A 115,343-nucleotide genomic window follows, 5' to 3' on the forward strand; every position below is an offset into this window, starting at 1 on the left:
GTACTCGGTGGGCCCGTACAGGTTGTAGCCGGCCGTCCCCTCGGTCTCCGCGAGCCGCTGCCACAGGGTCGGGGTGACGGCCTCACCGCCCAGCAGCACCAGCGCGGGCCGCCGCTCGGGATGGTCGAGCAGTCCCTCGGCCACCAGTTGCTGCGCGTAGGTCGGGGTCACGTTGATCACGTCGATGCCGTGCTCCAGGCAGTACTCGACCAGCCGGGGCGCGTCGCGGCGCAGTTCCTCGTCGCAGATGTGCACCTCGTGGCCGTCGGCGAGCCACAGCAGCTCCTCCCACGACATGTCGAAGGCGAACGACACGGTGTGGGCGATCCTGAAGACCCGGTGGCCGTGCTGCGCCAGTACCGGTTCGAAGATGCGGCGCTGATGGTTGATCAGCATGTTGGTGAGCCCTGCGTACTCGGTCACCACGCCCTTGGGCTTCCCGGTCGATCCGGAGGTGAAGATGGTGTACGCGGGATGGCGCAGCCGGTCCGGGTCGTCCGGCGCGAACGTCGTGTACGGCTCGGCCTCGGGCAGCGGGCGGTCGAGCTCGATCAGGTCGCCGGTCAGCCGGGGCGACACGGCGCTCACGGTGAGGGTCACGTCCGGGCGGGCGTCGTCGACGATCGCGGCGATCCGCTCGTCCGGGTGGTCGAGCTCCAGCGGCACGTACGCGGCGCCGACGCGCAGTACGGCGAACAGCGCCACGATCGATTCGAGTGAGCGCGGGATCGCGAGGGCCACGGTCCGCTCCGGTCCGATGCCACGGCGGGCGAGCACACCCGCCACCGCACGGCTGCGTTCCCGGAGTTGGGCGAAGGTCATGGCCGAGCCATGGGCGACCAGGGCGACGCGTTGCGGGTCGCGGTCGGCCGCCCGGTCGAACCGGTCGACGACGGTGTCCGTCCCGATGTCCGTACGTTCGGCGGGCTCGGGAGCCGGTCCCGGGCCCGGCAGGGCTCCGACCGGGCCGGCCGCCTTGGCCAGGTCCTCCAGCACACGCAGGTAGTCGTCGAGGAGGCGACGGGCGTTCGCGGGGTCGTCGTCGCGGTGCTCCAGCTTGACCGTGAGCCGGTCGCCGGGCGTGACGACCCAGGTGAACGGGTAGTGGGTCGAGTCGTCGGCCCGCACCGACGTGATGCCGTGCCTGGTGTTCATGGCGGCAAAGGCGTCCAGGTCCAGGAAGTTCTGGAGCACGAACAGGTTGTCGAACAGGCTGTCGTGGCCGCCGGCCCGCTGGATCTCGCCGAGACCCAGGTGCTCGTGCTCCATCGCCTCGACCCGGGCCGTCTGGACGGCTGTCAGGTACTCCCGGACCGTGTCGTCGGGCCGGGCGCGCGTCCACATGGGCACGGTGTTGAGCAGTACGCCGACGATGCCGGACAGCCCCTCGCCCTCCCGGCCGGACACGGTCACGCCGAACACCGCGTCGCTCCGGCCGGTGTGCGCACCCAGCAGGAGCCCGAACGCCCCGGTCAGCACCGAGTTCAGCGTCACGCCGTGTGCCTTGGCCGCGCCCCTCAGCAGGTCCGACAGTTCGGCGGACATCGTGTGCACGAGCGCACGCGGCAGCGCGTCCGAGACGGCCGGCTGGGGTCCGGCGAGCAGGGTCGGGCCGGTGAGGCCGGCCAGGTGTTCCGCCCAGAAGCGTTCCGACACCGCGGGGTCCTTGGCGGCGAGTGTCCGCGCGTAGTCCTCGAAGCCCGGTGTGAGCGGGGCCGCGTCCAGGGGTTCGCCCGCGACGACGGCCCGGTAGGCGTCGAACAGGTCCCGCAGCAGGATCTCGCGGGACCAGCCGTCCCACAGCAGCAGGTGGTAGCTCAGCAGCAGCCCGTCGCGGTCGTCGGGCAGACGCACCACGGTCAGCCGGACCAGCGGAGGCACACCCGGGTCGAAGCCGGTGTCGCGGTCCCTGGCCCGCAGGGCCTCGGCCTCCGCCTCCGTCTCCAGGGTGACCGTGCGGACATCGACACGCCGGCCCGCCTTGAGGACCTGGACCGGGTTCCCGCGGTCGTCGGTGGTGAAACCCGCACCCACGACCGGGTGCCGTGCGATCACGTACGCCATCGCCTCGGCCAGCGCGTCGGTGTCCAGGCGGCGGTCGAAGGTGAAGTAGCTCTGCGCGACGTAGTGCCCTGCCGTGCCCGCCATCTGGGCCTGGAAGTACAGGCCCCGTTGGAGGGGGGTGACCGGTGCGGTGCGCTCGGCCGTCGCGGAGGCGTCGGCGATGCGCTCCAGGGCGCTCCGCCAGTGCCCGGTGATCTCGTCGGGGATGCCGTCGGCGAGGGCGAAGGCCGCGTGCAGGCTTCCGGTGGTGTCGTCGGTCCACGCGTTGACCTCGACGGCGTACGGGCTGCCCTGATCCGCGCCCGTGATGTGCGGAGCCTGGGACTCGCCGCCTCGGCCGAGGTAGTTGAACAGCACCTGCGGCTGGGTGGTGAGCAACGGGGCCGTCTGCGGGTTGAGGTACCTGAGCCGGCCGTAGGCGACGTGCCCGTCCTCGTCCGGCTGACGTGCGGCTACTTCGCGCGCCGCCTCGACGGGGTCCGTGTGCGCGGTGAGCCGGACCGGGGCGATGGCGGTGAACCAGCCGACCGTACGGGTGTAGTCGTGGTGTTCCAGGACGGGGACGCGGCCGTGCCGCTCCAGATCGATCGCGAGATCGGTGGGCGAGGGCTGGACCCGGGTCAGCGCGGCGCGGAGCGCTCCGCACAGCAGCTCGGTGAGACCGACGCCGAGTGCGGCGGGCGCGGTACGTGTCACCCGGTCGCTCACGTCGGGCGTGAGCACGACGGTGGTCTCGCGCAGGCCCTCGACGGAGGGCAGCAGCGCGGGCGCCCCGAGCGTGGTGAGCCAGTCACCCAGGCCGGTCACCTGGGCGGACCTGGCGCCCATCGCTTCGGCGTACTCGGCGTAGGACGTGGTGGGCGGCGCCAGGGGCGCCCCGCGCAGGGCTGTGTCCAGGTCGTCCAGCAGGACCAGCCAGGACACCGCGTCGACGGCGAGGTGATGCACGGTGACCACGAGGGTCCGGCTCGCGGCGAGCCAGGAGAACGCGATGACGCTGCCGGACTCGGGGTCGAGACGCCCGGCGGCATCGTTCGCGGCCGTCGTCACGTCGGTCGTCTCCGCCTCGACGACGGTGACCGCACGGCCGGGTCCGGTGCGCAGGGCCCACACCCCGTGCTCGACGTCCAGCTTCAGCCGGAGGACCGGGTGCGCGGCGACGACGGCCCTCGCGGCGCGTTCGACGTCGGCGGGCCCGGCGCCCTCGGGAAGCACCAGCGACCTTGCCTGGGCGAACCGGGCGAGCGAGCCGCCCAGTTCCCGCCGGCGCAGGATGACCGGCGTCGGGACCACCGGGCCGTCCTCACGGCGGACGGGACCGATGGCCGCGGTCTGCGGCGTACGCGACTCCAGCTGCTCGGCGAGCGCACGTGGTGTCTTGAACAGGAAGACGTCCCGCGGTGCGATCGACAGCCCGAGGGCCCTGGCCCGGTTGATGACGGTGATGGCGAGGATGCTGTCGCCACCGGCCATGAAGAAGTCGGTGTCGGCGTCCACGCCCGAGCCCGGCAGTGTCTCGCCGAAGATGCCGGTCAGTGCGGCGAGCGCGGAGCCGGTCGCGCCCTCCGGGACGGCGTCTCGCGCGGCACGGCCGGTCAGGGCCTTGCGGTCCAGTTTGCCGTTGACCGTCAGGGGCAGCGCGTCGACCGTCAGCACCTGGCCCGGCACCATGTGCCCGGGCAGCTTCGCGGCCAGGAGGCCGGTGAGGTCATCCGGCGTCCGGCCCACGAGATGCGCGACCAGATGGTCGCCGCTGTCCGCCACGGTGACGGCCACGTCGACCACTCCGTCGAGCTCCCTGATCGCGGACTCCACCTCGCCGGGCTCGATCCGGAATCCCTTGAGCTGGACCTGGTCGTCGGCCCGGCCGGCGAACTCCAGCTCGCCGTCGAGCGTCCGGCGGGCGAGGTCGCCCGTGTGGTACATGCGGGAGCCGTTGCCCACGAACGGGTTCGCCACGAACCGGCCCGCGGTCAGCCCCGGCCTGCCGAGGTAGCCGAGCGACACCTGATCGCCCGCGACGTAGATGGCTCCCACCCGGCCGGGCGGCACCGGCCGGAGCAGGTCGTCGAGCAGATAGGTGTCCAGTCCGGGGATCGGACCGCCGATCGGGCTGACAGCGGTACCGAAGTCCTCGTCGGTGAGCACCCGGTGGGTGACGTGCACGGTGGTCTCGGTGATGCCGTACATGTTGACCAGCTCGGGCGAAGCGGTGCCGTACCGATCGGTCCAGTCGCGCAGCCGCACGGGATCGAGTGCCTCGCCGCCGAAGATGATCCGGCGCAGCGCGGTCACCGGTTCACCGGCATGCCGGTCGGCCTCGACGAACCGGTAGAACGCCGACGGGGTCTGGTTGAGCACGGTGACTCCGCGCTCGCGGACCAGCCGGTGGAAGTCCACCGGGGAGCGGGTCAGCGCGTAGTCCGGCACCAGGAGCTCGGCGCCATGCGCCAGCGCGCCCCACAGCTCCCAGACGGCGAAGTCGAAGGAGTACGAGTGGAACTGGACCCACACGTCGTCCGGGCCGAAGTCCATCTCGGGCCGGGTGTTCGCGAGGAGCGTCACCACCGCGGTGTGCGGGACGACGACACCCTTGGGCCGGCCGGTCGATCCCGACGTGTAGATCACGTACGCGGGATGGTGCGGGCCGGGCTGCCCTGCGGTCACCGGCCCCGGCCCGCCCGTCTCCCCGTCCGCCTGCGGCAGTTCGTCCCCGAGCACGAGGACACGGGCCTGTACGCCCGCCCGGGTCAGCAGGCCGGTGAACCGGTCGCGCTGCTCACGGTCGACGAGAACGGCCTGCGGTGCGGCGTCGGCGAGGATGTACTCCAGCCGTTCGTCCGGGTAGGCGAGGTCCAGCGGTACGTACGCGCCGCCCGCGGTGACGATCGCGACCAGGGCGACGACCTGTTCCAGGGAACGCGGGACGGCGACGGCGACGCGTCCGCCCGTTCCGACGCCGGCCGCTCGCAGCACCACAGCCAACTCGTCCTTTGCCGTGGCCAGTTCGCCGTACGTGAGCGACCGGGTGCCGCCGTCGAGGGCGCACTGGGTCACGGCTGCGGCGGTCGGGTCACGGTGTGCGGCGGCGTCGAACAGCGCGCCCAGTGTCGTCGGGACGACGGGCGCCGGACGCCGGACGTCCTCGGCTGCCAGGTCCTCGACCAGGGCGTCCGGCCGGGTGAGCAGCCCGGTGAGGGTGCGGGTGAACGTGCGCAGGATCGCCTCGGCGCTCGATTCCCGGAGCAGCTCCCCGTCGTAGATCAGGTTGAAGCGCGGGCGTCCGTCACGTGTGCGCTCCACCACCAGCGTCAACGGATAGTGCGGGGCTCCTTCGTTCACGATGCCGCTGATGACCAGCTCGTCGTCGGGACCGCGCAGGGAGGCCACGTCGGTGGCCACGTCGAACACCACGAGGGTGTCGAAGCGGGCGCCGGCACCTGCCTGCCGGACGATCCTCGCCAGCGAGACGTGCTGGTGCGGCAGCACGGCGCTCTGGTGGTCCCGCACGGAGGCGAGCAGGCCGGACGCCGTCGTGGTCGCATCCCACCGGGCGCGTACGGGGATCGTGTTGATGAACAGACCCACCATGTCCGCGATGCCGGGCACATCCGCGTCCCGCCCGGACACCGTGGAGCCGAACACCACGTCCTTGCCGTGCAGGAGGCCTCCGAGCGTCACCGCCCAGGCGCTGTGCACGGCGACGCTCAGCGGCACGCCGGCCGACCTGGCGGCCCCGTCGGTGTCGTCCGCCGGTTCCACGGCCGTGTCGGCGAAACGGTCGGACGGGGTGTGCCCCTCGGCAACCAGCGAAGGTCCGGGCAGACCGGCGAGCTGGTCACGCCAGACTCGGTCGCTCTCGTCGTCGTCGCGTCCGGCGAGCCAGTGCACGTAGTCGGGGAAGCCGCCGACTTGATAAGCGGTCCCCGGCCGGTGGTACTCGGCGAGCAGCGTGCGGAGCATCGGCGGTACCGACCAGCCGTCGGCGATGATGTGGTGCACGGTCTGCACCAGCACGTGACGTCCGGAGCCCCGGGATATGAGCGTGTAGCGCATCAGCGGGCCGGTGGCCAGGTCGAACCCTGCGCGACGGTCACGCTCGGCGTAGTCGTGGATCTCGGCGTCCGTGATGCCGGGACGGTCCAGCGTGGTGAAGGGCGCCTCGGCGTCGCTCTCCAGCACGGAGACGACGCGGCCGTCGGCGAGGGCCACGAACCGTGCGGCCAGGTTCGGGTACAGCGTGAGCAGCCGGGTGGCAGCCGCCGCGAGCCGTCCGGTGTCCACCTCGCCGTCCAGCGTCAGCAGCTGCTGCTCCACGTAGCTGCCCACCGAGTCGTCGTCGAAGACCGAGTGGAAGTACAGGCCCTCCTGCAACGGGGTCAGCGGCAGGATGTCGCGCAGTCCGGGACCGTCCAGCGCGTCGACGTCCGTCTGGGTGAGAGGCACCAGGCCGAAGTCGCTGGGAGAGTGGCCGCCCTCGTCGAGTGCGGCCAGTCCGGCCAGGGCTCCCCGCAGATACCCCCCGATCGTCGTGATGTCCTCGTCGGTGAACATGCCGTCGGGCCAGGAGATGGTGGTGACCAGTTCGTACGCGCCGGTCGCCGCCGGTTCTGCGATGAGGTTGAACTCCAGGGCGCGCGGCAGGCGCATCCTCGGGTCGCGCTTCTCGCCCAGCTGTCCCGCGGTTCCCGCGAGCTGCCAGTCCCCGGAGGTGTCCGAGTCGAATCGGCCCAGGTAGTTGAACAGCACCTGGGGTGCGGGCGTGTCGAACCGGGTGCCGGCCAGGTACCGCAGGGCGCCGTAGGAGACACCGTTGCTCGGCACTCGGGCGAGGTCCTCCTTGACCGCCTTGAGCGCGGCGGCCAGGTGGGCGGGTGAGGTGGGATCGGCTGCCGCGCCGGGATCGACGGTCACCGGGAACAGGGTGGTGAACCAGCCCACGGTCCGGGACAGTTCCGGCTCGAAGCCCGCGGCGTCCGCCACGAACCGTCCTTCGCGGCCGTGGCCCTCCAGCTCGATGTGAGCGAACGTCTGGTCCTGCCCGAGATCTCGGCGCCACCTCGCGAGGGCGACGGCGAGCGCGGTCAGCAGCACGTCGTTCACGCCTGCGTGGAACTTCGCGGGAATCTCGCTCAGCAGCGCGGCGGTGACCTCGAGTCCGACCGTGACGGTACGTTCCCGTTCCCGGGCGACGGTGTCGGCCTCGGACAGCGGGCGCCTGCCCAGCGGTCCGTCCGCTCCTGGCAGGGGGCGCCCGAAGTGGGCACGGTCCGCGTCGAACGCGGTACGCCCGAGCAGCTCCGTCCAGCGCCGGAACGAGGTTCCCACCGGGGGAAGTTGGACCGGTGCACCGGCAGTGAGCTGACGCCATGCAGCGGCCAGGTCCTCCATCAGGACCCGCCAGGACACGCCGTCGATCACCACGTGATGCACGACCACGACCAGTTGCCGTGCCTCCCGGCGCCAGACGGCGCGCAGCATCACGCCGTCGTCCGGGTCGAGCCCGTCGGTGGCGAGCGCGATGCATGCGTCGAGCGGCCGGTCGCTCTCCTGCCACCCGGCGACGGCCCCGTCAGCCTCGGGTATGTCGAAGCTCCAGCGGTCACCGCGTACCAGTCTGGCCCGCAGCATGTCGTGCCGCCGGACCAAGGCGGTGAGGATCTCGTCCAGGGCGCCGGCGGTCAGGTCCGCCGGGGTGTTGAGCACCACCGACTGCACGAAGCCGTCGACCGCGTCCGTGGTCCCGCCGAGCCACTGAACGATGGGCGATCCCACGACGGACCCGGTGGCCACGTCGTCGTCCTCCACCGGGGACACGTCCTCCCGGCACGCCACCGCGGCGAGCGCGCCCACGACGCCGTGGGTGAAGATCTGCCGTGCCGTGACGTAGAGACCGGCGTCACGCAAGGCGCTCAGCAGGGAGATCGCCAGAATGCTGTCCCCGCCGAGCCGGAAGAAGTCCTGGTCGACACCGACCTCGTCCAGCCGCAGCACCGCGGCGACGGCCGCGCAGACCACGCGCTCGTTCTCTGTGGCGGGCGCGGCAACCGGCCCGTCCGAGATCACGGGCTCCGGCAGCGCCGCCCGGTCGAGCTTGCCGTTGGCGGTGAGCGGGAACTCCTTCATCACGACGGTGTGGGCGGGCACCATGTACTCCACCATGTGCTCGACGGCCCACGCCCTGACCTCGTCGGCATGCAGGTCCTCGCTCCCGGCCGCCGGGATCACGTAGCCGACCAGGTAGGTGCCGCCCGCCGAGTTCTTCCTGGCGACGACGCAGCTGTGCCGTACCCCGGGGTGTTCCGCGAGACCTGCCTCGACGTCCTCGATCTCCAGGCGCATGCCGCGGATCTTGATCTGGTTGTCGGCCCGGCCGAGGAAGTCCAGCGAGCCGTCCGGGGCGAACCGGGCGAGGTCGCCGGTCCGGTACAGCCGGGAACCGTCCCCGGCGAACGGGTTGGCCACGAAACGGGAGGCGGTCAGGCCGGGCGCGTTGACGTAGCCGCGCCCCAGGAGGAACCCGCCCACGTACAGTTCGCCGCCGACCCCGACCGGGACGGGGCGCAGTTCGTCGTCCAGTACGTAGAGCTGGGTGTTGGGATTGGCCTTGCCGATGGATGTCGACAGCCGTTCCGCCGCTCCCCGGTAGATGACGTGCGAGACGCCGATCGTCGTCTCGGCGGGGCCGTAGCCGTGGTACATGGGGATGTCGAGCCGGGTGCGGAAGCGCTCGTAGAGCTCCGGGGTCAGCACCTCGCCGCCGCACCACACGTGCCTGAGGCTGTCCAGCCGTCCGGAGTCCCCCGCCATCTCCAGCAGGACGTCCAGCATGGACGACACCAGGTAGGTGAAGGTGACGCGCTGCTCGGAGATCACGCTCAGCAGGTGGTGCGGGTCGCGTTCGCCGCCCGGCCGCAGAACCACCAGCCGGCCACCGCACACCAGCGGCAGGAAGATCTCGTTGATGGAGATGTCGAAGGACAGCGGCGCCTTGAACAGTGAAGCGTCGTCGTGCCCGAAGCCCAGGATCTCGTCGACCTGCCACAACAGGCGCTCGCTGATGGCTTCGTGACGGATCATCGCACCCTTGGGCCGGCCGGTGGAACCGGACGTGAAGATCACGTACGCCAGGGCGGGGCCGGGGACGGCGATCTCGGGCCCCTCGACGGCGTGGGAGGCGAACCTCCAGTCCGCGAGGTCGACAGCGACGGCCTCCGGCTCGCCCGGGCCGTGCTCGCCCGAGCTGTTGAGCTGGAGCACGACCCTGGCGTCCTCGACGACGACGGCCCGGCGCGCGGCGGGCCACACCGGATCGAGCGGTACGAACGCGCATCCCGCCTGGAGCACACCGAGCAGCCCGATGACCATGTCGGCGGAACGGGCCAGCGAGATGCCGACGACCTGTTCGGCGGTGAGCCCGCGCTCGATCAGATGATGGGCCAACTGACTTGAGAGTTCGACTGCTTGACGGTAGGTCAGTGAACGGTTCTCATCCACGATCGCGACGGCGTCGGGCCGCGCCCGCGCCTGCTCGCGGAACATCTCCACGATGGTCGGACGGGCCCGTCCGGCCTCGGTGTCGTTCCACTCGGCCAGGGCCTCGATCCGCGCGGCGATCCCGGAGGGGCCGATGGTCCCGAGGGGCCGGTCGGGGAAGTCCGCGAGGTCGTCCAGGGCGAGCTGCGCGTCGGCCGCCGCGACGCCGTCGGGAACGGCGATGCCGCGACCGTCCGCACCGAGCTCCCAACCACCCCTCACCGGACCGCCGTTGTCGACCCACCCGAGGACGTCGGCGAAGAGGGTGCCGGGGACGAGGTCGATTCCGTCGGGGCTCCGGCCGGTCGCCCAGTAGGACAGAGCGACGGCACATGCCGTGGCGAGGGTCCGGTCGCTGTAATCGCCGGTTCGCCGACGCAGGCCCGCCAGGCCCGCGTCGGAGAGCAGTACGGGACGAGTACCCGGTTCCATCATCGAAGACTCCGCTTCCCATCCGAGATATGCGACTTAGCCTAGCCTTACCAAGGCTTACCTAACTACCTTCTCGCCAGGCCCGCCACAGTCGTGCATACCGGCCCCCCAGAGCCACCAGCTCCTCGTGCGTCCCCTGCTCCACGACCCGCCCCGCGTCCAGCACGGCGATTCGGTCCGCGGCCATCGCCTGGGTCAGCCGGTGCGCCACGAAAAGCGTGGTCCGGCCCGCACACGCGGCGAGCACGCCCCGCTCCAGCTCGGCGGCCCCCTCACTGCCGGCCTCCGCCGTCGACTCGTCCAGGACCACCACCGGCGACCGGGCCAACACCAGCCGGGCCAGGGCGATCTGCGCGACCTTGGTGACGTCCAGGCGCTCACCGCCCTCCCCGACCATGGTCCGCAGCCCGTCCGGCAGCGCGTCGGCCCACGCTCCCGCTCCGACCGTCCGCAGCGCGTCCATCAGCTGATCGTCGGTCGCCTCCGGCGCGGCCAGCCGCAGGTCGTCGGCGAGCGGCCCGGAGAACACGTGCGTCTCCTGCGTCAGAATGCTCACCAGAGCCCGCGCCCCGGCCTCGTCCAGGCCGGCGAGGTCGTTCGGCCCGATGCGCACCGATCCGCTCTGCGGTGTCCCGATGCCCGCGATCAGCGCGGCGAGAGTCGACTTGCCCGCGCCCGTCGCCCCCACCAGGGCGAGTGACCCACCAGCCGAAATCGTCAGGCTGACGTCCCTCAGGACCGGGTCCTCGGCGTCGGGATAACTGAACGTCAGCCCCTCCACGGTCACCTGGTACGGCACGGACTCCGCCCGCGCCACGGCGACATCACCCACCAGGCGGTCCTCCGCGTCCTCCCCCAGCACCCCGACGAGGCGGGTCAGGCTCGCGCCCGACTTCTGCGCCTCGTCGAACGTGAACATGATGGCGCCGAGCGGGGTGAACAGCCGGTGGAACATCAGCGGGGCGGCCGACACCTCGCCGAGGGTGGCCGCGTCGCCTTCCAGCAGGGCATATCCGACCAGGAGGATCAGGACCAGCCCGATGAACTCGGCGCGGTTCTCCCTGCCGACGAAGCGGCCGAAGAACCGGAACACCTCGATGCCGAGCTCACGCACCCGCCACGACTCGCTCGTGACCTTTTCACGGAACGCGCCCTCCAGGCGGTAGGCCCGGACCGTGTCGATCCCGTTCAGACCACTGATCAGCGCCTGCGCCCGGTCCGCCTGAGCCGCCCGTTGCTTCCGGTAGAGCGGCGCGGACCGGGGAAGGTACCAGCGCAGGGCCAGCGCGTACGCGGGCAGCGCACCGGCGCCGGCCAGGCCGAGCCGCCAGTCCAGCCCGAACATCCCTGCGGTGGCGATGGCGACCAGCACCCCCGCCGTGAACACGGTGGGGATGGCCGACCGGATGCCCCGGGACAGCACGGCCACGTCGTCGCCCACCCGGGACAGCACGTCCCCCCGGCCGACCTGCTCGATCCGCGCACTCGGCATCCCCAGCACCGCACGGACGGCACTCTCCCGCAGCCGGGCGAGCAGATCCGCGCCCAGCCGCCCGATCAGGTACGTCGATGCCGCGGTGGCTGCCGCGCCGAGCAGCGCGGCAGCCACCATCAGCACCCCGATCCTGACCAGGAGCGAACGTGATTCGCCCTCGACCACCCCGTCGACCACCTGGCCGAGCAGGAGCACCGGAAGGACCTGGAGCGCCGCCCCGGCCACCGTGCTGAGCACGGTGGCGGCCGTCAGCCAGGGCACCTCACGGCAGTGCGCCGTGATCCACCGGGTGGCCTCACGGCCGGTCGCCGTGCGCAGGGCAGCCGGGGCGGCGCGGGTGCCGGTCGTGCTCACACGCGCGCCGGTGCGGGCCGGCCGACAGCGTCGGACGACGTCACTGGTCGACCGACTTGACGAGCTCGTCGATGGCGTACGGCATCGACAGCAGGGTGCCCTGGGAGATGGCCGCTCCAACTGCCGGTCCCTCGCTGTCGAGCAGGTACGACACCCGGCCGTCCTTGAAGGCCTTCAGGTTGCTGAACAGCTCGGACTTCTTCAGGGCTTCCTGGTCGACCTTGTCGTTGATGACGAAGATGCGGTCGACGTCGACGAGGTCCATGCGCTCCGGGGAGAGCGTGGTGTAGAACTTGCCGCCCGCGATCTTGTCGATCTCCGTGGCGCCCTTGAAGCCGATGCCCGTCACCAGCCGTCCGCGTACGTCGGTGGTGGTGAACGGGGCCACGGACTTCTCGTACCAGGACAGCGCGACACCGGTCTGCTTGGCGAACTCCGGGTGGGCCTTCGCGGCCGCGTCGAGCTTGGCCTGGATGCCCTTCACCATCGTGGCGCCCTCGTCCTCCTTGCCGAGCGCCTTGGCGATGTGGAGCGCGTTGTCCTGCCACGGCGCGCTGAAGGGCTCCTTCTCCGCCTTGGTGCGGCCCACCGTCGGAGCGATCTTCGAGAGCTTGTCGTACGCGGCCTGGTCGACCTCGGAGTAGACCGCGATGATCAGGTCGGGCCGAAGGGCGGCGATCTTCTCGTAGTTGGGGCCCGCGTCACCGTTCTTCATGATGACCTCGGGGCGGGTGTCGCCCCACTTGTCCTTCACCCAGGGCCACTGGGTGTTGATGTCGGGGGCCTTGCCCGCGGGGTTCGGGTACTGGTCGACCATGCCGACCGGCTTGATGCCGAACGCCAGGATGGTCTGGTCGTCCGTGTAGCCGACGGAGACGACCCGCTCGGGAGCCTTGGTGATCTTCGTGGATCCGAACGCGTGCTCCACGGTGACCGGGAACGCACCGGAGGCGGCGGGAGCCTTGCCGCTCGCCTTGTCCGCGTCGTCCGCCGAGTCGGAACCGCAGCCCACCAGGAGGCCGATGCCGAGGGTCGCGGCAGACACCGTCGCCGCCAGCCGCCGCCAGGGCTTCGTGAGCATCGTTCTATGGGTGAGCATCCGGAATCCCTTGCTTTCGCACTATCCACTGAGCCCCTTGATAAGGGCAGCCAAACCTTACCCCGGTCTAATGAGGGCAGCCTAGCCTAACCAGCGTATTTCCTTTGTTCGAAACCTAGTTGAGATGGACGTGGGTGCGGCCGATCGGCACGATGAGAGGCCGGTCTCCGACCGGGTCGTCGATCACCATGGCGCGCAGCCCGAACGCCTCGCGCAGCAGCTCGGCGGTGATCACCTCGCGCGGGTGCCCCTGCGCCAGGATCGCCCCCTCCCGCATCACGATGAGATTGTCGCTGTACCGCGTGGCCAGGTTGAGGTCGTGCAGCACCATGACCACGGTGCATCCCGACTCGTGCAGGTCGTCCACCAGATCGAGCACATCGATCGCGTGCGCCAGGTCCAGATAGGTGGTCGGTTCGTCCAGCAGCAAGAGGTCGGTGCCCTGAGCCAGGGTCATCGATATCCAGACGCGCTGGCGCTGTCCGCCGGACAGCGAGTCGACGGGACGGTCGGCCAGGTCGGACACCCCGGTCATGGCCAGCGCTCTCTCCACGACGCCGGCATCGTCCGACGACCACTGCCGCAGCCAGCCCTGGTGCGGATGTCGCCCCCTGGCGACCAGGTCGGCGACCGTCAGCCCCTCCGGGGCGACGGGGGCCTGCGGAAGCAGGCCGAGCTTCTTCGCCACGTCCCTGGTCCTGAGCGCGGCGATGTCCTCGCCGTCCAGTACCACCGCGCCCCTGGCCGGCTTGAGCAGACGCGTCAGGGTGCGCAACAGGGTGGACTTGCCGCAGCCGTTGGGGCCGATGATCGTGGTGATCACGCCTGGCGGTATCGCGACGTCCAGATCGTCGATGACCGTCCGGCCTCCGTATCCGACCGTGACACCTCTGGCCGCCAGCCGTGAAGTGTCCCTGCCCACCGACTCGGCCTCGGTGGTGGCGTGGTGAACGGCCACGGGCCCCCCTTTCTCCGGGTAGTCCAACTCGTCTGTCATCTATCTGAGGTTCGCCCGCACCAGCAGGTACACCAGGAAGGGGCCGCCGATCGCGGCGGTGACCACCCCGACCGGGAGGCCGATCGGCAACGCCGAGCGCGCGACCAGGTCGGATCCGATCAGCAGCAGGGCGCCGACCAGGCCGGAGGCCACCATCGGCGGTGTCGGGCATCTCGCCAGACGCATCGCCACCTGCGGCGCCACCAGCGCGACGAACGGGACCGGGCCCGCCGCGCTCACCGCCACCGCGGCCAGCAGCACCGCGCACAGCAGCAGGACGGCCCGGACCATCGTGTACCGGACACCGAGGCCCGCGGCGACCTCGTCACCGAGGTGCATCGGCTTGAACTGGAAGGCGACGCAGGCCACGACGGCCATCAGCACGAGCGAGCACCAGAGCGCCACCCGGACCTCGTCCCACGTCCGGTTGTCCAGCGAGCCGACCAGCCACGCCTGTGCCCGCGCCACATCCCTGATGTCCGCCGAGACCAGCAGCCAGGTCGCGATCGCCTCCGCCATGGCGCTCACCGATATGCCGATGAGGATGAGCCGGAAGCCGTCGATCCCCCGCCGCCACGCCAGGAAGTACACCAGCAGCCCTGCCCCGAGACCGCCCGCGAGTGCCGCCGCCGACACGCCCACGGAACTGACGACCGCCGCGGCGGTCCCGCCCGACACCGTCACCAGGAAGACCGCGACGACGCTCGCACCCCCGGTGATCCCGAGAATGTCCGGGCTGGCAAGGGGGTTGCGCGCGACGGACTGAGTGATCGCCCCGGAAACGCCGAGCGCGATCCCGACCACGAGGCCGGCCATGGCGCGCGGCATACGCAGATCCATGATCACGAACTCGTCGATCCGCTCGCCCCGGCCGAGGATCGTGGCGATCACGCGGGAGAGGCCGATGGGGAAGTCCCCCACCCCGATGGAAAGGCAGAACACCAGGAAGAGCGCGGCGGCCAGCACCAGCGTGACCAGCACGATCCACGGCCGCCATACGAACGACACCTGGCCGAACCGCACGCCCGGCGCCAACGAAGGCTTCGTTTCAGTCACGTTCATGCGCTCCGGAACTTTCCGCGCCACACCAGGGCCGCGAAGAACGGCGCACCGAGGACCGAGACGACGACACCCGCATCCAACTCGCCCGGTCTCACCACCAGTCGGCCCACGATGTCGCAGACCAGGAGGACGACGGCACCGAGGAGTCCCGCGTACGGAACCAGCCAGCGGTAGTCCGGTCCGGTCAGATAGCGGGCCACATGAGCGACCATGAGCCCGAGAAACGCGATGGGGCCGCACGCCGCAGTCGCCGCGCCCGCCAGCAGGGTGATGGCGAGAATGCCGACCGTCCGGCTCAGTGCGATGTTCACACCCAGCCCCCGTGCCACGTCATCACCCAGGTTCAGCAGGTTGAGCGAGGGCAGCATGGCGAGCGCCGGCACCAGCCCGACGGCGACGAACGCGGTCACCGGCCAGATGACCTCGAAGCCGACGCCCGCGACGGAGCCGGCGTTCCAGAACCGCAGCGCGTTCAGCGATTTCTGGTCCGACAGCGCGACCGCGGTCGTCATGGCGGCGAGGAACACGGTGATCCCCTGACCGGCCAGTGCGAGCGTCAGCGGGTTGCCGGCGCCCCTGCCGATGCTCGCCAGGCCGAACACGACGACACCCGCGACCGCCGCTCCCAGGAAGGCGAACCAGACGTACTGGAACGGGTCGGTGAACCCGAACACGGCGATCACGGACACCACGGCGAACGAGGCGCCCGCGTTCACCCCCAGCAGCCCCGTGTCCGCGATCGGGTTGCGTGTGTAGCCCTGGATCAGCGAGCCGCCCACTCCCAGGGCGATGCCCGCCACGACGGCGAGCACCGTCCGGGGCACCCGCACGGTCTGCACGATGAGCCGGATCTCGTTGAGCCGCTGGTCGGATTCCGGCGCCGCGAACAGCCCGTGCCAGACCTCGGCGGGACTCAACGCACGCGCGCCCACGGCCAGGGACACCGCCCCCGCGGCCAGGAGGGTCACCACAAGCAACCCGAAACCCACAACCCGCCTGCGGCGGGCCGTCGTTGTCCCCCTGGGCACGGGACGCTCAACTGCAGTCGTGCTCATGTCGACGTACGCCATCCCTTTGATCCACTCGGACGGCACGGCGGTCCGGAAGCCGTGGCCGGTCCGGGCCGTGTCGTCGCATTGCCTAGCGGGGCGTGCTGCCCGTTCCGCCGGCGACCGGCCGCGCCCCGTCGGAAGCGGGCCTGACACCCCGGTCGAGCAGCGAGTCCAGGATCTCTCCGACCCGGATCGCGGTGTTGGACAGCAGCGCCGACGTGATGCCGTGCGTGTGCTCCGTACCCCCCTGGAGGTAGATGCCGCAGCGCAGGCCGGAGTCGGTCGCGATGCGGTAGTCCCGCTCGACGCGGACGCGGCCCTGTTCGTCCCGCAGGCAACGGTCCGCGACGTCACCCAGGAGTCCGACGGGGTCGGCGGGGCTGTAGCCGGTGGCGAGCACCACGACGTCGGCGTCCAGGACCGTCTCCTCAGCCGTGACGAGGGACCTCACCGTGGCGCGGACGTGGTCCGGTGTCTCCTTGACCTCTTCGAGCCGCGACACGTTGAGGAAGCGCAGCCGCTCCGTGCCGAGCACCTTCTCCTGGTACATCTGGCGGTACAGGTCGTCGATCAGGTCGATGTCCACCACGGAGTAGTTGGTGTTGCCGTGGTAGTCCATCAGTCTGCGCTTGACGCCCTCGGGGGCGGCGAAGTACTCGTCGACCGCCCCGGGGTCGAAGATCTTGTTGGCGAAGCTGCTGTCGTCGGCGGGGCTGTAGCCGTAGCGGGAGAACACCGCGCAGATCTCGGCCCCGGGGAAGCGACGGTGCAGATAGGCGACGTTCTCGGCGGCACTCTGCCCGGCGCCCACGACCACGAACCGCGAGGGCGAGGTGCCCTCCAACGCGTCGACCTTCGCCAGCAGTTCGGAGTTGTGCCAGACCCGGTCGCCGCGCTCCACACCCTCCGGCATGAGGGGGCGCAGCCCGGTCCCGATGACGAGGTTGCGGGCGCGGTGAACCGTGAGCCCCTCCCCCGACCGGACCGTCACGTCCATGTACTCCACGGCACCGTCGTGGAGCACGGGCGTGACGCCGACGACCTCGTGATCGTAGGAGACCATGCCGGCGACCTGCGCCGCGGCCCACTCGAAGTAGTCGTGGAACTCCACCCGCAGCGGGAAGAGGTTCTTGTGGTTGATGAAGTCGATCAGCCGCCCCTTGCTCTGCAGATAGCAGAGGAAGCTGAACTCACTGGACGGGTTCCGGAGCGTCACCAGGTCCTTGAGGAAGGACACCTGCATGGTCGCGTCGTCGATGAGCATGCCGCGGTGCCAGCCGAATTGCGGCTGCTGCTCGAAGAAGTGAGCGCTGACCGCCTCCTGGGTGCCGCTGCGTGCGTTGTGCTCGCTGATCGCGATCGCCATGGCCACATTGGACGGCCCGAAGCCGATGCCAATGAGGTCGTGGACCGGTGGTGCGTCGCCAGGACGAACCTGTGACATGTCACTCCCATCGTGCGGGGAAGCCGCCTGTCAGGTGTGGGGAATCTGCGAAAGACGGGCACGCCGACGGAGTGACCCGATTGAACTTAGGTGAGCCTAAGCTAATCCGGTGAAGCTGTCGATAGACCGGAACCGGACAACCGGGCACCGCAGCCGGCCAACTGGAGCACCATGCACACCCGTTGCCAGATTAGGTAAGCCTTGCTTTACTGGCTGTCGCTTCTTTCCTACGCTGAGGAGGAACCCCCATGCGGGTCGTCATGTTCGGTTACCAGACCTGGGGCCACCGCACCCTGCAGGCCCTCCTGGACTCCGAGCACGACGTGGCGCTGGTCGTGACGCACCCCAAGAGCGACCACGCGTACGAGAAGATCTGGAGCGACTCCGTCGCCGACCTCGCCGAGAAGCACGGCGTTCCGGTGCTGATCCGCAACCGCCCCGACGACGAGGAACTGTTCGAGCGCCTCAAGGAGGCCGACCCGGACATCATCGTGGCCAACAACTGGCGGACCTGGATCCCTCCGCGCATCTTCGCCCTCCCGCGCCGCGGCACGCTGAACATCCACGACTCGCTGTTGCCGCAGTACGCCGGCTTCTCGCCGCTGATCTGGGCCCTGATCAACGGCGAGCGCGAAGTGGGCGTCACCGCACACATGATGAACGACGAGCTCGACGCCGGCGACATCGTCCGCCAGGAGGCGGTTCCGGTCGGACCGGCCGACACCGCCACCGACCTCTTCCACAAGACCGTCGACCTCATCGCCCCGGTCACCACGGGCGCACTCGACCTCATCGCCGGCGGGCAGACTGAGTTCACCAAGCAGGACCGCTCCCGGGCGAGCTTCTTCCACAAGCGCTCCGCCGAGGACATCCGCATCGACTGGACCTGGCCCGCGCAGGACCTCGAACGCCTGGTGCGCGCCCAGTCCGCGCCGTATCCCAGCGCCTTCGCCTTCCACAAGGGCAAGCGCCTGGAGGTCCTCACCGCCGTGGTGTCCCAGGGCCGCTACGGCGGAACGCCCGGCCGGATCTTCTACCGTGAGGGAGAGGGCGTGGTGATCGTCGCCGGCGCGGACGCCCGCACCGGTCGCAACCACGGTCTGGCCCTGACGCGGGTACGCACCGAGGACGGCCGGGAGATGCCGGCGACGGAGTACTTCACCTCCATGGGCGGCTATCTGACCAGCCGCCCCTGACACACGGGGCCCCCGGGCGGGCGACCGGTCGAGCACGGCCCCACGGCCGCGCCATCGGCGAGTCCGCCCTCATCCCCGTCGGCGGTTGGGCGCGGCAACCCCCTCGGTCACTCAGCGGGCCGTAGCGACGAGGCGTCGCAGTGCGGACCGGGCGGGTGGGCCCCAGGTCGCCTTGCCACCAGGGCGGCCGTGGACGCCGGCGTCTCCGATGAGGATGCCGCCGAGGGCTTGCCGCACGGCCCAGCCGCGGGCGCGCCGCAGGGTCGCGGCGTCAACGGCCGGCTGATAGGTGTCATGGAAACGGTCGACCCCGCCATCCGGCAGAAGAACCCAGGGAGCGGCAAGGTCGCAGGCCGGATCCCCTGAGCAGAGGTCACCGAAGTCGATCACGCCGGAGATGGTGCCGCCCGCCGTGAGGACGTTGGCCGGATGCAGGTCGCCGTGGAGCCACACCGCCGGGCCCGCCCACTCGGGCGCGGCGACAGCGTCCTCCCAGACCGTGCGGACGGCATCCGGGTCGGGGATCAGCCCCTGCTCGGCGGCCGAGGCGAGCGTCTTGAGGAGGTCCGCGGAGAGACCGGACAGCGACCCGCCGCGGCCGAAACGGCCGACGGGCGCCGTGTCCGGGGCCGGGCTGTGAAGAGCCGTCAGAAAGCCGGCCAGGGCATCCGCCGCGTCCGTGGCCTCGGTGGCGGGAGCCCGGTCGGCGGGCTCACCCGGCACCCAGGTGGTGACGATCCAGGGCCGCGGAAACCGCTCGGAGGGCTCGCCGAGGCGTTGCGGGACGGGGATCTGCAGGGGAAGGCCCGGGGCAAGGACCGGCAGCCAGGTGTGCTCCTCCAGCAGCAGCGCGTCCGCCGACTGCGTCGCCCAGGGCAGCCGGACAGCGAGGTCGTCGCCGAGTCGCCACAGCTGGTTGTCCCAGCCACGCGCGCCGAGCCGCACCGGCCGATCGGCCAGGTCGGGGTGCTGGTCGCGCAGCAGTTCCCGTACCAGCTCCGCAGTCATCTCGATCTCGGTGTGAGTCATGCGGACCAACCCTAGACGGGTCCCTCGCCCGCCTTCCCCCGGCACCGGGTCCCGTTCAAACAGCACATCGGCCAACGGACTTACGGGGCTGCGCTCGGGTTCCGGGCCTACCGCCGGCGAGGACGCGGGCAGCCATCGGGTCGGAGGTGAGAACCCGGTAATCGAGTTCGTGGTTCTCGGCGGCCAGCCGGCTCGGCGGGCCGGAGAAGACGACGCGTCCGGTGGCGGATGGTGACCTCGGAGCACAGTGCCTCCAGATCATCCATGCGGTGACTCGAGAGGATGACCATCGAGGTCCGCAGGTGCTGTGGGGAATCGCCCGGCCGCACCGTGGAATCCACAGCTCTGTGTGATGGCATGCCAAATCCATTGGCGCGAGGCGGAGCCGGGGGCAAGAATCGCCGGATGCGTGAAGTGCGACTGTCCGACGGAATCGTCACTCTGTCCCCATTACGCCTGGACGACGTGGATGCCCACCTCGCAGGCGAGGACGAGCTGCTCGTTCGCTGGCTCAACGGCGGTCCAGGGACGCGCGAAGGCGTCGAAGCCTACTTCCGGCACTGCCGGGATCAGTGGGACACCGCAGGTCCACTCCGCGCCTTCGGCATCCGGGCGGACACCGGCCGGACACTCGCGGGAACCATCGACTTGCGGTTCGCGGGAGAGCAATTGGCTCCCGGCCAGGTGAATGTCGCGTACGGCCTCTATCCGTCCTGGAGGGGACGCGGCCTGGCCACCCGCGCGGTCCTCCTGGTGTCCCAGTACGCGGCGAGCGAGGGCGGCGAGGAAGCGGTGATCCAGGTGGATCCGGAGAATCCCGGGTCCGGCGCAGTCGCGCGGCGGGCAGGGTTCACCCACACCGGGAGGACACAGACGACGGACGGCACGCGGTTCCACCGGTACATCCGGGACCTGCGCACCGATGCTCCTGCCACCTGACGGCCTCGATCCGATCCGTACGCAGCAGGCCGCCCGGGTGCACGGTCCGCGCTAGGCCTGGGTGGTGAGGTGCTGTTCCGCCGCCAGCACCGCGTCGTGCACGCTGGTTCTGCCCAGAAGCACGCACAGGGTGTACGCAGCGTCGTCCAGTGCCTGCCGCGCCCGCATGTCGGACGGAGCGGCGGTCAGCCGGGACTGGCAGCCACGGAACTCCGCCAGTACCTCCGCGGTCCGGGCACGGCTCGGCATCAGCCCGACGCACGCCTCCCGGGGCGACACGGAACGGGCCGTCGCCACGGCCCGGAACAGTGCCCGCTCCACACGCGCCGGCATCGCGACGCCGCGTGAGTGGGCGGCCATGGCGGCAGCCACCTCGGCCGACGTGATGCCCGCCGCTTTCGCCGCCGCGCCCAGAACCCGCCTCGCGTCCCGCGCCGAACACGGAGTTACCGCCATGACCGTGCCGACCGCCCACGCGGCCCGGGGCTCGTCGATGGGGGGCTGTGCCACGGACGCCGCCTTTTCGAGTGAGGGGCGCCTGCCGCCGGACTCGGGGTTGCGGGTATCGCGAGCAGACATCATCAGGGCCATTTCTCGACGGGGCTACGGAGGAGTTCCGCGACGACCGACGGGGAACGCGCCGGTTGTCGTGCGCCCCCGTGTGCTCACACATCCGAAACATGGCATCCGGAACGGAAGTGCGCCCCTGGGCCGAGCTGCTCGGGTGACCGGCCCCGCCCGGCAGCGTGCGGCGCCGGACCCGCCCGTGCCCGGCATGAGGAATGTGCGGTGTACGGGGCGTGGTCCGGGTGCGGCGGAGTTCCGGCCGTGGACACAGTTGAGGTGGAGAGTCGGCGGTCAGGTCGCTGCGGCAACGGCAGCGAGGACGGTCTGCGGTGCGAAGTGCGCGCTTCCCGCTCATTGGACCGGGAAGGTGAGAACCGGGTCCGATACCGCGCACGGCGGCCGCTCGGACAGGCCTGAGGCTGGTTGGCTCGGTCCGCACGCTCCTGCGGTGCGTCGTGCCGAGGAAGGTCCCCATCCGAGTTCCGACGACCCCGCTGAGCGGACGACGGGCCGCGTTCGGTGCCCGTATGCCAGCTTCCCTCACCCCAAGGAGTCCTCGATGCCGGCCCTCGGAACGACGATGCCGGTGACCGGCGCGCCCTGCTGGGTGAGCCTGGTGACGCCCGATCCTCATGCGGCCCGGTCGTTCTACGCGCAGGTGATGGGATGGGAATTCCGCGACAGCACCCTGGGACGCGACTTCTCGGTCGCCGTCACGGACGGCGAACCTGTCGCAGGGATGGGGTACTGCCACGGTCGCGGCCTCGCAGCCCGCTGGACGCCGTACTTTGCCGTGACCGACGCCGATGAGACCGCGGACCGTGTCAGGGAGCGGGGAGCCACGCTCGCCGTCGGGCCCGCGCGGCTGGGGGGAGGACGTGCCGCCCTCGCGGCGGACCGCGACGGAGCCGCTTTCGGTTTCTGGGAGGGACCCGCGCTGGCCTGGACGGTGGGCCGGGGCAGCGCGCCCGCACGTCTGGACCTCATGACGCGTCACGCCTTCGAGGCGGCGATCTTCTACGCCGGGATCTTCGACTGGGCGAAGCCGGGCGGCAGCTGCACGGTGGATTACGCGCAGGACCACGTCGTGGTTCAGGTGGCCGGACACACCGTCGCCACCGTGCGGGGCGGGGGCGTCGAATCCGCCCCGGACCCGAGGATGCGGCCGAGGTGGGTGGTGGACTTCCGCGTGGCGGACAGCCGGGCAACTGCGGCGGCAGCCGATGCGGCGGGCGGCGAAGCCTTGCCGGCCCCTCCCCCGCTCGGCTGCTCGAAGGACGCCTACATCATCCGTGATCCCGGCGGCGCCCTGTTCACCGTCTCGGGCCCGAACAGCGCCTGACGCAGGAGACCCGCTGAGCCGGCGTGCCCGCAGCCGGCCTCAGGTGCGGGGCGCGCGAAGCCCCGGCCGCCGGCCGATGTCCGTCCGGTGGCCGCTGGGATCAGTGACTGGTGAGCTCCCCGGTGAGCTTCCCGTGGAGATCGGCGCTCTGATCGTTGAGGCCGATGATCTCGACGGTCTTGCCGCGCTGGGCGTATTTGGTCTCGATGGCGTCGAGGGCGGCCACGGAGGAGGCGTCCCAGATGTGGGCGGCGGACAGATCGATGACGACCCTCTGGGGGTCGCCCGCGTAGTCGAACCGGCCGACAAGATCATTGGAGGAGGCGAAGAACAGCTCTCCGTTCACGGAGTACACCACGCTGGTGCCGTCGGGGTCCGTGACGGCGGTGACGTCGGCGAGGCGGGCGACGCGCTTGGCGAAGATGACCATCGCGGTGACGGAGCCGACGACGACACCGATGGCGAGGTTGTGGGTGGCGACCACCACGGCCACGGTGATGACCATGACGGCGATCTCGCCCGCGGGCATCCGCCTGAGGGTCTTCGGGGCGATGGAGTGCCAGTCGAAGGTCGCGAACGACACCATGACCATGACGGCGACCAGGGCGGCCATGGGAATGTCGGAGACCACCGGGCCGAAGACGATGCACAGGAGCATCAGGAAGGAACCGGCGAGGAAGGTGGACAGCCGGGTGCGGGCGCCGGAGACCTTCACGTTGATCATCGTCTGGCCGATCATCGCGCAGCCGCCCATGCCGCCGAAGAACCCGGTCACGATGTTGGCGATCCCCTGGCCGATGGACTCGCGAGTCTTGGAGGAATGGGTGTCGGTGATCTCGTCGACCAGCTTCGCGGTCATCAGTGACTCCATCAGCCCGACCAGCGCCATCGCGAGCGCGTAGGGAGCGATCGTCGTCAGGGTGTCCATGGTGAACGGGACGTCCGGCAGGCCCGGCACCGGCAGCGAGGACGGCAGGGCACCCTTGTCCCCCACGGTCGGCACGGCGATCCCCGCTGCGATCGTGATGACGGTGAGGATGACGATGGAGACCAGCGGCGCCGGGATCACCCTGGTGACCTTCGGGAAGAACACCATCAGCGCAAGACCGCCGATGATCAGCGGGTACACGGCCCAGGGCACGTCATGCATCTCGGGTACCTGCGCCATGAAGATCAGGATCGCCAGAGCGTTGACGAAGCCGACCATCACCGAGCGGGGTACGAACCGCATGAGCTTCGCCACCCCCAGCGCGCCGAGCGCGACCTGAAAGATCCCGGCCAGGATGACGGCGGCGATCAGGTAGCCCAGGCCGTGTTCCCGGTTCAGCGGTGCGATCACGAGTGCGACGGCGCCCGTGGCGGCGGAGATCATGGCTCGGCGTCCGCCGACGACCGAGATGACCACAGCCATGGTGAACGAGGCGAACAGGCCGATCGCCGGGTCGACTCCCGCGATGATCGAGAACGAGATCGCCTCGGGAATCAGCGCGAGCCCGACGACAAGACCGGCCAGAATCTCGGTACGCCAGACCTTCGGGTCGGACAGCCAGTCGGGCTTCAGGCCGCGCAGAACAGCGGCGGGTGTCATGACGGAAGAAGACAAGGAGGTGAGTACCTGTCGTGCTCGGGCAGTCCCCCGTCGGCAGGCCGGGGGCATGCGGGAAAGGCGCGAAGGGGCCGGGCCGGCACTCCGCGGGCGGCCCCGAAGGGCCGGAAGTCGACGGGAAGGGACGAAGCGCGGGCGCGTGGCCAGGCACTCACATCCGGGGGCGAGGAGTCACGGCGGGCAGGCGGTGGCCGTCAGCACCATCTGCTCACGCACGCTCACTCCTGCAAGAATCGGGACTTCGCCGGGGGCGCCATCGGCCCCGGAACCGTAGGAGCGAGGCGGCCGGGCCGCCCTCACCGCCAGCAACTCTACCCTAACGTTAGAGTAGAGGTCGGTCGGAGTCGCGCAGGATGCGGACCGTCACGAGGAGAAGGGCCAGGATCACGGGCGTGGACGACAAGCACATGCAGATCGGCGAGGTCGCCGCGCGGACCGAACTGTCCCTGCGCACCATCCGCCATTACGAGGAGACGGGGCTCGTCGTTCCTTCCGCCCGTTCGCAGGGTGGCTTCCGGCTCTATACCGAGAGCGACGTTCAGCGGCTGATGGTCATCCGCCGGATGAAGCCGCTCGGCTTCACCCTCGACCAGATGCGCGACCTGCTCGATGCCACGGACCGCCTCGACGCCGGCGACGACCTGGACGCCGGCGAGCGCGATGGTCTGCTGGAGCGCGTGCGCGAGTACGAGCGGGCCGCCGCGGAACAGGTCGCCAGGCTCCGGATCCAGCTCGCCCGGGCCGAGGACTTCGCCGACGCCCTGCGCACGCGATTGCCCCAGGAGAGCCCGCCCCCTTCTGCCGTACGGTCCTAGTACCGGGCAGCAACCAGGGGAAGAAGACCCTGTTGTCTCCGCGACAAGCAGTCCGAACGGCTGGGACACGGAGCAGATCGCGAAGCCGCGTTCACAGGCCGCGCCCCCTCCCGCGGCGTCCCCACGGCTCAGGTGGCGGACCGGCTCGCCAGGTACTCGGTCATGCCCGCGCCGGTCAGCGGGTAGTAGTCGGACAGACGCCCGCCCTCGTCGAGGCGGCGGCGGGCGAACGCCTCGCGGTCCTGGTGGAGCAGGGAGTCCTCGGCGAGCGGGATCGCGTTCTGCTGCGGCACAACGACCGCGCCGTCCTCGTCGGCGACGATCAGGTCGCCGGGCGTCACCAGGGAGCCGCCGACACCGACGGGCACGTTGAAGGCGGACGGGAACAGCTCGGTCTGCGAGGCATAGTGCGGGGTGACGCCGGTGCACCAGATGGGCACGCCGAGCGCGCGCACCCGGGCAGCGTCCCGCACCCGTCCGTCCACCACGATCCCGGCGCCACCGCGCAGTTTGAAGTAGCGCACAAGCATGTCGCCGAGGCAGCCGGTGAAGTGACTGCCATGGGCCGAGATGACCAGCACGTCCCCGGGCCGGATGGACTCGAGGACGCCCCACAGCGGAGTCGTGCGCTCGATGTCCTCCTGCTCCGCGCCGTTGAAGACGTCTTCCCGCTGCGGAAGGAACTGCAGCGTCACCGCGCCGCCGGCGACCTTGACGTCCGGTTCGCGGTGCAGCGGCACGGGGCCGTCGATGAACGTCCGGGTGATGCCCATCTGGTGCAGCTTCGCGCATGCCGTCGCCGCGCTCACATCCTTGAGAGCGTCCACCATCTGCGAGGTGGGCCGTACGTAGGCGGAGGTGTGGACCGACGCCCGCATCGATTCATAGGCCCGGCTCACCTCCGACCCGCTGATGCGGAGCTCCCCCGTCGACTTGATGCGGGGCTCCCCCGCCGACGCCGCTTCCTGGTCCCCGATCGAGTGCATGCACGTGCCTCTCCGCGCGCTCGTCGCACGCAACGCCAGTGACATCATCGCCTATCGATGGTAGATAACAGCCAATCGATTAATGCTGTCAATGCGTCAGGAGCCTCCCATGAACGGTGCCGCCACAGATTCCCCTGATCCCACCGAAGCCACCGGGTGGTTCGAGGCCGCACGCTTCGGGCTCTTCGTCCACTTCGGCCTGTACAGCCTGGCGGCGCGGCACGAGTGGGTCCGCAGCCGAGAGGCCATGTCCCAGCAGGAGTACGACCGTTACCTGTCCCGCTTCGATCCCGATCTGTTCGATGCCCGCCAACTTGCACGTACGGCGCGGGAGTCGGGGATGCGATATGCGGTGCTGACGGCCAAGCACCATGACGGCTTCTGCCTGTTCGACTCGGCGCTGACCGACTACACCTCGGTCCGTACGACAGGCCGCGACCTGGTCCGCGAGTTCGTGGACGCGATGCGCGCCGAGGGCCTGCGCGTCGGCCTGTACTACTCGCTGCTCGACTGGCACCACCCCGACTTCACCGTCGACGAGCACCACCCGCTGCGCGGCACCGCGGCCGAGCAGGAGCCCCGCGACATGGGACGCTACCGCGCCTACATGGAGGGGCAGATACGCGAACTCCTCACCGGATACGGCCGGATCGACACCCTGTTCTTCGACTTCACATATCCGGAGAAGGGTCCCGAGGAGTGGGGTGCGGAGCAACTCCTGGCCACCGTCAAGGAACTGCAGCCGGGCATCCTCGTCAACGACAGGCTCGGCATCCCCGGCGACTACGTCACGCCCGAGCAGTACCAGCCCGACCGACCGCTGGAGCGCCGTGGCGAGCGGGTGACGTGGGAGGCCTGCCACACACTCAACGGCTCATGGGGGTACGACCGCGACAACCATGACTACAAGGACCCTGCGCTGCTGGTCCGCATGCTGGTGCAGTCCGTCGCCTGCGGCGGGAACCTCATCCTGAACGTCGGGCCCACCGGTCGCGGCTCTCTGGATCCGCAGGCCCGCGCCACACTCCGGGCGATCGGCGAGTGGACCGAGCTGCACGCACGGTCCGTGCACGGTGCGGGGCCGAGCGCGTTCGAGCCGCCCCCGCACACTCTGTACACACAGTCCGGGAACCGTCTCTATCTGCACCTGCCGGTCTGGCCACTCAAACACGTTCATCTGCGGGGGCTGTCCGGGCGCGTGCGCTACGCCCAACTCCTGCACGACGGTTCGGAGATCCGTTTCCACGAGACGGACGGCGCGCGGCACGAGCACAACAACCTCGCGCCGCCGAGCCAGCCGGCGGGGACCCTGACCCTGACCCTGCCGATCGTCCGGCCGGACGTACTCCTCCCTGTGATCGAGCTGGAGCTGGACGGGCCGCAGTGAAGCCGGTGATCAGGCCGCATCCGAGCAGGCAAGGCACGCTTCCAACTCCGGCCCGGTGCGGCCGAGATGACCACCGAGAACGAAGGGGCCGGCCGGACGCGAGGCGACAGCAGAACGCAGAGGTTGCGGCAGCACCCTTGAAGAAGCAAGAAGCCGGCTCTAGCATCAACAATCGATAGACGATAGGTGTGTTGGAGGCGATGGCCCCGCCTCCGTCACATCGCACCATCCGCCGGGCGACACGCACCCCAGACCGCCCGAACCCCCTCGCGCCGCTGCTCCACCGGGAACTCTGCGGCTGAACACCAGCTATCGATTATTCACGACTACGCAACGGAGCGTGTCCCGATGAAAACAATGTGGCGCCGCGCTTGCGGACTCGCCGTGGCTCCCCTGGTGATGGCGTCGGCCGTCGCATGCGGGGGCGGGTCCGGCCAGGCCTCGGAGGGCACGACCCTCCGCGTCATCGTGAACATCACCCCGAACCTGACGGAGAAGTACTGGAACGATCTCTTCGCCACGTACGAGAAGGCCCACCCCGGCGTGACGGTCAAGCTCGAGCTGACCGGAACGATCTCGGCGGACGCGAAGCTGAGGCAGGACCTGGCGGCGGGCGATCCGCCGGATGTCGCCCAGCAGATCGTTCCGACCGCCGACACCGCCTCCCTCTTCGCCGACCTGTCCGACCAGCCCTGGACCGCCAAGACACCGCTGGCCGACCAGTACGCCGTCGACGGCAAGCACTACGTGGTCGGCGTGGGTGAGCAGATCCAGTCGCTCGTCTTCTACAACAAGTCCGCCTTCGATAAGGCGGGGCTCGACGCGGCTCGGATCCGGACGATGGATCAGTTCACTGCCGCCATGGCTGACTTGAAGGAAGCCGGCTACAAGCCGCTGCAGGCTGCCGGCCAGTGGGTCACCGGGTCCCAGTTCTCGATGATGGCCGACGCGGGTGTACTCACCGCCGACCCCGAGTGGACGGTCAAGCGCAACAAGGGCGAGGCCTCCTTCTCGAAGAGCGGCTACCTGCCCTACCTCGAGCAGTACAAGGGCTGGATCGACAAGGGCTACCTGGAGAAGAGCGCGCTCGGTCTCACCTACGCGGACGGTCAGACGGCCTTCCTGAACGGCAAGTCCGCGATGTACATCATGGGTTCGTTCTTCGTGCCCGCCGCGGACGCCGCGAAGAAGAGCGACGACATCGGGGTGTTTACCATGCCGACCGACGGGGCCTACCCGTCCGGCCAGTTCGGCAACATATCGAACCCCTACGTCGTGGTGAACAAGTCGCGGCACAAGGCCGAGGCGCTCGAGTTCGTGAAGTGGGCGACCACCGACCCGGCAGCCATCAAGAGCCAGCTCGCCTCCGACGCGAACCTGCGGGAGGGCTTCACGTACAAGATGTCGAGCCTCGGCACCTCCGTGCAGCAGATCCTGGACAAGGCACCGTCGGTGCTTGTGAAGTCCGGTGACAGCCAGCCGATCGCAGGCTTCAGTGACGAGCTCAACAAGCAGATCCAGTCCCTGTACACGGGCTCGTCCCCCGCGGACGCGGCCGATGGATTGGACAAGTGGTGGAACTCGCAGAGCTGAACGCAGGGCCGGCCCATCGGGCGCGGCGCCGGGCGCGGCTACGGGAGTCGGCCGTGTCCCTCGGGATGATGGGTCCGGCCGTCCTCCTCTACACCGTGATGACCGTCGTGCCGGTGGGAGTCGCGGTCTATCTCAGCCTGACGGACTGGGACGGCTTCTCCACCGCCTCGTTCACCGGGCTCGACAACTACAAACACCTCTTCGACGACCCGAGTTCGTCGGACGCCTGGTACGTGACAGCACTGATCGCCGCGGCCGGCACCGTTCTCATGGTGGGCCTGGGGCTCGTGTACGCGCTTGCGCTCAAGGGCCGCTCACGCGCGAACTCCTTCTTCCGGGCCGTCGCCTACTTTCCGCACGTCATCAGCGCCCTGATCCTCGGCTACCTGTGGGCGGCGATCCTGGGCACCAACGGCGCCATCAACAACACACTCGCCAAGTTCGGAATCGAGCCGCTCGGGTTCCTCTTCGACGAGCAGTTCGCGCTGATCTCGCTGATCGCCGTGATCGTGTGGGCGGGCTTCGGCTTCAACGTCGTCCTGTTCGTGGCCGCCCTGCAGACCGTGCCGGCCGAGCTGCTCGAGGCAGCCGCGATCGACGGCGCCTCCAAACGGCAGATCAATCTGCGGATCGTGATCCCCATGATCGCCCCCGTGGTGACCGTGGCGACGGTGCTGAACCTGGTGGGGCTCATCCGGGCCTACGACATCGTGGTCAGCCTCACCGGCGGCGGTCCGGCCGGGTCGACGCAGACATTCACCTATCTCATTCTCGCCCGGTCCTTCGAGGGCACCAAAGTCGGTTACGCGACCGCGCAGGCGGTGTTCCTGATGGTGGTGTCCGCAGTGCTCGCCCTCCTCGTGACGGCACTGCGCAACCGCCAGGACCAAGCAGCGACAAGTTAGTCAGGAGCCGTTGGTGGTCGTACTGGAAGCAGAGGTCCGCGACAGGTCGAAGGCCGCGCCGGCCAAGGGTGACGATGCGCGTGACACGGAGCGCAAGGAGCCCCGGTCGCCCGTGCGGTGGGCCCTGCTCGGTGTGCTCCTCGTCGTCATGATCGTGCCGGTCTACCTGCTCGTGGTGAACGCCTTCAAGTCGCAGCAGGACATCCTCGACAACCCCTTCTCGATCCCGCTGAACGGGCTGACCTTCGAGCACATGTCAGCCGCGATCAGCAGCCCGCAGTTCAACGTCATCGACGGCTACGGCTTCACGCTGTTCCTCGTCGTGCTCGTGGACGTGCTGTGCATCCTGCTCGCCGGCCCCGCCGCGTACGCGATCGCGCGCAGCCTCAAGCGGCGTACGCAACTGGTCCTGCTGTACTTCCTGGCCGGCACGTTCATCCCGGGCGCCGCCGTGATCATCCCGGTGATCTACGTACTGCGCGAGATCGGCCTGGCCAACACCGTGACCGGCCTGGTCGCGCACGATGTGGCGTCCACACTGCCGGTGAGCATCTTCCTGTTCGTCGGTTTCATCCGCACGATTCCGGTGGACATCGACAACGCGGCGACCATCGACGGCGCGGGCCGCTACCGGACGTTCTGGTCCATCATCTTCCCGCTCATGCGCCCTGCGGTGGTCACCGTGATCATCCTCAACTCGATCGGAATCTGGAACGACTTCATCTCCCCCCAGATCCTGCTCAGCCCGTCCTCCGGGCATTACACGGTCACGACGGCGGTCTACGCCGGCATCAGCCAGTACTCGACCGATCTGACGAAGGTGTTCCCCAACCTTCTTCTCGCCATCGCACCCGTCGTCATCTTCTTCATCTACATGCAGCGCCACATCATCAGCGGGCTCACCGTAGGCGCCGTGAAGGGATGACCGGGTTCGTCCTTCCCCGTCCGAGTCCAACAAAGAGCCGAGAGCAGAGAAAGGACCACGGAGTGCTGAGGAGTTCGAAACCACGGTCCCGCAGAGGGTCGTGGGCCGCAGCCGCCCTGCTCGCATCGCTGGCCATGGTGGCGGTCGGCCATCCGGCCGCCGCCCATCCCGTCAGACCCCAGGCGGGCACGACCTATTACGTGTCGCCCTCCGGCCGGGACGCGGCCGGCGGCAAGACCGCCAACTCCCCGTTCCGGCACATCCAGAAGTGCGCCGATGTGATGGTGCCGGGCGATACCTGTCTGGTTCTGTCCGGCACGTACGAAGAGACCGTGGTGCCGGCCCGTTCCGGCAGCGCCGAACTGCCCATCACCTATCGCACCGCGCCGGGTGCCGAGGTGACGGTGAGCGGTGCGTCGAGGATCGGCGGCTTCGATCCGGTCACCACCGCCGACGTCACCGCGATCGCCGCGACCGACCCGTTCGCCGCGGACTCAGAGTTCAGCGACGCGGTGGCGGACGGGCACATCTACAGCACGGACGTCGACCTCGGCCCGGACGTGACCACCGTGCAGGTGTTCACCGACAAGAGGATGGGCGTCGAGGCCCAATGGCCCTATCCCGGCCTCGATCTGCTCGCCCCCTCGCTCCAGTACGCCGGCGAGGCCAGCGCGGACGCCACCGTCGCCGACGCGGATCTGACCCGCCCGGCGGGGTACTGGAACGGCGCGCGCGCCCTCACCGGATACTGGTACGTCTCGGCCACCACCACGGTCAAGAGCTCCGCCGTCGGTTCGGTGACGCTGGACGCGGCGCCGCCGTGCGTCCACAAGGTCGTGCCGAGGGAGACCCGCTACGCCCTGTCCGGAAAGATCGGTGAACTCGCCCACCCGGGTGAGTGGTTCTACGACCCGGCCGCGAAGCGACTGTACGTGTACGGCACCGAAGACCCGGACACCCACACCGTCGAGGCGAAACGCCGTACCCTCGGCTTCGACCTGACGAACACCTCTCACACGACGGTCGACGGCATCGATCTCTTCGCCACCACGATCGCCACCGGCCCCTCCAGCACGGGCGTCACGCTGGACGGCATCCACGGCCAGTACCTCTCGCACTACACGGACATCACCCGGGGCGCGACGGACTGCGGCAGCACGGTGACACGGGGCGTCGGCGACAGCGGCATCATCCTCGACGGCACCCAGAACAAGATCGTGAACAGTGACCTCTCGCTGAGCGCCGGTAACGGCATCGCGCTGCGTGGACAGAACAACACCGCCACGGACAACGTGATCCACGACGTCGACTACATGGGCACCTACGCGGCGGGCATCGCCGTACAGGGCAACAGCCAGACGGTCACGCACAACACGATCTCCCGGGTCGGGCGCAGCGGGATCAACCTCCAGTGGAACGAGGTCGCCGGCCTCGCCCCGGGCAAGGACCTGATCGCGTACAACGACATCTCCGGGTACGCCCGGATGAGCCTCGACGTCGCCGCGATCTACACCTGCTGCAGTGCCTGGATGATGGGCACGTCCATCGACCACAACGTGCTGCACGACCCCGCGCCGGCCACGACCTCCACCACGTTCGGGATCTCGGGGGTCTACGCGGACAACGGCCAGAGCGATCTCGTGATCGCGAACAATGTGGGCTGGGGCAACCGGGAGGGCACCGTGATGCTCAACGGCCTGGGGACCGGATCGCACAACAACGGCGTCTACAACAACACCGGCGGGATGACGCTGTTCTATGTGAAGGAACCGGGGCAGTCGACCGGCACCAGGATCTACAACAACCTCGGTACGATCCGCGGCCTGAGCGGCGCCACCGATGGCGGGCTGGTTCTCTCCAACAACCTTCCCCCGGAAACCGACCCGCTGTTCGTCGACGCGGCGAACCACGATTTCCGGCTCACCGCCGAGTCCCCGGCACGTAATCAGGCGATCGCGCTTCCGGGGATCAACGACGGGTCCACGGATCCGGCCCCGAGCCTGGGTGCCTACCAGTACGGGGCTCCCGAGTGGACTGCGGGCGCCCGTCGGTAGTCCCTACGCGACACGGTCATGGGCCCGACCCGGATACTCCGGATCGGGCCCATGACGTCTGGATCAATTCGACTTCTCCGCGGTCTTCCCCGACGTCGTCCGCTTCGTCGCGGCAGCCTTCCTGCGCGGCTGCTTCGTCTCCCGCGCATCCGGAACGGGCCCGCGGCCGGCGGCGTGGTCGGCGAACGCCCGGGCCGCCTTCTCGGGCTCTCCTGCCCTCAACAGGCCGACCAGACGACCGTGTTCGTCAGCCATCGCACTCCTGTCACCGTCGAAGAGCGGGTCGGAGATGGCACGCAGGGTACGCAGACTCGGCTCGATGACCTCCCACATACGGGCGAGGAACGGATTTCCCGCGAACTGGCTGACCAGGCTGTGGAACTCGACGTCGGCGTCACGGAAGTTGCTGACGTCGTTCGTGGCGACCGCCTCGTGCATCCGCTCGACCTGCGCGTCGAGCTCGGCGAGCTCCTCCTCCGTGATGCGCTCCGCGGCAAGCTGCGCGGCAAGGCTCTCCAGTGGCTCACGCACCTGCCGTGCGTACTCCGCGTCCTGCGAGGAGACCTCGACGACGAAGTGGCCGCGTCGGGGCACGTGCGTGAACAGGCCTTCACGGGCCAGCCTCTTGACTGCCTCGCGCACCGGGGCCTGGCTCACGCCGAGCCGCCGCCGCGCGATCTCCGATTCGACCACGCGGTCGTTCGGCGCGAGATCACCTTCGACGACGGCCTGGCGGAGCAGGTCGTACACCTGGTCCGAGATCAGGGTCTTGCGGAACCGGTCCTTGTTGGTGGCCAGCGTGGAGACGAATCCACCGGAAGCATTTGATGCCATGAATTCCCAATCCTGCACTGGGGCACGTCAGTTGCGACATAATACGCGCCCGTCTTCCCTCGATGGAGTCACACCGAGGTTTCCAGCTGATCGGCCAGCCACTCCAATTTGACTACCTCATGGGCGGGCCCGCCGCCCTCGTGATCGTTGAAGGGATACACCCGTATCTGCTTGCCGGACTGATCGACATTCCGCTCGGCGCCGTAGTGGTTGAACGCCGCGTACACCGTGGAGGGCGGGCAGATGCGGTCCATCAGCCCGACCGAGAACAGCGTCGGCGCATTCGCCCGCCGGGCGAGGGTGGCGGCGTCGAAGTAGGACAGGGTGCGGGTCACCGTGGCCGCGTGCTCACGGTGCCGCTTCACGAATCTGGTGACCTCGTCGTACGGCGGCATGTCGGTGATCGTCGTCGCGCGCGGGAAGTGGCACAGGAACGGCACGTCCGGCATGGCGGCCACGAGGTCGGGTACGAGGCCCGCGGCGGCGAGCGCGATGCCGCCGCCCTGGCTGGTGCCGGTCACCACGACGCGGGCCGGGTCGACGTCCGGGTGCGTGCGCACCGCGGCGACGGCACGCACCGCGTCGGTGTACAGGCGCCGGTAGTAGTAGCGGAGCGGGTCGAGCACGCCGCGGGTGAGGAAGCCGGGCGCCGCGATGTCACCACTGGCCGGGTCGGGGTCGGGGGTCTCGGCCCCCTGGCCGCGGGTGTCCATGACGAAGTGCGCGTAGCCCGCGTCGGCCCACAGCCGTATCTCGTGCGGCGCTCCCCGGCCGCTGCCGTAGCCCAGGTACTCCACGACGACCGGCAGTGGACCGGTGCGGGTCACCGGCAGATGGAACCAGCCGCGCACGGGGTGGCCGCCGTAGCCGGCGAAGGTCACGTCGAAGGTGTCGATCGTGACAAGCCCGTTGGGCACCGGATCGAACGTTGCGGCGAGGCCGAACCCCTCCTGCTGCGCAAGCGTCTCCTGCCAGAAGACGTCGAAGTCGTCCGGCTCGGGGAGAGTTGGACGGTAGCTCTCCAGCTCGTCCAGGGGAAAGTCGAAATGTGCCATGAGCATCTCCGCGGAGGTCGGGGCCGACTCTCGGCGAGGCGGAGTCGGTCACTGATCATCGCCTATCGATCATCGAGGGAATCGAATCAGGGGCATTCGAGCACTGTCAACCACGCGGACGGTCACCCACGACGGTCAGCCGCGACGACGGTCAGCGCCGAGGCCGTACACGCGGACCGCGGTCGTGTGCAGTACGCGCTCGCGTTGATCGCCCGTCAGGTGCGCCAGTCCGGGCCGGGACGTCGCGAGCGAGTCGGCCCGTGAGCCACGGGGCAGGCAGACCGGCCAGTCGGAGCCGACGAGGCAGCGGTCGGGACCGAGCGCATCCACCACGTGTCGCACCATGTGCGCGATGCGCCGCGGCGGAACCCCGTACTGCTGGGTGAGCAGCCCGGAGAGCTTCACCACCACGTTCGGGTCAGCCGCAGCCCGTTCGATGTCGCGGTACCACTCCCCCGCCGCCGGCAGGCGCGCGTCCGGCGGGTTGCCCAGGTGGTCGACGACAACCGTCAGCTCCGGGTGTCGAGTGGCGACGTCGGCTGCCGCCGCCAACGCCCCCTGATGCAGATTGAGCTCCAGCACCAGGCCCTCCTCGGCCAGTACGGGAACGAGTGCGCGGGCCGGCTCCGGGGTGCCTGCCCAGGAAGTGCCGCCGAGCCTCATACCGTTGGGGCGCGAGGCGCCCCACTCATGGAGGAGGTGACGGAACGGGTCGGGTCCGTCGCCGCCGTGGACGTGCAGGTTGGCCACGTACCCGGCCACCAGGTCCGGGCGGCGCAGACACAGTTCACGCAGGGCGTGCGTCTCTCCCGCATCACCGCGCGACGCCTCGACCAGCACCGCTCCGGTCAGGTCCAGGCCCGCACCCGACTGCTCCAAGTCACCCTCACCGAAGGCGTGATGGTGCTCACTGCCTGGCCTGATCCACGGGAATCCCTCAGCCGGATCCCACAGGTGAACATGACAGTCGATCACGATGTGCCTCCTCCTCGGGGCATGCGGGGCGGCTCCTGAGTATTGACACGTCGACTCCCCGCCGGTGAGTCTAACCATCGGCTATCGATGGGCGATTATTCAATGCTTACGTGACGAGGGAGCAGGTGTTCTCGATGCTCAGGCCTGAGCGGACCGGCACACACACAGGGGCAGCGGCCCACGGACCACTACTGACCGCGACCCGGAGCGCCACGGAACTCCCCCGATGGGCGGAACTGGAAAGGCAGTTGTTCGCCGTCCAGAACAAGGCATGGCGGATCTTCGCCGACCGCTACACCGAGGGGGACGGCCGCCTCGTCTTCCGCGGCACACTCGGCCGGGGGCTGGACGGCCGGGACGGCGTGGACGACTTCTACGAGCCGTTCTTCAACTGGCCGACGCTGTACCTGCTGGGTGGCAGCGCTGATCTGCTGACCGCCGCCCGGCGGCACTGGAGCGGCGTCACCGCACAGCTCACGGAGATGGGCATGCTGCGCGACGGCCTGGAGCGGGGCTACGACTGGTTCCACCAGGGCGAGGGGCTACTCCTCTTCTACAGCCTGTGCCTCGCGGACCCGGACGACAAGGAGCTACGCGAACTCGCCCTTCGATTCGCCGACTTCTACCTTCCCGGCGGCCCCAACTACGACGATGAACACCGGGTCGTCCGCGCCCCGCACAACGGCTCGGCGGGACCGCGTTCCGGCTTCGGCGATGAGGAACCGTACTTCCCGTGGAGCCCGGCTCTGCGCCCGTACGGCCTGCCGCTGGACGGATTCGACGACGTCGCATCGTTCGACGATCTGGAGGCGTCGCCCGAGCGTGCCCGCGCCTACGGCCGCGCGATGTGGGACCGGATGGGCCGCGGTGACACGATCGTGAACCTGGCAGCCACCGGCCTCGCGACGCAGGCCTTCCTGCTCAGCGGCGAGCAGCGCTACGCGGACTGGGTCGCCGAGTACGTCGGCGTGTGGCAGGAGCGGCTCGCGGGCCGCGAGGTCGTGCCCGACAACGCGGGCCTGAACGGTGTGGTGGGCGAGTATCTGGACGGCCGCTGGTACGGCGGCCACTACGGATGGTCCTGGCCGCACGGCCTGTCCCCCGTCGGCAGCGCCACCGTCGTCGGCGCGGCCAACGCGACACTTCTCACCGGGGAGCGGGGCTTCCTGGACCTCGCCCGCAACCCCCTCGACGTGGTGCTGTCCCACGCCGAACAGCGCGGTGCGGACGAGATGGGGACACTCGGCGAGCGCTGGGAGCCGCACCTGCGCGCGATGGCGGCCGAGCGCACGCTCATGGTGCCCCAGCGGCACAACGACTCCGGCTGGTTCGACTACACCGTCATGCCGGGACAACTGCCCGTCGGTCTCTGGCACTTCAGCCGCGACGAGGCCGACCGGGACCGGATCGAGCTACTGCGCTCCGCATCCCGCTGGGACTGGACGGCCGTACACACCCAGCGCATCAAGGACGAGGCCGGGCACGAGGAGCCCTGGTACGAGTTCCTGCACGGGCGGAACCCGCAGTATCCCGAGCGGATGCTGCGCAGCGCGCTGGCGAGCTGCGCCGAGCGGGTCGAGGCCATCGAGAACGACACCGTCGACCCGGCGGTCGGCCCGGACACCCTCGACATCCACCACTGGCAGCACCTCAACCCCGTGGTGACGGAAGCCTTGTTGCAGCTGACCACAGGCTCGCCGCAGGTCCTCTACAACGGCGGCCTCGTCCACCTGCACGTGCGCTACCACGACGCGGACGCCCGCCGCCCCGGCCTTCCGCCGGACGTCGCGGCACTCGTCTCCGACATCCGCCCGGACCACACGGTCGTGGAGCTGGTCAACCTGGGCGGTACGGCACGCTCCCTGCTGGTGCAGGCGGGTTCGTTCGCCGAGCACCACGTCGCCACAGTCCGCATGGACGACGGCCCCGAGCAGCCGGTCGACGGACCGTACTGCCGCGTCGGCCTCCCCGGGAACTCACGGATCCGGCTGACCCTGACCATGACACTGCGCGCAGGACGCGCGGCCTGCGCCTCACCGTGGGAGACGGCATGACCTACCGGCCGGCAGCGAAGCGGCTGCCCTTCACCCTGCCCCGCCTCGGTCTGGGCACCGCGCCGCTGGGCGGTCTCTTCGAGGCCGTCGGCGACGAGGACGCCGCCGCGACCCTCGAGGCGGCGGGCGCCGCCGGGATGACGTACTTCGACACCGCACCCCGCTACGGACACGGCCTCGCCGAGCAGCGCCTGGGCCGGCTGCTCGCCCCCTCCGGGGTCACCGACCCGGTGATCTCCACCAAGACGGGCTGGCTGCTGCGCCCGCGGCCGGACGGTTCCCCCGGAGAGGTGATCACCGACTGGACGGAGCGCGGCATCCGGGAGTCCCTGGAGTCGAGCCTGACCCGCCTGGGCCGCTCCGGCGTCGACATCCTGTATCTGCACGACCCGGACGACTACCCGGACGAGATCCGCCGCACGGCCTATCCGGCGGTGCGCAGACTGCGCGACGAAGGGCTGGTCCGGGCCATCGGGTTCGGCATGAACCACAGCGGTCCGCTCGCCTCGTACGTGGCGGATTTCGAGGTCGACGTCGTGCTCATCGCGGGTCGCCTCACCCTCCTCGACCACGAGGCGCTCGCCACACTGCTGCCGCTGTGCGCCAGGACAGGCACCTCGGTGGTCGTCGGCGGCGTCTTCAACACCGGCCTCCTGGCCGACCCGGCTCCCGGCGCCATGTTCAACTACCGGCAGTCTCCCGCGGAGGCCCTGGAGCGGGCGAGGCAGTGCCGGGCCCTGTGCGACGCGCACGGGGTGCCGATCCACGCCGCTGCGATCCAGTTCCCACTGCTGCACCCCGCCGTCGACTCGGTCGTCCTCGGCTGCCGTTCGGCTGCCGAGGTGACGGCGAACGCGGCGGCCGCCCGATTCCCGGTCCCGGACGAGCTCTGGCAGCGGCTCGCGAGGGCCGGGTTCGTTCCCGAGCAGCTGTTGGAGGAGCGCGTCGGGTAGCGATCGAGAACTCCTGCGGCGCATGCGAGCGGGGCCCGCAGCACTGCAGGCCCCGCCCGCATGCGCCGCAGGGGTGGTCATCCCCGCAACTTCCGCCCGCCCCCTCCTCCCGCCTCGTCGTTCCGCGATCTCACCGTGTTCATGGGGCTCAGAAGGTGAACTGATCGATGTTGGCCTTGTCGAAGACGGTCGGCTTGCCGAGGGAGACGAGGCCGTCCTTGCCGATGGTGAACTCGCCCAGGTCGCCGGCCTTGAAGGTCTCCCCCTCCTTGCCCGAGATCTGGCCGGACTCCAGGGCGACGGCCGTGTGGGCGGCGAGTGCGCCGAGTTTGGCCGGGTCCCACAGCTCGAAGCCTTCGACGGTGCCGTTCTTGACGTAGGCGCGCATGTCGTTCGGGGTGCCCAGGCCGGTCAGCTTGACCTTGCCCTTGTACTTGGAGCCGGAGAGGTACTGGGCGGCCGCCTTGATCCCGACGGTGGTCGGGGAGATGATCCCCTTCAGGCTGGGGTGTTCCTGAAGCAGCCCCTGGGTCTGCTGGAACGACTTCTGGGCGTCGTCGTCGCCGTAGGCGGTCTTGACGAGCTTGATGTCCTTGTACTCGGGCTTCTTCAGCTCGTCCTTCATGAAGTCGATCCAGGTGTTCTGGTTGGTGGCCGTCTGGGCCGCCGAGAGGATCGCGATCTCACCCTTGCCTCCGATCTGCTTCGCCAGCAGCTGCACCTGGGTGCGGCCGAGATCCTCGGCACTGGCCTGCGAGACGAAGACATTGCGGCAGTCGATCTTCGTGTCGGAGTCGTACGTGACCACGCTGACGCCGTTCTTCATCGCCTGCTTCAGCGCGGTGCACAGAGCGCCCGGGTCCTGCGCGGACACGGCGATGGCGTCGACCTGTTGCTGGGTGAGCGTGTTGACGTAGGAGACCTGTCCCGACGTGTCGGTGCCGCTGCTCGTACCGACCTCCTTGTACGCCGAGCCAAGCTGCTCCAGGGCCTTCTTGCCGCCGTTGTCCGACGTGGTGAAGTAGGGGTTGTTGACCTGCTTGGGCAGGAAGGCGACCGTGAGCCCCTTCTTTGTGGCGGCGTTCGGGTCGGCCTTGCCTCCGCTCGCCGCGGCCGGGCCGGCCTCCTTGGCGGCGTCTTCCTTGGTGGTGCCGGAACAGGCGGTGGCGCCGAGGGCGAGGACGGCGGTGACGGCGAGGGCGGCGGTCAGCCGGGCGCTTCGGGCGGTGGGGCCGTACATGACGGTTTCCTTTCGCTGCCGCGAGCGGCAGGGGCTGGCGGGCGGACGCCCGAACGGTGACGGAATACGTGCAGGGATGTGTGCGACTCCAGGGTGGTGCGGCGTGTGGAGCCTGCGGGCGGGTGGTGCCGGGGGGTCAGGAGATGCCGGCCGAGGGCGAGATGGTCGTGGCAGCGGTTCTCCTGCGGGCCCTGGCCTGGGAGACCTGACGGCCGACCCGGGGGGCGAGGACGGAGATCACCAGCAGGACACCGGTGACCACGATCTGGGACTGGGCGGAGACGTTGAGCAGGCTCATCACGTTCTGCAGGGTGCCGAGCAGCAGCACGCCGGCGACGGCTCCGCCCAGGGTCCCCTTCCCGCCGTCGAAGTCGATGCCTCCGAGCAGCACCGCCGCGATGACGGACAGTTCGAGGCCGGTGGCGTTGTCGTAGCGCGCGCTGGCGTAGTGCAGGGCCCAGAACACGCCGGTGAGCGCGGACAGCAGACCGGTCGTCACGAACATGGACAGCTTGAGCCGCTTGACGCGGATGCCCGAGAACCGCGCCGCGTCCTCACTGGCGCCGGTGGCGAACAGGGAGCGGCCGGTCGGTGTGGCGTGCAGGACCACGACTGCCACGGCGAGGAGCACGGTGAAGGGAATGGCTGCGTACGGGACGAAGGTGTCACCGATCCGGCCGGAGCCGAAGTCGAGGTACTGGGTGGGGAAGTCGGTGACGGAGTCGGAGCCGAGGACGATCTGCGCAATGCCGCGGTAGGCGGCCATGGTGCCGATGGTCACGGCGAGCGAGGGCAGTCCGAGTCGGGTGACCAGCAGTCCGTTGATCAGGCCGCAGACCACGCCGAGCAGGAGGCACAGCGGAATGATCGTCTCGATCGTCATGCCGGCGTTCCACAGCGCGCCCATCACTGCTCCGGACAGGCCTGCCGTGGAACCGACGGAGAGATCGACCTCTCCGGAGACCACCAGCATGATCATGGGCAGGGCGATCAGGGCGATCGGCAGGGTGTTGCCGATCAGGAACGAAAGGTTCAGCGCGTTGCCGAAGTTGTCGACGAAGGAGAACGAGCAGATCAGGAGGGTCAGCAGCAGGGCGCCGACGGCAGTGTCCCAGCGGACCGCTCCCCCGAGCCGGGCGAGGACCGGTGACTGAGCGGCGGGGGACGCGGTCTTGACGGTGTCAGGCATGGCGGGCGCTCCTCATCTGTGCGGCCCTCTTGCGCAGCGCCGCGGCCACCCGCAGGGCCAGGATCCGGTCGGCTGCGATGGCGAGCAGCAGCAGGAAGCCGTTGATCGCGGTGACCCAGACGGAGCTGACGCCCATGGCCGGGAGCACGCTGTTGATGGAGGTGAGCAGAAGGGCGCCGAGGGCGGCGCCGTACACCGTGCCGGAGCCGCCGGTGAAGGCGACGCCGCCGACGACGACGGCGCTGACCACGGTGAGTTCGTATCCGTTGCCGGTGGCGGAGTCGACGTTGCCGAAGCGGGCCAGGTAGAGGGCTCCGGCGAGACCGGCGAGAGCGCCGCAGAGCACATAGGCCGTCATGATCCTTGCCCGGACCGGGATGCCCGCGAGCCGGGCGGCCTCGGGGCTTGAGCCGAGTGCGTAGAGGTCGCGTCCGCTGTGGTAGCTGCGCAGGTAGTAGGCGACCCCGGCCAGCACGCCCATGGCGAGCAGGGCGAGATAGGGCAGCACCCATATGCCGTCGTGGCCGAAATCGACGAAACCGGCGGGCAGCGCGTCGGCGGTGATCTGACGGGAGCCGACCCAGATGGAATCGATGCCGCGGACGATGTAGAGCGTGCCCAGGGTGACGACGAGTGCGGGTACCTTGCCCAGGCTCACCAGGGCTCCGTTGAGGACGCCGAAGAGCGCGCCGAGCCCGACGGCGAGCAGGACCGCGACCAGGGGGTTGCCGCCGTCCTGGAGGTAGACGCCGGCGGCGAAGGCGGAGATGCCGAGGACTGAGCCGACCGACAGGTCCACGTTGCGGGTGATCACCACCACGGCCTGGCCGACGGCGACCAGGACCAGGATGGTCGCGTTCAGCATCAGGTCCTTGATGCCCTGCTCGGACAGGAACCCGTTGTTGTAGAGCTGGGTCGCGCCGAGCATCAGGATGAGCACGAGGGCCACGGCCAGTTCACGGGCCTTGAACACCTTGTCGACGAGTCGTCGCGAGGCGTCGGAACCGGGTGCGGGCTTTTGCCGCACCGGGTCTGCAGTCACGGTCATGCCGCGTTCCTTCCTCGGTCGGCACGGCCGGTCGCCGCCGCCATCACCGTCTCCTCGGTCGCCTCGGACCTCGAGATCTCAGCGGTCAGCCTTCCTTCGTGCATCACGAGCACCCGGTCGGCCATGCCGAGGATCTCCGGGAGGTCGGAGGAGATCATCAGCACCGCGACCCCCTCCGCGGCGAGCGAGGAAAGCAGTCGGTGCACTTCGGCCTTGGTGCCGACGTCGATCCCGCGGGTCGGCTCGTCCACGATCAGCACCTGCGGGGAGGTGGCCAGCCACTTGGCGAGGACGACCTTCTGCTGGTTGCCGCCGGAGAGCGTGCCGACGACGTCGGCGAGCCGGGCGTACTTGACCTGGAGCCTGACCGCCCAGTCCACCGCACGGTCGCGTTCGGCGGTTCGGTTCATCAGACCGGCGCGTGTGGTCGTGGCGAAGCCGGTGAGGCCGATGTTCCGCTCGATGGACATGTCCATCACCAGGCCCTGGGCCCGGCGGTCCTCGGGCACGAGGGCGAGGCCGGCGGCCATCGCCAAACTCGGGGCGCCGGTTCGCAGTTTCCGGCCGAGGACCTCGACTTCGCCGCCGTCGAACCGGTCGACGCCGAAGACCGCGCGGGCCACTTCACTGCGGCCGGCTCCGACCAGGCCCGCGAGGCCGACGATCTCGCCTCGCCGGACTTCGAAGGAGACGTCTGTGAACACACCCTCACGAGTCAACCGGCGCACGCTGAGGGCCACTTCGCCGATCTTCGTGCTCTGCTTCGGGTACAGCTCGTCCAGGTCGCGGCCGACCATGCGGCGTACGAGGTCGTCCTCGCTCAGACCCTCGACGGGCTCGCTGGAGATCCAGGCACCGTCGCGCAAGGTGGTGACGCGCTGGCAAAGCGCGAAGATTTCTTCCAGGCGGTGCGAGATGAACAGCACGGCCGCGCCCTGTGTACGAAGCGTCCTGACGACGCCGAACAGGCGGGAGACCTCGCTGCCGGTGAGCGCGGCGGTCGGCTCGTCCATGATCAGGACGCGGGCATCGAAGGAGAGCGCCTTGGCGATCTCGACCAGCTGCTGATCGGCGATCGACAGCCCGCGCGCCGGCTGGTCGGGGTCGAGGTCGACGCCCAGGCGTTCGAACAGGTCGGCCGCGGCCTGCCGGACCGCACGGTGGTCCACGCGCCCGAGGGAACGTCTCGGCTGACGGCCCACGAAGATGTTCTCCGCGACGGAGAGGTCCGGGAAGAGCGTCGGCTCCTGGTAGATCACGGCGACACCCGCGTCGCGGGCGTCGGCCGGGCCGTGGAACTCGACAGGCTCGCCGTCCAGCAGGACCGTGCCCGTGTCGGGGCGGTGCACACCGGCGAGCGCCTTGATCAGGGTCGACTTGCCGGCGCCGTTCTCGCCGGCAAGGGCATGCGCCTCTCCGGCGTACAGCCGCAGGGACACACCACGCAACGCCCGGACGGCACCGAAGGACTTGCTCACCCCCTCCAGCGCGAGTACCGGAGTCGTCTCCGGTTCGGGGTGCGTCATGGCTGTTCTCCCGTGCTTGTGCCGAGCAGAACGCTCGACCTGAAATGTTTCAGTGGAGTTGCCGGGAAGCTAGCCCCGTCCCGACGAGCACGTCAAGGGGGTGTTCCGCGCCGCACATCACGAAACATCGCTGGGCCGGAGAAAACGTTGTCATGCCTTACTGGAGGGCAAGGGCAGGGCCGTTGAGACAGCCCCGGCCACGATGACGACACGATCAGATAACACGCCCACCGCCCGGTGGGAACCCTTGACGACACCCACGCCGACGATTAACTTCACCTCAAGGGATGAATCGATTCATTAATCACGCCACGGGTGCTCGGGCCGCCTGCACATCCTGCGGTGGAGATGCCTGATTTCGCCACGGTCAGGGCCGCACTCGCCAACATACGGATCGAGACCTCTTACTGGGGCCACGAGTTCCTGGGGCGGGGACAAGACGCGTGAGCCGACGCCTGCGCACGCCGGGAACCGGAGAACCGAGGTCCCGGGCCCCCGGCGTGCCCTATGCGGGCCCGCAGGGCAGTACGGGCAGTGCGGCCAGGCGGCGGTGCAGATAGCCGCCGCCCCAGGCCAGTTCATCCAGCGGCACCGCCGGTATCAGGCGGTGCCAGCGGCCGAGAATGCAGGTCAGGGCCACCGTGAGTTCCAGCCGGGCCAGCGCCGATCCGGGGCAGTAGTGCGGGCCCAGACCGAAGGTCAGGTGGCGGCTCGCGGTGCTCCGGTCCGGATCCAGTGTTCCGGGGTCGGCATGGCAGCGGGGGTCGTGATTGGCCGCCGCCACGGACAGCAGGACACCGCTGCCCGCCGGAATGACCGTGTCCCCGAACCTGACGTCCTCCAGAGCCACCCTCTTGGTACTGAAGGGGCCCGGAGTGTCCCAGCGCAGGAGCTCGTCCACCGCGCGCGGGATCCGCTGCGGCTCTTCCCGCAGGGAACGCTGCACGTCCTGGTGGCCCAGCAGCGCCACCACGCTCATGCCGATCGCCTGCACCGTGCTGTCGAAGCCGGCCAGCAGCAGCATCGCCAGGAGGGAGGCCACTTCGTCCTCGGTCGCACCGCCCTGCTCGCGCCACGCGGCGAGTACGCGGGAGACGACGTCGTCACCCGGAGCGGTAGTGCGGAGAGCCATCGTGGAGCGGACGAAGGCGTCGATGCGGGCGACGCTCTCCTCGACCGCGGCTGCGGTGCAGCCCGCCTTGTCCGCGAGGCACGCCACCGGCTCGTACAACGCGGCTCGCTCCTCCTCCGGCACGTCGAAGACCTCGCACAGCGACCCGAAGGCGAAGGGGCGCGCGAAGGCGTCCATCAGCTCGAACGGCCCCTCGCCGCGGGCCGCGTCGGCCGCGTCGAGGAGTTCACCGGCGGTTCGCTCGATCCGCTCGCGGTGGGCGGCCATGCGCGCCGGGGTCAGAGCCGGCGTCGCGAGGCGGCGGATCCGCGTGTGGTCGGGCGGGTCGTAGTTGACGAGCGTCAGGTCGAGTGCGCGCCGGCGCACGCCGGGGTCGGGAACGCGGCCGCCGCTCAAGGAGAGCCGGGGGTCCCGGAACCCGGCGCGCACGTCCTCGGCACGGGTCACCAGCCACGCCGGCCGTCCGGCCGGCGTCCTGACCCGGGCCACCGGACAGGTCTCCCGGATTTCTGCCAGCGCCTCGGCCGGCCGGTACAGGAAGTCGGCCCCGAGCGGCTCCGGCAACGGCTGCTGCCCTGCCGACGCGGGCGCGCCGGCCGTGACGGCGGGTTCGGTGTCCATGCGAAGGCGTCCTCTCGCGGTCGCGGAGTGTGCTGCGGCCACGCTAGGAACGGCTGGTTGCCCGCCGGTTCGGACTCGGTGCGATCGCGGTATGCCTCCGGCCCCGCCACACCGGCTCACCGGCTCGCCGACCAGGACGATTCACCGCGGGACAACCGGCTGCGAACCGGTCCCGAACCTCCTGCTTCTAGCTTCCTGCCGGTCGGCGCAGTGTCGCCGTCCGTCGTCCCGATCGCCCGTCGTATGGAGGACCATCATGGCCGAGAACGTCGAGCCCAACGAGACCCCCGCCGAGGACGCCCCCGAGGTGGTCGCGCACGTCGAGTCGCCCGTCGGCTGGTGCGGTATCCACCAGGAGGTGGCCGAGGAGCCCGAGGTGATCGCGCACTCCGAGGCACCTGTCGGCTGGTGTGGTGTGCACCAGGAGGCGACCGAGACCGAGGAGCCCGAGGTGATCGCGCACTCCGAGGAGGGCGAGGACACCCCGTGGTGTGGCGTCCACCAGGAGCAGAACGCCTGATCCGGTCCAACTGACCGGCCCTCCTCGGCCGCGGCGGCGCACGGCGCCGCTGCGGCCGGGGTCGGCCGTCGGCCTTCCCTCTTCTGCCACCGCCCCGACCCGGAGGTTGCCGTGCCCGGTACGCAGTCTGTCGCCGTCCCCACCGCCGGGGCCCGTCTGATCCGCGCCGACAGGGGGTGGTGGTTCCTGGGCGCCGGCGGATACGCGCTGATGAAGCCCGGCCAGGTGGAACCGGACGGCGCCCTGCGGCCCTCGGCCGAACGCTATCTGCGCGAGGCGGGTCTGTACGACGTACGGCCCTACACCTCGTACTCGCTCACCGTGCTGACCAGCACGGACTGCAACCTCGGTTGCGGCTACTGCTTCCAGAACACCGCGCAGGACCCCAAGGGCGGCAGCAGGCCGCCGCGGATCCAGCACGCCCGCCTGACCCCCGAAGCCGTCGGACAGGTCCTGGACTTCACCCGCGAGCGCATGGACGCGGCGGGTATGGACCGGCTGGCGCTCCTGCTGTTCGGCGGCGAGCCGCTGCTCAACCCGCGGGGCTGCCGCGACCTGCTCACCCGAGCGGGGAAGCTGGGCACCCTCACCGCGTCGATGACGTCCAACGGCACCCTGCTGACCCCGCTGATCGCCAAGGAGCTCAACGCGGCTGGTCTCGGATCCGTCCAGGTGACCTTCGACGGTGACCGGGCCGACCACGACTCCATCCGGGTCAAGCGCTCCGGGGGCGGCACCTTCGACGTCATCGTCTCCAACATCGCGCGCGCCATCGAGAAGACCTCCCTGCGCTGGATGCTGCGGGTCAACGTCTCGCATCTCAACCGGAACGGCGTGGACGAACTGGTCGAACGCCTCGGCTCGCGCCTCGATCCGGCTCGCTGCGGCATCCACTTCGCGCGGGTCGGGGATGTCGGCGTCGGCTACGCGAACAACCTGATGCACGAGGACGGCCTCGTCGCGGACTTCGTCCGCTGGCACGCCCGCGCGCTGGATCTCGGCTTCACGGTGGCCCGTCCGCGCGCCCATGTCCCCTGCCAGGCCTGCTCCTTCAGCGACGGACAGTACGGCGCGGTCATCAACGCCGACGGCGTCCTCGCCAGCTGCTGGGAGACCGCCGGCAAGCCCGGTATGGAGGTCGGCACCGTCACCGACGGCTATCTGAGCGCCGAGCAGACGGAAGGCCGCTGGGTCAGCTGCCACGACCACTACCAGTACGACGAGGAGGCGGCCGTCCGCGCCACTTTCCAGGACCGGGTCGACGCCGGTGTGCTGGACTGCCTCAATGCCGTCGGACGGCTGGGATGAAGAGCGCCGGCATCCTGCGCACCAACCCCGACTTCCGCCGCTACTGGATCAGTTCGACGCTGTCCACCCTCGGATCCCAGCTGTCGCTGCTGGCCTTTCCCCTGCTCGTCCTGTCCATCGGCGGGGGCGCCGCACAGGCCGGCACGGTGGCGACCTGCTCGATGGTGACCCGGACGCTGCTGCGTCTGCCGGCCGGTCATCTCGCCGACCGGCTCGACCGGCGGATGATCATGGTCGGGACCGACCTGGTGCGGCTCGTGGCGCTGGCCAGCATTCCGCTGGCGTCGGGACTGGCAGAGCTCGGCCAGGCACATCTGCTCTGTGTGGCGATAGTGGAGGGCGCGGCCACCGCGCTCTTCTCACCTGCGGCCACGATCGCCGTGCGCGACGTGGTGCCGGAGAAGGACCTCACTGACGCGCTGAGCCGCAGCCAGACCGCCATGGCGTCGAGTTCGCTGATCGGGCCGTTCCTCGGCGGCTGGCTGTTCACCGTGGATCCGATCCTGCCGTTCGCGGTCGACGCGGCCTCCTACGGGGTGTCCGCCGTGCTGTTGCTGCGGATGGGCATCCGGCCCTCCCAGGGGGTCGCGGACAGCGAGCGCGACAACCGGCTCACGGCCGGGCTGCGTTGGCTCACCCACCAGCGGGCGCTGCTGGCCGCCCTGCTCTTCGCCGCGGGCATCAACATCGTCTCGGCGGCCGCACAGACGACCATGGTCGTCTCCCTGCGCCAGAGCGGCGCAGGCGGGACCGCGATCGGAGCGGTGATGGCCTGCGCGGGCATCGGGGGGCTTCTGGGCGCGGCCGCGGCGCCGTGGCTGATCAAGAGGAACCCGGCCGGCCGGCTGTTCCTGCTCATCGGCACCGTCTGGGCACTCGGCCTCGCCGTCTTCTCCGGGACCACGCACCCCTGGGCGATCGGTCCGGTGCTGGTCGTCGTCGTCTTCTTCAGCCCGCCGGCGGGCATCGTGGTCGGGCGCGCGATCCTGGTGCTCGCGCCCCGAGACCTTCTCGGCCGGGTGAGCACCGCGACCGGGCTGCTGATGGCCGGTCTCGCCTCCGCCGGACCGATCCTGGCAGGCTCCTTCGTGGATTCCATGGGAGGGAGCCGCACCTGGCTGGTCCTGGCCGGCGCCGCGGCGGTGGTCACGGTGCTCTCGTCGGTGCCCCTGCTGCGGGAGACCAGCCTGGACGCCACCGGTGACAGCGACAGGGACAGCGACAGCGACAGCGACAGCGACAGCGCGAAGAACCGCGGCGAATCGGACAGCGTTGCGCCTGCCGAGCGGCCGGCGGAAGAACCGCATCCCGAACAGGCCGCCCCGCACGGCACCAAGTCCGTGGGGCTGATCCCGGCACCTCCCGCACCGCGCCGGAACACCGGCGGCACCTGACCCCGCCCTCCTCCCGTGCCCGACGTGACCGTCCTCCCTGGAGTGCCGCGATGACCGTGTCCCCGCCCCGCGACGCCGGGCCGACGCCGGCCCGGTACACCTACCCGGCCGCCCCTCGAAGCGGACCGGTGGAGGTCGTGCACGGCCGGCCGGTGGCAGACCCCTACCGCTGGCTGGAGAATCCGCAGGACCCCGCGACCACCGCGTGGAGCGCCGCCCAGGACCTCCTCTACGCCGAGGAGGAGGCACGCTGGTCCGGCCGCGAGGCGCTGCGCGAACGGATCACGACGCTGCTCGCCGGCGGCGGCACCGGCCCGCCGGTGCCGCGCGGCGCGCGGGAGTTCCACCTGCACAGAGCACCCGGGCATGAACTCGCCGTCCTCACCGTCCGTGAGGGCGGCCGGACACGGGTGCTGCTCGACCCGCTGGCGGCCGACCCCTCGGGCACAACGGTGCTCGACGCCTGGGAGCCGTCGTGGGAGGGCGACCTGGTGGCCGTACAGCTGTCCTCGGGCGGTACGGAGCAGTCTGTGCTGCGGGTGCTCGACACGGCGACCGGCGAGGTGGTGGACGGACCGGTGGACCGGGTCCGCCGTTCTCCCGTGGCGTGGCTGCCGGGCGGCCGGGCCTTCTACTACGTGCGCCGGCTGCCGCCGGAGGAGGCTCCGGGTGGGGCGGGCCGCCACCGCCGGGTGTATCTGCACACGGTCGGCACCCCGGCCGACCGGGACACGGAGGTCTTCGGCGCCGGGCGGCCGGAGACCCAGTACTACACCGTGGCCACCTCACCCGATGGCCGGCTCCTGGTCGTCGGTGCCAGTGAGGGCACGGCGCCGCGCACCGACCTGTGGACCGCCGACCTGACGGACACCGGTCCGTTCCGCCCCGGACTTCGCCGCTTTCAGCACGGCACCGACGCCCGTACCGCGGTCCGACTCCGGCCGGGCGGCGGACCGCTGCTGCTCAGGACGACAGCCGGGGCCCCGCGCGGCCGGATCGCCGCAGCCCGCCGCGACGCCACGGGCCCCGACCACTGGCGCACCGTGGTCGGTGAGCAACCCGGCACCGTGCTCCAGGACTTCGCGGTCCTGGACGGCCCGGCGCTGGACCGGCCGCTGCTGGTGGTCGTACGGACCCGGCACGCGGTCGGTGAGATGACCCTCCACGACGCCCTGACCGGCGCCCTCACCGGGGCCGTGACCCTGCCAGGACAGGGAACGGTGACTCGGCTGACCACACGTCAGGACCCGGGGCACGAGGTGTGGTTCGCGTACACCGACCACATCACGCCCACCGTCGTCCTGCACTACGACGCCACCACCGGACAGCTGGGCCCCTGGCCGGTCGGACCGCCGGCCGTGTCGCCGGCCGAGGGCGTGCGCGTCACCCAGGAGGTCGTTCGTTCCCGCGACGGCACCGAGGTGCGCATGTTCGTGATGTCCCCCGAGGGCCGTCCCGACCGGCCGCGCCCCGCCGTCCTCAGCGGTTACGGGGGCTTCGGCGCCTCGATGACGCCCGGTTTCACTCCCCAGGCCGTGCCGTGGGTGCGCGCGGGCGGCGTGTACGCGGTGGCCTGCGTGCGCGGCGGGGGCGAGGAGGGTGAGGAGTGGCACCGGGCCGGACGGCGCGAGCACAAGCACAACACCTTCGACGACTTCGACGCGGCTGCCGACCATCTGCTCCGTGCCGGATGGGCCGCGCCCGGCCGGCTCGGCCTGCTCGGCAGCTCCAACGGCGGTCTGCTGACCGCCGCCGCGCTGACGCGCCGGCCGGAGAGCTATGCGGCCGTCGTCTGCGCGGCGCCCCTGCTCGACATGGTGCGCTACGAACTGTCGGGGATGGGGGCGAGCTGGCGCGACGAGTACGGCAGTGCCGAGGACCCTGCCGAGTTCGCGCGGCTGCTCGCCTACTCCCCCTACCACCGGGTGCGCGAAGGCGCGCGCTACCCGGCCGTGCTGCTGGCCGTGTTCGACGGCGACACGCGCGTCGACCCCGCGCACGCCCGGAAGATGTGCGCCGCCCTGCAGTGGGCCGGTTCGGGTGACGGCCCGGTGGTGCTGCGGACCGAGCGCGGCGTCGGGCACGGTACACGCGGCGCCTCGCGCAGTGCCCGCCTGTACGCGGACGTGATGGCCTTCCTCGCCCACCACCTGGGCCTCGACCTGAGGAGGGGCGTCCCGGGATGAACGTACTCCTGTGCCCGCTGAACGACCCGGGCTACCTGTACCCGACCCTCGCGGTCGGCCGGGAACTGCGCCACCGCGGCCACACGGTCCACGTCCTCGCCGGGCCGCCGGCCATGGCCGCGGTCACCGCTGCGGGCCTGGGGACGGCGGCCGTCACGGACGGCACGACGCTGTCGGTGGCCCACTGGACGGTCCGGGGCCCCGGGCAGTACACGGCGGTGGCACAGGCGGTCCGGCGGCTGCGGCCCGACGTCCTGGTCACCTCCGTGCTCTGCCACGGCGCCCTGGTGGCCGCCGAGGCCGCCGATCTGCCGGTGGTGGTGCTCGGGCTCGCGGCGCACCTGTGGCCCTACCGCGCCGGGCCGGCGGATGCGTGCGGCCGAGCGTGGCGGCTGGCGGAGACCCTGAAGCACTATGCGGCGGTACGGGAGGGGGCCGGTCTCACCCCGCGGCGTGACCGGTTCCCGGACACGCCGCTGCTCGGCACCGCTTTCCTGTTGCGCGGTCACCCCGTCATGGAGGTACCCGACGCCGAACTGCCCCCGGCCGTACGGCATGTCGGTCCCTGCTGGTGGGAGCCGCAGCCCTCGGCGGCGGAGCCGCTGCCGGATTCCATGCCCCTGGCGTACGTCCATCTCGGCCGTACCTTCGGCGGCACCAGCCTCTGGCCGCGCCTCAACGCGGCGTTCACCTCGGGCACGCACCGGGCCGTCGTGGAACTGGGGCGGTCGGGTGCCCCCGAGGCCGCCGCGGACGCCGACCTGATCGTGGGGCGCCGCCGCTGGATGGGTCCGCTCGTGGATCGGGCCGAGCTCGTCCTGACCAATGCGACGTCCGCCCCCGTCCTCGCCGCACTCCTGCACGGCAAGCCGCTGCTCGTCGCGCCCAACGGCTCCGAGCAGCAGGTCCTCGCCGCCGGATGTCTGCGCGCCGGCGTCGCCCGCAGGTTCCCGGAGCCCGGTTCTCCCGCACCGGACCTGCGTGCAGCGATCGACGACGCCGCCCGCGACCCCGAGTTGCGAGCTCGCGTGGAGGAGGTCGGCGGCCTGCTCGCCGACGGCAAGAGCGAGACGCGCGCCGCCGACGCCGTGGAATCGGCGGCGCGCTGATCCTCGGCCGCTCCGGGGGTCCGGTGGCCCCCGGAGCGCTCATCCCTCGTGCGGGCCCTGAGGCGGCATCCCGTCGAGCAGCACGTCCCGCAACGCGGTCACGAGCTCCAGGCTCCGCAGCCGGACCGCCGACGGTGCCTCGTCGCGCCGCCGCTCCGTGACGACCGCGAGGGCCGCCGCGGCCTGGCGGGCGAAGAGGGCGAGCAGATCGAGTTCGGAGAGGCTGGACCGGGACTGCTCTGCGGGGTCGAGCACTTCGAGCACCCCGAGCACCCGGTCGCGGTGGGCCAGCGGCGCCGCCATCAGCGCGTCCGGCACGTACCCGGTCGACTTCGCGACGTCCCGGGCGAACATGCCCTGCTTCCTCAGGTCGTCCGCGACCATCGGCTCGCCCGAGACGAGCACCCAGCCCGCCAGCCCCCGGCCGGCGGGGAACCGGGAACCCACGAGGGACTCCTCGCCCTCACCGGCCACCGCCTGGAAGACCAGTTCGTCGGCGTCCTCGTCGTGCAGCAGGACGGAGCTGGCCGCCGCGCCGAAGATGGCCCGCGCGGTCTCGACGACGGACTGCAGCAGATCGCGCTCGGCGCTGCCGGCCTGTGTCGCGGGGCCCACGTCGGTGGCGGGGACGAGGCCGTGGGACTGGCTCATGATTCACCTCGGGTTTCTGGTTCGCCGATACGTACGTTCGCGGCGGAGAGGTAGAGCGCGTGCTTGATCTGGAACGGCGTCAGCTTCGGCCGGCTGCCGAGCAGCCGTGCGCACATCCCGCTGATGAAGGGGGTGGCGAAGCTGTTCCCCGTGGTGCGGATGGTCCTGCCGCCCGTCCAGGCCACCTGCACGTTCTGACCGGGTGCGAAGAACTCCACGGGTGGTGCGGGGTTGTACAGGAAGAGCCCGGAGTCGTCCTCCCGGTGCGTACCGACCGAGATGACCGACGAGAACCGCCAGGGGAAGCTCTCCACCGGTGTGTTGTGGGCCGACGCCACCAGGGTGGTGCCGGTGAAGAACGCCTGGTCGGCCAGGGACCGCAGGGTTTCGAGGAACTTCGGACGGGTCGTGGACAGGCTGAGGTTGACCACGTCGAAGCCTTGCTCGACTGCCCAGCGCAGCCCTGTGAGCAGGGCGTCGCCGCTGCCGGTGAAGCCCTCGCCCAGCACCCGCACGCTGTACAGGTCGCAGCCGGGCGCCACGCGCCGGACGATTCCGGCGCATGCCGTTCCGTGCCCGCATCCGTCGCCGGTGCCGTCGGGCAGCGGACCGCTGTCGACGACCCGCAAGGTCCCGTCGGGAGCGGGCGCCACCTCGTAGGAGCCCTGGACCGTGCCGACCGAGGGATGACCGCACTCCACTCCGGTGTCGACCACACACACGCGTACGCCTCCGCCGTCCGACCACGCCGAGGGGTCGGCGGGCAGCGCCTGCACCGTGTCGGCGAACATCGTGAGGTCCTCGGGGGCACGGTCGCGCAGGCTCCAGGTGAGCCCCCCTGCCGTCCCGGTGGTCATGGGGTCCCGCCTTTCCGCCCGGCCGGGAAGTCGGTGCTCCGGGCCGCGGCCGCACTGTCGTCGGCGAACGCGGCCGCGCGGTCCGCGCCGAGTTGGTGTCCCTTGGTGGTGAAGTGCCGTTGCGCCGTGCGCGCCTCCCGCGCCGCGTCATCGGGGAGGGCCAGTGTGCGCAGCGTGTGCGCACGGTCGAGGGCGGCGGTGCCGCGGACGACCGGGGAGTCCGTGTCACCGGCCGCGGCGGTCGCCCGGTCCGCGCAGGCGCGCGCGGCGGCCGGTGCCCCGGCGAGGGCGAGGGCGCGGGCCCGCAGCCCGTGGGCGTCGGCGGACTCCGCCGGGGGCAGGCCGGACTCCTGGGGGTCAGGCAGGGCCAGCGCCTGTGCCGGCTCCCCCCGGTCCAGCAGGATGCGGGCCCGCTCGCGGGCGATGCCGGGCAGCGCGCCTGTGGAGCCGAGTTCACGCCCGGCGCGGGCTGCCTCGTCCAGCAGGGCGAGCCTGCGGTCCGGCGTCCCGGTCAGGGCCTCGACCTCGGCGGCGAACAGCGGGACGAACAGCGCGCTTTCGGCGTAGCCGAGGCCGCCTGCGAGCCGCGCCGCCTCGGCCAGCCGCTCGTGCGCCTCGTCGTGGCGACCTTGGAGGGCCAGGAGTACGGCCAGTGGGCAGGCCAGGGTGGCCCGGACGGTCGGCCGGCCGGCGCCGTGGGCCGTGAGCAGTTCCTCGCAGCGGGCGACGGCACGCGCGACCGGGGTCGGGCCCCGCCACAGGGAGATGCCGACCGCGCCGAGCGCCAGGGCCCGTTCGGGTTCGGCGTCGGCGCGGCCGGCGTGGTCCAGGGCCCGGCTCAGCAGTGCCTCGGCCTCGGCATGCCGTCCGCGCCGCTGGCGGTCCTGTGCGATGCGGACGCAGGCACGGGCGATGCCCTGGTCGTCGCCCGCCACCGTGAACAGTGCGAGCGCGGCCTCGGCCACGTCGGCTGCGGACCCGTGCCGGGGGTCGAGGGCGGTCAGCGCGAGCCGGGCGTGGGCGGCGCCCAGCCTGTCACCGGTCCGGCCGGCCGTGTCGAGGGCGCCCGCCAGCAGTTCCCGGCCCCGCACCGGCTCGCCGCGGGCGACCTTCGTCTCGCCGAGCCGGCGGGCGGCCTCGGCTGCGGCGGGTTCGCCCGGGGCGGCCAGGTCCAGGGCCTGGGAGAGGAGGTCGTCGGCCCACGGCAGGTCGGAGCGGGCCAGAGCGGCCGCGCCGGCCCGGGTCAACAGGGCGGCGGCACGGGCCCGCAGCGCGTCGGTGCCGTCGTCGCGCGTCCCCAGCTCGACGAGCAGGCGGTGGGCGCGGGCCAGGTGGGTACCGACGGCCGCGTCACCCGCCTCGTGCCGGACGAGCACGCGGGCGGCGTGTTCGTGACGCCCGGCGCGTACCTTCTTGGCCATCCCGCGGTAGGCGGTCTCCTGCACCAGGGCGCTGCCGAACCGGAGCACGGGGCTCGCGGCCGGGGTGCGGCCCCCGGACTCGATGAGCCGCCGTCGCACGAGGCCGCGCAGCAGACCGGCGGCGGACTCCGGGGGGCCGGTTTCCTCGGCTGCTGCCAGTTCGGTCAGATCGGCGCGCTGGAACTCGCGGCCCAGGACTGCGGCCAGTTGCAGCAGGGTCCGCTCCTCGGTGGGCAGCGCGTCGATGCGGGCGCCGAGCAGGGCGTGCACGGAGATCGGCAGGTCGTCGCCCTCGGCCGCCATGGCGGTCAGGTGCTCCAGGTACAGCGGATTTCCCTCGGCGCGGTCCAGGGCACCCTCCAGCACTCCCTGCCGGTGGGCCGCCACCTCGACGAGCTCGCCGGCGAGTACGGCGGCCTCCTCCCGGGTGAGCGGGGTGAGCATGAGGGACGCGGAACGCATCCGGCCGCTGCCCCAGCCGGGGTGTGTCTCCAGCAGTTCGGGGCGTGCGGCGCACACCAGGGCGACGGCCGAGCGGTCGAGTTCCTCCAGCAGCCGGTCCGCCATGTCGAGCAGCGGTGCGGACGCCCAGTGGCAGTCGTCCAGCACGAGCACCACGGGCCGCTCACGGGCCAGCCCGTCCAGCAGGCAGGCCAGCGCCATGAGGGTGTCGTCCGTGGAGGGGCTGGGTGTCCCGTCCGCGAGCAGACCGGTCCGCAGCAGGCTCAGCGCCTGCTGCGCCTCCGCCCGTTCGTGAGCCGGCAGACCTGCGAGCGCGGCATCCTCTCCGACGGTCGCGAGGACCTGGCGTACCGCTTCGGCGAGCGGTGCGAGGGTGCCGGTCTCGCCGTACGGACGGCACCGGCCCTCACCGTACGCCGGGCAGTCCCTCAGCCATTCGCGCAGCAGGCGAGTCTTGCCGAGACCCGCCTCGCCGTAGACGGTCACCAGATACGAACGGGGGTCTGCCGCCAGCTTCCGTAACAGAAGCCGGAGTTCGGCGAGTTCCTGCTCCCGCCCGATGAAGGGGGTGTCGAAGCGGCGTACCCGCTCCGGGTCGTCCTCGTGCAGGGCGACCAGGCGGCGGGCCGGGACGGGGACGCCGACTCCCTTGAGGGACAGCGATCCGGCGGATTCGGTGACCGCCGAGGGCCCGGCTGCGCGCAGTGTGGCGGGGCCGATCAGGATCTCACCCGCGCCGGCATGCTGTTCGAGCCGGGCGCCGATGTTGACCACCTCGCCGGAGACCAGTGCCTGCCGGGCGGTGGGGTCGACGCTCACCACGACCTCGCCTGTGTTCACACCGATGCGGACGGCGAGCCGCACCCCGTGCTCCTGCTCCAGTTCGGCGTTGAGGCCGTCGAGACCGGTGACCATGGCGCGGGCTGCGGCCAGGGCACGGTGGGCGTCGTCCTCGTGACGTGCGGGAACCCCGAAGACGGCCATCACGGCGTCACCGATGAACTTCTCCACCGTGCCGCCGTGTTCCTCGATCCGGGCCCGCATCAGCGCGAAGTACCGAAGGGTCACCGCGCGCAGCGTCTCCGGGTCGAGCCGGCCGGACAGGGCCGTGGACCCGACCAGGTCACAGAAGACCACGGTCACCACCCGTCGTTCCTCGGCCGTGGCGGAACCGGCAGCGGCCACGCAGGCGGTTCCGCACCGGGGGCAGAAGGCCGCCCCGTCCGGCGGCGGTTCGGGGCACCGGGGACAGCTCATCCGTGCGGTCCCGGTCATCAGAACAGCGCTCCGCCGGCGATCTCGCTGTGCGCCTGCACCTCCGGCTCGGCCGCGTCCAGCCGCTCCTTCAGGCCCAGCAGCAGTGTCAGTTCCTCCGCGCTGAGGTCCTGGAGCACCTCCCGCTGCTCAGGGGTGAGGCTGTGCAGCGGGAACCCGGCGTCCTCCAGCACACGGAGGCGGTCGCGATCGTGCGCGTGCTCATTCATGGAGGCTCCCCGATACGGTTGTTGCCGTGGCGATGCGGTCGAACAGCTCGGCGAGGGCGGCGACCGTGTGCAGCGCGCTGACGGCGACGAGAGAGCGCTGTGCGCGCTCCAGAGGCAGTCGGCCGATCAGCCGGTCGAGGTCGGCGCTGTGCCCGTCGTCGAGGTCCGCGTGGAGGCGTACGGTCTCGAAAGCGGCCTGCGGCAGCCCGGTCTCACGCGCCAGCCGGCCGGCCAGGCCCGGCGCCGGTGCGTTGCCCTCCAGTACCGCGATGTAGCCGAGCAGGGCTACGGGATGGCTGTGCTCGATCCAGTAGTACTGCGCTCCCACCAGAGCGGCGACGCAGGCCGGCGGAGCGGCGTCGGTCAGCTCACCCGGCGCCGTCCCGGCCGCCGCCGCGTCGGTGAGCAGCCAGTCGTCGTGGCCCCGCTCCCGCTCGGCGTGCGCCCGCAGGTACCGGGCGAGAGGCGGTGCCACCGGGTCGCGCGGCAGTACGTCGCATCGGGCGGCGGCCCGCTCCATCAGTGGAACGGAGGCACGGATCACCTGGTGCATGGCGCGCAGGTAGTGCCGGTACCGGCCGGGGAGCCCGGAGTCGGAGCGCCACATACGCGCGGCGGCGGACCGCAGTACGGGCTGCACGAGGGACAGTTCGAGTCGCAGGTCCGCGACGGCAGAGGGGCTCATGCGGGACTCTCCTCGTCCCCGTGCCCACCGAGCAGCACGAGCGGCGCATACCGTTCACTTCCGTACCGCCGCAACAGCGCCGCCGACCCCGCGTCGCGCTGGAGCCGGGCGCCGAGCGCGTCCATCGCGCCGGCCGCAGGGCGGGACCCGGCCCGTTCGGCCGCTTCCAGGGCCGCGGGCCGCCCGGCCAGGGCGCGGCAGTTCGCGCAGGACCCGACGCCTGCGGTACGGATGGTGCGGAGCACGGGCGACTCCTGGCAGCGGCTCCGGATCTGCGGCCAGTCGTCCACGGCGATGTGCCCCAGCCGAAGGTGTTCCGGCATGGGGCGGGCGTCCACCACGCGCTGGTTGCAGCAGGCCGTGACCGTTCCGTCGAAGGCCACCACCGGCCAGGCCGCCATCGCGCACGGCGCCGGCGGTCCCCCAGCGCCGTCGGGCGGGACCTCCCGCGCGGCCGCCCAGGCCGCCGCCCGTCCCGCCGGCCGGACGTGATTGACCAGTACGGCCGCCCGGTCCCGGAACTCGGCCCGTATGGACGCGGTGATGTCCGCGAGGTACGGATCGTCCACCGAATTTCCCACGACGTGAAAGCTCACGTCGATTCCGTTTTCCATGATGCGGTGCACCGCACGGAAAGCCGCCGCGCGCGGTACCTCACGTTCATGGAATACGTCGATGCTCGCCGAGAAATGGGCGACGTGCCGAAGTGCGCGCATGATGCGGGCGGGTATCCGCCCGTCGGTCGCGAAGAACATGCCACTGAGTACCGACGTCCGCGTTCCGGCCGACGCGGCGAGCGACGAGAGGTCGCCCACGAGCGCGGGCCGCAGCAGCGGCTCACCGCCCGTGAGCATGAGTACCTCCGGGCGGTCCCCGGGGGTGAAGCCGCCGACGAAGCGGCGCAGCGCCTGGGCCGGGGTGTCCTCACCGCGTGGCCCCGAAGACGTGGAGCAGTGGGCGCAGCTGAGCGGGCAGCGCCTGGTGAGAGTGGCGAGCAGCCCGGCAGCCGGCACCGGACGTAGTTCGATGATCTCCGCCAGTCTCATCGCGTCACCTCCGTCGGTCACCGGGACATGCGGCGCCAGGGTGGGCGGGAGCGGTTCGGTCGCGGTTGGCGCCCGGTTCGGTGCCGGTACACGGCGCAGGGCTGCCCGGCGGTGCGGGTGGTCGCACACGACCTGCCGATTCGCCTGACTATGCGCGTGTGTTCCCCCTTTGTCCCGGCGGGTGCGTTGCTGCATGCACCTTGAGCCACCCCCGGGCCCATAGCCCCGCCATCCGCTTGTGACCATGCTGTGAAGAACGGACGGAATTTCATCGAATTCCCGACATATTCACGGCTCCTCGCGGATTCGCTCACCCCCCCGACCGCTCCCCGGAGGCTTTCGTGCACGCAATTGTTCTCTTCTCCCAGAACTCCGACGACACCGGCTGGGGAAGGGGCTGAGAGAAAATGACCGATACCTTCACGGAACGCCGCGACGGGGCGGCGGATCCCGGGATTCCGCGAGAGCGCGCCGGCGGCACAGGCACCGTCGCCCCTCTGCGCCTTTCCCTCCTCGGCCCGCTGCGAGCTTCCCGCAACGGTCTGCCGCTGCCTCTCGGTCCGCTGAAGCAGCGCCTCGTTCTGGCAGTCCTGCTCACCCGTCCGAACACACCCGTGTCACTGGAGGAGCTGACCGACGCCGTCTGGCCGGACGATCCGCCCCGCACCGCCCGCAAGAACCTCCAGGTGTACGTCTCGGTGCTCCGCCGGGTACTCGACCCCGACGACCTCGGCCGACTGCGCCACGGCCCCGGCGGCTACGTCCTGCACCTCACCGCGGACGAGTGCGACAGCCTGCGGTTCGAGGAACTGGCCCGGTGCGGCGACGCCGAGGCGCGCGCGGGCGCTCCGAGCCGCGCCGCCCGGCTCTACCGCCAGGCGCTGGACCTGTGGCGGCATGACCCTTTCAGCGATCTCGCCGCCCGCGCCGATGTACTGCGTGCCGCGGTCGAGCGGCAGCACGCCCGCCGGCTGGCCGTCTACGAGGCGTGGGCGGAGGCGCAGTTGGAGACCGGCGAGCCGGCCCCGGTCGCCGACACCGTGGACGAGATGGTGAGCCGCTACCCGCTGCGAGAGCGGCTGCGCGCCGCCCAGCTCACCGCGCTGCACCAGGTCGGGCGGAGAACGGAGGCGCTGGCCGCCTACGACGAGTGCCGCCAGCAGCTCTCCCGGGAACTGGGCCTGGAACCCGGTGCGGCGCTGCAGTGCGCCTACCGCTCCTTGCTGGAGGACGCGGCCCCGCCCCGGCCACGCGGCGGCCCCACCGGTTCCCGGCTGCTGCCGCCGGACCTCGCCAACTTCACCGGGCGGACGCGGGAGCTGGAGGCCGTCACCGCACAACTGCGGCGCGAGGGCGGACCGCCGGTGCTCCTCACCGGCCCGGCAGGCGTCGGCAAGACGGCCCTGGCCGTGCGCGTCGCGCACCGCCTTGCCGCGCACTACCCCGACGGCGTGGTCGCTACCCGGCTCTGTGCCGAGGACGGTTCCACGCGCGCGTGGACATCGGTGCTGGCGGAGCTGGCCCGTTCCCTGGGCTGCACCGAGCGGTTTCCCACCGACCGGGAAGAGGCAGCCACCGCCTGGCGCTCCTGGCTGTCCGGGCGCCGGATCCTGCTGTTGCTGGACGACGCTCCCGACGCCACCGCACTCGGCCCGCTGCTGCCGCCGTCGGGCCCCACCGCCGCGCTGGTCACCTCCCGGAGCCGACTGCCCTGTCTGGAGTCCGCGCACCGGACCGAACTCCCACCCCTGTCCGCCGAGGAGGCACTGGACCTGCTCGGCGGAATCATCGGCCGGACCCGCCTGGCGGCCGAGTATCCCGCCGCCGCACGCATCGCCACCGCCGCCGGGCTCCTCCCGTTCGCCCTGCGGGCAGGCGGGAACCGGCTGTCCGTGCTGCGGCACATGCCGCTCGGGCAGTACGCGGACCGTCTCGAACACCCTTTGGAGGCCTTGGACGAACTCGCAGCCGGCGGCCTCGGGGTCCGCGCCCGTCTCGCAGGCGCCTGGGCCCGGCTGACCGTACCCGCCCGCGACACCCTCCAGGCCCTGGCCGCTCTGCCGGACCCGTCCTTCTCCCTCCCCACCGCCGCCCGCGCCCTGGGACTCGACGGACGGAACGCGCAGCGTGCCCTGGAGGACCTGATCGACGCCGGTGTCCTGGCTCCACCGCCCGGTCCCGACGTGGCCGCGCACACGGGGGCGGGAGTGGCGGCCGTTCACTACGAACTGCCTTGGCTGACCTTGCTGTTCGCGCGGGAGCAGGCGGCCGGGCCTGGAATGCGGTGCTAGGGCCACGTCGGCCCGGGCGTGCCCAGTCATCGGCGGAACCAGGATCCGCCCCCCGGGCCGGGCCGGCCCGGGCCGGAGCCACCCGCCCGGATGGGGCCCGAGCCGGAAGGGGGAGGCCGGGGCCGCCCGCACCATGCCGGGGGCGAACGGCGCGCAGCCAGAGGCAGTCCTCTCCGGGCAGCTGTTCAGACGCCGCCCGTGGCAGCGGCAGGACCGGAGGACTGCACACGTGCCAGATAGCCGGCCTGGAAGCGGCTGGCCGCTCCCAGCTGCTCCATGATCTCGGCGATGTGCTTGCGGCAGGTGCGCAGCGACATGCCCAGCCGCCGGGCCACCATCTCGTCCTTCATCCCCTCCGCGAGCAGCCGCACGATGGCCTGCTTCACCTCGTCCCGCGCCGAACTCTCCGTCCAGGCCGGGTGGTAGGGCTCGGCCAGCGACCAGGTGTGGTCGAAGGTCGCGCACAGGTACGCCACCGTGGACGGCTCGTGGATGACGATGGCCGCGTCCAGGTCGTCCTGATGCGGGATGAACACCGTCTCCTCGTCGAAGGCCACCATGCGGCCGAACAGTTCACTCATCGTCCTGATCTCGGCCCCCTCGTCGGTCATCCGCCGCGCGTACTCCTGCGTGGGCAGGTGGTAGCGGGCCGTGTGCTGGTACAGCGTGCGCATCCGCACGCCGCGGCGCAGCATGTCCCGGTCCCGGATGAACGCCTGCTCCAGCAGCGTCGGGGAGCGGCCACCGCCGGGGTGGCAGGTGCGGACCTCCTGCCGGCACCGCATGGTCGCCTCTGTGATCATGCCCACGACGGTCTTGAGGTCCGTGACCTCGGTGAGCGGCGCACGTCCCTGCCACCGTCGCCGTCCTTCCGCATAGAACGGTGCCAGGAGGGCCAGCTCGCCCCGCAGTTGGTCGATCTCGGCGAGCTGCCTGCGCAGCCCCGCCTCCTTCGGCGCGACCAGCGCGGCGATGGCCGCGTCCGGGGCCACCGGCACCAGCCGGTCGGAATCCTCGGGCAGGTATCGCAGCAGCAGCAGTTCGGTCAGCGTCACCACCGCCGAGGCCGCGCAGCCCTCCGGCAGCCCCAGTTTCGCGCCGAGCGTCTTCGCGTCGCACGATCCCTGATCACTCACCCACCGGAACACCCGGACGGCGTCCTCGGACAACTTCGCGCCGGACGCCGACCCCCCGGCCGTTGTGCGAAGACCCGGTAACTTACCGTCCTCACCTATGCCGCCCATCCAACCCCCTCATCAGCCAGATGGCTCCGCACTCACCCGTACAGATGTCTATTGTTCAGATGCGCGGTAGATATTCCCAGACCCCCTGGAAGGAATCACCGTGGAACGAACCAAAGGGGCAATCGCCGCGCTCCTGGGACTCGTCACTCTTCTCAGGGGCCGGGTTCGCTCCCGGCGGCACCGTGCCGGTGGCGACGCGGGTACGGCACGCGAGGTGCTCAACCAGCCTCCGCGCCCCGTGCGCGGCGACGGTGACGACACACCGACCGTGCCCACGCCCCACTGGTGACGGGGCTGGCGTGCCGACGAGTCCGCCCGGCCCAGCGCCCTGCCGGGCGCGAACCAGGAGCGGTATGAGCAGGCGTTGTCCCGGTCGGCAACGGGCCGGGCGCCCCTGGAGAGCAAACACTGCTGCCGCCGCCGGATGTCCGGCGGCGGCAGTCCGCTGATCCGCACCCTCTCGCAACGCCGGCCGGCACTGCGGACCACGGAAGTGAGGTCGTCCGGGTCCGGGCTCGCGGCGGTGTTCCGCGGGCGCGAGGCGGTTGTCAGACGCGGACGAGCGCCTCGTACCGCATCCAGCCCACGCCGTCGGCCGCCGCTGCGGTGCTGACGCGCGCGTAGGTCACGTTGTACGAGTTGTCGACCCAACTGGCGTATTCGCAGCCGGGGCCGGGTGCGCCGACGATGTCACCGGCCTGCTTGGTCTTCACGATCACGCTGTAGGGGTTCGGTTCCTCGTACACGCCGGCCGTCGGCCACAGGACCTTGTAGTCGCAGCTGGACTGCGCCGCCGCGACGGCACTCTGCGCAGTCACGAGCGCACCGGCGGCGGAGAGTGCGGTGACAAGAGCAGCGGCAGTGAGAAGTCTTGAACGCATGGGTGCTCGTTCTCCCGAGTTGATAGTGAGTCAGGGGTGCACAGAATGACAGGTCGTTCGGCAATCCTGCTCACCGGCCTCGCTTTCACCGGTTCGGCGAGATGGTCCCGCAGGAACAGGAGAGAATCGCTCCTCACCCCAAACACACCAAATATCCTCGAGCCGAACAAAGCGCCCCTGAAGGCTTGCAGGGAATGACGATTCTGCTTCCCGTTTTCGATACCGGACGACAGCATCCGCTGAAATCTGCGGGCAAAAAGTGTATTTCCGTCATGTGACCGGTACCTGTGGCGTCCGCGGAGTTCACGGCCCGGGGCTGTCGCCCTTCGGTCCGCCGCCGACCGCTCCGGGTCCGCCCGGCTCCACGGGCTCGCCCGGGGTGGCGAGCCGGTCGACCGCGTCGACGCCGACCACCGCGCCGGTGGACTTCCTTCCGCGTCGCAGTCTGCGCTCCAGCCACGAGGCGAACGTGGTGAGCGCGAAGTTCAGCACGACGAAGATCACCGCGACGACGGTGAAGCACGCGATCGTGTTGGCACCGTAGTTCGCGCTCATCGGGCGGACCGAGGCGAGAAGCTCGGAGAAGCCGAGCATCGCGCCGCCGAGCGCGGTGTCCTTCACGATGACCACCAGCTGGCTGACCAGCGCCGGCAGCATCGCGGTGACCGCCTGCGGGAGCAGCACGTTCGTCATGGTCTGGCCCTTGCGCATACCGATCGCCTTGGCGGCATCGGTCTGTCCCCGGGGCAGCGACAGGATTCCGGCGCGTACCACCTCGGCGAGCACCGAGGCGTTGTAGAGGACGAGCCCCGTGACCACGGCGTACAGCGGCCGGTTGTCGGGACTCACGTCGGTGAACTCCGCGTACGCCGCGTTGGCGAAGAGCATCAGGATCAGCACCGGGATGGCGCGGAAGAACTCCACGACGGTTCCCCCCGCTCCACGCACCCAACGATGTTCGGAGAGCCGGGCGATACCGAAGAGCGCCCCGAGCGGCAGCGCGATGACCATGGCGAGCGCGGCGGCGATGAGGGTGTTCTCCAGCCCCGGCCAGATGTACGTGGCCCAGGCACGGGAGTCCGTGAAGAAGGGCCTCCACTTCGCCCATTCCAGCTGGTTCTTGTCGGTGAGGCTCTGGATCACCCACCAGATCACCAGGCCGAGCGCCAGCAGGAACACGATCGTGTAGATGACGTTGCGCCGCTTGGCGCCGGGCCCCGGTACGTCGTAGAGGACGTGGGTCATCGCTTCACGGCAGCCTTCTTGCTGACCCAGCCCAGGAACAGCCCGGTCGGCAGCGTGAGGCAGATGAATCCGGCCGCGAAGATGGCGGAGATGAGGATGAGCTGGGCCTCGTTCTCGATCATCTCCCGCATCAGGGTCGCTGCTTCGGCGACCCCGATCGCGGCGGCCACGGTGGTGTTCTTCGTCAGGGCGATCAGTACGTTCGCCAGCGGGCCCACGACGGACCGGAATGCCTGCGGAAGGACGATGAGCCTGAGCCACCTGCGGGAAGCTCAGACCGATGGCGCGGGCAGCCTCCGTCTGCCCGACGGGCACCGTGTTGATGCCGGAGCGCAGCGCCTCGCACACGAATGCGGAGGTGTAAGCGATCATGCCGAGCACGGCGAGCCGGAAGTTGATGGTCTCGAAGTCCTCCGCTCCGAGGCTGACGCCCATGGTCTGGAACAGTCCGAGCGAGGTGAAGATGATGATCACCGTCAGGGGGATGTTCCGCACGACGTTCACGTAGGCGGTGCCGAAGGCGCGCATGAGGGGGACGGGGCTGACCCGCATGGCGGCCAGGAGCGTTCCCCAGATCAGGGCGCCGATGGCGGAGTAGACGGTGAGCTGCACCGTCACCCAGAAGGCTCCCAGCAGGTCGTAACCTTCAAGAAAGTCGAACACGATCTCCCGCACTTCCGGGTGGGCGGAGCGTGAGGCGCGCCGCACCCCTGGGGGGCGGCGCGCCGGTCAGCGCCGCGTCAGGGGACGATGACGCCGATCTTCGGTGCGGGCTCGTTCTTGTAGTCCGCCGGGCCAAAGTTCTTGTTGACGTACTCGTCCCAGGTGCCGTCGGCGACCATCTTCTCCAGGGCCGTGTTGATCTTGGCCTTGAGGTCACTGCCGTTCTGGACGCCGATGCCGTAGTTCTCGTTGCTCAGCTTGAATCCGCCGAGCCTGAACTTCCCTTCGAACTCCTTCTGGGAGGCATAGCCGGCCAGGATCGAGTCGTCGGTGGTCACCGCGTCGATGACCCCGTTCTCCAGGCCGGTGATGCACTCCGAGTAGCCGCCGTACTCCTGCAACTGCGCCTTGGGCGCGAGCTCCGTCTTGACGTTCTGCGCCGAGGTGGACCCGGTGACGGAACAGAGCTTCTTGTTGTTCAGGTCTTCGGGTTTCTTGATGGAGTCGTCGTCCGCGCGGACGAGGATGTCCTGGTGTGCCAGCAGGTAGGGACCCGCGAAGTCGACCTTCTTCTCACGCTCGTCGTTGATCGAATAGGAGGCGGCGATGAAGTCGACGTCGCCTCGCTGGAGGAGCGTCTCGCGGTCGGCGCTCTTGGCTTCCTTCCACTCGATGTCGCCGGGTTCGAAGCCGAGCTCCTTGGCGACATACGTGGCGACATCGACGTCGAAGCCGGTGTACTTGCCGTCCGGGGTCTTGAGACCGATTCCTGGCTGGTCGAATTTGATGCCGATGGTGATGGTGTCGTCGCCGCTGCCCGCCGCGGTGCCCGCGGCGGTGTCGTTGCGACCGTCGGAACCGCAGGCGGCCGCGGTCAGGGACAGCAGGAGGGCGGCCGCAGCCGCGGCGGTGGTCTTACGAGGGTTCATGGTGGTCATCCCTGGGGATTGCTGCACGGATGTGGGGGGCGGGAGCGGCGAGCACGTGGTCCCGCTCAGTGGTGGAGGATCTTCGAAAGGAAGTCCTTGGCGCGCTCACTGCGCGGGTTGCTGAAGAACTCACCGGGCGTCGATTCCTCCACGATCCGGCCGTCCGCCATGAACACCACACGGTTGGCGGCTGAACGGGCGAAGCCCATCTCATGGGTGACGACGGCCATCGTCATACCGTCGCGAGCGAGCTGCTGCATGACCTCCAGCACCTCGTTGATCATCTCGGGATCGAGTGCCGAGGTCGGCTCGTCGAAGAGCATCACCTTCGGGTCCATGGCGAGCGCCCGTGCGATCGCCACGCGCTGCTGCTGTCCACCGGAGAGCTGGGCCGGGTACTTGTCCGCCTGGGAGGCCACGCCCACCCGTTCCAACAGGGAGCGCGCCCGCTCGCCGGCCGACGTCCTGTCCTTCTTACGGACCTTGATCTGGCCCAGCGTGACGTTCTCCATCACGGTCTTGTGGGCGAAGAGGTTGAAGGACTGAAACACCATGCCCACATCGGCGCGCAGCCTGGCCAGCTCGCGGCCCTCGGCCGGCAGGGGCCTGCCGTCGATGGCGATCTCGCCCGAGTCGATGGTCTCCAGCCGGTTGATGGCGCGGCACAGCGTTGATTTGCCTCCGCCGGACGGGCCGATGATGACCACGACCTCGCCCCGGGAAATGGTCAGGTCGATGTCCTGGAGCACGTGGAGCGTGCCGAAGTGCTTGTTGACATGGCTCAGCACGACCAGGGCATCGCTCATGCCCGGCACGACATCCCCCTTGGTCACCACTGCTCCACTCATCGGACTCATCGTCCGTCCGAGTCGCCGCGGTCGCATGCGGAGAGGGCCGAGTGCGCCCGCCGGGCAGGCCCGTGTGGGCCGAACGAGGTCACGCCCCCGATGGGCAAGTGGCGAACCCTCCCGGCACAGCGCTGCCGACCGTCTCCGGCGCGGGATCGAGAAGCGGGCGCCGTCAGGGAGCTGGTGTTGTGCCGGCCCTTCTCGGCGACCTGCCGTCCCGCGGACCCGGGCCGTTTCGTTCTGGATCAGCGCGTGGACGGACTCCGGCCGGGCTGACCCAGTAAGGGTTCGCTCAGGTTCGCCGCGTCGAGGACCCTTCCATTCCGAAACCGAAACCGAAAACGGGAAACGGGAAACGGGAAACGGGAAACGGGAAACGGGAAACGGAAAGCCGGAATCAAACAGACGCGGGAATCGCCAGCGCAACTACCGACTGGCATCCTGGCCCGTTGGTGCTCGCGGCGACCAAAACCAGATTCTCCACCTTCCCTTTACCACCTATGCTTGGGGTCTTTGGGCTCGTTTTCCCATCGGTATCAGGCATGATCCCCGTCGCCCTCCCACTCCGGTCATATCCCTGTTCCTCCGCCGCTATATCTGCAACGGCTACCCAGGGTTCGACCGAATGGACCCGGCATGAGAGGAACCCCAGCCGACGCACGGCTGGGGTTCCTTGAGGCGGTGAGCAGCGATCATCAGGTGGAGTTGCCCACGCCGCGAACCGCTCGTCCGCACACCGGCGGATCGCACCACATCGCGATCACCGTGGATCAGACGGGTCAGCGCTGCAGGGTGAGGACACCCGGCCGCCACGGCAGTTGATCGTAACTGCCACCCGCGGTGGGCGACTTGCCCTGATAGAGGAACTGCAGGTTACAGGGGTCGATGGTCATGGTCTGGTCGGGGTTGTTGCGGACCAGGTCACCGTGGCTGATGTCGTTGGTCCAGGTGGCACCGCTGTTGGCCTTGCCCGCGAAGGGGTTGCTCTCGCTGCCGGCCTGCAGGGTCCACGAACCGCTCAGGCTGGGGGCTGTGAACGACCGGAAGTAGCGTCCGTTCGCCCCCATCGCCTCAACGATCATGAGGTACTGGTTCTGGTCCTGAACCTTGTAGACCTGCACCGCCTCGAACAGGTTGTTCGTCGAGTCGCTCATGACCGTCGTGTACGACGAGCCGAAGCTGCCGGGGAAGTTCCCGATCGGCATGCTCGCCCGGTAGATCTTGCCGTTGTCACCGGCGAAGAACAGGTACATGTTCTGGCCGTCGGCGATCAGGGTCTGATCGATCGGGCCGGTGCCGGAGCCGGAGATGCTACCGGTGAACAGCGGCTGCGGCGAGGACCAGCCGTTGGGGTTGGTCGGGTCGCTCGACGTGCGGTAGACGAAGGGCGACGCACCCCACTGGTACGCCAGCACCCAGATGTTCTTGGGCGCGAAGTAGAACAGCGTGGGCGCCACTGCGGCCTGACCCATCCCGGTCTGGCCGGCCGATCCCATGTCCGACCAGTTCGTGAAGGGACCGAACGCCATCGAGCCGTACGACGATCCCGACACGTTCGAGGCGTAGACCAGGTGCTTGCCGTTGTACACCACGTTGGTGAAGTCCTTCAGCGCGACCCACCCGTTCGCCGGCTGCGCCAGGACACCCGTCGACGTCCACCGGTACGTCGACGGAAGAGAACATGAACCTCCCGGCGGGGTCGATGTGCCCGACAGGCCGGTCCACTTCTGGTTGCTGCCGCCGTTGCACGTCCAGATCTCCACCGCCGTGCCGTTGGCCGTACCGGCGCCCGTAGCCTCCAGGCACAGCCCGGACTCCACGCCGACGATTGTGCCGTCGGAGTTCACCCGCCACTGCTGGTTCGCACCGCCGGAACAGGTCCAGATCTGCACCCGGGTACCGGCCGCAGTGGCGTGGCCCGGAACATCCAGGCACTTGTTGCCGTACACGGTCAGCTGGCTGCTGTCCGTCGACGTCCACTGCTGGTTGGTCTTGCCCGAGCAGTCCCAGATCTGCAGGTACGTGCCGTCGGTCTGGACGGCATTCGGTACATCGAGGCACCGGCCGGAACCAACACCGCGCAAGGCGCCGCTGCTGGCCGCCTGAGCCGGGCCGGCGACGAGCATCGCCGCCAACGCGACCAGGGCCGCAACCACGGCGGCGAGCACCACAGATGGATGCCTGCGGCTGAAACTTCCTCTGCGCATGGGGACTTCCTATTCCTGGAATATACGGTTCCGGCCGGCCCGGTCAGAGGCTGTCCGGACTGTCGAGGCCGGCGCGGACCTGCCCGAATTGGCGAGGCCATGACATGCGCATATGCGGCATACTCCTTACGGTTCGGCCGAATGCGGTGGACACAGCCCGGGAGGTGCCCCGCCGTGCGGGTGGAGCGGCTTCACCTGTTCGAGATATCGAACATGGGTCGAAGTTTCGAGCAACCTGAATGATAGGGAACCAGCGAACGGCGTCAATACCTCCCGCATGAATCGCGAGTGACTCCGAAACATTCGCAGAGCTTCCTGGATGAAACACCGCAGGTTGAACCGACCGGATGGTCGGGATGGGCGAATGGCGGCCCTCTCACTACAGAGCAGAGCCGGCTTCGTGGACAGAGTCGACCCAGCCGACCCTCGGCCAACCGTCGAGCCGCCACACGCAAACCTAAGTGCACCCGCCACCATAAGTTTCGACGAACTTTCGGAAACTAGTCATTGACTGTCACTCCGCGCCGAGCACATACTCTCCCAGCGATCGACACCTCCCCGTAACGGACACGACTCCACGCGGTCACACCCGTCCGCGCGGCACGTCCACACATGCATGCCCGGAACCGGAAAGCAGGGGTTGCAGGGATCTCACCGACTTCGCGCACGCACCCGGCCTTCACCGTCACGGCCTGCCTGCCCGCCACTTGAACTCCGGATCAGCGCAGGTACAAGGCTTTTGGCACCCAATAGACCACTACATGCACGGCCTGTTCACACCAGTTGTGTCAATGACGACAGATCAGGAAGTCTGCACAATGACGAGGAAAGCACGCAGCGCGACGGCTGTCGCGATCGGCTTGGGCATCGCACTCACTGCCACCGGCTGCGCCGGCGGCAGCACCGACGGCGGCGGCGGTTCGTCCGATGGCCAGGTCACGGTGACCGTCTGGGAGAACGCGACGACCGGGCCCGGCGTGAAGTACTGGCAGGACGCGGCGAAGGCGTATCACGCGCTGCACCCGAACGTCACGATCAAAATCCAGGGCATCCAGAACGAGGACCTCGACGGCAAACTGCAGACGGCGCTCAACTCGAGCTCCGCGCCGGACATCTTCCTGCAGCGCGGTGGCGGCAAGATGCGGGCCATGGTCAACGCCGGTCAGATCCAGGCACTGGACCTGACCGCCACTGACAAGGCGAATGCAGGCGCGGCAGCCATCGCGGGCAACACGATCGACGGCAAGGTCTACGCGATGCCGAACGACACGCAGCCCGAGGGCATCTACTACAGCAAGGACCTGTTCAAGCAGGCCGGCATCACCTCGACGCCGACGACGATGGACGAGCTCGAGGCCGACATCGCGAAGCTGAAGGCGATCGACGTCGCGCCGATCGCGGTCGGCGCCAAGGACGCCTGGCCGGCCGCGCACTGGTACTACAACTTCGCCCTGCGCGAGTGCAGCCAGGACACCTTGACAACGACTGCCAAGTCGCTCGAGTTCACCGATGAGTGCTGGACCAAGGCCGGCGACGACCTGGATGCGTTCCTGAAGGCCGACCCCTTCCAGAAGGGCTTCCTGACGGCTTCGTCGCAGCAGGGCGCCGGGTCGTCGGCGGGCATGCTCGCAAACCACAAGGCAGCCATGGAACTCATGGGCAACTGGAACCCCGGTGTGATAGCCAGCTTGACCCCGAACGAGAAGCCGCTCCCTGACCTGGGCTGGTTCCCCTTCCCCGCCGTGGCCGGTGGCCAGGGCGACCCGACCGCCATCATGGGCGGCAGCGACGGATACTCGCTGTCCAGGAACGCACCGAAGGACGCATTCGGCTTCCTCCAGTTCATTGTGACAAAGGACCAGCAGGAGCCCTTTGCCAAGGCCTTCAACGCGATCCCGGTGAACAAGGACGCCCAGGGGGTCGTCACCGACTCCTACAACGTCTCGGCCCTGCAGGCCTTCAACAAGGCCGGCTACGCCATGCAGTTCCTCGACACCGAGTACGGCCAGAACGTCGGCAACGCGATGAACACCGCCGTCGTGAACCTCTTGGCCGGCAAGGGCTCCGCCGCCGACATCGTCAAGGACACCAACGCTGCTGCCGCGAAGGGCTGAGTAAGCAGACAATGAGCAACACCCTGGGTACTGACACGGCCGATGGCCGCCGGTCGCAGGGCGCGCCTGGAGTCGGGGGCACGGCCGAGTCCGCGCCCCCGACTTCGCTGCGAGCGGCTGTGCGCCGTCGCGGCCGTGCCAGGATGCGAATCGAGATCGCGGTCCTGTCCGGACCGGCGATCATCATCTTCCTGACGTTCGTGATCTTCCCGGTCGTACTCGCCGCGTTCTACGGCTTCTACCGGTGGCACGGGTACGGGGCGCCCACCGACTGGGTCGGCCTGAACAACTACAAACTGATCCTCACCGACTCCGCGTTCCAGCAAGTTCTGTGGCACAACTCCCTGATCCTGGTGCTCTCACTGGTCTTCCAGGGCCCACTCGCGATCATCCTCGCGCTCCTGCTCAACCAGAAGATCCGCGGCCGTTCGATCATCCGCGTCCTGATCTTCGTCCCCTACATCGTCTCCGAGGTCATCGTCGGCACCGGCTGGAGCCTGATGCTCCAGAGCAACGGCGCCGTCAACGACCTGCTGCAGCACGTCGGCCTGGGCTTCCTGCAGGCTGACTGGCTCTCCAACCCCGAGCTGGCCATCTGGACACTGATGGGCATCATCTCGTGGAAGTACATCGGCTTCGCGGTGATTCTGATGCTCGCCGGCCTGCAGTCGATCCCCGAGGAGCTCTTCGAGGCCGCTCAGATCGACGGCGCCTCCTACTGGCAGATCCAGCGCCGCATCACGCTGCCGCTGCTGGGGCCGACGATCCGAATCTGGGCGTTCCTCTCGATCATCGGCTCCCTGCAACTGTTCGACCTCGTCTACATCATCTGGGGTCAGTACGTCTCGGGCACTGCGGGCACCTCGACCATGGCGATCTACATGCTCGCCCAGGGCCGGAACGCGGGCAACTACGGCTACGGCAGCGCCGTAGCGGTCGTGATGTTCCTGATCTCGCTCATCGTCGCGCTGGTCTACCAGCGCTTCGTCCTGCGCCGTGACCTCCAGGGCGCCGTCACCGAAGGAGCAGCCTGATGAGCGCGACGACCGGAAACTCCTGGCTTTCCTCCGCCGTGGAACCGGGTGCGCCCATCGACCGTCGTGACAAGCCGCAGAAGTGGGGGCATCCGTTCACCTACCTGATCGCGCTGCTCTTCATCGGAGGCTGCATCGCACCGGTGCTCTATATCGTGCTCGGCGGATTCCGCACCAACTCGCAGATCACCACGAGCCCGGCCGACCTGCCGCACCCCTGGGTCGTCAGCAACTACAGCAACATCCTGAAATCGACGACGTTCTGGGGCGAATTCGCCAACTCCCTCATTGTCGCGTTCGCGAGCACCGCCGGCATCGTCGTCCTCGGCCTGATGGTGAGCTTCGTACTCGCGCGCTACGACTTCAAGTTCAAGGGCGCGATGTATTCCCTGTTCGCCGCCGGCCTGATGTTCCCCATGGTCATCGCGATCACCCCGCTGTACATCGTCATCAAGGACCTCGGCCTCGTCGACAACCTGCTCGGCGTGATCATCCCGCAGATCGCCTTCGGCCTGCCGACGACCGTCATCATCCTGGTGCCGTTCCTCAGAGCCATTCCGAATGAGATCGAGGAGGCCGCCGCGATAGACGGTGCAAGCCGACTCGGATTCTTCTTCCGCATGGTGATCCCGCTGTCGCTGCCCGGTGTCGTGACAGTCGGCATCCTTTCGTTCATCGGTAGCTGGAACAACTACGTACTGCCCCTGTACATCCTCAACTCGCAAGCGAACTTCACCCTGCCGCTCGGCGTCCAGGCGTTCTCCTCGCAGTACTCCGCGGACACCGCGAAGGTCCTCGCGTTCACCTCACTCGCAATGCTGCCCGCCCTGATCTTCTTCTCGATCTTCGAGAAACGGATCGTCGGCGGTCTCACCGGCGCTGTGAAGGGCTGAAACCGGCACCAAGATCTGCACCGGCCCGTCTCCCGCCTGCCCCTGCCCGTGCCTCCGGCACGGGCAGGGGGCCGATCGGCGGCATCGCTCAGCCCGCGGCCGCCGCGATGAGGACGGCCCTCGGCACCTCCCCGTAGCGCCGTCCCGCACATTCTCTGAACTGAGCTCCCGAAGTCAGCACCTGACCAGCACGGGAAAGTACCGTGCTGGTCGCACGCGTGACAGGGAGCCCATCCGCGCCGCCCAGGGACCGACGACTGTCCTGCAGGTGATCACTCACCGTGCCTAACTCTCCCGGCGCCGACCGATCTCCGTCGACCGATGGCCCCGCAGCGGCCACCACTCCGAGCGCGCCGGCGACACGCGAAACACATGGTGCCCCGTGCCAGAGAACCAGGGCGAGGCCACCGCACCCAAGGAATTCACGGGCTGAACGTGAACCAATCGGTCATCGATGAGCGGGCGGACTCGACCGGTATTGTCCGCTGCATCCTCGTTCGGACGAACGGGGATGCAGCGGCTCCCGGGTTGCGGGGCGGAGTCCGCTCCGGCCTCGAGTCGAGTGCGGGCAGCTCCCGGGCCGCCGTCGATCATTTCGGCCTGGCAGGCATGTCCGGGGTGTCCGATAGTGGACGAAGGGGGCCTGTCCCGAGCACTCGGAGCCGCAATGGACCGCTATCCTCCCATCGCCGAGCACGGGCTGGTGGGCGACCTGCAGACAGCGGCGCTCGTGTCGTCGCAAGGCGTCGTCGACTGGTTCGCGGCGCCCAGGTTCGATTCGCCCAGCATCTTCGCCGCGCTGCTCGACCACGACGGCGGCGGGTACCTGCGGCTTGCTCCTGAGCACCCGGACGGGACGTGCAAACAGCTCTACTACCCGGACACCGCCATCCTGGTGACCCGATTTCTGTCCCCGGACGGGGTGGGTGAGGTCCTCGACTTCATGCCGCCCGACCGAACCCGTACCGCCACCGGCCGGCACACCCTCATCCGCATGGTCCGCGTTGTGCGGGGCAGCGTCGACTTCACGCTGGAATGCCGGCCGCGTTTCGATTACGGCAGGGCCGAGCACAAGCTCGAACTCGGGCAGGACGGGGCCGTGTTCAGGTCAGCCGGGATCGACGGGTACCTGCAGACCACCTTTCCGCTGGAGCGGGACGGCCAGGACGTGCGCGGGAAGGTGACGCTGAAAGCCGGCGAGTCCGGTGGTGTCGTGTTCACCGTCTGCGAGTCAGGCGGCGACGCGCCCGTACCTCCTACCGCCGACTGGTTTCACGGGCAGTTCGAGGAGGTCAGTCAGTTCTGGCGGCACTGGTTGCGTAAGTCCCGCTACCGGGGCCGGTGGCCCGAGCTGGTACACCGCTCGGCCATCACTCTCAAGCTCCTGACCTACGCCCCCACCGGCGCGCTGATCGCGGCGGCCACCATGGGTCTGCCCGAACAGGTCGGCGGAGAGCGTAACTGGGACTACCGTTTCACCTGGGTACGTGACGGTGCGCTGTCCGTACGGGCGATGCTGGAACTCGGTTTCGTCGAGGAGGCCACCGCATTCGTCCACTGGCTGGTCGACAGGCTCCAGGAGCGCGCGGGTAAGGAAGGGGAGCCGCTCCAGACGATGTACCGGATCGACGGCAACCCAGACCTGCCGGAAGAAACACTCGATCACTTCGAGGGCTATCGCGGCTCTGCGCCCGTGCGCATCGGCAACGGCGCCGCCGACCAGCTGCAACTGGACATCTACGGCGAGGCCATCTACGCCCTGTCCCAGGGGTCCGAGATCGCGCAGCAGGCCGGCTCCAAGGGATGGAATGCGCTGGCCCGGACGCTGGACTGGTTCGCCGACGCCTGGGACCGGCCGGACGAGGGCATCTGGGAGACCAGAGGCGGCCGTCAGGACTTCACCTACAGCCGGGTCATGTCCTGGCTGGCCTTCGACCACGGGCTACAGCTCGCCGAGCGATTCCGCAGGCCCGCCGACGTGGAGCGGTGGCGCAAGGCCCGGGACGCGGTGTTCGAGCAGGTGATGGAGCGCGGCTGGAGCGAAAAGGAGGGCGCCTTCGTCCAGCACTACGACGGCGACGTGCTGGACGCCTCGCTGCTCCTCATGCCCCTGGTCGGGTTCATCGCTCCCCGGGACCAGGCCTGGCTTTCCACGCTGGATGCGATGGACCGCAAGCTCGTCTCCGACAGCCTCGTCTACCGCTACGACCCCGCCGCGTCGCCGGACGGTCTGCGCGGTTCGGAGGGCACGTTCAGCCTGTGCACCTTCCTCTACGTCGACGCTCTCGCGCGGGCGGGCCGTGTCTCCCAGGCCCGGTACACCTTCGAGAAGATGCAGACCTACGCCAACCACGTCGGCCTGTTCGCTGAGGAAGTCGGTCCCAGCGGGGAGCAACTGGGCAACTTCCCGCAGGCTTTCACCCATCTCTCCCTCATCATGGCCGCCCTCACCCTCGACAAGGCGCTCGACGCCGAGGACGGACGCTGAGCGGTGGTCACACGATCTCGCAAGGCAGAGGGTCTCACGCTGACCGCTGCGGAGTTCGCCGCGCTCTACCGACGTCTTCTGTCGGGCGCGGCCTGGGCCGGCGGCGACCGGGGTGCCCTGGTCGCCCTCACTCCCGCCCGTGTGGTGGCCGCCAGTCGTGAGGTGCGGACCGGCCGGACGGTCACACTCGCCGCACCAGTGGAGACGTCCTCGGGTCCGGACAATCCGGAGCCCGCCCGGCACAAGATGAAAGGGCACCCGGAAGACGGTGCCCCGGACGGTCTGGGGTTTGCCATGGACCGCTTCGCGATGAACGTGCACGGAGACGCCGACAGCCACATCGACGCCCTGTGCCACGTGATCTACGACGGCACTCTCCACGGCGGCGTGGCCGCGAGCAGCGTCACAGCCGACGGCGCCACGGCGCTGTCCATCGAGGCGGCGCACAACGGGATCGTCGGACGCGGCGTGCTGCTCGACATCCCCCGGCTGCGCGGAGTCCCGTGGCTCGAACCAGGTGATCACGTGACCGCCGACGACCTCGCCGCCGCCGAGACGGCCCAGGACGTCCGTGTGGGCGAGGGCGACCTCCTGTTCGTCCGCGTCGGCCACCGCCGGCGCCGCACCGAACTGGGAGCGTGGCACACCGCGGAGTGGCGTACGGGGCTTCACCCGTCCGCGATGGAGTTCCTGGCGGAGCGGCGGGTCGCTGTACTCGGCGGCGACGGCAACAACGACACGGCCCCGAGCTCCACTGAGGGCGTCGACTTCCCCGTGCACGTCCTGGCCGTCCACGCCATGGGCCTGCACCTGCTGGACTACCTCCAGTTCGAGGATCTGACGCAGGCCTGCGAGTCGGAGGGGCGTTGGTCTTTCCTGTGCGTCATCGCACCTTTGCGGCTGCCGCAGGCCACCGGCTCACCGGTCAATCCGATCGCCGTCCTCTGAGGAGCATCATGGAGACAGCCCCTGACGTGCCCACCGTTGTCGTGGTCATGGGTGTGGGGGGTTCGGGGAAGTCCACCGTGGACGTCCTGCTCGCGGAGCGGCTGGCACTGCCCTTCCTGGTGGCGGACGACCCGCACCCGGCCACGAACCGGGCCAAGATGCCGAGGGGCGGCCGCTCGACGACGAGGACCGCCGGCCGTGGCTGATGTCCCTCGCCGAGTGGCTCAAGGAGGCCACCGACTCGGGTCGGGGCGGGGTCGTGGCGTGCTCGGCTCTCAAGCAGTCGTACCGCGACCTCTTCCTGGGGGGCGGGTGACGGCGTCTGGTTCCTCCACCTGGCACTCGACCCGATGGTCGCGGAACAGCGAGTCGCGGAGCGCACAGGCCATTTCATGCCCGCCAGGCTGGAGAAGTCCCAGTACGCCGCGCTCGAACCCCTGCGGCCCGACGAGCCGGGGCTGAGGTGAACGCCGACGCCACCCAAGGCCATCGTCGACGAGGCGGCGGGCGCACTCTCGGCGCCCCGCTGAGCGCCCCTCGCACCGTCCGAACGCCGTCGACTCGCTGCTCCCAAGAGGGGCCGGTAGCTTCGAAAGGGTCACCGAAACCGATCACGCGGGCGCATCCCCCGTGCGCCGTGCCCCCGCGCCCCTCACGGCGGGCGCGACGACCAGGGCGGCCCACTATTCCAAGAACGGGATCTCCGAATGGCTGACGACCAGCACTACGACGTCATCGTCATCGGCACCGGAGCCGGTGGCGGAACTCTCGCCCACCGGCTGGCCCCCACCGGCAAGCGCGTGCTCATCCTGGAACGCGGCGACTACCTGCCACGCGAGCGGGACAACTGGGACTCCACCGCCGTCTTCGTCAAGGGCAGATATCGCGCGCCCGAGTTCTGGTACGACAAGCACGGCAACGAGTTCCCGCCGGAGGTCAACTACTACGTCGGGGGCAACACCAAGTTCTACGGCGCCGCGCTCTTCCGCCTGCGCCCCGAGGACTTCGGCGAGCTGCGCCACCACGACGGCGTCTCCCCCGCGTGGCCGATCCGCTATGAGGATCTGGAGCGGTACTACACGCAGGCGGAACAGCTCTATCTGGTGCACGGCCGGCACGGTGAGGACCCGACGGAGGGCCCTGCGAGCGGCCCGTACCCGCACCCCCCGGTGGAGCACGAGCCGCGCATTCAGCAGCTCAGCGACGACCTGGAGAAGAAGGGACTGCACCCTTTCCACCTGCCCATCGGCGTTAACCTGACGCAGGACGAGAACGGCCGGGCCACCCACGACAGCGTGTGCATCCGCTGCGACCGCGTGGACGGCTTCCCCTGTCTCCTAGGTGCGAAGTCCGACGCCCAGGTGATCTGCGTCGATCCGGCACTGACGTACGACAACGTCACCATGGTGACCGGGGCGAACGTCCGGCGTCTGGAGACTGACCCGACCGGGCGTACCGTCACCCGCGTCGTCGCCGAGCTCGGCGACGGGTCGACCGAGGGCTTCAGCGCCGACATCGTCGTCGTGGCCTGCGGAGCGGTCAACTCGGCTGCACTGCTGCTGCGTTCGGCGAACGACAAGCACCCCGGGGGGCTGGCCAACAGTTCCGACGTGGTGGGCCGCCACTACATGCGGCACAACAACCTGGCGCTGATGGCGGTGTCGAAGGAGCCGAACCCCACCAAGTTCCAGAAGACACTGGCGCTGAACGACTGGTACCTCGGGGCGGACGACTGGGACTTCCCGCTCGGCGGCATCCAGATGCTCGGCAAGTCGGACGCCGATCAGATCCACGGCGAGGCGCCGCGCTGGGCAGGCGCGGTCGCCCCGGACATGCCGTTCGAGATGCTTGCGCACCACGCCGTCGACTTCTGGCTGTGCGGCGAGGACCTTCCGCTGCCGGAGAGCCGGGTCACCCTGGACAAGGACGGCGCCATTCACCTGGCCCTCGACGAAAAGAACAACATCGCCGGGCTTAAGCGCCTCGAGCACAAGCTCCAGGGCATGCTGGGCCACCTGGGCATGCACGAGCACCACCTGCTGGACCACAGCATCTACCTCCACAAGGGCATGCCCATCGGGGCCACCGCCCACCAGGCCGGAACGATCCGGTTCGGCACGGACCCCCGCAGCTCGGCCCTGGACGTCGACTGCAAGGCACACGACCTCGACAACCTCTACGTCGTCGACACGAGCTTCTTCCCGAGCATCGGGGCGGTGAACCCGTCGCTCACCGCGATCGCCAACGCCCTGCGGGTCGGCGACCACATCGCGGCCCGGCTGGGCTGAGGCGGGCCGAGGGGCACTCGGGACCCGCGTGCCCTCATAGGTCGTCCCCGGGCGCTCGGGCCGCCCGGGTGTCGGCGTCGGTGAGCGACTCCAGCTCACCCAGGGTGTCGAGTCGGTAGAGCAGCACCAACGCCGGGCCGACCAGCACGACCGCAATGGCCGTGACGATCACCAGCCACTGCAGGGTTGCGGAGGCGCCTGCCGCATCGGTCACGGTCAACGAGGTGGGCAGCAGGTAGGGCCGCTGGGCGAAGCCCCAGGCGAGGACGGTGAGGGCCACGCTCGCCGCCGATGTGTATCGGGTCCAGCGGTAAGAGCGGCGCAGCAGGAAGAACACCGTGGCCAGGCCGAAGACCCCGGCCAGGACGACCAGCAGCAGTCCCAGGCCGCCGGTCAGGCCGTCCCAGACGTACCGGGCGTCGTCGTGGGTGACGGGCAGGGCGATGAGCGCGAGGACGACGACCGCGGCGAAGGCGAGCAGTGCGCGCAGGCGGAAGTAGTCGACGAGATCGTCCGCGTCGAACCGGCGGGCGTCGGAGCAGAGGTACACCGCCCCGAGGAACGCGGTGGCGGCGACGGCCAGCAGACCCGTGAGGGCCGAGGTCGGGTTGGCCCAGGCGTCCGCGGAGGCGGTCGTCCCGACCTCGACCCGGCCGGCGGCGATGCCACCGAGCACCGCCCCGAGGAAGAAGGGGGTGACGAGCGACGAGACGGCGAAGGCCGCTCCGTAGATCCGTCGTCGGGCGAGTCGCCGGGTGGGCTTGCGCAGGGCGAATCCGGCACCCCGGAGCACCAGGCCGACGGCCGCGAGGGCGAGGGGCAGCCACATCGCCTCGAAGACAGCCTGGAACATGGTCGGGAAGCCGGTCCACATGATGACGAAGACGAAGATCAGCCAGACGTTGTTGGCCTCCCAGACCGGCGCCATCGCGTGGTCGATGAGCCACCGGGGCCGTTTGCCGCGCTCCGCGCCACCGGCCAGGAGGTCCCAGAACCCCGCGCCGTAGTCCGTGCCCCCACCGCAGGCGTACGCGGCGATGACGACCACCAGCACCCAGGCGATGAACTCGGCCATCAGGACGCACCACCCGAGGTTCGGTCGGAGCCCGCAACGGCCCCGTGCTCGGCCCTGGGTCCGTACGGTGTGTCCGCCTCCGGGGCCGGTGGGCCGTGCACGGCGGTTGGAGCCTCGTCGGCGATGCGCCAGCGGGTGCGCATCTTCAGGATGACCGTGAGGAACGCGCCGATCACCAGCGCGTACACGACGATGACGATGCCGAGCATCGACCACAGCGATCCGGCGCCGGTGTCGGTCACCGCTTCCGAGACCCGCATGTGGTTGTAGACGATCCAGGGCTGGCGGCCCACTTCGGTGGTGATCCAGCCGCACTCCACGGTCAGCAGGCAGGCGCCTCCCGCGAGCGCCGCGCAGCGGAAGAACCAGCGGCTGCGGGGCAGGTCCCGGTGCCTCAGCCAGGCCCAGGCGTACCAGAGTGCGAGCAGGATCAGCAGGCTGCCGACGGTCACCATGATGTCGAAGGCCCAGTGAGCGATGGTGGCCTGGACGGCGGTGGGCCGGTCGGAGGCGGGCACCGCGGTCAGCCCTGTCACCTGGGTGCTGGGCTTGAATCCGGCGAGGATCGAGTCCAGCTGCGGGATCTTGATCCCTCCGGAGACCGTCCCGTCCTCGTCCAACCGGCCGAACAGGTACTCCGGTACGTGGGTGTCGGTCTTCCAGACGAGTTCGGTGGCCGCGAACTTGACCGGCTGCTTGTGGAAGACCGCGCGAGCGGTGGCGTCTCCGACCATGAACTGGACCGGAGTGAGGATGGTCGCGACGGTGAACGGCAGGGTGAAGCCGAGCCGGTGGTACCGGTCGCGGCGGCCGCGCAGCCAGCCGACCGCGTAGACCCCCGCGACCACGAATCCGGCTGTCATGAACATCGCGACCACGAAGTGCCAGTACTGCGGGCCGAACATGGGGGTGAAGATCGCCTGTCGGACGTCGACGTCGACGGGGTTCCCCGCGGAGTCGAGTTTGAAGCCCTGTGGGGTGTTCATCCAGGAGTTGGCCGCGATGATGCCGAAGGCCCCCATCAGGGCCGCCAGGGGAAGCGGAGCCCCGAGCCAGAAGTGGGTCCAGGGCTTGAGTCGGCGCCACCCGTAGAGATAGATCGCGATCAGCACGGCTTCCAGGAAGAAGGCCCAGGCCTCGACGCCGAAACCGAGTCCGAAGACATCGCCCCAGCGCCCCATCATGCCGGGCCACAGCAGCCCGAGCTCGAAGGACAGCACCGTTCCGGTGACGACGCCGACGGCGAACTGCACGGCCATCACCGCCGACCAGCGCCGGGCCAGTTTGAGTGCGACGGGGTCGTTGCGGCGCAATCCCCGGTAATGCATCAGCAGCGTGATGGCCGGCAGCGCCACTCCGAACGGCACCAGGAGGATGTGCGAGCCCAGGGTGAAGGCCATCAGCTCACGGGCCGGCAGGAGCTGGGACGGCGGGTCCACCGCTTGGATCACATTGCTGAGCATGTGTGCCTCGAAGGTTTGCCCCACCGAGGGCGGGGAGAGCGGAGACCTGATAACACGACGTACGACCGGGATGATCGCGATTGAAGAGCAGGCCCGTGGGCCGTCGACGCCCTGACGGCAGGCGGCTCGACGGCCACAGGCGGCGCACCCGAGTTCAGCCTCCGGTCGCGAAGCCCGGGAAGAGGGTCATGCCGCCGTCGACGTACAGCGTGGCCCCCACGACGTAGTCGAGCAGGTCGGAGGCGACGGCGACGACCGCGTTGGCGATGTCGTCGGGGTCGCCCACCCGGCGGTACGGGATGAGGCGCAGGAGGTCGGCCTCGGCCTCGGGGGTGGACCAGGCATCGCGGTTGATCGGGGTGCGGACCGCGCCCGGGGCGATCGCGTTCACGCGGATCCGGTGGGGGGCGAGCTCCTGGGCGAGCGTCTGCATCAGCATCCCCACACCGCCCTTGGAGGAGGCGTAGTTCACGTGCCCGGACCAGGGAACGATCTGGTGGACCGAACTCATGCAGACGATCTTCCCCGCCGACCGGGAGACCTCCTCCACCACACCGCGATGGATGAACTCTTTGGCCGCTTCCCGCGCGCACAGGAACTGGCCGGTCAGATTGACGTCGATGACCTTCTGCCACTGGGCGAGGGTCATCTCCGTCACCGGCGAGTCCCGCTGGAGACCGGCGTTGGCGACCATGATGTCGATGGTGCCGAACTCTTCGACCATGCGGGCCACCATCGCGACGACCTGCTCCTCGTCGGACACGTCGGCCTCGTGGGCGTAGGCGCGGACACCGAACTCCTTGATCCGCGCCACGACCTTCTCGGCCTCGTCGGCGCCGACGACGTAGTTCACGACCACGTCCGCACCCGCCCGGCCCAGAGCGACGGCGGTCGCCAGGCCGATGCCCGAGTTGGCACCGGTCACGAGCGCCTTCTGGCCGGTGAGCAGTTGTACGGACGGGGAGGCGGGGCTGTCGTCGCCACCAGTTGCCACGGGCTCTCCTTGCAATGTTTCACCAGGGCGTGTGTGCCGGAAGGGTGGCGCAGAGGAACGGCAACCGCCGCACCCCCGGCGCCAAGACTCAAGCACCGCGGGCAGCGCGGGAGACACACCGGCGCGCCCGGCGTCCGTATTCGGCTCGGCTCCTCACACGATCGGCCCAGGGCGTTCGCCCGCCGCGGCGTGGCTTTGGACGCCGGTCGCAGGAACCCCGACCTCGACAACTGCGACCTCGTGGACCCGGGCTTCTTCGTCACATCGGCGCCGTGAACCCGGTCCGGTCATCCCCTGGGAACCGTATGGCCGACGCTCGCGGATGCCTGGACGGCCATAGTGACGCACTATGACTTTCCCGTGCGCGCAGGCGGCTGCCTCGTGGACGAGAACTCAGACATCTCCCCACGCTGACGTTGCACTTCATCTCACTCAGCCTCGCACGAGGGTGAGCGGTGTTCGTAGCGATCGACGCCCTCGTCATCTCCCGGCCCCTGCCTCCATACGCCCGGGGGCCTGGTCGTAGGCTCGGGACATGGTGGGTACGCAGTCGGACGGGGCCGCGCGGGGACCGGGTCGCCCTCGGGAGGAACGGGTCACCGGAGCCGTTCTCCGTGCGGTCGTGGACATGGTCCACGAGCAGGGGATCGCCGCGGTCACGATGGACGCCGTCGCCGCACGGGCCGGAGTGAGCAAGCCCGCCATCTACCGCCGGTGGCCCACCAAGCAGGATCTGATCATCGCCGCCGCGGAGACCCGCATCGGCATCCTGTCGGTGCCCGACCTGGGCGACTTCCGGGCGGAGCTCCACTTTGTCCTCACCGCTCGGCTGGAGGCCTACCGGCTGCCGGGTACGGACCGGCTGATCGCGGGCCTGATCGGGGCGGCGGCCGAGAACGGGGCGGTGCGCGGCGTAGCGGGTGTCTGTAGACATGTGTGTTCCAGTTCCGGTCGATTGCCGAGGGCTGTCGGGACTGCAGAGCGGCTCCGCCGCCGCGTTCCTGTCGGCGGCGCCAGCCTCCGCCGACCCATGTGGTTGACGTGTTAACCAAACACTACGACTGGCTGGTTAACGTGTCAACCAAAGCGTTAGGGTGGACTTCATGGATGAACCGCGATGGCTGGACGAGCGTGAACAGCGGGCTTGGCGCAGCCTCATGAAGATGCAGGACGGCCTGTCCGCATACATCGAGCGGCAGCTGCGCACCCACAGCGGGCTGTCCGCCTCCGACTACCAGGTGCTGGCTCACCTGTCCGAGGCACCCGAGGGGCGCCTGAGGTCGTTCGCACTCGGGGATGTGCTGCGATGGGAGAAGAGTCGCCTGTCGCAGCATCTGACCCGCATGCAGAACCGCGACCTCATCCGCCGCGAGCGATGCGAGACCGACCAGCGAGGGGCAGTCGTGGTCATCACCGAACACGGCCGCACCCTCGTCGAGGCAGCCGCCCCGCTCCACCTGGCTGACGTACGCAATGCGCTGATCGACCACGTGACCCCTGCACAGATGGACCTCCTGATCGAATTGGGGGACCAGGTGGAGGCGCGACTCGCCGTGGTCGATCAGAAGCCGGAATGAGCCCTTGCGTACCCGCCGGGCTGACGCCAACAGTGCCGTCGGAGTCTCACCCGGGGTGTTGATGAGGCCCGGCGTCGAACTTCTTCGCAATCTCGGGGACAGGAACTCCCTTGTCCTTCAGCGCGACGGCGAAGATCAGCATGTTGTCGTCGATGACCTTCGGGCGCCCGCCGTGGTTGCCCTTGGAGGCGGCGATGACCTGGCCTTCGAGTGTCTTCTCCCGGATGTAGTTTCGCTCGATCTATCCGGCTACGGCGAGCACGGCGAAGAACATTGCGCCCATGCCGTTGGGGTCGTAGATCCCGGCCAGAGGGCCGGTGAGGAGTTCGAGCTGTCTGCCGCCGGCCTGGAGTTCGGCGGCCAGCGTCCTCAGCTCGGCCGCGTTCCTGGCCAGGCGCTTGAGCTCGTGCACCGTGCGGATGACGGGTGTCTCGGGGGCGGCCTCCTTGAACTGGTGGGCCGGCCTGAGCGCCTTCTCCAGTTCCGGCCGGACCTTGATGCGGGTGTTGATCTGCTCCTTGAAGACCTTGTGGCACTCGGCGCGGTGGAGGGCTTCGAGCTGGCTCACCAGCTCCTGCCGGGCGGTCGACGTCCGGGCGTCCCCCAATGCGGAGCGGTCGCTCGGTGCGGGGTACGGGCACAACGGCGAGCGCCGGGCCCTGCTTCCACGCGCGGCCGGGGAGCCGGTCGGCGGGGACGAGGATCTCCAGTTCCTCGCGGAGCGCGGGAACGAGGACGCACCTCGGGGTGTGGTACTTCGCGGTGGTCTTCCCGCCTCGGGTACGACAGGCGCCGCCGGCGGGCGCGTCACAGTTCGGGCAGTCGTGACGTTCTACTGCCAACGCGGCCTGAGCGGGTGTGAGATCAATGGCGGCAGCCTCTCAGAAGCGCCTCGCACAACGTGCGGGTTTCGAGAGGACTTTTGCGAACGACGACCTGCGGAAACGGGTCGGCTCCCGGGTCTCTCGCAGAAATCTCACAGATGACCGTCTATGAGAGGCATGGTGCTGCCGCAGTCAGCGCACCAGGGGGAGGAAGATCGTGTCGACGATCTCTTCGAGGACGTGGTCGGGCACGGGGGCGAAGGTCGTGAGGAATTCGTGGCGCAGCAGGTCGAAGGGGAGTGACTTGATGCGTTCGGTGAGGAGTTCCGGTTTGATCTCGCCGCGTTCGACGGCGCGGTCGAAGAGTACGTCGACGGCTTCCTTGCGCCCTGTCAGGGTGGGGTCGACGAGGTCGCCGGGGCTGGTTCCGGTCTCCCGGTAGTAGCTGGCCAAGTTCACGCTCATGACGGTGACGAGTTGGAGGCGGGTGGCGCTGATCTCCCGCATGAGGGTGAGAACGTCCTCCCGCAGGCTTCCGGTGTCGGGAACGTCGTGGATGTGTTTGCGCAGGACGTGGGGGATGGTCGCCCGGACGAGTGCGTCGCGGTCGGACCATCGGCGGTAGAGGACCGTAGGGCTGGTGCCCGCGCGCTTGACGACGGCGTCCATGGTGAACCGGGCGTAGCCGTTGTCGGCGAGTTCTTCCCAGGCCGCGTCGAGCAGTGCCTTCTCCAGTGCCGCTCCGCGGCGTCGCTCGGCCATCCGAACCCCTCGCATCCGTTAGATAGACTTGCCTATCTAATCCTAGCGGCCTAGCCTGATCCCGATAAGATAGAGCTGTCTATCCTAAGGGAGCGTTCATGAACGCCAAGGGTGCCAAGCCACCTTTTGTCGCCGCAGACGCCGACCAGATCGACCCAGCCCTGCGACGTCTGACCTACACCTTGATCATCGGTGCACTCGCCGTCATCTTCGACACCACGATCATGAGCGTCGCCATCGACGGCCTCGCCGGGCAGCTCCACACGTCGCTCAGTACCACCCAGTGGGTGACCACCGCCTACCTGCTGGCCTTGTCCGCCACGATGCCGGCAGTCGGATGGGCTCAGTCGGTCCTGGGCGGCAAACGCCTGTGGATCGCCAGCCTGGGCATGTTCTTCATCGGGTCGCTGCTGTGCGCCGGAGCGTGGAACATCCAGAGCCTGATCGCCTTCCGGGTGGTCCAGGGCATCGGCGGCGGCACGATGATGGTGCTGATGTTCACCCTGGTCATGCAGGCGGCCCAGGGCTGCAACATCGGCAAGGTCATGTCCCTGATCACCGTGCCCACCGCCCTGGGCCCGATCATCGGCCCAGTCGTCGGCGGTGCCATCCTGCACCTGGGCGACTGGCGCTGGATCTTCCTCTTCAACGTTCCCTTCTGCGTCGTCGGCGGCTGCCTCGCCTCGCGCAACCTTCCCGAAGACGAACCCCGGCCCGGCACCCGCCCCCGCCCCCGCCTGGACACTGTGGGCATGCTGCTGCTCTCACCCGGCATCGCCGCCGTCATCTACGGCCTGACACAACTCTCCCGATTCGACGGCCTGGCCAGCCTCAGGGTGGCCCTGCCCCTGATCGCCGGGGTGGCCCTGCTCGCCGGATACGCCTTCTGGGCACTGCGGCGCGGACCGGACGCCCTGCTCGACATCCGGCTGCTGCGCCACCGCGCCCTGGCCTCATCCTCGGCGCTGGTGTTCCTGACCGGCGCCGCCCTGTACGGGACCATGCTCCTGCTGCCGCTGTACTGGCAGCAGGTACGCGGCGAATCCGCCCTGGGCGCCGCACTGCTGCTCATCCCGACGGGCGTGGGCGCCCTCCTCTCCCGTGCTCTGGCCGGCCGATACATGGACCGCTTCGGCTCGCGCCCCGTCGCCGTCGCCGCCTTCGCCCTCACCTTCGCGGCCACCGTGCCGTTCGGCTTCGTCACCGCCTCCACGAGCAACATCGCGCTGATGGCCGTGCTGTTCGTGCGCGGACTCGGGCTGGGAGGGGCCATGATCGCGATCACGGGCGCAGCCTTCGTCGGACTGGAACGCGAGGAGATCCCGGCCGCCTCCAGCATCAGCCGAGTCGCCCAGCAGGTCGGCGGTTCCGTGGGCATCGCGGTCTTGGTCGTGATCCTGCAACGTGCCACAGCCGGCGTCCACACGCCCGCTGCCCTGGCCTCCGGATTCGGTGAGGCCTTCTGGTGGTCCACCGCGTTCACCGCCGCGGCCGTTCCGCTGTGCCTCCTGCTGCCGGGCCGCCCCAGCCCGAAACCGGAGGTCCAGGACACTGCGCTCGCCGTAGAACCCACCGAAGCCTGAACGATCGGGGCGTCCCTGGTCGGAGTGCTCGAACAGGACCTTGGCTCTCTCCGGTCCAGCCTCATCTCCGGGAGCCGTCAGTCCTCCGCGCCGTCCTCGTCGTCTTCGAGTCAGGCCGAGTCTGGGTCCGCAGCGGGCGCAGGGTGCCGCCCGCCGGCTGGGTGGTGGTGAAGCTGTAGCGGCCCAGGACGTTGAGGTTCTTGTGTTTGAGCGGGGAGAGGCGTGCCACGTCCTCGTCGCGGATCTCGTGGCCCTCGGCGCGGAGCTGGGCGACGGCGGCATCGATGTACCTGGTCGTCCATAGCACTACCCGCATGCAGAACGAGCCCCAGCGAGCCGAACTGATCTTCCATGCCCTCCCGGTATGCCTGTCGGGTAGCGGCGGCGCGTTGCCACGCCGCCGCCCCCTAAGTACCGTGCGGGCGGGTTGGCCCCGAGCACGGCTCAAGCAGGCCCTGTGGCTCGCTGGCAGGCAGAAGTGCGGCCCCTTGCCGGTGGCGGCGATGAGCCGTCGTCGGCAGGGGCGGCGTGCAACAGGAGAGTCCCGCAGAGCGGACAACGGCCGTTCTGGCGGTTGAGCAGGTGCCAGTCGGTCTTGTCAATCAGCGGGATCACCTCTTTGCGTCGCCGCCGGGCCCAGTACTCGGTCAGTGCCAGGTCGTCCGGAGACGCCCCGAGCTTGACCAGCTGGTTCCGGACGATCTCCGTCCACGCGAACTCGGGGAGGAACCGTTCGCTGCCGTGGTCTCCGAAGACCACCGGTCACCCCGCGGGGGGTTGAACGCTCCAAAGTAACGGTGCACGATCCAGTCCCTCGGCTTGTTCGCGTGTTCGTGCTTGGCCCACTTGTAGGCGAGCTGCCACACGTAGAAGTCCAGCGAATGAAGACCCGGCTGGACGCCCCGATCGGAAGTAAGCGACCCAGCCCCTAATGATCGGAGACACGGGCCTGATCACCGCCTCGGCGTTGGACCCGCGCAGGTCCCACATCTCGGCGGCGAGCCGTTTCCGGATCAGTTTCACGGACGCCTTGCTGGGCTTGATCAGCCGCTTTCCGCTGCGATACAGCCAGTACTTCGCCACCGTGGAGAACAACAACGCCTTCTACCACCTGCCCACGCCACGGACGTCTTCGCCTCTTGGCAGGAGCGGGCGCCTGCCGGGTTCGTGATGGCGGTGAAGGCCAGCCGCTACCTGACCCATATGAAGCGGCTGCGCGATCCCGGAGAGCCGTGCAGCGGCTGGTGGGCCGGGCCGCGGGTCTCAGCGGGCGGCTGGGGCCGGTTCTGCTGCAACTGCCTTCGCAATTCCGGGCGGACATTCAGGCTCTGGACGCCTGCCTGAGCTGCTTTCCCGACTCGGTCCGGGTGGCCATCGAGTTCCGCCACCCGCCGTGGTGGGCAGAGGAACCGGTGCTGCGGGCGGTGCTGGAACGGCACGGCAGCGCTCCGTGCTGGGCGGATCGGGGGTCCCGGCCGGTTACTCCGCTGTGGCGGACCTCGTCGGGGGGTATGTGCGGTTTCACGGCGGCACGGCAAAGCCGCCACCGAGCTACGGACGCCAGGCGTTGATGTCCTGGGCGCGGCGCATCGCCGACGTTTGGCCCGACGAGGGCGACGTCTACGTGTACTTCAACAATGACCTGGGCGGCGCGGCTGTCGCGGACGCGGCGAAGTTCGCGCGGGCGGCCGCCGCGCTGGGCCGGACGGTGAGCCGTGCGCCCGGGTGATGCGCCCGGTTCCGGCGGGAGCGGACGCTTACCGACAGCTCCAGGTCTGCGAGGTGCATGGTGCGGAGGTGACCGGGTTTACGGGCTGGCCATCCGGGGTCGCCGGTGGCGGCGAAGCGGATCCAGCTCCGGTGCAGCCGTTGCGCCAGGCCGGCGGGTGGGAGCACGGTGCCGAGCAGTATGGATCGCCGACCACCCCACCCGCCAGGCGACTGCCGACATGCCGTCCAGGGCCGGCCTGAGAGGGCCGTGTCCCCCGTGCGAGCTACGTGCAGCTGTCCTCCCTGGGGTGACGATTACGTGCGGCTGGATCCCTAACGTGGGCACAGCCGCGGCGCTCCTGGCGCGGATCCAGTGAAGGAGTCTCATGAGAATCGTCTGGCAACTTGTGGCCGTCTTGGCTATCGCCCTGATCGGCAACCAGGCTGCTGCCGCGGCGCAGGGGAATCCGTGGCTCAGCCTTGGCCTCGGCGCCCTGACAGCCGTGCTCGGCGTGCTGGTTTACAGGTGGGTGGTGGGGCGGACCGAGCGGCGGCCGGTCACGGAGTTGGCCCGGAAGGGTGCCGTGGGAGCAGGGGCGCGGGGGGTGCTGATCGGCCTCGCGTTGTTCGGGGTCGTGATCGTGAACGTGGCCTCCGCCGCGGAGTACAAGCTCGACGGCCTGGGTTCGGTGACGGGCGCGATAACACTGTTCGGCGTGATGACCGCTGCCGCCGTGTCGGAGGAACTGTTGTTCCGTGGGATCCTGTTCCGGATCATCGAAGAACGCGCCGGCAGCTGGATCGCGCTGGCGCTGACGGGTCTGCTGTTCGGTCTGTTGCACCTGGTCAACCCGGACGCCACTCTGTGGGGTGCCATCGCCATCGCCATCGAGGCCGGAGGCATGCTCGCCGCCGCGTACGTGGCAACGCGCAAGCTGTGGCTGCCGATCGGGCTGCACTTCGGCTGGAACTTCGCCGAGTCCGGCATCTTCAGCGCCGGGATCTCGGGTACCGACACCCAGCAGGGGCTGCTGGACTTTGAGATCTCCGGCCCGCAGCTGATCACCGGGGGCGACTTCGGCCCGGAGGGCAGCGTGTACTCGGTGGTGTGGGGCGTGCTGTTGACGATCGTGTTCATGTGGCTGGCCCACCGGCGCGGACATGTGGTGCCCCGTCGTCGGCGCGTCGGCCGGGGCGAGGCCGCCGCTACACTCCCCCAGTGACCGATCTGCGAAAGTCTGGGAGCTGTGGGGCCGACTCGACCTCACGGTCCGCGATCTTCCGCTCGGGCTGCTTCTCCTCGGCGGGTTGCTGCTGCCATGGTTCGACGGGCACGGGTAACAGCTCGGGGGTATGACGACCCACTCCTTCGATGCCCTGGCCGCCGTGGCGCTCGCCCTCGAATGCCTCCCGCTCGCCGTGCGCAGGCGGTGGCCGGTTGTCCGTCTCGCCCTGGTGTCGCTCGGCTTCATAGTCGACCAACTCCGGGGGGCACCACCTGCTGGGCCTTGACCCCTGATGTTGGAGACACTGGATCCTGCGGATCTGAGAACGGACATCTCGTGGTCATGAAGAACTACCCGCCGGAGTTCAAGGCGGACGCGGTCGCGCTGTACGAGTCGCGGCCTGAAGCGACGATCAGGTCGGTCGCCGCTGATCTGGGGATCAATCCGGAGACCCTGCGGAGCTGGGTCCGGGCGGCCGGGGCAAGTCGTCCGCGGGGACGCCGGACGCAGGGACCGGCCCAGCCGCCGGCCCCGCTGGAGGCGGAGAACGCAGCCTTGCGGAAGAAGGTCCGCGAGCTCGAGGAGGAACGCGAGATCCTGCGCAGAGCGGCGAAGTATTTCGCCGGGGAGACGCGCTGGTGAACCGCTTCCAGTGCGTCGCCGACCACCAGCGCCGCTACGGCGTGAAGCGGCTCTGCAGCATCCTCGGCGTCGCCCGCTCGAGCTTCTGATACTGGCGCCGGACAGCTGCGGACCGGGCTGCCCGGCAGACGGCTGACGCCCGCCTGGCCGCCCGGATACGGGCGGTGCACCAGGAATCGGACGGCACCTACGGAGCCCCAGGATCACCGCCGAACTCCGGAAGACGAGCGGCGAGGCGGTCAACCACAAGCGCGTCGCCCGGATCATGAGGGCGTCCGGGATCGAAGGGGGCCGGTTGCGCCGCCGGCACCGCACCACCGTCGCCGACCCGGCCGCGGCCAAGGCCCCGGACCTGACCGGCCGCGACTTCACCGCCACGGCCCCGAACACGAAGTACGTCGGCGACATCACCTACCTGCCCACCGACGGCGGGAAGTTCTGCCACCTGGCGACCGTCATCGACCTCGCCTCACGCCGTCTGGCCGGCCGGGCGATCGCCGACCACATGCGCGCGGACCTCGTCACCGACGCCCTGGCCGCGGCGATCCGCACCCGCGGCAGCCTCGCCGGATCGATCATGCACACCGACCACCGAGCTCAATACACGAGCAGAATCTTCGTCCAAGCTTGCAGGTCAGCAGGGGTTCGGCAGAGCATGAGCGCGGTCGGGTCCAGCGCGGACAACGCACTCGCCGAGTCCTTCCACGCGACCTTCAAACGCGAGACCCTGCAAGGACGAAAAAGCTGGCCAACCGAGCGCGACGCCCGACTCGACGCCTTCCGATGGCTCCACCGCTACAACACCCGACGCCGACACTCCTACCTCGGACAACGATCACCGATCGCCTTCGAGAACGCCCTTCAACTCACACCAACCACGCTGGCACCAGCCGCATAACCCGTGTTCAGGATTCGGGGTCAACGCCCGTTGGTCGCCGGCGAACGACCTGGTCGCCTACCGCGTCGGCGGGGCGATCCTCAGGAGGACGGTCAACGGTCACGCCTTCGTGGGAGTCGAGTTGTCCCCTCCGAGTTGAGTTCGCACGTCGCGGGGCACGTGCACGCCGTGCCTGCGCATGTTGGCGATGAACCGCGCGGCGAGCGGGTCGAGTGTGGTAGGGGTGACCGCCACCAGTTGCCTGACCCAGTGTGGTGAGAACGATCGGACCGCGCCCGGGAAGCCGGCGCTGATCGCGCTCACCGGGCATACCGCGACCCCTAGGCCGGCGGCCGCGAGTTGCGGGGCTGCGACAGTCACCGATGTCCTCATCACAGGCTCCGGGCGGACTCCGGCCTTGGTGAGGGACCGGTCAAGCCACGTGCTGAGGCCGTTGTCCGGAGCGAAGTGGACAAGGCGCACTCCATCAAGATCCTTTACGCGGACGACGGGCTGCCGGGCGATGGGGTGGTCCGTTGGTGCCGCCAGCACAATTTCCTCGTCGGCGACCGCGGTGGCCGTGAAGCGGTCGGGCACCGGAGCGGGCATCAGCACCACGTCCGCTTCGTCGGCGTCGATGAAGCCGTGAAGCTCTTCTGCCGACGTGGATTCACGCAATGTGATCGTCACCGCGGGGTGACGGTCGTACCACTCGCGAACGACCGGTGCGAGCACGGAGATCAGGCTCTGCGCGCAGGCCAACCGCAGCGATCCCCCGGTCGCCTCGCCGACCGCGCGGGCCGACTGGACGGCGGAGGCAGCTGCCTCGATCGCTCTTCTGGCATCCGCGACGGCGGCGCGCCCAGCGGGAGTGAGCTTGACTCCCCTGGGTTCGCGGCGTAGCAGCATCGTCCCTGTCTCGCGTTCCAGCGCGGCGAGTTGGTGAGAGACAGCGGGCTGCGACGAATGCAGCAGCCGTGCAGCCTGTGTGACCGACCCGGAGTCCGCGACCGCGACAAGGCACTCCAGCGCCCGAAGAGAAGCCATGTCGATATTTTATCGCAGCCCACCGAAGTATGAATCTTTTCGAGGGAATGGCTCGTGACCGGAGACCGCTTCACCCCGTGAGACCTTCTCGCCCCGAGGCAGGCGAGAGGCCGGCATCGATGAAGGAGATTTTCATGGCACGAGCATTCGTCACGGGCGGTTCGGGGTTCATCGGCCAAGTGCTGGTCCGTCGGCTTGTCAGTGAGGGGCATACGGTCCGAGCTCTGGTCCGAAGCGAGGAGTCGGCCGCCAAGGTGGCAGCGCTGGGCGCGGAACCCGTGCGGGGCGAGCTGACCGACTCGGCCACGTGGCGGGACGCGGTGAAGGGCAGCGAAGTGGTCTTTCACCTCGCTGCCGAGACCGATATCTCCAGCGACCGTGCACGTCAGGAGGAGGTGACGGTCGGCGGCACTCAGGCAGCGGTGGACGCGGCCCGCTATGCCAAGGTTCCCCGGTTCGTTCACTGCGGAACCGAAGCCGCGCTCCTTGCCGGCGATCCCCTCGTGGACGTCGACGAAACCGCGCCGCTGCGGCCGGACTCGGAAGCCGTCTACTCTGCGGTGAAGGCTGAGGCCGAGGCGATCGTGCTCGACGCGAACGCGCCGGGATTCGCCACGGTGTCGATCCGGCCCAGGATGGTATGGGGTCCTGACAGCATCCTCATCGACATGCTGATCGAGTTGGTGAAGGCGGGGCAGTTCGCCTGGATCGAGGGCGGTCGCCACACGACTGAGATCACGTTCGTCGACAATTGCGTCGAGGGCCTCGTGCTCGGATGGCAGCGCGGCCGGCCGGGCCAGGCATATTTCGTCACCGACCAACACCGCGTCACCTTCCGCGACTTCTGGGAGACCCTGTTCGAGATCCATGGCGTCGACAAGCCGACCGCCGAACTGGACGCCGTGACTGCCGCCCGTGCGATCCCCGTGCCCGTTCGATGGTTCCTCGGGCAGACGTGCACCCTGCGGACCGACAAGGCGGTAGCCGAACTCGGGTACAAGCCCATCGTCTCGCACGCCGCCGCTCTGGAGGCCGTCAGGAACTCGGTGGCCGTCGACCGCGCGTGAAGCGCCCTCCACGTTCAACCGGCATACGTCAAGAGCCATCTGGAGATTTCTGTGTTTGAAGCGATAAATTGGCCGGAAGCCCTGGCCCCCAGTCGCTCCCCGATCCACTTCACCAACGAGCTCGAGGTCGAAGCTTCCCCTGAAACGATCTGGTCCCTGCTTGTGGACCCCCGAACCTGGCCCACGTTCTACCCGGGCGTCGAACATGTCCAACTGCTTGACGGACATGAATCGCTGCACCTCGGAACTCGATTCGAAACCAACCTGGCCGGCCAGGACGTTTTCGCATCCGTACAGGAGTTTCAACCGGTGACGCGTATCGCCTGGGGTGGTTACCCCAAGGCGTCGGAAGCATCCAAGGCCTACCACGCTTGGATCATCACACCCACGCCGAGGGGGAGCCACCTCTGGACCGAGGAGACGATGCAGGGCCCACTCTGGATCGAATTGGCGAAGCAGGATCCTGAAGTCTTCTGGCGCACACACGAGAACCTTCTCGCGGCGCTCGCCAAGGCAGCGGCCGAGCGTAACAATCGCACCGGCTGACTCGCGGGTGCAGCGGACTGCCGAAGGCGGCAGTCAGTGCGCAGTACAGCGGGATGCGGTCCTCCCGCGACCCCCAGGGGCGCCCCCGCCGCGGTCTTTCCGCGACCTCCGGGGGCGCCCCCGCCGCGGACCGCCCACAGCCTCACGTCGAACCACAGCGACCAACTTCTCGACGCAACTTGAGCTCTGTTGGGTGAACGGACTATCCATACAAACACCTCAGCCAGCAGTTGGCGCATTGAAGCGTTCCCTCCAACACGTTCGGACAGGAAAAACAGCGGATGTACGACAAGGTGAATTGGCCCCAACCGTATGACCCGAAATCGTCGGCTCTCTACGCGCTCAACGACATCGACGTGAAGGCGCCGCCTGAAGTGGTATGGAACCTTCTCGTCGATGCCGAGAACTGGTCGACCTACTTTCCTCCCGAAGATCAGGTCAAGATCCTGGGCCATGAGACAGTATTGGAGCTCGGAACCACGTACAGCCGGGTGACGGTGGGCTTTCCCATGACTCTCAACGTGACGGAGTATGAGCCCTTCACCAGGCTCTCGTGGGAGACGACGGTCGACGGCGACGAATCCGGTTCGAGCGCGTACCACGGCTGGGTAATCACGCCCACGAAAAATGGTTGTCACGTGCTGACCGAGGAAACGCAACAGGGCCCCTTCTTCCTCGAGGAACTCGGCCACAAGCATCCCGGTGCGCTCTACCGCTATCACCAGGACTGGGTCGAACGTCTCGCCCGTGCCGCAGAAGCGGAGGTGGCGAAACCCGCGGCCTGACCCGCATACATGCACGCGCGTGGGCGAGGCCCTGACCTCGGCTGCCGTTTGTGCAGAGGCAAGTTGGGCAGACCGGTGGCGCGGGCGTTTCGGATGCGGTCCTCGGCCCGTGCGCGTTGGCGGTGTCGCAGTTCGAGCGGCGATCGGAACGTTGGTGGCGAACGCGGTGAGCCGCACCCCGTCAGCATCAGTGAACCGCAACTGTGCTCCGGGATGAGGGCGTTCTTTGCGGACGATCAGCCGCATGCCCTTCGGCCGGCCTTTGAGGACATCGCCGTCGAGTTCGGCGACCCAGGCGCCGTCGCGGATCTCACCTTCCGGTTCGACGGCCGCTGTCCAGGCGGCGGAAGGCACTGTGAGGACGGCCCGGCGGATCTGCTCGGTGACCGTCATGCCGACCGAGCACGACAGCCACCTGCATCGTTGGGCGAGCCTGGCGACGAACGCATGGGTGCCGCCGCCGGAGTCGGTACGGATCAGTGTCCGGCGTCCGCGGTAGCTCTTCGGCAGCTGGGCCAGGGCGAGTCGGGCGGTGATGATGTGATCGGCGGCGCTGTTGCTGCCTGCGTTGCCCGGCCTGAGCAGGCCGACCACCGGCTCCCCGCTGCCACCGCTTCCGTGATCGACGAAGGCCATCAGCGGATGGTGTCCGAAGGTCTTCTTCCAGGTCGCGGTGGCGTCCTGCTGCTCGGAATGGGCCAGCCCCAGCACCCCGTCCAGGTCCACGGTCGCCTGACAGATCCCAGACGTGCTCGCGCGCTTCGGCCCGCGCGGCCCGGATCGCGTGCAAGGCCTTCGGCCCGGCCGCGGCGACGGTGTCAATATGGCGGGAGACCGTCGGGTCGGAGGCTACCGGACCGAACACGGTCGGCCCGGCCAGCAGCATGGCGACATCCGCGAGGCAGTCCCCGCCCAGCGCAACCGCGAGAGCCACATCCAGCAGGACCTTGCACAGTCGAACTCACGGCGAAGCCCAACCAGAGCGCTCCAGTGGGGCCTCGCCTCATGGCTTCAGAAGAGGCCCCGCCTGGCCCATAGGCAAGTCCCTCGCCCTATCACCGATGCCGTCACACACGTCCTGTCACGCGCCTGTCACCAACAACGTCCACGCCCCTGGACCACCGAGACCAAACCCGTGCGCACAGCATCGAACTGGACCACGTGGACGCCAAAAGACGGTACTGCCTACCTGTGCCATGTGGGACAGGAAACCGCCAGCGTCTGCCTCGCGAACTCAACTCCGTCAGCGGCTGGCGGGTTCCGGCACGGCGCGCCGTGATCACTCTTCGTGCCGGCTCTATGGGCCTCTCAGCGCGGAGTCCTCGGCGACCCTAATCGCACCGGCCACGCCCAGGACGACATGCTCGGCGTTGACCAGGCCCACCCGGCCTGCCGCGACACCAATCCGCAACAAGTCTCGCCGACCTGAGCCTGCGCTGCTTCATCGCCGCTGCTCGTCGCACATCGGAAGGCTCGGCCCACGGGCAAGGAGAAGAGGGCAGGGCAGCGTTCATTGCCCGAACCACCGGGGCAACTGGAAGGCGTCGGCGGCAGGGTTGTGACGGCTGAGCAAGCCTCACCACATGAGGATGCGGACGGTCACTCAGCTCCAGCGCAAATCCATGACCTGGGTGGCCAACCTTCGTCGGCCAATCCGGTGGCCGAGCGATCGGTCTCCAGGGTCAACGGCTTCGCGGCGATGGGATGGGCTTCGCCGTTCGCGCACGAGCCGGTGGCCGCCGCGCTGCGCAAGACGACGGGCCCATTGTGCAATCCAGCTGGCGCAGGAAGCGCGATCGCCTCGCTGCGCACCGAGGAGAAGCTGCTCTGCCTGGTTCGGCTCACTGGTCTGCGAGCAGGTGGGAACGTGCCGGACGCGAAGGCGAACTCTGGCTGGATGCAGCTGGGAGAGCGAACGGCCGGACGACGTCGCGTCAGGCCCTTCCCGGGCGAGGGGTTGCAGGTCACGATCGGCGAGGAGGAGGCAAACGGCATCTCTGGGCACACGGCTGAGGCTTTCGGTCCGCCGGTTGCTGCGCATGCGGCGCAGCAACCGGCCCCGCACCATGCGTGAGGCGAGTTCCGGGACATCTGCGCTGCCGTTGGTCACCAGAGTCATCGCCACATCGGCAGCTCGGCTACCGGCACCCGCAGTCGATCACCACCGGGTCTGCTCTGTTCCGGCCCCGCTCGAGGCCCCCGGGTCACGGAGGAGGTGGACCGGGCGTCGGCAACCGGGGTGGTCCGGGCGGTGCCGGCGCGACCAGCCGCCGGGGATGACCGAGCGCCCTGAGAGAACAGGGGCCACCGCGAACGGCGGCGACCCCTGTTCTCCGTTGAGCTGCGTGCTCAGGCCAGGACCTCGAAGGAGTAGAGGGAGTAGCCGTAGCCGGTGGCGCGGGTGATGCCCTGCATGCGGACATGGCGAGCCGTGGTGGCAGGGAACGTGAGCGTGTCGACGCCGGCCTTGGCCAGGCCGCGGCGCTCAGCCACGGTCCGCCACGTCGTACCGTCGTCGGAGACCTGGATGTCGTAGTCCTTGCCGTAGGCCGGCTCCCAGTCGAGGTTGACCTTCGAGAAGGGCTGACGGCTGCCGAGGTCGACGCTCAGCCACTGACTGTCGGTGTACTGGCTCGCCCAGCGAGTGCTGGGGGTGCCATCCACCGCGTTCGACGGCACCAGGCTCGCCGTCTCCGACGAGGAGGCCGTAGCCGCCCGGTTGAAGGCAAGGTCTCCGGGTGTCGGCTCGGGCTTGGCGACCGTGTCGGGAAGGTACGCAGTTCCCGGGCCCTGGCCGACGGTGCCCACCCGGTTCAGGAACGCCGAGTAGTTGGTGCCTGCGCGAGTGCCGGACCACATCTTCTGGGCAAGTGCGGCAAAGCTCTTCTCGACCAGGCCGTGGACCTGGAGTTCGGTGTAGGTGGAGCGGACAAGGTCGTTCCACACGGCCGGCATGGCGCCGAGGAGCATCGGATCCTGGGAGGTGAGATCACTGGTTCCGCCGAAGACGTGTGGTTCCCAGCTGTTGAAGATGTACTGCCCGTCCAGTCCCTGGCCGTGGTAGTAGTTCGCGAACGGGACCACGTAGAGCAGGCCGTCGTTGGAGTTGATGACCTTGTAGCCGTCCGCAACAGCCGCCTTGGGCGAGTACCAGCCGTTGTTCCAGCTGTTGATCACAATGTTCTTGTCGTAGCCCGCGCCGCTGCCCGACATCGCGCCGAAGCTTCCCCAGGCATTGACCTTCTTGCCCAGCGACCGCACGTAGGGGGCGATGGCGTTGACGTATTTCTTGTACTGCGAGACCAGCGACGTCGGGTACTCGTCGATGCCGATATGCACCGTCGGGCCGCGAAACCACGGCGTGAACTCGGCATAGACGCTTTTCATGAACTCGGTGGCGGCCGGATTGCTCAGGTCCAGGTGGTCGGAATTGCCACTGTCGAGTCCGATCTCGGGCTTGAACTCGACGAAGGCGCGCGCATGGGCAGGGGCATCGATCTCGGGGATGATCGTGACGCCATGGGCGGCGGCGGTGTCCTCGAAGGAGTTCCAGTCCTGGCGGGTGTACCCCTGGTCAGCACCAAGTCCGGCGAACGCGGGGTTGCTGCTCTTGAGACGGAACGCGGAGACGGCCTGCGACCAGTCACCGCCCGGAGCTTGGATCTCGTTGTCGTTGGAGGTGCAGCTGGAAGGTGTTGAGCTTCAGCCAGCCCATCCAGTGCAGGTAGGACTTGATGAACTCGGGCGTGAAGTATCGTCGCCCGACATCGAGCATGAAGCCGCGGACGGCGTAGTTGGGATAGTCCACGGCGGTGCCGACCGGGATGCTGTCGCGGTTGGCGGACCCGAGGAGCGACTGCAGGAGAGTGCGGGTGCCGTAGTAGGCGCCCTTCCGGCCCCCTCCGACGATCTCGACGGAGCCCCTTGTCACGGTGAGCCGGTACGCCTCGGGGCGCAGTTCAGTCTTCGCGGAGCCGAAGTCGGCGGAGGCGTCGATACGCAGGGAGATGTCGCCCGCGCGAGGGGTTCCCGTGGCAGCGGTGAGCCGCAATGAGGTCAGTTCGGCGGCCTCGGCGGCGACCTGGGTCGCCAGCGCCCGCAGAGCGGCCGGCGCACCAGGGGGGACGACGATGCGGCTCGACGAGGTGAGGGTGAGACTGCCTGTGCCGCCGGTCCACTGCTGCAGAGCGGGCACCACGCCGGGAGGCGCTGTGTTGACCTCCGCAGCGGCGGGGGAGGTGCCAGTGATGGACAGAAGAGGGGCGAGCAGGAAGCTGCCCAGAACTGCTCTACGCGCCGGTTTCCGCTGATTCACAGATCTCTCCGGGGGATGGGCGTGAAAGGGACAGGAGCTGCCTTCGCCGATCGGTGGAGGCAGCTCCTCAGAACGTTCCAAGAGCGGTGCCCACAGGGTTGCGGCGCACCATCGCACCGTCAAGAGGTGTAGACCTCTAAATCAAGGCTGCTGCCGCCCGTTACGGGATGAACGGCAGAAGATGCAGGTGGGGACTTCGGGCGCCGAGGTGCCCGCATCGAAAAGTCCAAGCACTGCGACCCGCGAGTCCATGCCCACGCGATGGGCGGCTTCCCGGAAGATCCGGCGCGGATGTCCGGCACTCACCGGCTTCTCCCAGGGAGTGGCGAGCGCAGCGTTCGAAGGACACGGGCCGACGCGACATCGCCGGTACCGAGCTGGAAGGCGGGTTGTCGTCACCATCTTCCACACCTTCCAGCGGTTGCTCGTCCCGCTTCACAGCGAATGATCGGGACTTCCCTCACGCGCCCCACTGGCAGACAATTCCGCTTCGCTGCCCGGCCATTGACGGGCGGCCGGCTTCGAAGCGGCTTCGATGTGTTTCACGAAACGGCACCGCGTCGTTCTCAGCTTGTTCTCCCACCTCCGTCGGCAGCTGCCTCGACCAGCTTCACGAGGGGAGCCAGGATCCGTGACAGGTCGTTCTCCGACGTGAGCGCGGGTTCGTCCTGCCATGTGTGCGCGGTGGCGGAATCGACGAAGAGCAGTGAAGCGGCACCCGATTCCCATAGGAGCACCATCCCGGTGCGCTCGTCCGATTCCATCGTGAGGCTCACAGCCGTGACCTTCGGCCGCCCGCGGGACGGGGTTCCTGGGGCTGGGCGCCTCACCGCAGAGCTGATTCCACGAGAGCGAAGGTCGTCTTCGTGCGCGGCATGCCAGTCCTTGAGCCACTGAGCGATCTCTGACATCGGGCCTCCACATGCGCCTCGAACGATCCGTCGAACGTGATCGTACGGTCGACCTTCACCGGACGCAGGAACGGTCTTCGTCCGATCATGTGCCCCGACCAAGGAATACACGTGACCACGACGAAGACCGTGAGGGTGGGACGGCTGCCTGATTTCGGTCACCCCCCGATGGCCCCCGATGCCCCTCGCTGCGCGCAGCGGGCCGGAGCCGCCTGTCGGCGACTCAAACCCCCTTGCCGCGTCCAAACGTTCACCGCCCACGCCGCGGTGCGACCTCCACAGAGAGGTCGTTGTCGACCGTGTAGTAAGCACGCGCCGATACCCCGCCGAGCATGACGGCCGGGTAGACGAAGACTGCCTTGCGGTCCGCGATGTCGTCCAGCAGCCGGGCCACCCGGATCCGCGGCGCGCCGGTGGCCGGGCGGACGTACACGTCCCAGAACACCGGCGCCTCCCCGGCACCCGGCCCTCCGGCTTCCGCCACGAGGTCCCCGTAGTCGACGGTGAACGAGAAGTCCTGGCCCCCCTCGGCCCGGAGTGCGATCTGCCGTACGGCGGATTCCTGCCCCCGTCGGTTCAGCAACACCGCCGCGCCCTCACCCAGCCGGGCCCCGAACAGCCGCGCCGCCACGGTCATCGAGTCACCCGCGAGGACGATCCGGCCGGCCTCCGCGTGCATGGCCCGCCACCAGGCCCGTACGGCGAGCCGGCCGTCCTTGGTGGCGTACGGGATTCGGACCGCCACCGGCGCGGCCCGGCCGTCGCCCCCGCCGGACACCAGCGCGCGCAGATCACGCAGGCCGGGCAGCAGCGGTGTGCGCTCCTCACCCGGCGCGCCCACGACGTAGGCATCCCAGCGGCCTTCCTCGAGAGCCGGGGCCGCCTCCAGCACGGCCCGCCACTGGCCCTGCCCCGCGGGCTCCAGTTCGGCGTAGCGGCCGGTCTCCTCCGGCTTCCCCTTCTTCGGGCGCAGCTGAAGCAGCAGCCGGGGACGCGCCGAGGCGGGCAGCGGCAACCGTACGCGTACGAGCAACCGCCCTTCCTCCTCCGCCGTCACCTCCCCGCGGGGCTTCTCCACCGGTCCGTTCATGCCCTCGTCGTCACTGCCACTCACCGCCGCGCCTTCCGTACGACCCTCACGACACTGCTGGCCGCGACGAGCATGGTGTCCCTGGTCGCGTATCCGCTGCTCACCAAGGCGTGGTCCGTCCCGCGGGCCGGCCGGCCCTCGCTCCGGGCCGCCAGCAGTTCCTCGAAGAGCTGCTCGGCCTGGGCCACGACGGGGGCAGGGGCGTAACGCCGGGAGTTCTCCAACGCGGTGCGCCCCATGCGCCGGCGCAGTTCGTCGTCGCCCACGAGGTCCAGCAGGGCTCCGGCCAGTGCGTCCCGGTCTCCGACGGGAACCAGCCTGCCGTCCTCACCGGGGGCGATGATCTCGCCGGGGCCGTACGCACAGTCGGTGCTCACGACAGGCAGCCCGCAGCGCATCGCCTCGACGATGGTCATACCGAAGGGCTCGAAATCGGAAGTCGCCGCCCCGATCGAGCCCTTGACCCACTCGGCCTCCATCGGGGTCACCGCTCCCATCAGGAACACGTTGTTGTACAGCCCGAGCCGGTCGATGAGTTCACGCAGCCGCTCCTGCTCCTCGCCTCTGCCGTAAATGCGCAACTTCCAGGCGGGATACTGTGCGGCGACCGCGGCGAAGGCCTCGATCAGCAGGTCGAACCGTTTCACCGGCACCAGCCGGCCGGCGGCAACCACAACGCGCTCGCGGCCGTCCGCGGGCGGGAGGGTGGGCGTCGGGACACTGTTGGGCAGCGCCTGCACCCGTACGCCCGGCAGTCGCATCTTGCGTCGGTAGGCGGCGGCGTCGGCCTCCGTGACGGGGGTGATCGCGTCCAGGCGCGGATAGACCCGGCGCAGCACGTTGCGCAGCCGCGGCGGGTGATTGTCGAGCGTGAGGTGTTCCTGTCCGACCCGCACCGTCCGCGCGGGGGCATGGATGGCCAGGTGGACATTGAGGCCGGGGCGGGTACCCACGACGACGTCCGCGTCGAGCGACGCCAGCGCCTCGCTGATGCGCTCATCGGTGAGCGCGCTGTACTCCCGGTAGCGGTACTCGGACGAGGGAAAGATCTTCGCCGGTGTCAGATGCCGCGGATCGTTCTTCTCGTGCCGCAGATCCACCAGGGGGCGCAGCCGCACGCGCGGGTCGAGTGTGAGGTTCGGCCGTTCCCGGCTCCGGAGCACTGAGATGATCTCCACATCGTGCCGATCGGCCAGCGCCCGGGCCAAGTTGAACGTAGTGGTGATCGTCCCTCCAATCCCATATGCGTTGTGTAAGAGAAACGAGATTTTCATGCCGTACATGACGGCTGGTACTTACGGAAGGTTGCCTGCGTAACGTCACGGCAAGGAAAGAGATCCCTTGCCGTGACCCACCGGCCGACCCGTCACCGGACGGCCTGGACCCGAACAGGGCGGCGGCCGCGTGCGGGGCCCGGGACGGTGGTGGCGTCGGGTGGCTCGCGTGGTTGCGAGGAGGGCGCCGGGCGGGGGACACGGCGGGCTGGCGAAGTTGGCGGTGCCTCGACCGCTCCGTATGGGCACGGACAGCGCGACGAGCAGAGGCACCCTTCCCGAGGCAGCAGAGCGGACACGCGCACCCACCGCCAACGACAACCAACACACCTGACGGGTCGTCACTGACGCGTCCCCGCTGACACCGGGCCCGCACATCGCAGCCGCCGCTGGTGGTGGTGTCCAGTAACCGGGCCGCCTGGATCCGGCGGGGTATCGACGCTATCAGGACGCTCCGGCGCCTGGGGCTCTGTTCACCGCCACTCGAATGGCGGTATATCGCTGAGAAGCCATTGTCGCACCGATCATGGAACGTGTGGGTCGAACAGGGTTCCCGGTCGGGTGATCTTCCGGCTGTACGCGCAAGTCAACGAGCGCGGACGCGTAATGCAACGACAACAGGGCCTTCCCGCATCGCCCGGTTCGACACGCGTGGGCTCACCCTAAGCCGCTCGTTTCAATGAGCCTTTTCCAACCTCACGTTGATGCGTGATGAAGGACGAGGACGGCTTTCACGATGTCGGTGATCCTGTTGGTGCTGCAGCGGAGCTTCCGCAGGAGGCGCCAGCCCTTGAGAGCGGCCATGGCCTGCTCGCCGAGGCAGCGGATCTTGGCGTGCGTGTTGTTGTGCCGACGCTGCCACCGCTTGAGGCGACGGCCTCGGAACGGGACGCGTAGGGTGGCCGGCTCCCTGGTACGCCTTGATCATGTTGGAGCGCTGCCTCCTCGTCGTGCTGACAGGGCAACACGCATGCCGGTCGAGACAAGCGGACACGACAGTGACGGGCCTTCTCGCACAAGCTCCTATGAAGTCACGATGCCCCTGGCCGGCCACGTGCGATGGCGTCGCCGGCAGATCGACGGATCAAGGCAAGGACACGGAATTCCGGTCAGTCAGCCCAAGGGACAGACCTGTCGGCGACGCCATCACCCATCATCACTGTCCGCCCAGCATTTCAGCTCGGCTTCGGTCAGCGCTTCGATGATCCCGTGGGTCCGTGCGGCGGTCAGGTCGTGGACGGACCCGGGCAGGGCGGGGGACGCCCACAACAGCCGGCCGAACAGATCGGTGAGGACCTGGACGTTCATGCCGTGACGCTTGTGTTTCCCGGAGTAGTACGGGGTGTCGGCGGCGATCCGGTCGATCGGCAGGAGGGTGCCGTCCAGGATCACGAACGCCTTGGTGCGGTGGTCTTCATCGCCTCGGCCAGGGTCGGGGCGAGGGCGGCCAGGACGTCGATCGCCTCGCGTATGTAGCGGTAGACCGTCGCGACGCCGATGCGGAACCCGGCGGCGAGCTGGGCGTAGGTGTCGCCGCACCGCCGGTGAGCCAAGGCGAGGAGGGCCTGCCGGCCTGCGGGCAGACGCCGCCAGCGCGTCCCGATCTCCCGCCGCCGGGCATGCAGCCGAGCACTCAGGTACCGCAAGGTACGGCTGGACAGATCAATCGACGAGGGGTAGACAAGCACGCGAAGCTCCTGGTGGGGCATGGTGGATCTTGGTCGTGACACCTCCTACCAGCAGCTTCACCGCGTTGCAGAGCCGGCCAACTGACGGACACCGCCGACAAGCGTTCGGCCACGGTCTGTGAGAACCCGTCCGCGGCCAGCAACTGGGAGACCGGCAGCGTCATCAGGCTGCGATCCCACTGCTTGTCGACCGTGCGCACCAGGGCGACAAGCAGCCGTGGCAGAAGACGCCGGCCCCGGACAGCCCCTTCCAGTTCTCATAGAACCGGGGCAGCGCCCCAGACACTTCGAAGCCGTACAGCTTCGAGCGCGATCCGGTGTGCGGCGCGATCGTTCCGTCCACCGTCTTCAGATCGTCGATGAAGCGATCCGGATCCGAACCAGCCTTGCGGCGCATGGCCTTGGGAAAGCCCGACAACGTACATCGCGGGCGATGTGCCGCATCGCTGCACACCAGTTCACCGAACCGCACCGTGGCCATCCCCGCCCCGACCATGTCGCTGTCCGCTTCCAACAGCGCCGCATCAAGGCGAGGGTCACACCACACCACGCGGGCGGGGACGAACTCGGCAGGCAGCAGGTCTCGGACCCGGACATGGCGTGGAGTGGGCTGGGCAACGTGCTGAGCGGTCAGAACCAGGCCGGGAGCAATGATGTAGCCGGTGCCGTACGACTCCTCGCCGTCCTCCGTGCTCAGCACTTCGACCGTGCGCCGTTCCGATCCTCCGATCACCGGCATGGCGCGCCTAGCCCAATCCGGCCAAAGACCCTCCGCGGCCGCCTGCCCCATCCCCGATCAGCAGATCCGTTCCCTCCGCGTCCGGTGCGACGGAGAGCGTAACCGTCATGCGATGCGTAGCAGCCCTGGACCGTTCCCCCTTTGCGTCCGCAGAGACAACGAAAGCCCTCACCCCTCCGCCCGCCGACGCCGTGTGACGAAGCTCGATCCCCAGGTCGAGTACGACGTCCTTGACCGTGAACCGGATCGGCGAACCGGCGCCGTCCCGCTGGGCTACGGCCAGACCGTTACGCACTGCCTTAATCGCGTCGGACAGTTCCGTTGGCTCCAACTCCATATATCCCCCTTGATCGTTCCCGCGTTGCCCCAGTGCGGCCGCGTTCACCGTGCTGCGGAAGTAGACGGCCAGCCGAATGGTGCCCCGAGAAGACATCCTTCAACTGACGCGCCCGCGCCCCAACTGGAGTGCGCGCGTCCTGCTGCGCCCATGCGGCCCGTCCCCAAGCCCCCCCTGGCCTGGACGATGCCGTGCGCGCGGGCCGCAGTCAGGTTGGCCGGGCTGGCCTGCCTTCTGGGTCGGTCGCAGGGGCGTCGCGACGCGGTCGGCCCCTTCGTTCGGGTTATGGCGGGTGCGTCGGGCGGTGCGTCAGATGACGGCTTCGGCGGCGGCTCGGCCGGCCTCTCGGCCGCTGAGGAGGCAGCCGCCGAGGAAGGTTCCTTCGAGGGCGTTGTAGCCGTGGACACCGCCGCCACCGAATCCCGCGACCTCGCCCGCGGCGTAGAGGCCGGCGATGGGCTGGCCGTTCGCGGCGAGGGCGCGTGAGTGGAGGTCGGTCTGGATGCCGCCGAGCGTCTTGCGCGTGAGGATGTGCAGTTTGACGCCTATCAGGGGTCCGGCGGCGGGGTCGAGGATTCGGTGAGGCGCGGCCGCGCGGCCGAGGCGGTCGCCGAGGTAGCGGCGGGCGTTGTGAATGCCCTGGACTTGGGCGTCCTTGCTGTAGGGGTTGGCGATCTGGAGGTCGCGAGCTTCGATCTGTTCGCGGATGCGGTGGGCGTCGAGCAGGGGCTGGTCAGTGAGCTTGTTCATGCCGTCGACGAGTTCGGCGAGGTTGTTCGCCACGACGAAGTCGGGTCCGTGCCGCTTGAACGCCTCGACGGGGCCCGGGGCTCCTTTGCCCAGAAGGCGCGTGCGGACGAAGGCAGCACGGTCCTTGCGTGTGATGTCAGGGTTCTGCTCCGAGCCGGAGAGGGCGAACTCCTTCTCGATGATCTTCTGGGTGAGGATGAACCAGGAGTGGTCGTATCCGGCGATGTCCGGGGTCGTGCGCAGATGGCGCAGGGTTCCGAGGGTGTCGTATCCGGGGAGGCAGGGGGCGGGCAAGCGTCGGCCGAGGGCGTCGAACCACATCGGGGACGGGCCGGGGAGAACGCGGATGCCGTGTCCGGGCCAGATCGGATCCCAGTTTTCCAGGCCCTCGGTGTAGTGCCACATCCGGTCCTGGTTGACCAGCCGGGCGCCTGCGCGGGCGCTGATGTCGAGCATCCGTCCGTCCACGTGGGCGGGTACCCCGGTGACCATGAGGGTGGGCGGGGTACCGAGGCGCTTGGGCCAGTGGCGTCGTACGAGGTCGTGGTCGGCTCCGATTCCGCCGGTGGTGAGGATGACGGCCTGGGCGGTGAGCTCGAAGGACCCCGTCTCCTCCCGGCTGGTGGCGACTCCGCGTGGTGCGTGGTCGTGGGCCAGGAGCTGCCCCTGCACGCCGCACACCGCGCCGTTTTCTACGATCAGCTCGTCGACGCGGTGACGGTGGTGGAAGGTGAGGAGCCCGGCGGCGGCGGCCTCATGGGCGTAGCGGGCGAAGGGCTCGACGACGCCGGGCCCGGTGCCCCAGGTGACGTGGAACCGGGGGACGGAGTTGCCGTGGCCGCCGGCTCTGAGGGCGCCGCGCTCGGCCCAGCCGACGGTGGGCAGGAGACGGATGCCGTGGCCCGCGAGCCAGGACTGCTTCTCGTCTGTGGCGAACTCGACGTAGGAGCGGGCCCAGCGGACCGCCCAGCTGTCCTCGTCGTCGAGGCGGTCGAAGCCGGCGCTGCTCTGCCAGTCGCTCCACGCCAGTTCGAAGGAGTCTTTGACGCGCAGGCGTCGCTGCTGGGGAGAGTCGACGAGGAACAGGCCGCCGAAGGACCAGAACGCCTGCCCGCCGAGGTTCGCGGGTCCCTCCTGGTCGACGAGGGCGACCCTCAGGTTGCGGCTGGTGAGTTCATGGGCTGCCACCAGTCCGGCGAGCCCGGCTCCGACGACGATGACATCGGCTTGCACGGTGCGTGGTTCCTTCCGCGTGAGTGGGGGAGCTTGAGCCCCGGGGGCCGGATGTCAGGGTCCGGCCCCCGGGGCGGTCTCAGGACCTGCCGGGGACGGTCAGCTCGGTCGTCAGCAGGTCGTGGGCCGCGCTGCGGGAGGCGTGCAGCAGGTACGGGCCCGGGGCGACGGTCCAGCGCCGGGCGTCCTCGTCCCAGATGTGGAAGGCCCGCGGGGCGAGCGTGATGTCGGCGTGGGCGGTCTCGCCGGGCTCGGCGGTGACGGTCGTGAAGCCGACGAGGCGGCGGGCGGGCCGGTCCGGCTGGGGGTGGAGGGGGACCGCGTAGATCTGGACGGTCTCTCGACCGCTCCGGGTGCCGGTGTTGCGCAGCCGGACCTCGACCCGTTCGGGGGTGGCGAGCATCTCCTCGTACTCCCAGGTGGTGTAGCCCAGGCCATGGCCGAACGGGTAGGCCGGGGCGGCGCTGTGGCGCTGCCAGGCCGGGTAGCCGATGAAGACGCCTTCCTCGTACGGGAGCGTCCCGTCCTTGGGGGTGACGTCGGTGACGGGCGCGTCGGCGAGGGTCGCGGGCCAGGTCGTGGGCAGTCGTCCGCCCGGCTCCGCGTTGCCAAGGAGGACGTCGGTCAGGGCGGCACCGCCTTCCTGGCCGGGGAACCAGGACAGCAGGACGGCCGCGACCTCGTCGCGCCAGGGCATCTCGACCGGGGCGCCGGAGTTGACCACGACGATCGTCCGCGGGTTGACGGCGGCTACGCGGTGGACGAGTTCGTCCTGACGGCCGGGCAGCTTCAGGCTGGTGCGGTCGAATCCCTCGCTCTCGACGGCTTCGGTGGTGGCGACGACCACGATCGCGGTGTCGGCCGTCCGGGCGGCGGCGACGGCTTCTTCGACGAGAGTGTCACCGTGCCCGGCCGGGGGCCGGTGAGCCAGGGCGAACGTGACGCCTTCGACGGGGCCGTAGGACAGCTTCGGGTCTCCCGCCCACAGGCTCACGTCCACAGGCACGCCCGCTTCCAGCCGGATCGAGCCCCGTTCGATCGGGCGGCCGGTGAGGGCCCCCAGGGGGTCACCGCCCTCCGGGCGATGGACTCCGTCGAACAAAGTGGTGCCGCCGACGCTCAGGCGGAACGCGCCGACCCCCTTGGTGCCGAAGTGGTGCGTACCGCTCTTGCCGGGCGTGTACGTTCCGGTGACCTCTACCGACGCGAGCGCCCGGAAGTCGGCGCCGCCGGGCAGTGCCGAGGCCATCCAGCGTATCCGCCCGCCTTCTTCGAGACACATCTCGGCGAGTACGGTGCCGTGCTCGTCACGCAGGACGGCACGCAGGTCGAAACCGTCGCCGGCGAGGGTGAGGCCCTCGTGCGGGTCAGCGCCCACGGCGTAGACGAGTTCGGTTCCGTCAGGCAGGGCACCGCTCAGGGCCTCGAGGACGGTGACCACACGGCCGGGGAACACGGTGGCCGAGCCGCCGCCCTGCACGCGGCCTTCGCGGGCGGCGCTGCCGATGAGCGCGATCGTCTCGCCCTGCGCCGGGGCGAGGGGCATGACGCCGCCTTCGTTGCGGAGCAGGACGAACGAGCGGGCCGCTACTTCCCGCGCGAGCAGTCGGCCGTCCGCCACGGGCGGCAACGCGTCTTCGGTGACAACAGGTTCGGCCCCGTCCAGGATCCCGGCGCGGGCCGCGAGGAGCAGTACCCGGCGGACGGCGCCGTCGACGACGCTCTCGGCGACGCGGCCGGCGCGTACAGCGTCGGCGAGGGCCGGGCCGAACACAGTCAGCGGGCCGGGCATGGCGATGTCCAGGCCGCCGGTGATCGCCCCCACGGTGTCCCGGGCGGCCAGCCAGTCGGAGACCACCACGCCGTCGAAGCCCCACTCGCGGCGCAGCACGTCGACCTGGAGCCGCCGGTGTTCGGTCATCGTCACGCCGTTGACCTGGTTGTAGGCGGACATGACCGCCCACGGCCGGGCGGTGGCGACGATCTCCTCGAACGGGGCGAGGTACAGCTCGCGCAGCGCCCGCTCGGACACCTGGTTGTCGACAGTGAACCGGGCCGTCTCGGCGTCGTTGGCGACGAAGTGCTTCACTGTCGCCCCCACGCCGCCGTCCTGGACTCCGGACACGTACGCGGCGCCGATCCGGCCGGTCAGATACGGATCCTCGGAGTACGCCTCGAAGTGGCGGCCGGCCAGCGGCGAGCGGTGGAGGTTGACCGTGGGGGCGAGCAGCAGGTGCACGCCCTTCCTGCGGGCCTCCTGGGCGAGCACTCGCCCGGCCTGCCGGGCCAGATCAGGGTCCCATGTGGCGGCGAGGGCTGTCGGGCTGGGCAGGGTGAGCGCGGGATCGGCGGCGGTCCAGGCGGTGCCGCGTACGCCGATGGGGCCGTCGGACATGACGAGGGAGCCGAGGCCGATCTCGGGCAAGGCCGGCAGCGACCATAGGTCCTGGCCCGCCAGGAGACGGGTCTTGGCATCCAGGTCGAGACGGGCGAGGGCGCGCTCGACGACGGTGCCGCGGTCTGCGGTGCGGGGAGAGAGGAGCGGGTTCACGGGGTGACTTCCTGGGGTTCGCTCTGCGAGGGCGGGAACTCGGACGATTCGGGCTGCGCGAAGGGGTTGTGGTGATCCCCTCGGCCGGGCGGCGTCCTCGGTTTTCACGGCTTTGATGCCGCGCCGGGGACGGGGAGGACGACGTCGGGCAGACGGGGATCGTCCTCGGCGGGAAGGACGTCGGCGGTCTCGACCAGCCAGCGCACCATCGCGTCGTGCAGACGCTGTTGCACCTGCGCGTGCTTCTCGTGGCCGGCGAGGTTGTCGCGCTCGTGGGGGTCGGTAGTCCTGTCGTAGAGCTCGGGCTCCTCGTAGAGGCGCCACACGTAGGTCCACCGCGCGTCACGTACGGCGATCGCCTTGCCCACCAGGGTGGGGTCGGCATGCTGGAGTTCGCCTTTGCGGTCGTACGGGAACGAGGGCTGCTCCAGCCGGTTCGCCTCCTCGACGGTGAAGCCGCCTTCGGTGAAGGCGAACTCGCGGTGAGACGCGGCTGGGTCGCGCAGGAGGGGGACGAGACTGCGGCCGAAGTGGCGGTGCGGGGCGTTAACGCCCGCCAGTTCGAGGACCGTCGGCAGGACGTCCACCATCTCGACCATCGCCTGACTCGTCTGGCCTTCCCCCAGGCCGGGGGCGCTGATGATGAGCGGGTCGCGGGTGATGCAGTCGTGCAGGGCGGAGGGCCACTTCTCGATCAGACCGAAGTCGCCGAGGTATTCCCCGTGGTCGGCGAAGAACAGCGTGACGGTCGATTCGGCGGCCCCGGCGGTCTGGACGGCCCTCATGACCCGGCCGAGCTGGTCGTCGAGACGGCTGATCATGCCGTAATACGTGGCGGTCACCTCTCGCCACTGCTCGTCGGTCACCTCCTCGATCCCGTATGCCTCCCGGATCGCCTGCATGAAACGCGGCTCGCGTGCCCGGTCGCCGGGCTCGACTGGGCCGGGCAGGGCATCGCGGTCGTACTGGGAGAACCACGGCTCCTCGACCTGGAACGGACAGTGCGGCGCCACGAGGGGAACGAAAAGGACCCAAGGCTCCGCAGGCGGGCTCTCCAGCCAGGACTCGGCCGTGCGGACGGCTGCCTCGTCAGGGTCCACCCGCCCCTCGTCGGGAACCTCGCCCCGGTAGAAGAGCCGGGACCACACGCCGTCCGGGTAGGGGCCGCCGTAACCGATTGTCGGGAACTGCGCGAAGCCGTACTCGTGCACGCTCAACTCGGTCGCGCCCGGGGCGAAGGTGTCGCCGCGCATCCCTGCCCAGGTGACGTGATAGCCGGCGTCCTTGAGGATGCGCAGCAGGTTTGGCTCGTGGGGCTTGAGCAGGTGGGTCAGCGTGCGGTGGCCGGCTGTGTGCGGATACCAGCCGGTCAGCAGTGAGGCCCGACTCGGCGAGCAGACGGGGTGCTGCACGTAGGCGTTCGGGAAAGCGGTTCCACGCGCGGTCAGTGCGTCGATGTGCGGGGTGCTAACGTGGGGGTTGCCGAAGGCGCCGATCGCGTCCGCGCGGAGCTGGTCGGGCATGAAGATCAGGAAGTTGGGGCGGGACACCGCGTGTCTGTCCTTTCGATCTGCTGTGAAGGAGGAACGGCGGTCAGCGCACGCCGCGGATGCGCTGGTTGCAGAAGGCTCCGGCAAGCCCGATGAGGCCGCCGGCAAGGAAGTAGGCCGGGTAGTTGTCGCCGTCCCCGAGGGAGAGGAACAGCGGGGCGACCGCAGGCATGAGCACCTGAGGCAGGGCGTTGGCCAGGTGGAAAACCCCCATGTCCTTGCCCACGTCCGCCCGCGAAGGCAGCACCTCGGCCACGAGCGCCAGGTCGACCGCGAGGAAACAGCCGGCCGCAATGCCCGTGACAGCCGTGGCCAACAGGTAGAAGCCGAGGGTCGGCGCGTACGCCGCGAGTACATGGGCCAGCGCCAGGACGACCGCCGAGACCAGGACGAACGGCTTGCGCCGGTGCACCCGGTCGGAGAGTGTCCCGAAGACCAGGGCCGCCAGCACGATCCCCACAATGTTGACCAGCAACGCCTTCAGGACCACAGGTCCTACGGTTTCCTCCGTGTAGCCGAAACGGCTCATCAAGAAGAAGGTCTGGTAGCTCACCAGGGTGACGTTCCCGCACTGGACGAGGAACCGGGACAGCCACGCCCACGCGAAGTCGGGATGCCGACGCGGGCTCACCCAGTACGCCTGCAGCCAGGTCGAGGGTCGCAACGGCCGGCGGTCCGCGGCGGCCAGCCGGCGATCACGCAGCACGACCGCCAGGATCCCCGTGCCGACCAGGCAGAACAGCCCAGGGACCAGGATCGCCAGCGCGAGATTGGGCAGGAAGAACTGGGCAAGGAAGACCCCGCCCACCACGCCCAGCTGCGTGGTCAGGCCGGTCAACGCCGACACCTTGCCGAGCTGGGCGGGCGGCACCTGATCGGGGACCACCGGGTTCAGCCCGGCGAGGAGGATGTTGAACGTCAGCTGGGTCAGGGCCCACGCGGCGACCAGCATGCCCACACTGTCGGCAGTGGACAAGAACCCCAGGCTCGCCACACCCAGCAACGCGCCCGAGACGATCCACGGACGTCGCATGCCGAAGCGGCTCGTCGTCCGGTCCGACAGGACACCGAAGACGTTCTGGGCCACCACTGCCACCGCGGCGCCCACCGTCAGGACCAGCGACAGGGTGGCCGCCTTGTCGTCGGGGGCGATCTGCTGCACGCGCAGAGCAAGGGTCACCTGCGTGAGCGGAAGGAGCGCGAGCCAAGTGGAGAAGTAGCCGCCCGTGAGCGCGGCGATAAACCCGGCGCTCACGCGGTCCGCAGCGGCCGCTCCCGTATCTGCCCGGCTTTTTGCGGCCGTGGTAGCGGGAGGAAGAGGGTCGATCGTGCCCATCGAGGCACCTCCGAATCTCGGCGGGGGCCCGCCCTGCGGGCGGAGAAGGGGGACCACCCTCACGCAAAAACTTCAACCAAGCATGAGGTGCACACGTGTCACATCGGCGGCTGCGCACACCGTTACACGCGAGTACTTTCAGCACAACCCCTTGGTAACTTCTATGTGACACGTGTGCACCAGGAAGAGGTATCCTCAGAAGCCGAACCGGAGGCCCCTCAGCACTCAGGAGCCGTGATGCCCACCGCCCCCCGCAAGGCCCGCCCGACGAGTACGGACGTCGCGCGCCTGGCGGGCGTCTCCCGTACCACCGTCTCGTACGTCCTGAACGGCCCGGGCGACCGGCCGATCAACGATGACACCCGCCGCCGTGTGATGGCCGCGGTCCACGAGCTGGGCTACGCCCCGCACAGCACCGCCCGGACCCTGCGCGCAGGCCGCAGCAACATCGTCCTGGTTCCGATGCCCCAGCTCCCCCTCGCCCCCACCCGTCACCGCTTCCTCGAAGAGCTCAGCGGTGAGCTTGCGCACCACGGCCTCACGATGCTCGTCCACGGTGACCGCGAGGCCGGCGGTGTCGAGGGCGCCCGCGCGTGGGCGGAGCTGCGGCCCGCCGCAGTCTTCACCGAGGCGGACCGCTGCCCCGCGGAGGCAGCTGAACTGCTCGGCCAAGCCGGCGTCGACACCGTCCTCCTCTACGGCCCGAAGGCCCAGGCGCACGCACCCACCCTCGTCATCACGAGCGCCGGCGTCGCTGAACTCGCCACCCGGCACCTGCTGTCCCGCGGCCACCGGCGGCTGGCCTGCCTCGTGCCAGGGGGCGACATCGCGGAACTCGCGCGGGCCCGGTTCGACGCCGTCACCATCGTCGCGGGCCGCGAGGGAGTGCCCGTTCAGCGCGTCGCATGCGAACTGAGCACCGCAAGCCTCGTCCCAGCCGTCGATTCGTGGCGCGACCCCCAGCAGCGTCCCGACGCCGTCTACGCCTACAACGACGAATACGCCCTCGTCCTCATCCAGGCGCTCACCGACGCCGGACTGCGCGTTCCGCACGACATGGCCGTCGTCGGGTCCGACAACCTCCCTCTCGGGTCCGCACTCCGTCCTCGTCTGACCACGACCTACCTCGATCTCTCTCCCGCCGCCGCGGCCGTCGCCGCGTCCATCGCCTCCCTTCTGAGAGGCGATGGACTGAGCCCAGACGTCACGGCGGCCACACCGAAACTCCTGATCCGCGAATCCGCCTGACCAGGCACTCCGACCGGTCGCTACGCGTCAGGTCACACCTTCCGCCGGGGGTGGCCGGCGCGGTGGGGCCTCTCAACCACTCGGCGGGACCGATCGCGAAGGCCGGGACATGGAGACGGCAGAGCTCGGTGGCCCTGCCTCGGGGCCGACGGCATGGCGGCGAACCGGCCACCCAGGATGGGCCGCCTCCCCGGAGCGAGCGAGCACGTGCAAAGTGAGCGCGGACGCTCACCGATCCGGCCAGGTCTCGCGGCCCGTAGGGCGCCTTGAGCGACACTTCCTCTTCGGCAGAGCCGTACGCGACGGACAGGCGCGATACATGCGAGCTGAGACGCAACAGCCCTCGGCCTCCCGGAAGGAGCCGATTTCTATGAAGGAGCCGATCCGTATGGGCGAGGCCAGTACTCCTCCCCGCTGCTGCATGCCCTCTGCCGGTGGTGCACTGGCCTCACGCGTCGGGCTCCCACTCGCTCATCGGACCCCGCGGACACCCTCTTCGGACGGCATGGTGCCGCTGCCCGGCGGCGAGTTCCTGATGGGAGCCGACGACGCCGAGAGCTTCCCCGGAGACGGGGAAAAACCAGTGCGGCTCGTGCGACTCGCCCCGTTCCGGATCGACGCCTACGCGGTGAGCAACGAACGGTTCGCGGCCTTCGTCGCCGACACCGCATACCAGACCGACGCCGAGCGGTTCGGCTGGTCGTACGTGTTCGCCGGCTTCCTCCCCGCTGACCTACGGCGCGGCGCGCCGCGGCCCGAGGGCACCCCGTGGTGGTGCTGCGTCGAGGGCGCCTCCTGGTATCGACCGGAGGGACCGGGCAGCACGCTGGAGGGTCGCGGCTCACACCCGGTGGTGCACGTGTCCTGGAACGACGCGGCGGCATACGCACGGTGGGCGGGCAAGCGGCTGCCGACCGAGGCCGAGTGGGAGTACGCGGCGCGCGGCGGTCTGGAGCAGAAGCGCTATCCGTGGGGCGACGAGTTGAACCCGGACGGAGCCTTTCGCTGCAACATCTGGCGCGGGCACTTCCCCGCGAAGAACACCGCCGAGGACGGATACCGCGGCACCGCCCCCATCGACGCCTTCGCACCCAACCGGTTCGGCCTGTGGAACATGGCCGGCAATGTATGGGAGTGGTGCACCGACTGGTGGACCACCGACCACGATGCAGCCCGCCCCCTGGTGAATCCCCAGGGCCCTGCCGCCGGTACCGACAAGGTCATCCGAGGCGGCTCCCACATGTGCCACAGGTCCTACTGCAACCGTTACCGGGTCGCGGCCCGCAGCGCCAACAGTCCGGACAGCTCCAGCGGGCACGCGGGATTCCGCTGCGCCGCACCCCTATAAATGGGCCGCCACCCCGGACGCTCCCTCGAAGATCAGCTCGCCGAGATCGCGCAGGAGGTCACGCTTCGCGCCAAAGCCGCCGAACGCAGACGT

The 115,343-nt window shown here is 69.5% G+C and carries 85 protein-coding genes and 9 pseudogenes (2 of these 94 running past the window's edge); 39 read left to right on the forward strand and 55 right to left on the reverse strand.

Features of this window, described 5'->3' with window-relative positions; translation table 11 throughout:
* The 7 genes from SH922_RS02915 to SH922_RS02945 all read right to left on the reverse strand — a co-directional run.
* Positions 1–10,035, reverse strand: partial view of an amino acid adenylation domain-containing protein gene (locus SH922_RS02915; RefSeq protein ID WP_393054338.1) — the 5' portion only. It extends 864 nt beyond the left edge of the window; the window shows 10,035 of its 10,899 coding nt (coding positions 1–10,035); the start codon lies at positions 10,033–10,035; its stop codon lies beyond the left edge, outside the window.
* 58 nt (positions 10,036–10,093) lie between these two features.
* Positions 10,094–11,881, reverse strand: a complete 1,788-nt coding sequence (locus SH922_RS02920) for an ABC transporter ATP-binding protein (RefSeq protein ID WP_393054340.1) — start codon at positions 11,879–11,881, stop codon at positions 10,094–10,096.
* Between the two features lie 40 nt (positions 11,882–11,921).
* Positions 11,922–12,980, reverse strand: a complete 1,059-nt coding sequence (locus SH922_RS02925) for an iron-siderophore ABC transporter substrate-binding protein (RefSeq protein ID WP_393054342.1) — start codon at positions 12,978–12,980, stop codon at positions 11,922–11,924.
* A 115-nt stretch (positions 12,981–13,095) separates the two neighbouring features.
* The gene (locus SH922_RS02930; protein WP_393054344.1) at positions 13,096–13,977 is read right to left on the reverse strand and encodes an ABC transporter ATP-binding protein; all 882 of its coding nucleotides are present in this window, start codon (positions 13,975–13,977) and stop codon (positions 13,096–13,098) included.
* On the reverse strand, positions 13,978–15,039 hold the full coding sequence (locus tag SH922_RS02935; RefSeq protein WP_393054346.1) for a FecCD family ABC transporter permease: 1,062 nt from the start codon (positions 15,037–15,039) through the stop codon (positions 13,978–13,980).
* On the reverse strand, positions 15,036–16,094 hold the full coding sequence (locus SH922_RS02940; RefSeq protein WP_393054348.1) for a FecCD family ABC transporter permease: 1,059 nt from the start codon (positions 16,092–16,094) through the stop codon (positions 15,036–15,038). Before SH922_RS02940 ends, SH922_RS02935 begins: the two co-directional genes overlap by 4 nt.
* Positions 16,095–16,179: 85 nt before the next feature.
* Positions 16,180–17,535 (reverse strand): lysine N(6)-hydroxylase/L-ornithine N(5)-oxygenase family protein, encoded by a 1,356-nt coding sequence (locus tag SH922_RS02945; protein WP_393054350.1) that lies wholly within the window; start codon positions 17,533–17,535, stop codon positions 16,180–16,182.
* 248 nt (positions 17,536–17,783) lie between these two features.
* Here SH922_RS02945 and SH922_RS02950 point away from each other — a divergent pair, with 248 nt between their 5' ends.
* Entirely contained in the window at positions 17,784–18,731 is a 948-nt protein-coding gene (locus SH922_RS02950) for a methionyl-tRNA formyltransferase (protein WP_393054352.1), read from the forward strand.
* Positions 18,732–18,842: 111 nt separating this feature from the next.
* On the opposite strand, the gene SH922_RS02955 is transcribed toward SH922_RS02950, so the two are convergent.
* Both SH922_RS02955 and SH922_RS02960 read right to left on the reverse strand, forming a co-directional pair.
* Entirely contained in the window at positions 18,843–19,760 is a 918-nt protein-coding gene (locus SH922_RS02955) for an aminoglycoside phosphotransferase family protein (protein ID WP_393054354.1), read from the reverse strand.
* Between the two features lie 94 nt (positions 19,761–19,854).
* Positions 19,855–20,047: pseudogene (locus SH922_RS02960) on the reverse strand (ABC transporter ATP-binding protein); the annotation flags it as partial.
* A gap of 118 nt (positions 20,048–20,165) precedes the next feature.
* Here SH922_RS02960 and SH922_RS02965 point away from each other — a divergent pair.
* A complete protein-coding gene (locus SH922_RS02965; protein WP_393054356.1) occupies positions 20,166–20,699 on the forward strand; it encodes a GNAT family N-acetyltransferase in 534 nt (177 codons plus the stop codon).
* Between the two features lie 51 nt (positions 20,700–20,750).
* Here SH922_RS02965 and SH922_RS02970 read toward each other — a convergent pair whose 3' ends face one another.
* Positions 20,751–21,209 carry a DUF5133 domain-containing protein gene (locus SH922_RS02970; RefSeq protein ID WP_393054358.1) on the reverse strand — a complete coding sequence of 153 codons (459 nt, stop codon included), beginning with the start codon at positions 21,207–21,209 and terminating at the stop codon, positions 20,751–20,753.
* A 616-nt stretch (positions 21,210–21,825) separates the two neighbouring features.
* Here SH922_RS02970 and SH922_RS02975 point away from each other — a divergent pair.
* On the forward strand, positions 21,826–22,608 hold the full coding sequence (locus SH922_RS02975; RefSeq protein WP_393054360.1) for a VOC family protein: 783 nt from the start codon (positions 21,826–21,828) through the stop codon (positions 22,606–22,608).
* Between the two features lie 100 nt (positions 22,609–22,708).
* On the opposite strand, the gene SH922_RS02980 is transcribed toward SH922_RS02975, so the two are convergent.
* Positions 22,709–24,196, reverse strand: a complete 1,488-nt coding sequence (locus SH922_RS02980; protein ID WP_393054362.1) for a SulP family inorganic anion transporter — start codon at positions 24,194–24,196, stop codon at positions 22,709–22,711.
* A gap of 410 nt (positions 24,197–24,606) precedes the next feature.
* Between SH922_RS02980 and SH922_RS02985 the strand changes: the two genes are divergently transcribed.
* Complete coding sequence (locus tag SH922_RS02985) at positions 24,607–25,029, forward strand: MerR family transcriptional regulator (RefSeq protein WP_393054364.1); 423 nt, start codon at positions 24,607–24,609, stop codon at positions 25,027–25,029.
* A 128-nt stretch (positions 25,030–25,157) separates the two neighbouring features.
* Here SH922_RS02985 and SH922_RS02990 read toward each other — a convergent pair whose 3' ends face one another.
* Entirely contained in the window at positions 25,158–26,015 is an 858-nt protein-coding gene (locus tag SH922_RS02990; protein ID WP_393054366.1) for a ribonuclease activity regulator RraA, read from the reverse strand.
* Between the two features lie 109 nt (positions 26,016–26,124).
* Here SH922_RS02990 and SH922_RS02995 point away from each other — a divergent pair, with 109 nt between their 5' ends.
* The 5 genes from SH922_RS02995 (at position 26,125) to SH922_RS03015 (ending at position 32,879) form a co-directional block, all read left to right on the forward strand.
* Positions 26,125–27,402 (forward strand): alpha-L-fucosidase, encoded by a 1,278-nt coding sequence (locus SH922_RS02995; RefSeq protein WP_393054368.1) that lies wholly within the window; start codon positions 26,125–26,127, stop codon positions 27,400–27,402.
* Positions 27,403–27,750: 348 nt separating this feature from the next.
* Positions 27,751–28,995, forward strand: coding sequence for an ABC transporter substrate-binding protein (locus SH922_RS03000; RefSeq protein ID WP_393054370.1), 1,245 nt, complete (start codon positions 27,751–27,753; stop codon positions 28,993–28,995).
* A gap of 53 nt (positions 28,996–29,048) precedes the next feature.
* The gene (locus SH922_RS03005; protein WP_393054372.1) at positions 29,049–29,900 is read left to right on the forward strand and encodes a carbohydrate ABC transporter permease; all 852 of its coding nucleotides are present in this window, start codon (positions 29,049–29,051) and stop codon (positions 29,898–29,900) included.
* Positions 29,901–29,913: 13 nt separating this feature from the next.
* Positions 29,914–30,825: a carbohydrate ABC transporter permease gene (locus SH922_RS03010; RefSeq protein ID WP_393054374.1), complete on the forward strand. Its 912-nt coding sequence runs from the start codon at positions 29,914–29,916 to the stop codon at positions 30,823–30,825.
* 62 nt (positions 30,826–30,887) lie between these two features.
* Positions 30,888–32,879: a hypothetical protein gene (locus tag SH922_RS03015; protein ID WP_393054376.1), complete on the forward strand. Its 1,992-nt coding sequence runs from the start codon at positions 30,888–30,890 to the stop codon at positions 32,877–32,879.
* A gap of 63 nt (positions 32,880–32,942) precedes the next feature.
* Here the strand turns inward: SH922_RS03015 and SH922_RS03020 are convergent, their stop codons facing one another.
* The 3 genes from SH922_RS03020 to SH922_RS03030 form a co-directional block, all read right to left on the reverse strand.
* Positions 32,943–33,713 carry a GntR family transcriptional regulator gene (locus SH922_RS03020; RefSeq protein WP_393054378.1) on the reverse strand — a complete coding sequence of 257 codons (771 nt, stop codon included), beginning with the start codon at positions 33,711–33,713 and terminating at the stop codon, positions 32,943–32,945.
* Positions 33,714–33,781: 68 nt separating this feature from the next.
* A complete protein-coding gene (locus tag SH922_RS03025; protein ID WP_393054380.1) occupies positions 33,782–34,768 on the reverse strand; it encodes an acetylxylan esterase in 987 nt (328 codons plus the stop codon).
* Positions 34,769–34,903: 135 nt separating this feature from the next.
* Positions 34,904–35,743: an amidohydrolase family protein gene (locus SH922_RS03030; protein WP_393054382.1), complete on the reverse strand. Its 840-nt coding sequence runs from the start codon at positions 35,741–35,743 to the stop codon at positions 34,904–34,906.
* A 110-nt stretch (positions 35,744–35,853) separates the two neighbouring features.
* On the opposite strand from SH922_RS03030, the gene SH922_RS03035 reads away from it, so the two are divergent.
* Both SH922_RS03035 and SH922_RS03040 read left to right on the forward strand, forming a co-directional pair.
* Positions 35,854–37,797, forward strand: coding sequence for a hypothetical protein (locus SH922_RS03035; RefSeq protein ID WP_393054384.1), 1,944 nt, complete (start codon positions 35,854–35,856; stop codon positions 37,795–37,797).
* Entirely contained in the window at positions 37,794–38,750 is a 957-nt protein-coding gene (locus SH922_RS03040; protein ID WP_393054386.1) for an aldo/keto reductase, read from the forward strand. The genes SH922_RS03035 and SH922_RS03040 overlap by 4 nt, the downstream gene beginning before the upstream one ends.
* Before the next feature lie 148 nt (positions 38,751–38,898).
* On the opposite strand, the gene rhaS is transcribed toward SH922_RS03040, so the two are convergent.
* The 5 genes from rhaS to SH922_RS03065 form a co-directional block, all read right to left on the reverse strand.
* Entirely contained in the window at positions 38,899–39,990 is a 1,092-nt protein-coding gene (gene rhaS, locus SH922_RS03045) for a rhamnose ABC transporter substrate-binding protein (protein WP_393054388.1), read from the reverse strand.
* 136 nt (positions 39,991–40,126) lie between these two features.
* Positions 40,127–41,179 (reverse strand): ABC transporter permease, encoded by a 1,053-nt coding sequence (locus SH922_RS03050; protein ID WP_393054390.1) that lies wholly within the window; start codon positions 41,177–41,179, stop codon positions 40,127–40,129.
* Positions 41,172–42,227, reverse strand: a complete 1,056-nt coding sequence (locus SH922_RS03055) for an ABC transporter permease (RefSeq protein WP_393054392.1) — start codon at positions 42,225–42,227, stop codon at positions 41,172–41,174. The genes SH922_RS03050 and SH922_RS03055 overlap by 8 nt, the downstream gene beginning before the upstream one ends.
* Positions 42,224–43,753 (reverse strand): sugar ABC transporter ATP-binding protein, encoded by a 1,530-nt coding sequence (locus tag SH922_RS03060; protein ID WP_393054394.1) that lies wholly within the window; start codon positions 43,751–43,753, stop codon positions 42,224–42,226. Before SH922_RS03060 ends, SH922_RS03055 begins: the two co-directional genes overlap by 4 nt.
* A gap of 505 nt (positions 43,754–44,258) precedes the next feature.
* On the reverse strand, positions 44,259–45,506 hold the full coding sequence (locus tag SH922_RS03065; RefSeq protein ID WP_393054396.1) for a cytochrome P450: 1,248 nt from the start codon (positions 45,504–45,506) through the stop codon (positions 44,259–44,261).
* A gap of 256 nt (positions 45,507–45,762) precedes the next feature.
* On the opposite strand from SH922_RS03065, the gene SH922_RS03070 reads away from it, so the two are divergent.
* The 5 genes from SH922_RS03070 to SH922_RS03090 all read left to right on the forward strand — a co-directional run bounded on the left by SH922_RS03070 (position 45,763) and on the right by SH922_RS03090 (position 52,023).
* Positions 45,763–46,026: a hypothetical protein gene (locus SH922_RS03070; RefSeq protein WP_362550661.1), complete on the forward strand. Its 264-nt coding sequence runs from the start codon at positions 45,763–45,765 to the stop codon at positions 46,024–46,026.
* A gap of 111 nt (positions 46,027–46,137) precedes the next feature.
* On the forward strand, positions 46,138–47,334 hold the full coding sequence (locus SH922_RS03075; RefSeq protein ID WP_393054399.1) for a radical SAM protein: 1,197 nt from the start codon (positions 46,138–46,140) through the stop codon (positions 47,332–47,334).
* Positions 47,331–48,728, forward strand: a complete 1,398-nt coding sequence (locus SH922_RS03080) for an MFS transporter (protein WP_393054401.1) — start codon at positions 47,331–47,333, stop codon at positions 48,726–48,728. The genes SH922_RS03075 and SH922_RS03080 overlap by 4 nt, the downstream gene beginning before the upstream one ends.
* 50 nt (positions 48,729–48,778) lie before the next feature.
* The gene (locus SH922_RS03085; protein ID WP_393054403.1) at positions 48,779–50,914 is read left to right on the forward strand and encodes a prolyl oligopeptidase family protein; all 2,136 of its coding nucleotides are present in this window, start codon (positions 48,779–48,781) and stop codon (positions 50,912–50,914) included.
* Entirely contained in the window at positions 50,911–52,023 is a 1,113-nt protein-coding gene (locus tag SH922_RS03090; protein WP_393054405.1) for a glycosyltransferase, read from the forward strand. The genes SH922_RS03085 and SH922_RS03090 overlap by 4 nt, the downstream gene beginning before the upstream one ends.
* Positions 52,024–52,062: 39 nt before the next feature.
* Here SH922_RS03090 and SH922_RS03095 read toward each other — a convergent pair whose 3' ends face one another.
* The 6 genes from SH922_RS03095 to SH922_RS03120 form a co-directional block, all read right to left on the reverse strand.
* Positions 52,063–52,674: a GAF domain-containing protein gene (locus tag SH922_RS03095; RefSeq protein ID WP_393054407.1), complete on the reverse strand. Its 612-nt coding sequence runs from the start codon at positions 52,672–52,674 to the stop codon at positions 52,063–52,065.
* The gene (locus SH922_RS03100; protein ID WP_393054409.1) at positions 52,671–53,531 is read right to left on the reverse strand and encodes a S8 family serine peptidase; all 861 of its coding nucleotides are present in this window, start codon (positions 53,529–53,531) and stop codon (positions 52,671–52,673) included. Before SH922_RS03100 ends, SH922_RS03095 begins: the two co-directional genes overlap by 4 nt.
* Positions 53,528–56,599 (reverse strand): AAA family ATPase, encoded by a 3,072-nt coding sequence (locus tag SH922_RS03105; protein WP_393054411.1) that lies wholly within the window; start codon positions 56,597–56,599, stop codon positions 53,528–53,530. Before SH922_RS03105 ends, SH922_RS03100 begins: the two co-directional genes overlap by 4 nt.
* Before the next feature lie 89 nt (positions 56,600–56,688).
* Complete coding sequence (locus SH922_RS03110) at positions 56,689–56,898, reverse strand: aroma-sacti cluster domain-containing protein (protein WP_393054413.1); 210 nt, start codon at positions 56,896–56,898, stop codon at positions 56,689–56,691.
* Positions 56,891–57,583, reverse strand: a complete 693-nt coding sequence (locus SH922_RS03115; RefSeq protein WP_393054415.1) for an iron-containing redox enzyme family protein — start codon at positions 57,581–57,583, stop codon at positions 56,891–56,893. Before SH922_RS03115 ends, SH922_RS03110 begins: the two co-directional genes overlap by 8 nt.
* Entirely contained in the window at positions 57,580–58,629 is a 1,050-nt protein-coding gene (locus tag SH922_RS03120; RefSeq protein WP_393054417.1) for a radical SAM protein, read from the reverse strand. Before SH922_RS03120 ends, SH922_RS03115 begins: the two co-directional genes overlap by 4 nt.
* A gap of 407 nt (positions 58,630–59,036) precedes the next feature.
* Between SH922_RS03120 and SH922_RS03125 the strand changes: the two genes are divergently transcribed.
* Positions 59,037–60,920, forward strand: a complete 1,884-nt coding sequence (locus SH922_RS03125) for a BTAD domain-containing putative transcriptional regulator (RefSeq protein WP_393054419.1) — start codon at positions 59,037–59,039, stop codon at positions 60,918–60,920.
* Between the two features lie 185 nt (positions 60,921–61,105).
* Here the strand turns inward: SH922_RS03125 and SH922_RS03130 are convergent, their stop codons facing one another.
* Entirely contained in the window at positions 61,106–62,056 is a 951-nt protein-coding gene (locus SH922_RS03130) for a LuxR C-terminal-related transcriptional regulator (RefSeq protein ID WP_393054421.1), read from the reverse strand.
* A 208-nt stretch (positions 62,057–62,264) separates the two neighbouring features.
* Here SH922_RS03130 and SH922_RS03135 point away from each other — a divergent pair, with 208 nt between their 5' ends.
* Complete coding sequence (locus SH922_RS03135) at positions 62,265–62,453, forward strand: hypothetical protein (protein WP_393054423.1); 189 nt, start codon at positions 62,265–62,267, stop codon at positions 62,451–62,453.
* A gap of 259 nt (positions 62,454–62,712) precedes the next feature.
* On the opposite strand, the gene SH922_RS03140 is transcribed toward SH922_RS03135, so the two are convergent.
* The 6 genes and pseudogenes from SH922_RS03140 to SH922_RS03165 all read right to left on the reverse strand — a co-directional run bounded on the left by SH922_RS03140 (position 62,713) and on the right by SH922_RS03165 (position 68,937).
* Positions 62,713–63,045 carry a glycosyltransferase gene (locus SH922_RS03140; RefSeq protein ID WP_393054425.1) on the reverse strand — a complete coding sequence of 111 codons (333 nt, stop codon included), beginning with the start codon at positions 63,043–63,045 and terminating at the stop codon, positions 62,713–62,715.
* Between the two features lie 303 nt (positions 63,046–63,348).
* Positions 63,349–64,290, reverse strand: a complete 942-nt coding sequence (locus tag SH922_RS03145; protein ID WP_393054427.1) for an amino acid ABC transporter permease — start codon at positions 64,288–64,290, stop codon at positions 63,349–63,351.
* Positions 64,287–64,953, reverse strand: a pseudogene (locus SH922_RS03150) (amino acid ABC transporter permease). Before SH922_RS03150 ends, SH922_RS03145 begins: the two are co-directional and overlap by 4 nt.
* Positions 64,954–65,030: 77 nt before the next feature.
* Positions 65,031–65,882 (reverse strand): glutamate ABC transporter substrate-binding protein, encoded by an 852-nt coding sequence (locus tag SH922_RS03155; RefSeq protein WP_393054429.1) that lies wholly within the window; start codon positions 65,880–65,882, stop codon positions 65,031–65,033.
* Between the two features lie 65 nt (positions 65,883–65,947).
* On the reverse strand, positions 65,948–66,688 hold the full coding sequence (locus tag SH922_RS03160) for an amino acid ABC transporter ATP-binding protein (RefSeq protein WP_393063450.1): 741 nt from the start codon (positions 66,686–66,688) through the stop codon (positions 65,948–65,950).
* 821 nt (positions 66,689–67,509) lie between these two features.
* Positions 67,510–68,937, reverse strand: coding sequence for a non-reducing end alpha-L-arabinofuranosidase family hydrolase (locus SH922_RS03165; RefSeq protein ID WP_393054431.1), 1,428 nt, complete (start codon positions 68,935–68,937; stop codon positions 67,510–67,512).
* 761 nt (positions 68,938–69,698) lie between these two features.
* Here SH922_RS03165 and SH922_RS03170 point away from each other — a divergent pair.
* The 7 genes from SH922_RS03170 (at position 69,699) to SH922_RS03200 (ending at position 78,702) form a co-directional block, all read left to right on the forward strand.
* Positions 69,699–71,051, forward strand: coding sequence for an ABC transporter substrate-binding protein (locus tag SH922_RS03170; RefSeq protein ID WP_393054433.1), 1,353 nt, complete (start codon positions 69,699–69,701; stop codon positions 71,049–71,051).
* Between the two features lie 143 nt (positions 71,052–71,194).
* Positions 71,195–72,085, forward strand: a complete 891-nt coding sequence (locus tag SH922_RS03175) for a carbohydrate ABC transporter permease (protein WP_393054435.1) — start codon at positions 71,195–71,197, stop codon at positions 72,083–72,085.
* Complete coding sequence (locus SH922_RS03180; RefSeq protein WP_393054437.1) at positions 72,085–72,978, forward strand: carbohydrate ABC transporter permease; 894 nt, start codon at positions 72,085–72,087, stop codon at positions 72,976–72,978. Before SH922_RS03175 ends, SH922_RS03180 begins: the two co-directional genes overlap by 1 nt.
* A gap of 667 nt (positions 72,979–73,645) precedes the next feature.
* Entirely contained in the window at positions 73,646–75,466 is a 1,821-nt protein-coding gene (locus SH922_RS03185; protein ID WP_393054439.1) for a glycoside hydrolase family 15 protein, read from the forward strand.
* 3 nt (positions 75,467–75,469) lie between these two features.
* Positions 75,470–76,414: a cyclase family protein gene (locus tag SH922_RS03190; RefSeq protein ID WP_393054441.1), complete on the forward strand. Its 945-nt coding sequence runs from the start codon at positions 75,470–75,472 to the stop codon at positions 76,412–76,414.
* A gap of 8 nt (positions 76,415–76,422) precedes the next feature.
* Positions 76,423–76,620, forward strand: a complete 198-nt coding sequence (locus SH922_RS03195; protein WP_393054443.1) for a hypothetical protein — start codon at positions 76,423–76,425, stop codon at positions 76,618–76,620.
* Positions 76,621–77,121: 501 nt separating this feature from the next.
* Positions 77,122–78,702 carry a GMC oxidoreductase gene (locus SH922_RS03200; protein WP_393054445.1) on the forward strand — a complete coding sequence of 527 codons (1,581 nt, stop codon included), beginning with the start codon at positions 77,122–77,124 and terminating at the stop codon, positions 78,700–78,702.
* A gap of 34 nt (positions 78,703–78,736) precedes the next feature.
* Here SH922_RS03200 and SH922_RS03205 read toward each other — a convergent pair whose 3' ends face one another.
* The 3 genes from SH922_RS03205 to SH922_RS03215 all read right to left on the reverse strand — a co-directional run bounded on the left by SH922_RS03205 (position 78,737) and on the right by SH922_RS03215 (position 82,234).
* On the reverse strand, positions 78,737–79,777 hold the full coding sequence (locus SH922_RS03205) for a cytochrome d ubiquinol oxidase subunit II (RefSeq protein WP_393054447.1): 1,041 nt from the start codon (positions 79,775–79,777) through the stop codon (positions 78,737–78,739).
* Positions 79,777–81,240, reverse strand: a complete 1,464-nt coding sequence (locus SH922_RS03210) for a cytochrome ubiquinol oxidase subunit I (RefSeq protein WP_393054449.1) — start codon at positions 81,238–81,240, stop codon at positions 79,777–79,779. The genes SH922_RS03205 and SH922_RS03210 overlap by 1 nt, the downstream gene beginning before the upstream one ends.
* 154 nt (positions 81,241–81,394) lie before the next feature.
* Complete coding sequence (locus SH922_RS03215; RefSeq protein WP_393054451.1) at positions 81,395–82,234, reverse strand: SDR family oxidoreductase; 840 nt, start codon at positions 82,232–82,234, stop codon at positions 81,395–81,397.
* A gap of 535 nt (positions 82,235–82,769) precedes the next feature.
* On the opposite strand from SH922_RS03215, the gene SH922_RS03220 reads away from it, so the two are divergent.
* Both SH922_RS03220 and SH922_RS03225 read left to right on the forward strand, forming a co-directional pair.
* Positions 82,770–83,282, forward strand: a complete 513-nt coding sequence (locus SH922_RS03220; RefSeq protein ID WP_393054453.1) for a TetR/AcrR family transcriptional regulator — start codon at positions 82,770–82,772, stop codon at positions 83,280–83,282.
* A gap of 55 nt (positions 83,283–83,337) precedes the next feature.
* On the forward strand, positions 83,338–83,811 hold the full coding sequence (locus SH922_RS03225) for a MarR family winged helix-turn-helix transcriptional regulator (RefSeq protein ID WP_393054455.1): 474 nt from the start codon (positions 83,338–83,340) through the stop codon (positions 83,809–83,811).
* A gap of 241 nt (positions 83,812–84,052) precedes the next feature.
* On the opposite strand, the gene SH922_RS03230 is transcribed toward SH922_RS03225, so the two are convergent.
* Positions 84,053–84,622, reverse strand: coding sequence for a recombinase family protein (locus tag SH922_RS03230; protein WP_393054457.1), 570 nt, complete (start codon positions 84,620–84,622; stop codon positions 84,053–84,055).
* 205 nt (positions 84,623–84,827) lie between these two features.
* The gene (locus SH922_RS03235; RefSeq protein WP_393054459.1) at positions 84,828–85,397 is read right to left on the reverse strand and encodes a TetR/AcrR family transcriptional regulator; all 570 of its coding nucleotides are present in this window, start codon (positions 85,395–85,397) and stop codon (positions 84,828–84,830) included.
* Between the two features lie 98 nt (positions 85,398–85,495).
* Here SH922_RS03235 and SH922_RS03240 point away from each other — a divergent pair, with 98 nt between their 5' ends.
* The gene (locus tag SH922_RS03240; protein WP_393054461.1) at positions 85,496–86,980 is read left to right on the forward strand and encodes an MDR family MFS transporter; all 1,485 of its coding nucleotides are present in this window, start codon (positions 85,496–85,498) and stop codon (positions 86,978–86,980) included.
* Positions 86,981–87,041: 61 nt separating this feature from the next.
* Here SH922_RS03240 and SH922_RS03245 read toward each other — a convergent pair.
* Positions 87,042–87,351, reverse strand: a pseudogene (locus SH922_RS03245) (Tn3 family transposase); the annotation flags it as partial.
* Positions 87,352–87,742: 391 nt separating this feature from the next.
* Positions 87,743–87,970: a group II intron maturase-specific domain-containing protein gene (locus tag SH922_RS03250; RefSeq protein WP_393054463.1), complete on the reverse strand. Its 228-nt coding sequence runs from the start codon at positions 87,968–87,970 to the stop codon at positions 87,743–87,745.
* A gap of 22 nt (positions 87,971–87,992) precedes the next feature.
* Here SH922_RS03250 and SH922_RS03255 point away from each other — a divergent pair.
* The 4 genes and pseudogenes from SH922_RS03255 to SH922_RS03270 all read left to right on the forward strand — a co-directional run bounded on the left by SH922_RS03255 (position 87,993) and on the right by SH922_RS03270 (position 91,456).
* Positions 87,993–88,709 (forward strand): annotated as a pseudogene (locus SH922_RS03255) (DUF72 domain-containing protein).
* A gap of 367 nt (positions 88,710–89,076) precedes the next feature.
* Positions 89,077–89,913, forward strand: a complete 837-nt coding sequence (locus tag SH922_RS03260) for a CPBP family intramembrane glutamic endopeptidase (protein ID WP_393054465.1) — start codon at positions 89,077–89,079, stop codon at positions 89,911–89,913.
* Positions 89,914–89,935: 22 nt separating this feature from the next.
* Positions 89,936–90,181, forward strand: a pseudogene (locus SH922_RS03265) (two-component sensor histidine kinase); the annotation flags it as partial.
* A gap of 71 nt (positions 90,182–90,252) precedes the next feature.
* Positions 90,253–91,456: pseudogene (locus SH922_RS03270) on the forward strand (IS3 family transposase).
* Positions 91,457–91,555: 99 nt separating this feature from the next.
* Here the strand turns inward: SH922_RS03270 and SH922_RS03275 are convergent.
* Entirely contained in the window at positions 91,556–92,482 is a 927-nt protein-coding gene (locus SH922_RS03275) for a LysR family transcriptional regulator (protein ID WP_393054467.1), read from the reverse strand.
* 134 nt (positions 92,483–92,616) lie between these two features.
* Here SH922_RS03275 and SH922_RS03280 point away from each other — a divergent pair, with 134 nt between their 5' ends.
* The 3 genes from SH922_RS03280 to SH922_RS03290 all read left to right on the forward strand — a co-directional run bounded on the left by SH922_RS03280 (position 92,617) and on the right by SH922_RS03290 (position 94,880).
* Complete coding sequence (locus SH922_RS03280) at positions 92,617–93,549, forward strand: NAD-dependent epimerase/dehydratase family protein (protein ID WP_393063451.1); 933 nt, start codon at positions 92,617–92,619, stop codon at positions 93,547–93,549.
* Positions 93,550–93,600: 51 nt separating this feature from the next.
* Positions 93,601–94,095 carry an SRPBCC domain-containing protein gene (locus tag SH922_RS03285; RefSeq protein WP_393054469.1) on the forward strand — a complete coding sequence of 165 codons (495 nt, stop codon included), beginning with the start codon at positions 93,601–93,603 and terminating at the stop codon, positions 94,093–94,095.
* A 281-nt stretch (positions 94,096–94,376) separates the two neighbouring features.
* On the forward strand, positions 94,377–94,880 hold the full coding sequence (locus SH922_RS03290) for an SRPBCC domain-containing protein (RefSeq protein WP_393054471.1): 504 nt from the start codon (positions 94,377–94,379) through the stop codon (positions 94,878–94,880).
* A 50-nt stretch (positions 94,881–94,930) separates the two neighbouring features.
* Here SH922_RS03290 and SH922_RS03295 read toward each other — a convergent pair.
* Positions 94,931–95,829: pseudogene (locus tag SH922_RS03295) on the reverse strand (transposase); the annotation flags it as partial.
* Positions 95,830–96,438: 609 nt separating this feature from the next.
* On the opposite strand from SH922_RS03295, the gene SH922_RS03300 reads away from it, so the two are divergent.
* On the forward strand, positions 96,439–96,954 hold the full coding sequence (locus SH922_RS03300) for a hypothetical protein (protein WP_393054473.1): 516 nt from the start codon (positions 96,439–96,441) through the stop codon (positions 96,952–96,954).
* 275 nt (positions 96,955–97,229) lie between these two features.
* Here SH922_RS03300 and SH922_RS03305 read toward each other — a convergent pair whose 3' ends face one another.
* The 13 genes and pseudogenes from SH922_RS03305 to SH922_RS03365 form a co-directional block, all read right to left on the reverse strand.
* Entirely contained in the window at positions 97,230–98,543 is a 1,314-nt protein-coding gene (locus SH922_RS03305; RefSeq protein ID WP_393063452.1) for a discoidin domain-containing protein, read from the reverse strand.
* Positions 98,524–99,195: a glycoside hydrolase family 20 zincin-like fold domain-containing protein gene (locus SH922_RS03310; RefSeq protein WP_393054475.1), complete on the reverse strand. Its 672-nt coding sequence runs from the start codon at positions 99,193–99,195 to the stop codon at positions 98,524–98,526. Before SH922_RS03310 ends, SH922_RS03305 begins: the two co-directional genes overlap by 20 nt.
* A gap of 566 nt (positions 99,196–99,761) precedes the next feature.
* The gene (locus SH922_RS03315) at positions 99,762–99,971 is read right to left on the reverse strand and encodes a hypothetical protein (protein ID WP_393054477.1); all 210 of its coding nucleotides are present in this window, start codon (positions 99,969–99,971) and stop codon (positions 99,762–99,764) included.
* Positions 99,972–100,356: 385 nt separating this feature from the next.
* A complete protein-coding gene (locus SH922_RS03320; protein WP_393063453.1) occupies positions 100,357–101,196 on the reverse strand; it encodes a hypothetical protein in 840 nt (279 codons plus the stop codon).
* A 20-nt stretch (positions 101,197–101,216) separates the two neighbouring features.
* Positions 101,217–102,470, reverse strand: a complete 1,254-nt coding sequence (locus tag SH922_RS03325) for a glycosyltransferase family 4 protein (protein WP_393054479.1) — start codon at positions 102,468–102,470, stop codon at positions 101,217–101,219.
* Positions 102,471–103,166: 696 nt separating this feature from the next.
* Positions 103,167–103,307 (reverse strand): annotated as a pseudogene (locus SH922_RS03330) (IS5/IS1182 family transposase); the annotation flags it as partial.
* Positions 103,308–103,631: 324 nt separating this feature from the next.
* A pseudogene (locus SH922_RS03335) lies at positions 103,632–104,158 on the reverse strand (transposase family protein); the annotation flags it as partial.
* A gap of 163 nt (positions 104,159–104,321) precedes the next feature.
* The gene (locus SH922_RS03340) at positions 104,322–104,897 is read right to left on the reverse strand and encodes a trypsin-like peptidase domain-containing protein (protein WP_393054481.1); all 576 of its coding nucleotides are present in this window, start codon (positions 104,895–104,897) and stop codon (positions 104,322–104,324) included.
* A gap of 7 nt (positions 104,898–104,904) precedes the next feature.
* The gene (locus tag SH922_RS03345; RefSeq protein ID WP_393054483.1) at positions 104,905–105,330 is read right to left on the reverse strand and encodes a trypco2 family protein; all 426 of its coding nucleotides are present in this window, start codon (positions 105,328–105,330) and stop codon (positions 104,905–104,907) included.
* Between the two features lie 213 nt (positions 105,331–105,543).
* On the reverse strand, positions 105,544–107,217 hold the full coding sequence (locus tag SH922_RS03350) for an FAD-binding dehydrogenase (RefSeq protein WP_393054485.1): 1,674 nt from the start codon (positions 107,215–107,217) through the stop codon (positions 105,544–105,546).
* A 79-nt stretch (positions 107,218–107,296) separates the two neighbouring features.
* Positions 107,297–109,768, reverse strand: a complete 2,472-nt coding sequence (locus tag SH922_RS03355) for a glycoside hydrolase family 3 protein (protein WP_393054487.1) — start codon at positions 109,766–109,768, stop codon at positions 107,297–107,299.
* Positions 109,769–109,872: 104 nt separating this feature from the next.
* The gene (locus SH922_RS03360) at positions 109,873–111,318 is read right to left on the reverse strand and encodes a sulfatase-like hydrolase/transferase (protein WP_393054489.1); all 1,446 of its coding nucleotides are present in this window, start codon (positions 111,316–111,318) and stop codon (positions 109,873–109,875) included.
* A gap of 43 nt (positions 111,319–111,361) precedes the next feature.
* Positions 111,362–112,573 carry an MFS transporter gene (locus tag SH922_RS03365; RefSeq protein WP_393054491.1) on the reverse strand — a complete coding sequence of 404 codons (1,212 nt, stop codon included), beginning with the start codon at positions 112,571–112,573 and terminating at the stop codon, positions 111,362–111,364.
* Positions 112,574–112,891: 318 nt separating this feature from the next.
* On the opposite strand from SH922_RS03365, the gene SH922_RS03370 reads away from it, so the two are divergent.
* The 3 genes from SH922_RS03370 to SH922_RS03380 form a co-directional block, all read left to right on the forward strand.
* Positions 112,892–113,902 carry a LacI family DNA-binding transcriptional regulator gene (locus SH922_RS03370; protein ID WP_393054493.1) on the forward strand — a complete coding sequence of 337 codons (1,011 nt, stop codon included), beginning with the start codon at positions 112,892–112,894 and terminating at the stop codon, positions 113,900–113,902.
* Between the two features lie 370 nt (positions 113,903–114,272).
* Complete coding sequence (locus SH922_RS03375; RefSeq protein WP_393054495.1) at positions 114,273–115,250, forward strand: formylglycine-generating enzyme family protein; 978 nt, start codon at positions 114,273–114,275, stop codon at positions 115,248–115,250.
* Positions 115,251–115,343, forward strand: the beginning of a protein-coding gene (locus SH922_RS03380; RefSeq protein WP_393054497.1) for a hypothetical protein. It continues 372 nt past the right edge of the window; the window shows 93 of its 465 coding nt (coding positions 1–93); it begins with the start codon at positions 115,251–115,253; its stop codon lies off the right edge, out of view.

Source organism: Streptomyces sp. LN549 (genome assembly GCF_043203805.1).
Taxonomy (GTDB): Bacteria; Actinomycetota; Actinomycetes; order Streptomycetales; family Streptomycetaceae; genus Streptomyces.

Bases quoted from the DNA above. Each gene is read 5' to 3' on its own strand.
- SH922_RS02925 (WP_393054342.1), bottom strand. From the start codon at position 12,980: ATGCTCACCCATAGAACGATGCTCACGAAGCCCTGGCGGCGGCTGGCG.
- SH922_RS02930 (WP_393054344.1), bottom strand. From the start codon at position 13,977: ATGACAGACGAGTTGGACTACCCGGAGAAAGGGGGGCCCGTGGCCGTT.
- SH922_RS02935 (WP_393054346.1), bottom strand. From the start codon at position 15,039: ATGAACGTGACTGAAACGAAGCCTTCGTTGGCGCCGGGCGTGCGGTTC.
- SH922_RS02940 (WP_393054348.1), bottom strand. From the start codon at position 16,094: ATGAGCACGACTGCAGTTGAGCGTCCCGTGCCCAGGGGGACAACGACG.
- SH922_RS02945 (WP_393054350.1), bottom strand. From the start codon at position 17,535: ATGTCACAGGTTCGTCCTGGCGACGCACCACCGGTCCACGACCTCATT.
- SH922_RS02950 (WP_393054352.1), top strand. From the start codon at position 17,784: ATGCGGGTCGTCATGTTCGGTTACCAGACCTGGGGCCACCGCACCCTG.
- SH922_RS02955 (WP_393054354.1), bottom strand. From the start codon at position 19,760: ATGACTCACACCGAGATCGAGATGACTGCGGAGCTGGTACGGGAACTG.
- SH922_RS02965 (WP_393054356.1), top strand. From the start codon at position 20,166: ATGCGTGAAGTGCGACTGTCCGACGGAATCGTCACTCTGTCCCCATTA.
- SH922_RS02975 (WP_393054360.1), top strand. From the start codon at position 21,826: ATGCCGGCCCTCGGAACGACGATGCCGGTGACCGGCGCGCCCTGCTGG.
- SH922_RS02980 (WP_393054362.1), bottom strand. From the start codon at position 24,196: ATGACACCCGCCGCTGTTCTGCGCGGCCTGAAGCCCGACTGGCTGTCC.
- SH922_RS02990 (WP_393054366.1), bottom strand. From the start codon at position 26,015: ATGCACTCGATCGGGGACCAGGAAGCGGCGTCGGCGGGGGAGCCCCGC.
- SH922_RS02995 (WP_393054368.1), top strand. From the start codon at position 26,125: ATGAACGGTGCCGCCACAGATTCCCCTGATCCCACCGAAGCCACCGGG.
- SH922_RS03000 (WP_393054370.1), top strand. From the start codon at position 27,751: ATGAAAACAATGTGGCGCCGCGCTTGCGGACTCGCCGTGGCTCCCCTG.
- SH922_RS03020 (WP_393054378.1), bottom strand. From the start codon at position 33,713: ATGGCATCAAATGCTTCCGGTGGATTCGTCTCCACGCTGGCCACCAAC.
- SH922_RS03025 (WP_393054380.1), bottom strand. From the start codon at position 34,768: ATGGCACATTTCGACTTTCCCCTGGACGAGCTGGAGAGCTACCGTCCA.
- SH922_RS03040 (WP_393054386.1), top strand. From the start codon at position 37,794: ATGACCTACCGGCCGGCAGCGAAGCGGCTGCCCTTCACCCTGCCCCGC.
- rhaS (WP_393054388.1), bottom strand. From the start codon at position 39,990: ATGTACGGCCCCACCGCCCGAAGCGCCCGGCTGACCGCCGCCCTCGCC.
- SH922_RS03050 (WP_393054390.1), bottom strand. From the start codon at position 41,179: ATGCCTGACACCGTCAAGACCGCGTCCCCCGCCGCTCAGTCACCGGTC.
- SH922_RS03055 (WP_393054392.1), bottom strand. From the start codon at position 42,227: ATGACCGTGACTGCAGACCCGGTGCGGCAAAAGCCCGCACCCGGTTCC.
- SH922_RS03060 (WP_393054394.1), bottom strand. From the start codon at position 43,753: ATGACGCACCCCGAACCGGAGACGACTCCGGTACTCGCGCTGGAGGGG.
- SH922_RS03065 (WP_393054396.1), bottom strand. From the start codon at position 45,506: ATGGACACCGAACCCGCCGTCACGGCCGGCGCGCCCGCGTCGGCAGGG.
- SH922_RS03070 (WP_362550661.1), top strand. From the start codon at position 45,763: ATGGCCGAGAACGTCGAGCCCAACGAGACCCCCGCCGAGGACGCCCCC.
- SH922_RS03080 (WP_393054401.1), top strand. From the start codon at position 47,331: ATGAAGAGCGCCGGCATCCTGCGCACCAACCCCGACTTCCGCCGCTAC.
- SH922_RS03085 (WP_393054403.1), top strand. From the start codon at position 48,779: ATGACCGTGTCCCCGCCCCGCGACGCCGGGCCGACGCCGGCCCGGTAC.
- SH922_RS03090 (WP_393054405.1), top strand. From the start codon at position 50,911: ATGAACGTACTCCTGTGCCCGCTGAACGACCCGGGCTACCTGTACCCG.
- SH922_RS03095 (WP_393054407.1), bottom strand. From the start codon at position 52,674: ATGAGCCAGTCCCACGGCCTCGTCCCCGCCACCGACGTGGGCCCCGCG.
- SH922_RS03100 (WP_393054409.1), bottom strand. From the start codon at position 53,531: ATGACCACCGGGACGGCAGGGGGGCTCACCTGGAGCCTGCGCGACCGT.
- SH922_RS03110 (WP_393054413.1), bottom strand. From the start codon at position 56,898: ATGAATGAGCACGCGCACGATCGCGACCGCCTCCGTGTGCTGGAGGAC.
- SH922_RS03115 (WP_393054415.1), bottom strand. From the start codon at position 57,583: ATGAGCCCCTCTGCCGTCGCGGACCTGCGACTCGAACTGTCCCTCGTG.
- SH922_RS03120 (WP_393054417.1), bottom strand. From the start codon at position 58,629: ATGAGACTGGCGGAGATCATCGAACTACGTCCGGTGCCGGCTGCCGGG.
- SH922_RS03125 (WP_393054419.1), top strand. From the start codon at position 59,037: ATGACCGATACCTTCACGGAACGCCGCGACGGGGCGGCGGATCCCGGG.
- SH922_RS03140 (WP_393054425.1), bottom strand. From the start codon at position 63,045: ATGCGTTCAAGACTTCTCACTGCCGCTGCTCTTGTCACCGCACTCTCC.
- SH922_RS03145 (WP_393054427.1), bottom strand. From the start codon at position 64,290: ATGACCCACGTCCTCTACGACGTACCGGGGCCCGGCGCCAAGCGGCGC.
- SH922_RS03155 (WP_393054429.1), bottom strand. From the start codon at position 65,882: ATGAACCCTCGTAAGACCACCGCCGCGGCTGCGGCCGCCCTCCTGCTG.
- SH922_RS03160 (WP_393063450.1), bottom strand. From the start codon at position 66,688: ATGAGCGATGCCCTGGTCGTGCTGAGCCATGTCAACAAGCACTTCGGC.
- SH922_RS03165 (WP_393054431.1), bottom strand. From the start codon at position 68,937: ATGCGCAGAGGAAGTTTCAGCCGCAGGCATCCATCTGTGGTGCTCGCC.
- SH922_RS03170 (WP_393054433.1), top strand. From the start codon at position 69,699: ATGCACGGCCTGTTCACACCAGTTGTGTCAATGACGACAGATCAGGAA.
- SH922_RS03175 (WP_393054435.1), top strand. From the start codon at position 71,195: ATGCGAATCGAGATCGCGGTCCTGTCCGGACCGGCGATCATCATCTTC.
- SH922_RS03180 (WP_393054437.1), top strand. From the start codon at position 72,085: ATGAGCGCGACGACCGGAAACTCCTGGCTTTCCTCCGCCGTGGAACCG.
- SH922_RS03185 (WP_393054439.1), top strand. From the start codon at position 73,646: ATGGACCGCTATCCTCCCATCGCCGAGCACGGGCTGGTGGGCGACCTG.
- SH922_RS03195 (WP_393054443.1), top strand. From the start codon at position 76,423: ATGGAGACAGCCCCTGACGTGCCCACCGTTGTCGTGGTCATGGGTGTG.
- SH922_RS03200 (WP_393054445.1), top strand. From the start codon at position 77,122: ATGGCTGACGACCAGCACTACGACGTCATCGTCATCGGCACCGGAGCC.
- SH922_RS03205 (WP_393054447.1), bottom strand. From the start codon at position 79,777: ATGGCCGAGTTCATCGCCTGGGTGCTGGTGGTCGTCATCGCCGCGTAC.
- SH922_RS03210 (WP_393054449.1), bottom strand. From the start codon at position 81,240: ATGCTCAGCAATGTGATCCAAGCGGTGGACCCGCCGTCCCAGCTCCTG.
- SH922_RS03220 (WP_393054453.1), top strand. From the start codon at position 82,770: ATGGTGGGTACGCAGTCGGACGGGGCCGCGCGGGGACCGGGTCGCCCT.
- SH922_RS03225 (WP_393054455.1), top strand. From the start codon at position 83,338: ATGGATGAACCGCGATGGCTGGACGAGCGTGAACAGCGGGCTTGGCGC.
- SH922_RS03235 (WP_393054459.1), bottom strand. From the start codon at position 85,397: ATGGCCGAGCGACGCCGCGGAGCGGCACTGGAGAAGGCACTGCTCGAC.
- SH922_RS03240 (WP_393054461.1), top strand. From the start codon at position 85,496: ATGAACGCCAAGGGTGCCAAGCCACCTTTTGTCGCCGCAGACGCCGAC.
- SH922_RS03250 (WP_393054463.1), bottom strand. From the start codon at position 87,970: ATGTGGGACCTGCGCGGGTCCAACGCCGAGGCGGTGATCAGGCCCGTG.
- SH922_RS03260 (WP_393054465.1), top strand. From the start codon at position 89,077: ATGAGAATCGTCTGGCAACTTGTGGCCGTCTTGGCTATCGCCCTGATC.
- SH922_RS03275 (WP_393054467.1), bottom strand. From the start codon at position 92,482: ATGGCTTCTCTTCGGGCGCTGGAGTGCCTTGTCGCGGTCGCGGACTCC.
- SH922_RS03280 (WP_393063451.1), top strand. From the start codon at position 92,617: ATGGCACGAGCATTCGTCACGGGCGGTTCGGGGTTCATCGGCCAAGTG.
- SH922_RS03290 (WP_393054471.1), top strand. From the start codon at position 94,377: ATGTACGACAAGGTGAATTGGCCCCAACCGTATGACCCGAAATCGTCG.
- SH922_RS03320 (WP_393063453.1), bottom strand. From the start codon at position 101,196: ATGAACGGACCGGTGGAGAAGCCCCGCGGGGAGGTGACGGCGGAGGAG.
- SH922_RS03325 (WP_393054479.1), bottom strand. From the start codon at position 102,470: ATGAAAATCTCGTTTCTCTTACACAACGCATATGGGATTGGAGGGACG.
- SH922_RS03340 (WP_393054481.1), bottom strand. From the start codon at position 104,897: ATGCCGGTGATCGGAGGATCGGAACGGCGCACGGTCGAAGTGCTGAGC.
- SH922_RS03345 (WP_393054483.1), bottom strand. From the start codon at position 105,330: ATGTCTTCTCGGGGCACCATTCGGCTGGCCGTCTACTTCCGCAGCACG.
- SH922_RS03370 (WP_393054493.1), top strand. From the start codon at position 112,892: ATGCCCACCGCCCCCCGCAAGGCCCGCCCGACGAGTACGGACGTCGCG.
- SH922_RS03375 (WP_393054495.1), top strand. From the start codon at position 114,273: ATGAAGGAGCCGATCCGTATGGGCGAGGCCAGTACTCCTCCCCGCTGC.